Genomic DNA, 114,916 nt, shown 5'->3' with positions numbered 1-114,916 from the left:
CAGGGGCTGCGTCCGGCGGAGCACCGCCCGGATGCGGGCCACCACTTCGTCCAGGCTGAAGGGCTTGGTGACGTAGTCGTCCCCGCCCACGGTCAGCCCGGTCACCTTGTCCTCGGTGTCGTCCTTTGCCGTGAGGAAGAGGACGGGGAAGTGTTTTCCGGAGGCGCGGAGCCGGCGGGTCACGGTGAACCCGTCCATGTCGGGGAGCATGACGTCCAGCACGGCCAGGTCCGGGGCGTGGGTATCGGCCGCTGCCAGGGCATCCCGTCCGTTCGCTGCAGAGACCACTTCGAAGCCGGCGAACCGCAGTGACGTGGAGAGGAGCTCGCGGATGTTGGGTTCATCATCAACGACGAGCAGCCTGGCTTCTGGACCGTTCTTGTTCATGCTCCCATCATGCTCCCAGACTCTGGGAGTTGTCTGGATATTTGTTGTGAGCATGGTGGTGGTCCGCTCGGGCCTACCAGTCCATCGTCCCGGGTTCACCTTTGAAGGGCCCCACTACCCGGCTGGTGATCCAGCCGCCATAGAAGCGGCCGGGCTGGGCAGTGACCCGCTCACCATCCACCTCGCAGTAGTCCATTCGGCCTGGATAGACGGCCACCCGGCCGGCAAGTGCCTCAAAACCTGACGCCGGCTCCGGGTAGGACCATGCGGCGCTGTCCGCTTCCTTCCCGCCGCCGCGGACTGTCAGGTACTTCGCCGCGCCCTTGAACTCGCAGAAGCTGCTGCCCGAGGACTGCTCGAGTGCGCCGGCGGCAAATGCTGACTGGAGGATGTAGTACACCGGCGGATGGCTGGTCTCGAGGACCCGGAGCGAATCTGTGGTGTCAAGGATGACTTCGCCGCCCAGGACGATGCGGATGCGCTCGCTGCTGGCTTCGATCCGGGGCGGGCGGGGATAGTCCCACACCGATTCCTGCCCGGGTCCGGGCGCCACCGGGACCATTCGTGTTCTCATGCCTCCAGTGTGCACTCCGCAGGCGCAACCGGCACAGGGGATTCCTAGTCCGCTGCGGCCACGTCCTTGGCGTCCATGATCCGGTAGGCATACCCTTGCTCGGCCAGGAACCTCTGGCGCTTGGCCGCGAAGTCCTGGTCCAGGGTGTCGCGTGCCACGAGGGAGTAGAAGCGGGCCGCCCGCCCGTCCTTCTTGGGCCGCAGCAGCCGGCCCAGCCGTTGGGCCTCCTCCTGCCGGGAACCGAACGAGCCCGAGACCTGGATGGCCACCGAGGCCTCAGGCAGGTCGATGGAGAAGTTGGCCACCTTGGACACCACCAGGGTCTGCAGCTCCCCGGCACGGAATGCATCAAAGAGCTTCTGCCGTACTTTGACCGATGTGTCGCCCTTGATGACGGGTGCCTGCAGGCGCTCGCCGAGCTCATCCAGCTGGTCGATGTACTGGCCGATCACCAGCAGCTGTTCACCCGCGTGCCGGGCCACCAGCTCCTCCACTACCTGGGTTTTCGACTCCGAGGTGGCGCACAGCCGGTACTTGTCCGCGTCATCAGCCATGGCATAGGCAACACGTTCATCCTTTGGCAGATCCACCCGGACCTCCACGCAGTCCGCCGGCGCGATGTAGCCCTGGGACTCGATGTCCTTCCAGGGTGCGTCGTACCGTTTTGGCCCGATCAGGCTGAAGACTTCGCCCTCGCGGCCGTCCTCCCGGACCAGGGTGGCAGTCAGCCCGAGGCGCCGCCGGGCCTGCAGGTCTGCGGTCATCCTGAAGATCGGTGCCGGAAGGAGGTGGACCTCGTCATAGATGATCAGTCCCCAGTCGTGGCCGTCCACCAGCTCCAGGTGCGGATAGATGCCGCCCCGTTTGGTGGTGAGCACCTGGTAGGTGGCAATGGTCACCGGCCGCACCTCCTTGAGGGCACCGGAGTATTCGCCCACCTCGTCCTCGGTCAGGGAGGTGCGCTTGATCAGCTCGTCCTTCCACTGCCGGGCGGCCACCGTGTTCGTCACCAGGATCAGCGTGGTGGTGGAACCGGTGGCCATGGCCGCGGCCCCCACCAGGGTTTTGCCGGCGCCGCAGGGCAGGACCACCACTCCGCTGCCGCCTGCCCAGAAGTTTTCGCTGGCCAGGCGCTGGTACGGCCGGAGCTGCCAGCCGTCTTCATTGAGCGAAATCAGGTGCGGGGTGCCGTCCACGTAACCGGCCAGATCCTCCGCCGGCCAGCCAAGCTTCAGCAGCAGCTGCTTGAGCTGCCCGCGCTGCGAGGCGTGCACCACCACGGTCTCGCCGTCGATCCTGGGCCCCAGCAGCGGGGCGATCTTCTTGGCCCGGATAACTTCCTCCAGGACCGGGTAGTCGTCCGTCCGCATGACCAATCCGTGGCGCGGGTCCTTTTCGAGGCGCAGCCGGCCGTACCGGGACATGGTTTCCTCGATGTCGATCAGCAGCGAATGCGGAACCGGGAAGCGGGAGTACTTCAGGAGGGCGTCCAGCACCTTTTCGGCGTCCAGTCCGGCGGCGCGGGCGTTCCACAGCCCCAGCGGGGTCAGCCGGTAGCTGTGCATGTGCTCGGGTGCACGTTCCAGCTCGGCGAAGGGTGCAATGGCGTGCCGGGCCTCGGTGGCCAGTTCGTGGTCCACCTCAAGGAGGATGGTCTTGTCGCTTTGGACGATCAGGGGTCCGTCGGTCACGCGGGGGAATCCTTTACTGGCGCAGTTCCTCTGCGGCCTCGATGTCGATGATGCGGTGGACGGACAGGACGCGTTCAGTGTCCTTAGCGGGATCGAACACGCGGACCCTGCCCCCGCTCACAGATAGCGGAACAACAACTTCCAGGCTGGCATTCCCCAGGTTGTCCACCACGTTCATGTTGATCCGCTGCTTCAGCCGGATGGCCCTTTGCAGCGCCTCAAGCCCCAGTTGGGTGGCAACCTCGCTGCCGGTGGTGGCACCGGGGTGGTGCCCGACGGCGGCGCCGGCCTGCCGCAGGACAACCAGTTGGGCTTCCACCTCCTCCGCCGCGGGCGCCATCCGCGGGGCGGTGTACACCGGGCGCAGGCTCTCCTGCGGCGCGGCAGGCCGGCGGAGGTGCGCGGCGGGTTCGGCGCCGTCCACGGACGGGGAGAGGCCCAGACTGCGGAGCACGGCGGCAAGCTCACGGGGCGGCGCCGACGACGCCACAACCGTAGGGGCCAGCCTGACCAGGCCCAGTTGGGCGGCCTTCGGTCCCGCCAGCAGATCGGTGAGTGCGGTTTCATCCTCACTACGGATGAAGCTCGCAGCCTGGCCCACGTGCAGCCTGCCGTGCCGGGAAGCGGTGTCCTCCACCAGGTACTCCAGCGGCTGGGGAACCGCCGTGGCCGAATGCTCCCGGAGGAACGCCAGCAGCCCGGCGGCGTCATGGCCGCGGTCCAGTGCGCGTTTTACCGACTCCGCGGAGAACCTGTAGATGGTGGCAGGACCTTGCCCCTCGGCGTCGGCCATGACCAGGAGCTGCTCCGTCAGCGCAGGGGAAAGGTAGCCCGGAGCGACAGCGGTCAGGTCAGCCTGCAGCAGCACGTGATTTAGGGCCGCGGGCAGGTGCTTGCCCAGAATCGCAAGGGCGGCGTCGGGGCGGTCTTCGGCGAAGGCGCTCCCCAGCTGGCTCAGGGCACCAGAGCCCACCAGGCCGAGCATTTCAGCCTCGGCGAGGACGCCCCGGATCAGGGAACTGAACCGCCGGGCCATCCGCGGCTGGGACCATTCGGCGCGCTGCAGCACCGCAGCGGCATCGAGGACGGGCGCGCCGCCGTCGCCATCGTCGGCTTCCCGCGTCAGCTCAAGCAGGATTTCCAGGATGCGTTTGCGGACCACCGGGGCATCGGGGCGCTGCGCCCCGGCAGACAAGGCAGCAATGGTGGTCCCGGCGGCAGACCGGGCGGCCGCTGCTCCCGGCGCTGAATTGACGGGCTGGCCCACCATGGAGGGCACGCGCTCGCTGGCCAGCCAGGCGTTCACCAGCCACAGCCATTGTTCCTGCCGCGGAAGGACCAGCCACTCCAGCTCCGGCGGCTGCACCCATGATGACGAATCGACGTCGAGGCGGATCAGGCCGGCCAGGCCGCACAGTTCCAGCAGCCGGCCCACAGCGCCCTGGTCAACGCGCAGCTGTTCGGACAGCCGCCGCAGCTCGCGGACCCCCACGCCCCCGCTCCGCAACGTGGCCAGTGGCTGGGCCTCTACCGCATGCAACAGTTCGGACACCAGCCGGAGGGTTTCCGAAATAGCGCTCAGGGCTGCGTTCCTCCGCAGCGCCGCGGTGGTGTTGCCGAGCTCGGCAACCGGCGGGGCAAGGGTGAAGTCGTTGATGATCGCCCCGCCGCGCAGGGCCATCCCCACGCTGTGCGGCAGCTCGACGTGCGCCGCGTCCAGCGGCACCAGCAGCCCGCGTGCAAGGAGCCAGTCCACGGGCCCGACGTCGGCGCCTTCCGTAGTGACCGAGGCTCTCCGTTGCGCCTGGGGGACGGCACCCATGGCCCAGTTCCGGAACTTGGCGAGCAGCGCCGTCGTCCGTTCCGGGGCCCCGGCAAGGATGTCCCGCAGGGCTTCGGGGGACGATGTCCAGTGCTGGAGCGCCAGTGCCGCTTCCATGGGCGTGGTGGCGCCGTGGATCGCGAAGCCGCTGCGGTGCAGTTCGGAGACCAGCTGCACCGCCCGCTGGGCGAAAGCCGGCTGGAGGCGGACCAGCTCGGTATAGCTGCGCCCCAGGCCTGCGGGGTAGATTCCCACCACATCCTTGAGCGAACCTACGGGAAGGTAGTACGGCTGGCTGGCCGCCGGGGGCGGGGTGCCGTGCGGGGGAGCTGCGGGATGCACCAGGGCAAGCTCCTGCAGGGTGCCGATGATCTGCTCAACCACGGCCAGCGACGAACCCCGGATCAGCTGGTGCAGGCCTTCCGCTGAGGCGCTGTGCCCGGTATCGGTGTTGGTGCAGAGGTGCAGGGTTTCCAGGACCTGCATCTGGGGCCGGTTGAGCCGTTCGAGGGCGCGCTGGACGCTGACACGGGAACTGGCGCGCGCCGCCACCGCCGCGAAGTCCGGAACAGAGGGGGAAATGAGGTCCGGCCGCGCGGCGAACAACGCCCGCAGCGAATCATCGCTGCGTGCCTCCAGTTCCATGCCGAGCGCGCGAATGAGGGACATCAGTCCAACGTTACCGCCGCCCGGCCTTTCCCGCGCGCCGCCGGGCGGCAACGCCGTCCAGGACCAGCAGGAGCATCAGGATGAAGGCCGCAGGGAGGCCGTACAGCGCGGAGTACGTGACCCAGGTGGGGGCCACCGACCCAGCGAAGGCAAGCGCCATGACCGTCCCCACGGCTATGAGGGACAGCACGGCAATAACAGCGGCGAGGACCATCAGCGGCCGCCGGTAACGCGAGGGAGTCATGGACGTAACGCTACAGCGGCTCCGTTGGTGCGGTTAAACGCTCCCGGCGCCCTTGCGCCTGCGGCGGAACGGTGCTGCAGGAAGCGTAATCAGGCATCCGGCAGGATAACCTTGAAGGATACAGACCAACACGGTTTGCGCATGCCATACCTTGAACCCGCACAACAATGCGGATGCGGTGGTATGCGGCCGTGTCTCATGACAGCAGAACGAAGAAGGTTGATTACGTGCCTACCGGCAAGGTCAAGTGGTATGACAAGGACAAGGGCTTTGGGTTCCTCGCGGGCGAAGACGGCCAGGAGGTCTTCCTGCCCAAGTCGTCGCTGCCCGAAGGGGTAACGGAGCTGAAAGCCGGCACCCGGGTGGAGTTCGGTGTGGCGGACGGCCGCAAGGGTGCCCAGGCACTGGGCCTGCGGGTGCTGGACAAGACCCCGTCCATTGCCAAGGCCAAGCGCCCCAGTGCCAAGGACCTCGCCCCGCTGGTGCAGGACCTGGTGACCGTCCTGGACAATCTGTCCGGGACCCTGTCCAAGGGCAAGTACCCGGAGGGCAATAAGGGCAAGGCCATTGCCGCCGCCCTGCGCAAGGTTGCCGACGAGCTGGACGTTTAGGCGCCCATGAATCCCCAATCTGAACAGCCGGGCGCGCCAGTGCAGGAGCAGGCTGCCAAGACTCCGCCCACACGCAAGGCAGGCGTGCCCGTATGGCGTACGGGCAAGCCTGACGCTTTCCTGGCCGCGGCTGTTGATACGGCCCGGACGGCGGTGGAGAGCATCACGCCGGCCGCCACTATCGGGGCGCACCTTGCGGCCAAGAGCGAGGGCGACCGGCTGGTGACACACCTGTTCGAGTCCCGCTTGGCCGGATACACAGGCTGGCAGTGGTACGCGGTGCTGACCCGCAACTCACGTTCCAAGGTGGTCACCGTCAACGAACTGGGCCTGCTGCCGTCCGAGGATTCGATCCTCGCTCCGGAGTGGGTGCCGTGGGCCGAACGGGTCCGCCCCGAGGACGAACAGCCGCAGGAGCCCGAGGTTGGTGGGCACGAAGCGGAGGTCGGAGAGCCGGAAGCGCAGGAAACAGCGGCAAGTGACAAAGGCCGGCAGGATTCAGGGCAGCAAGGGGAACCAGCGGACGACGACGGAGCGCAGGCAGGAGCCTAGCCGCACCTTCGCCGGGAGACCGGCCCCGCCCTCTGCCGGGCGCAACGAAAACGGCGCCGTCCGGGACAAACCCGGGCGGCGCCGTCGTACGTTAAAAGTGCCTGCCTGTGGACAGGGCCCAAGTGTGGGCAGGGCCTACTTGCGCAGCTCGCCCACCACATAGTCGATGCTGGCGAGCAGGGCGGAGACGTCGCTGGGCTCGATGGCCACGAAGGTAGCGATGCGCAGCTGGTTGCGGCCCAGCTTCCGGTAGGGCTCGGTGTCCACGATTCCGTTGGCGCGCAGGATCTTGGCTACGGCGGCGGCGTCCACAGACTCGTCGAAGTCGATGGTGGCGATGACGTTGGAACGCTCCTCCGGCTTGGCCACGAACGGGCTGGCGAAATCGGAAGCCTCGGCCCAGCTGTAGATGCGTCCGGCGGAATCGGCAGTGCGTCCGGCCGCAAAATCCAGGCCGCCATTGGAGTTGAGCCATTGGACCTGCGCGTTCAGGGTCACCAGCGTGGACAGCGACGGCGTGTTGTAGGTCTGGTTCAGGCGGGAGTTGTCGATGGCGGTCTGGAGGTCCAGGAAGTCCGGGATCCACCGTCCACTGGCCTTGATGCGGGCGGCCCGCTCCAGCGCGGCGGGGGAGAACAGGCCCAGCCAGAGCCCGCCGTCGGAAGCAAAGTTCTTCTGCGGTGCGAAGTAGTAGACATCGCTCTGGGCAACGTCCACGTCCAGGCCGCCTGCGGCCGAGGTGGCGTCCACCAGGACCAGGGATCCCTCGTCGGCTCCGGCAACCCGCTGGACCGGGGCTGCCACGCCGGTGGAGGTCTCATTCTGCGGCCACGCGTAAACGTCCACGCCGGCCTCGGCCTGCGCCGTGGGTCGCGTGCCGGGCTCGGACTTGATGATGGAGGAGGATTCCAGGAAAGGGGCCTTGTTGGTGGCCGCAGCAAACTTGGATCCGAACTCGCCGAAGGAGAGGTGCTGGGCCTTCTTCTCCACCAGGCCGAAGCTGGCGATGTCCCAGAAAGCAGTGGAGCCGCCAACGCCAAGGACAACCTCGTAGCCCTCGGGGGCACGGAAGAACTGGCTCAGCCCTTCACGGACGGACCCCACCAGGTTCTTGACCGGTGCCTGCCGGTGCGACGTGCCCAGGATGGTTTTGGATGCGGCTGCGAGGGCATCGATCTGTTCCTGCCGGACCTTTGACGGGCCGGCGCCGAACCGTCCGTCCTTGGGCAGGAGGTCGGCGGGAATCGTGATGCTGGTGTCGCTCACAGGTGCTCCAATTCGGCGGGGACGAACGTTTTGGTCCGGACGGACGGGTTGTGGTGGCCGGCAGCCGGGCGGCGGCCGTGCCATAGGCCTTCCCCATTCTGCCTGAACAGCAGCGGCGGGCGGGAACCGGCAGCGGCAAAGTCCAGACACTGAGACAATGCGGCGCGTGTGCAAGTGTTCCATGCATGCACCTGGTGCGGTTCCCTGTGGGGTCGCGGCTATTCGGACAAAGTCAAAATAGGCTAAGCTTTCCCCCGGACTACCTCGCGGGAAGAGGCGATACGGTGGGACAACGCAAGGTACTGCGCCCGAGGAGCTGAGCTGGATGACGGATCTGATCGACACTACGGAGATGTACCTCAGGACCATCCTGGAGCTTGAGGAAGAAAACATCGTTGCCCTCCGGGCCCGTATTGCCGAGCGCCTGCGCCATTCCGGCCCCACCGTCTCCCAGACCATCGGCAGGATGGAGCGCGACGGACTCGTTGTGGTCTCCGGCGACAGGCATCTGGAACTCACGGACACCGGCCGCAAGCGGGCCACCGAAGTGATGCGCAAGCATCGGCTCGCCGAACGCCTGCTGGCGGACGTTATTGGGCTGGACTGGGCCTACGTCCACGATGAAGCCTGCCGCTGGGAACATGTGATGAGTGAGAGGGTGGAGCGGCGCATCTACGAGATGCTGGACCACCCCACCGAGTCCCCATACGGCAACCCCATCCCCGGCCTTGCCGCGCTGGGCGGCCAGCCGGCCCCCGGCTTTGGTGACGGGGCCATCAGCCTGGTGGAGGCGATGAAGAGCTACGGGCCTGCGTCGGGCGTGACCATCAGCCGCCTCGCGGAACCGATCCAGGTGGAGCCCGAACTGCTGGCGCAGTTGGACGAAGGCGGAATCCGGCCCGGCGCTGCCGTGACCCTGGAACGCGTGGGCGATTACATCTCGGTGCGGGTGACCGGGATTGAAGGAGCGCTGGAGCTTCCGCCCGAGGTGGCCGCGCATGTCTTCGTGGCCATCAAGCAGGGCTGAAGCGGGACTTCCATACCCCGGGCCTGCCCTTCCACGCAAAGATAACGGAATTGTTACCAAGGGTCTTAAGCCCCTATAGTAGAACCAGTCGTTGAAACTTAAGCGTTACCTGATCCGGAGCCGAGCTCTGCCAGCGGGTCAGGTGCACGAGTCGTTACTGGCAGAGGCGGGGGAACCACAATCGGCAGCGGGGGACTGCCTTGGGGTGAAGTCCGTCAGCAGCAAGCCTCTCCAGTGAAGGATTCTTCCGGGAATATCCCTGCGCAGAAGCTTGCCCTTGGCGGGCCGGGTCTTTGATCTCTCTGACCCGAATCCGACAGCTAACTCCGCAGGCTTCTCCAGAGAGGAAACCCTTCTTGACCATGCAGACCCCCCGGGGACGCCGCCGTGCTGCCGGCCCCCCTTCGGCACCGCGGGTTGTCGAAGATGCCGCAGCGGAGCGCCCCCGCGACCTCCATCGCGACGCCCGCCGCCGCCGGGGTCCATTCCGCCAGATGACGGAGTTTGCAGCCGCCAGCGGCATAGGCCAGAAAGCCGGCATGGCCCTTGCTGCCACCGGCCTGGTTCTGACTGTGACTGTGCCCGCCACAGGTCCCGTTATGGCCACTGACGCCGCCGGCAGCGCCCCGGTCGCAGCCTCCTCCGTCACGCCCCAGCCCCAGATTTCAGCAGATATCGGTGCCCAGATCGACTTCAGCCGCTCGGCAGTGGTGACCCAGGCCGATCCGGACGGAAAGCTGAAGCAACTCCTGAGTGCCCAGTCGGCCGGCTCCGTGACGCGTGCCGCGTCAGCCGGCACCCTGGCCGCACCGCTGGCCTCGCTTGTCACCGCTTCCCCCTTCGGTTACAGGGTCAGTCCCATTACCGGGGGGTCGGGCGACTTCCACAGGGGCCAGGACTTTGTGGCGCAATGCGGGACCTCCGTCCTGGCGGCCGCCACCGGTACCGTGACCTTCGCTGGCTGGCATCAGTTCGGCGGCGGAAACCGGGTGGTTATTGACCATGGAAATGGGCTGGAAACCACGTACAACCACCTGTCATCCTTCAACGTCAAGGTGGGCCAGACCGTGTCCCGCGGGGACGTTGTGGCCCTGAGCGGCACCACCGGCGCGTCCACCGGCTGCCACCTGCACTTCGAGGTCCAGGTCAACGGCGAAGTGGTCGATCCCATGGGCTGGTTGTAACCGAATGATTGTCCACTCTCAGATCGCCGTGACTCGCCGTGACCTGAATGTGACATTGAAACAAAACTGCTGTACCGTCTAACTCGCGTCAACTTTTCCGAAGTTGACGCTCTTGAGTGGATTGCCTAACTCTGCCACCGCTCAAGGTCCGTTCGCATTTCATCGTCTGGCAGGGGCGGGGGAACCAATTTCGGCCTTCTTCCAGAAGGCCTTGGGGTTAAGTCACAAGCTTCCCAGGAAGCAGCGTGGCCGGGTGACTCCCATCCGAATCCGACAGCTCACCTCGCAGGCATTGGGAGAGGCTACCTTCGTGTCTTCACGCCATCATTCTGCGCGCCACCGTGCGCAAACGGTTCGCACCAGCCCCTTGGATGCCGTTTCCAAGGCCGTAAGTGCAAATGCCGGGACCGTAGGCCGCCAGGCTGCCGTTGTGGCAGCCGCATCGGGCCTCATCCTGAGCATGGGACTGCCGGCCACCGCTGCCGACACCACTGCCGGTGTCTCAGCGTCCACCGAGTCCGGTTCGGCCCAGACGGCCCTCGCCGTCACCGCTGCCCCCACTGCCACGGTTTCCTTCGAGCGCCCCGTGGTGAAGACCACCGCTGCTCCGAAGGTGGAAGCGGTGCGCACCCAGTCCACCGACACGGCGAACGGCGCAGCCACTGCTGCCGCTGCCGCCGGCCAGGACGCCTCCCCGGTCACCAAGACCGCCGAGACCGTGTCCTCCGCGTCCACCTCAGGCATCGCAGCCATCGCCTACACCGGCATCGGCCACTCGTACGTCTGGGGCGGCACCAGCCCCGTCACCGGTTGGGACTGCTCCGGTTTCGTGCAGTGGGTGTACGCCCAGGCCGGTATCAGCATTCCCCGCACCAACGCGTGGAGCATCATGAGCCCCACCTCCACCCCGCAGCCCGGTGACCTGGTTGTCCAGAACGGTGGAGCGCACGTCGGCATCTACGTCGGCAACGGCATGATGATCAGCGCACTCAACCCCTCACAGGGCACGCTGCTCCACTCGCCTGCAGCCACCGGTAGCTCGTCGTACTACCACCTCAATAAATAGTTCTTGGGCTCCATGCTCCAAGGGCTATTTCTTTGCCCAAAGCTTCTTCGCTAGAAACCACATCCCCGTTCGGGACGCGCCGGCGTACCCCCAAGATGCCGGCGCGTCTACCACCCTTTGCCTGCCTACATGCGGTCGCAAGGAAAACGAAAGAGAGAACTGATGACGACTCGTGCTACCGCACGGCACCGCGCCGAGGTCACCAAGACCAACTCGATCGCAGTCATTGCCAAGGCTGTCAGCGACAACGCCGGCGGCATGGGCCGCCAGGCCGCTGTCATTGCCGCAGCTTCCGGCCTGGTCCTGACCAGCGGCATTGCCGCGAATGCCGCCGACGCGAACGTCAAGCGCGACTCTGCTCCTGCCTCCGCACTGGAAGTTGAATCCGCGGTCGACGCCCCGATTTCCGCAGCTTCCACCATTGCCATCAGCTTCGAGAAGCCCGCCGTGACCACCACGCCGGCGCCCGTCGTCGAGCCGGAGCCGCAGGTTGAAGTGCAGGAAGCTGCCCCTGCTCCCGCCGCTGAGCCCGCTGCCCAGCCCGTTGCTGCTCCCAAGGTCACGGCCAAGGTTGCCACCGCTGCTGCCCCGGCCGCTCCTGCGGCGCAGGCTTCCGCCAGCGGCAAGGGTGCCGCAATCCTCTCCGCCGCCTACGCCCAGCTCGGTGTCCACCAGGACTGCACCATGCTGGTGACCAACGCCTTGGCCGCAGTCGGAATCCACTTCCATGACTGGCCCGCCGGGTACCTGTCCCTCGGTGACACGGTGCCTGCCTCCCAGGCCCAGCCCGGAGACCTCATCTACTACGCCGATGGTGGTGGAGGAATGGCACACATCGCTGTCTACGCCGGAAATGGCATGGCCGTCCATGGAGGCTTCAACGGCAACGACACCGTGGTCTTCAGCGCAAACGTGGGCTCCGGACCGGTTTTCATCCACGTCAGGTAAGCACCTCGCGTGCGGCACAGGCAACAGCCGGTGCCTACCGTCAAAGGACCCCCGCCCTCCCGGCGGGGGTCCTTTGCGTTTAAAGCAGCTCCAGGCCGGCCGGGGATGACTGCCCGGCGTCGCCTTTTCCGGCACGGCATCCGGGCGGCGATTACCTGATTTTGCACTTCTCTGTTTACTCTTGTGATGTCGATCCATAGCCCGGACATGCCGAGGGCAGCCGGCCCTCGTGCCCCTGACGGGTGCGGCCGTGAAGAGGTAAGTGCATGCGCACTCTCGTTCTGAATGCTGGATATGAACCGCTGGCGGTTATTACTTTCCGCCGGGCGCTGGTGCTTGTGCTCACAGGCAAGGCGAGCGTCGTGGCCGAAGGGGATGACCCCGTGGTGGGGCCCACCGACGTCCTGGGCCGTCCGTCCGTGATCCTCCTCAACCGGTACATCCGGCCCCGATACAACCACTCCACGGCTGTCAGCCGCAGGGGTGTGCTCAGACGCGACGGCCATAAATGCGCGTACTGCGGCAAGGCGGCGCACACCATTGACCATGTACACCCCAAATCCCGGGGTGGGGCTGACTCATGGGAGAACCTGGTGGCCGCCTGCCTCCGCTGCAACAACGTCAAGGGCGACCACACCCCGACCGAGATGGGCTGGACCCTTCGGTTCGTGCCCGAGCCTCCGCGCGGCACTATCTGGCAGATCAAGGAACTGGAGAAGCCCACCCCCGCGTGGGATCCGTTCCTTCTTCCCGAACGCGCTGCCTGACCCCGTCCTGGGGAAGCGGCGTGATTCCTGCGCCAGCCGGTGGTTAGGCTGGGGGAGTGCAAGAGAACAGCTTGGCTTTTGATGCCCTGATCTTGGCCGGTGGCCGGTCATCGCGGCTGGGCGGCGTACCCAAGCAGTCCCTTGTCTTCCGCGGCCAGTCGCTGCTGGAACGGTCACTGGCTGCTGCAGCCGGTGCCCGCCGCACTGTCGTCGTCGGCGACGCCGGTTTCCTGTCATCCCAGGGCACAGCATCACACCCGGTAGCCCAGGCCAGCTGGCCGCCCGGTGTTCTCACGTGCCGGGAGGAGCCGCCGTTCGCGGGGCCCGCGGCTGCCATCGGCGCCGGGCTGCACGCCCTGGATGAAAATGGCGGAGATGCGCCCTTTACCCTGGTGCTGGCCTGCGACATGCCGCTTGCGTCTGAGGCCGTCGCTGTGTTGCGGGAGGCGCTTTTCGCGTCTCCCACCCGCCCCGGGGATGGTGGGGCAGGGGGCGTGATGGCCCGGTCCGGCGACGGAAGGGCGCAGCCGTTGGTGGCTTTTTACAGCACGCCCGGGTTAAAAAAAGCGTGCGCGGAGTTGGCTGCCCGCAACGCGCTGGTCAACGGCTCTGTCAGGGCTCTCCTTGCTAGTCTGGACGTGCAGCTTGTCACAGTCCCCGCCGGGTCCACCTCCGATGTGGATACCTGGGACGATGCTGCCGCGCTGGGGATTGCCGCCGGGAGCCAGCGTGAAAGCAAGGACCCGAGCACGGGCGGAACTAACGTGGGAGGCAAGTCGTGAAAAGCCAGGACGAAACGCTGGAAGAATGGTGCAGATCCCTTCTCCAGGCGTACAAGCTTGAGGACGTCCAGGTAGACATCAACGCAGTGCTGGCACTCGCCGGTGTTGCCGCCCATGCCGTTGTCCGGCCGGCCGCTCCGCTTACCACCTTCATTGCCGGCTATGCCGCAGGCCTGGCTGCCGCTCCCGGCAGGGAGATGGACGCAGCCTCCATAGACGCGGCTTTGGCCGTTGCCCGTTCCCTGGCAGCTGACTACGACGCTGAAGCCGCCGGGACTCCCGGCGAATGACTGCAGAAACCCGGAGCGATCCGGCGGCGCCGCCCGGTACCGGCCCGGAAGACGCCTGCCCGGGAGAAACCGCCCGGGAAGAAAGCGGTACGGCTGACGCCGAATTCGGCACCACGGAGCCGGGCGAAGCCGAACCCGGGCGCTCCCACCACCATCACCTGGCACACACGTGGGAAGAGGCCCGGCAGGCTGCCTACGATGCGGCCACCCCTATTCCGCCCGGCCCCGTGGCCCTGAGCATTGCCCTGGGCCGAAAACTTGACCAAGACATCGTGGCCCTGCAAGACATGCCGCACTATGCGTCCTCGGCCATGGATGGCTGGGCAGTCAATGGAAGCGGCCCATGGATCCCGGTGGAGCCGGGCGCCCGGCTGGCGCCGCACCAGGCCAGTCCCATTGCCACGGGTGGCCTGATCCCCGTGGGCGGCAAGGCAGTCCTCCGTACCGAAAGCGCAGTCCTGGGCCAGGACGATGAGGGCCCGGTGGTGATGGTGGGAGGCAAGGCCCGGCCGGGCGAACCGCGCGCGGGTGAACACATCAGGAAGGCCGGGGAGGAAGCCCTTGAAGGGGACATCCTGGTCAAGGCCGGGGTGGAACTCAACCCGGCACACCTGGCCCTTGCGGCACTGGCAGGCTATGACGAAGTGCAGGTCCAGGGTAAGCCAGTGGTGCGTCTGGTGCTGACCGGATCCGAGGTGGTGGAACGGGGTACGCCGGCTCCCGGCCAGGTGCGCGATACGTTCGGCCCGCAACTGCCGGCGGTCGTCGCCATGCTCGGAGGTATCCATGCGGGGCAGCAGCGGATCGGCGATTCGTATGCCGAATGGCTTGCGGCGCTCGAAGACGTGGTGCCGGAGGTGCCGGAGGCGCCCGACCTGCCGGCCGACGTCGTTATTACCACCGGAGGCACCGGGCGCTCAGGCACAGACCACCTCCGGCGGGCTGTTGCCGAACTTGGCGGCCGGCTCATCATCGACGGCGTGGCAATGCGGCCCGGCCACCCGGCCGTCCTGGCCGAACTGCCGGACGGCCGCTTTGTCCTTGGGCTCCCCGGCAATCCGCTTGCGGCCATGATGGCCCTGTCCACCGTCGGCGCCCCATTGTTCGCCGTCTTGGGGCACCGGGCCATGCCGGACGTGCAGACAGTACCGTGCGGGACCATGATCGAAGCCGATCCCGGACGCACCCGCCTGATGCCCTTCCGGCTGCTGTACGGAATGGCCTCCCCTGCGCAGCACACAGGCCCAGGCATGATGCGCGGCCTGGCCGCTGCCGACGGTGTGCTGGTGGTCCCGCCGCACGGCGTGCAGCTGGGCGAACCGGTGCCCGCTTTCGCGCTGCCTTGGGGCCCACCCATTCCGCCACCCAAGGAAGGGGCAGCCAAAGCCAAACCGAGAAGCAACGCACGGGCCGCCCAGCCCAAGGGCAAACCGGCATCCAACGGGCCCGTGGACTGGAGTGCGCTGCTGGGTTGAGGGCCCCTGTTTCAGGTGCACGGGCAACTCCCGCGCCTTGCTGCGTTGAGTCCCTGGGCTCTGGGCCCCTGGGGCTCTGGACTGGGGCAGGCCCCGTTGGTGCCATGATGGAGTAATGAACAGGCAGGGTGGAACATGGGACGCGTAACCCAGCGCCGCAAGGTGCACAAGTATGTCCTGGACGGTTCGCCCGCCGCCCTGGAGTACCCGGTCCGGCACCGCGAAGACGTCCTGGCCGTGGAGGAACCGCTCGAAATCCGGTTGGGCAGGCTTTCCTACTCGGTCACCATGCGCACGCCGGGGGACGACTTTGACCTGGTGGCTGGGTTCTTGGTGTCCGAGGGCGTCATCTGGGCGCCCGAACAGCTGGTATCGCTGCGGTTCTGCGCCGGTGAGGACGAGAACGGGGTCCAGACGTTCAACGTGGTGGAGGCCCAGCTGCGGCCGGACGTCGCACTTCCCGATACAGGCCGCAAGGTCTACACATCGAGCTCCTGCGGCATCTGCGGCACGGATTCCATCGAGGCAGTCCGGAAATCGTCCCACTTCAGCCCGCAGGCGGACCCGTTGACGGTGGACGCAAAAGTCCTGGCGTCCCTGCCCGCGCTGCTGCGGAAATCCCAGCGCGTCTTTGACGATACCGGGGGCGTTCACGCGGCGGGGCTGTTCAAGATTGAGGACGACGGTGGCCCGCGGCTCCTTTGCCTGCGCGAGGACGTTGGGCGGCACAACGCGGTTGACAAAGTGGTGGGCTGGGCGCTGCGCGAAGGTCTCCTGCCGCTGGCCGGGACGGTCCTCCAGGTTTCCGGCAGGGCATCCTTCGAACTGGTGCAGAAAGCCGCCCTGGCGGGCATTCCGGTCCTGTCGGCCGTCAGTGCCCCTTCGAGCCTGGCCGTGGAGCTCGCTGAGGCCAACGGGCTGACCGTGGCCGGATTCAGCCGGGGCACCAGTTTTAACGTCTACGCCGGGAACTCACGGATCCTGCGGCCCGAACCGGCCCTGCCCGCAGCGCAGGGGCCCGGTGCATAGGTCCGATTGCAGGGTCCGGACAACCGCCGGATAACTGCAAAAGGGGTTGGTTGCAGTGCCGCCAGCGGGTAGATTTGTCCATCGAATGGACACGATGATCCAGTCACACGCCTAAAGAGGACATATATTGCATGACGACCGCAGGATCACGGAAGTCCGCCTGGCAAGGTTTGTGCGCGAGCGCATCGCCCCCGCCGTCTACAGCAGGTCCGTCCCGCTTGTCCTGAGCAGCTGGGAAGTCCCGGACGAACCGGTCCCTGCGCTCGAAGCGATGCGGCAGGAGTTCCAGCCGCAGGAGCCCGGCGCCGCGTGGGGCCGGCCCTGGGGCACCACCTGGCTGCGGCTGCAAGGGGACGTTCCTGAATCCTGGGGCGGCGGCCCGGACACCACGGTGGAGGTAGTGGTGGACCTGGGGTTCACCACCGAAGCGCCCGGCTTCCAGTGCGAGGGCATTGCCTGGCGGCCCGACGGCACCATCATCAAGGCCATTTCTCCCCGCAACCAGTACATCCCCCTGAAACTGCTGGGCAGCGGCATGGCGGTGGACTTCTATGTGGAGGCGGCCGCGAACCCGGACATGGCACAGGGCTGGACCTTCGCCGCCACTCCGCTGGGTGACAAGGCAACCGCAGGGGGAGCGCCCCAGTACCGGCTGGGCAACATCGCCATCGCTGAACTCAACCAGTGCGTGTGGGAACTCCAGCAGGATGTCTGGACGCTGTCCGGGCTCATGGAACAACTCCCTCTGGAGCTTCCGCGGCGCCATGAAATCCTCCGGGCCCTCGAACGCATGATGGACGTAATGGATCCCGACGATGTTGCCGGGACCGCTGCGGCGGGACGGCAGGCGCTCGCCGGGGTCCTCGGCAGGCCGGCCTACGCATCGGCGCACCAGTTGGTTGCCACGGGTCATGCGCACATTGACTCTGCCTGGCTGTGGCCGGTCCGGGAAACCATCCGCAAATGCGCCAGGACCTTTTCCAATGTGGTGGCCCTGATGGACGAAGACCCAAACTTTGTCTTCTCCTGTTCGTCCGCCCAGCAGTTGGCCTGGATCAAGGAGTTGTACCCGGAGCTGTTCAGCCGCATCCGGGAAAAGGTGCAGGCAGGACAGTTCGTCCCCGTGGGCGGCATGTGGGTGGAGTCGGATACCAACATGCCCGGTGGCGAAGCCATGGCCCGGCAGTTCGCGGAGGGCAAAAGCTTCTTCCTGGCGGAGTTTGGCGTCGAGTGCCGGGAAGCCTGGTTGCCGGACTCGTTCGGATACAGTGCCGCCCTGCCCCAAATCGTCAAGGCTGCCGGCAGCAGTTGGTTCCTGACCCAGAAGATCTCCTGGAACCAGACCAACAGAATGCCCCACCATACCTTCAACTGGGAGGGGATCGACGGCACCCGCTTGTTCACCCACTTCCCGCCGGTGGACACCTATAACTCGGACCTGAGCGGCCGGGACCTGGCGCACGCCGAGCGCAACTACCGGGACCACGGCCGCGGTTCCGTGTCGTTGGTGCCGTTCGGCTATGGCGACGGCGGCGGCGGCCCCACCCGGGAGATGCTCGCCGCTGCCGCCCGCACCGCGGACTTGGAAGGATCACCAAAGGTCAGGATCGGCTCGGCCGAGAGCTTCTTCCGGCAGGCCGAGGCGGAGTACCAGGCCCTGCCCGTCTGGGTGGGGGAGATGTATCTGGAGCTGCACCGCGGCACGTACACCAGCCAGGCCCGCACCAAGAAGGGCAACCGGCGCAGTGAGCACCTGCTGCGGGAAGCGGAACTGTGGTGCGCCACGGCCGCCGTACGCGCCGGCAGTGCCTACGACTACCCGGGAGCCGAGCTTCAGCGACTCTGGCAGCTGGTCCTGCTGCAGCAGTTCCACGACATCCTTCCCGGCAGCTCCATCGCCTGGGTCCACCAGGACGCGGAGCGGAACTACCAGGCGATCGAAATTGCCCTCGAGGCGCTGATCGGCCGGGCTGCTGCCGCGATGCTTGGTTCCGGTGACCGGCAATTTTTGCTGAACGCAGCTCCGCACGCCCGGGATGGCGTCCCCGCGCTGGCCGCAGCTGAACCCGTGGCGTTCCAGGAACCGGCACATGCCACGCCGGAGGACGGGGGCTATATCCTGGACAACGGGGTCATCCGGGCGGTGGTGGATTCCGACGGTCTTCTGTCCTCCCTGTGGGACCGCGCCAGCGGCCGCGAAGCGATCGCTCCCGGCCAGCGCGGCAACCTGCTGGAGCTGCACCGGGACACCCCCAATGAGTGGGATGCCTGGGACATCGATGAGTTCTATCGGCGCAACGTCACGCCGCTGGTCCAGGCAGAGTCGGTCCGCCTTGCCAATGAAGGCGGCACTGCAGTGGTGGTTGTGGAGCGGTCGGCAGGCACGTCGAAGCTGACGCAGCGGATCACCCTGGCCCCTGGTAGCCCGTCATTGGAAATCACCACGACCGTGGACTGGCAGGAGCGCGAAAAGCTGCTGAAACTTGGCTTCGCCCTGGATGTGCGGGCAGACCGGTCGGCTGCCGAAACGCAGTTCGGCCACGTTTTCCGGCCCACCCATACCAACACGTCCTGGGAGGCGGCGAAGTTCGAAATTTGCGCCCACCGTTGGATCCATGTGGGCGAACCAGGCTACGGCGTGGCGGTTTCCAACTCATCCACGTATGGCCACGACGTGGGCAGGAGCGTCCGGGAATCCGACGGCGGAACCACCACCACGGTGCGGCTCTCCCTGCTGCGGGCGCCGAAGTTCCCCGACCCGGATGCCGACCGAGGCCACCATGAACTGACGGTGGCCATCCGGCCAGGCGCCGATATTGCGGACGCAGTCCAGGAGGGGTACCGGACCAACCTGGCACCGCGGCTGGTCCGGGGTGCCTCTCCGGTGGAGCCGCTCTTCAGCGTCAGTAATCCCGCCTTGGTGATCGAAGCCGTGAAACTGGCCCAGGACGGTTCAGGAGATGTTGTGGTCCGCCTCTACGAGTCGCTGGGACAGCGCTCCGCTGGAAGCATTACCGCCAATTTCCCAGTGCGGAACGTTCTTGCCACGGACCTCCTGGAACGCATTACTGAGGCGCCCGGGGTCGCTCCCTCCGACAGCGGGGCCGACCTTAGGCTGCGGCCGTTCCAGTTGGTGACGTTGAGGTTTGCCCGGAAGTAGCGGCCCGGAAGGTTCTTGGGCAGGTACAGGGATATTAGAAGCGTGGAAGTCCTTGTATCTGCCCGGGAACTCACAGGGCCGGGTGGAGGTATGCTTCCGCGAAGGAGCCGTTAAACAGGCTGAGTGGGGGCGGTCCCCAACGATCCGCCACCACTCATCCCCCCAATGTGTGCAAAGGCCCCCGGGGCGGCCGGCATTTCAGAATTTATCCCCGTTCGAAAACGCCAGGCGGCCCCGCCTTCACACATTCATGATTGTTTCACATTCTAATGATTTTGTGAAAGCTGCAGAAGGTTACGTTTCGGTAGATGTCTTTTGAGGGGCTGCGCCGCGCCTGTTGACCACCCGTGCAGCCCAGATCAGGGCCAGTCCGATGACAAAACACAGGATGGCCGTGTAGTTGATGACGAACTCAATCTGACCGAGTTCGGGCGGAATGACCGGGAAGAGCAGCGTCAAGGCAACCGCTACGCCGCCCAGGGCCAGCAACGCAGCGCCGATGCGTACCAGTACCGGTAGCCGTTCCTGCGCAGCCCGGACCAAGGCCGGAACCAATGCCAAGGCTACGTAGGCGGGGTAGGCCCGGCCGGCCGCCCCGTAGTACTCAACCAGCGCGAAGTGGCGGGCGTCCTTGGCGGAGATGGCCTGGAGTCCCGCCGAGGAGCCGGCGGTGTCCATGGAGAAGAACAGTGCCACCATGACCACAGAGACAAAGAGCAGGACCAGCATGCCGGTCTTTCCGGTGATGTGCCGGTGGGCGCTGTCGGCGCTGAACCCCCTGGAAATGCGGATGCCCATGAAGAAGATGACACCGAAGATCACGAACCGCAGCAGCAGGTTGGCCAGGTTGATGCCGCCCAGTGCCTGGTCGATCACCAGGTAGGGTCCCTTGATGCTCAGCAGGATGGCCAGCGTCATTGAGGCAAAGATGCCGAACAGGGACCGGTTCTCGCCACGGAGGGTGCTGGGGATACGGGCCGCCGAGACGAGGGCGCAAACCGCCAGCGTGGTCCACTGAAGCGTTTCGATCATCCCAGGTTCTCCCATATCTTTTCTGTCTGTGCTTGGTCCTGCTCCTGCCGGCGCAGGACTTTCCCCAATGCCTGAAGCCGTTCCCCGGCCAGTGCGGTGAGCTCCCCGTCCGAGAGGCTGTCCAGGGCCGCCTGCCGCGCCCCCGGCGGCCAGCCCGCCTCCTCTTCGGTGATAATCCCGGTGGCCACCAGGCCGCCGGCCGGTCCAACCCCGGCCGCCACTGCCGTGGCCACGGCGAGCTCGGGGGACAGCCGGTTTGCCGTCAACTGGGCCGAGTAATTTTGCGGGGCCACCCCGGTGGTAGTCGAAACGCGGTGCCGGACCTCGCCGTCGTCAATTGCATCAACCCAGTTCTTCACCGAGGTGGCGTGCGGGGTGGGGCCCAAAGCGGTGGTGGACGCTCCCCGTGCGGGCTCCATGGGCGGCCGCGCCAGGAGCGCGCGCAGAAGGTCTGCCGTGGAAATCTGGCTTACCAACTCGCTGCGCGTGGGCGGGCGCTGCGGGCCGGAAAGGACGCTGTACGCGTCGAATCCGGCCAGCGCGGCAACAGGATTGATGTTGTAGGCGCGGCTGACGCTGACCACGGTACTCACGGAGACCTTGCCCCGGACCAGTTGCTGGGCGAGGGTGGTCCGCTTGATCCCCGAGACCCGGCAGACGTCAGCGGTGCTGGCATCGGGTGCGATGCTGTGCAGCCAGCGCTGGAACGCCTTGGCGGAAAGGGTCATGGAGGACTCTCTGCAGAATGGGTGGTCCGGACGATTTTACCGTGCCGCCACGGGTAGACGCCCTGTCGACATCGCGCAGGCGCCGTATGGCCGATTTTGCCTGCGACCCGGATTCGTCTATAGTTGATGGTCGAGCCCGTTGGTCCGTACACCCCCCAAGTCCGGACCAGCGGGTTCTTCTATGTCCTGCAGCCCCAGCGGCGCCGCGGCCCGCAATTTCGCCGCCTCTGCCGGCCGTCGACGGCTGTCCGGGCAGCGGCGAAAGGACGAATCAATGACTGCAACCCTTGTTGCCAAGGACGTCTCCGGTGGCCATGGGCACCGCACGCTTTTTTCCGGGCTCTCGCTGACAGTGGCGCCCGGCGACGTGGTGGGCGTCGTGGGCGCGAATGGCGCAGGGAAGTCCACGCTGCTGCGCCTCCTTGCCGGAGTCGACCAGCCACAGGAAGGCTCGGTGAGCCTTGCCCCCTCCGATGCCTTCGTCGGCTGGCTTCCCCAGGAACATGAGCGGATCCCCGGCGAAACGGTGGCCGCCTACATCGCCCGACGGACAGGCTGTGCCGAGGCGACAGCGGAGATGGAATCCACGGCGGAAGCTTTAGGCTCGGGCGCTCCGGGATCGGATGACGCCTACTCCCGTGCCTTCGACCGCTGGATGGCCTCCGGCGCCGCCGACCTGGATGACCGCATCCCAGCGGTGCTGGCAGACCTGGGCCTGGACGCGGGCCCCGACGCGCTGATGACGGGCCTTTCCGGTGGTCAGGCAGCACGCGTGGCCTTGGCCGCCCTCCTGCTGAGCCGCTTCGATGTGGTGCTGCTCGACGAGCCCACCAACGACCTTGACCTTGCCGGCCTGGCCACCTTGGAAAACTTCGTGACCGGGCTGCGCGGGGGAGTGGTGCTGGTCAGCCATGACCGCGAGTTCCTGGCCCGGTGCGTCACCCGGGTGGTGGAGCTGGATCTGGCACAGAACAGCGTGGCCGTTTACGACGGCGGCTACGACGCCTTCCTTGAGGAACGGGCCGTGGCTCGCCGGCATGCCCGCGAGAAGTACGAGGAGTTTGCCTCCACCAAGGCGGACCTGGTGTCCCGTGCGCGGACGCAGCGCGAGTGGAGCTCGCAGGGCGTCCGGAACGCAATGAAGAAGAACCCTGACAACGACAAGATCCGGCGCGCCGCCAGTACCGAGTCGGCGGAGAAGCAGGCGCAGAAGGTGCGGCAGATGGAGTCACGCATCGCCCGCCTGGACGTGGTGGAGGAGCCCAGGAAGGAATGGCAGCTGCAGTTCAGCATCGGCCAGGCCCCGCGCTCCAGCGCCGTCGTCGCCACCCTCCGCAATGCAGTGGCACGGCAAGGCGAATTCACGTTGGGACCGGTCAATCTCCAGCTCAACGGCGGGGAGCGCGTGGGCATCACCGGCCCCAACGGGGCGGGCAAGTCCACCCTCCTGCGCCTGCTGTTGGGGACCCAGGCACCGGACGACGGCGACGCCTCCATGGGTGCCTCCGTCGCCGTCGGTGAAATTGACCAGGCCCGCGGACTCCTTGACGGCCGGCTGCCGCTGGGGGACGCCGTCGAAGCAGTCCTGGCCGACTGGACCGGCGCCGATGTCCGCACGCTCCTGGCCAAGTTCGGCCTCAAGGCGGACCACACCGCGCGGACCGTTGATTCCCTGTCGCCGGGGGAGCGGACGCGGGCAGCACTGGCGCTGCTGCAGGCGCGCGGCGTGAACCTGCTGGTGCTGGACGAACCCACCAACCACCTTGACCTGCCCGCCATCGAGCAGCTGGAAGAGGCCCTTGAAAGCTACGACGGAGCGCTGCTGCTGGTAACCCACGACCGCCGGCTGCTCGAAAATGTACGACTCGACTACCGGTGGCACCTGGACAACGGCACGGTCCAGGAGCTCCACCACACTGCAAGCCAGGAGAAATAACCATGAGCATGGACCGCGTGGCCTGGAGCTCGCTCTACAACATCAGCACCGCCAAAAGCGGCTCCAACCCGTTTTCCAAGGAAACCCTGAAACGGGTGCTGGCCTTCGCCGCTCCCCACAAGGGCAAGCTCATCGCCTTCGTGCTCTCCTCCATCGCGGCGGCCTTCCTGGCGGTGGCCACCCCGGTGCTCGCCGGCCAGGTGGTGGACGCCATCATCGATAAGGCCGCCGCCGGCACGGTGATCTGGCTGGCCGTGCTGATCGCCATCGTGGCCGTGGGCGAAGCGGGAGTGGGGCTGCTGACCCGCTGGCTGTCCTCGACCATCGGCGAAGGCGTCATCGTGGACCTGCGCACCCGGGTGTTCGACCACGTGCAGCGCATGCCCATCGCCTTTTTCACCCGGACCCGGACAGGAGCGCTGGTCAGCCGCCTCAACAACGACGTCATCGGGGCGCAGTCCGCGTTCGCCGGAACCCTCTCCGGCGTCGTGAGCAATTCCGTGGCGTTGATTCTGACCCTGGTCGTGATGCTCAACAAGTCCTGGCTGGTCACAGTGCTCGCCATGGTCCTGCTGCCGATCTTCCTGATCCCGGCCCGCCGCATGGGCTCCAAACTGGCGGACCTGCGCCGTGAAGCCGCTGCGCACAACGCCGCCATGGGCACCCAGATGACGGAGCGGTTCTCCGCGCCCGGCGCCACGCTGGTGAAGCTTTTCGGCCGCCCGGATGAGGAATCCCGCGAGTTCGCTGCCCGCGCGGGCCGCGTCCGTGACATCGGCGTCCGCATGGCCATGCTGCAGTTCACGTTCGTCACGGCGCTGACCCTGGTGTCCGCGCTCGCGCTCGCGCTGGTGTACGGACTGGGCGGCTGGCTCGCCCTGGGCGGCCAGCTCGCGCCCGGCGACGTGGTGGTCCTGGCGCTGCTCCTGACCCGGCTCTACGCCCCGCTCACGGCGCTGTCCAACGCCCGCGTGGAAGTCATGAGCGCACTGGTCAGCTTTGAACGGGTCTTCGAGATCCTGGACCTGAAACCGCTGATCCAGCAGAAGCCGGACGCCGTGCCCGTTCCGGCCGGACCCGTATCAGTGGAGTTCGACAACGTCCGGTTCGCCTACCCCTCGGCGGACAAGGTCTCCCTGGCCTCGCTGGAGGAGGTCTCCACCCTGGACACCCGCGGCGGCGAGGAAGTGCTGCACGGCGTCAGCTTCCGGGTGGAACCGGGACAGACGGTGGCGCTGGTGGGCTCCTCGGGTGCCGGCAAGTCCACCATTGCGCAGCTGCTGTCGCGGCTGTACGACGTCGACTCCGGCGCCGTGCGTCTAGGCGGCACCGCGCCGGGGACCGGGCTGGACGTCCGGGACACCACCTTCGATTCGCTCCGCGACACCCTGGGCATGGTCACCCAGGACGGCCACCTGTTCCATGAGACCATCGCCTCCAACCTCCGGCTGGCCCGTCCCGACGCAACCGATGAGGACATGTGGGACGTCCTGCGGCAGGCCCGGCTGGAAACCATGATCAGGTCCCTGCCGGACGGGCTGGAGACAGTGGTGGGGGAGCGCGGCTACCGGCTTTCCGGCGGTGAACGCCAGCGGCTGACCATCGCCCGGCTCCTGATCGCCCAGCCCCGTGTCGTCATCCTCGATGAGGCCACTGCGGCACTGGACTCCACGAACGAAGCCGCCGTGCAGGCAGCCCTGGGCGCCGCACTCGAGGGCCGGACCGCCGTCGTGATTGCGCACCGGCTCTCCACCGTCCGCGCGGCGGACGCCATCCTGGTGGTGGAGGGTGGCCGCATCGTGGAACGTGGTACACACACCGAACTGCTGGCAGCCGACGGCCGCTACGCCGAGCTGTACAGGACGCAGTTTGCCGAGGCCACGGCGGTTGCGCAGGAGTCTGTACCCGAGTTCTAGGGGCCCGGCCTCAGTCTGTTTCTCAGACCGCCCGCGCCGCCAACAGGGGCAGGATGTGGTCCGTCAGCAGGGGTGCCAGGTCCTGTGGGAAGTCTTGGTCCTCGGCGGGCCCGGTGATGTCCAGCCAGCGGATTTCCGCGATTTCGGCAGCGGGGCTGGCCTGCCAGGTGCCCGGGGCGATGAAGACGGTGGCTTCGATGTCGGTGGCGGCCTCGTTGGCGGCGTCGGCGATCCAGACCCCCATGAGCTCGAGTTCCTGCGGGTGCAGGACAATTCCCACTTCTTCGGCGAGCTCGCGGGCGGCGGCCTGGACGGCTGTTTCACCCGGCTCCGGTTTGCCGCCGGGGTGCATGAACATGGCCGTTCCCCGTTTCCGCACTGTCAGGAGCCGTCCGGCGTCGTCGAAGACACAGACGGCGGACACCACAATCCGGTGCTTCATTCGGGGGTCCTTTCCAGGCGTGAGACCAGCAGCAGGTCCTTGCGGGGGCCCTCCACATCCCAGCTGTAGCTGAACGCGTCGGCTCCTTGGCGGGTGTAGGACACGCGGTAGGTGTCCGGATCGCACCAGTGCGTGTCGAGGTTGGCGTCAGGGGTGAAGCTCATGCGGTGGAACGGCCGGCCGTCGGGGAAGAACACGTCCAGCGCGTCAGGCCGTTCGGCGGGCTTTAGGACGTACTCCCGGGAGGCGGGGCCGGTGAAAGCAGGCCAGCGCATGGTGCCTTCTTCGCGAAGGGCAAGGCCGCCGTCGTGCGTTGGAGTGAAAAGGACGACGCCGGAAAAGGTCCCCTGGGTGCCGTCCGACCTGTCCAGCAGGTCCCGCTCCACCCGCCAGCGGGCTGCATGTCCGGCGCCGCGTTCGGGGCTGGCTGCCAGGCTGCCGAGGAGGTAGGCGCGGAGGCTGGGCTCCGGGGAAGGAGAGTTCAAGTGCCCTCGATTGGAATCGAACCAACGACACCGGCTTTAGGAGAGCCGTGCTCTATCCACTGAGCTACGAGGGCGGGCATCCGGTGGTTCGGCTGGGCCGGTCCGTCCGGACACGGTTACAAGCATACAAGGTGCACGGCCGTACTACGCTCAAGGCATGAGTCCAGCCGCCACTGCCGCTCCCGCCGCCGCCTTCATCCCGAACGTTGCGTCCACCCGGCATTACATCGGGGCCTGGGCTGTGTTGAGCGTGCTGCAGTATTTCCTGGCGGAGGCGGTGGTGGCTTTGGCCTGGGCCGGCCCCCGTCCCTACGACCTGCGGACCGGGTACATCAGCGACCTGGGTGCGCTCCACTGCGGCGCCTATTCCGGCAGGGATGTCTGCTCTCCCTTGAACTGGCTGATGAATGCCTCGTTCGTAGTCCAGGGCGTGGGGCTGCTGGCGGGAGCGGTGCTGCTGACCTCGGGGCTGCTTCGCGTCGCGGCCAGGCCCGGCACCCGCGTGGATTGGCGCCGCCGGAAACCGTGGGTTGCAGCGACGGCGGTACGGCTGCTCACCGGAGCCGCCGGAGCGGGCACCGTGGTGGTGGGGCTGGTCCCGGAAGACCTCGGATCGCCCTGGCATTACGCCGGCGCCATCACGTACTTCATCACCGGCGGGGCCGCCCTGCTGCTGCTCGGCCTGCTCTGGCTGCGCAAGACCCCCATGGCGTGGTTCCTCCTAGTGTGCGGGGGTGTGTCGCTGGCAGCCACGGCGACCGGCGGCCTCACGCGCATGATGGTCCCCGAACCGGGGACCTTGGAACGGCTGATGGGCTATCCGGTCACTGTGGGCATGGCTGCCGCAGGCCTGGTCATAGCGCAGCGGGTGCACCGGCACCGGAAGGAACGGCGGGCAGTAGCCGCGCGGACAGCTGCCGTTTAGCGCTCTTTCCGCTTCCGGCTGTTGAGGAACACTGCCGCAGCGCCGGCCAGCAGGCTCAGCACCAAAAGCACCCAGCCTGCAACTGTAAGTCCGGACGCCAAGGCAACCTGGCCGGCGTCGGGACCTGGCGTGCCCATCATGGCGTCAATGGCCACGTTGCCCCACAACCGGACCACCACGAACAGCATGGGGAGCGCCCAGAGGGCCCACCGCAACGCTTTCTTCGCCACGTTGGTGCCGATTAGCAGCAGCCATGTGAAGCCGAAGATCAGCGGGAAAAGCGTCCCGGCGGTCTTGTGGACGTAGCTCAGCTGGCCCAGGGCGTCGCCGTTCATGGCTCCCTGCAGCCGGCCGATATAGCCGGCATCGAACCCGCCCACCAGTGAATCCGGCATGGCCATATCCTGGGAAAGCTGCGTCATCTGGTTCAGGGTCAGCAGGTGCAGGTACCAGAACAGGAACAGGCTGGCCACCACTCCGGCAATCACAATGAGGTTGCTGTTGCCTTGGGCCTTCTCGGGTGTGCGCGTCGTGGTGGGGTTGACCACCGGTGGCAGGTGATGCTGCGGCACGGCTGCGTTGGCGCCGTGCTTCTTGATCCGCTGGGCAGGGGTTTTGGCCATTGCACCATTATCCCGCCCCATAAACTGAACCCATGACCACTGGCCGACACAGCGCAGCTGTTCTTGACCCCTCATTGGATGACTACGAACTGGCAGCAGCGCTTGTCCGCGAAGCCGGACAGCTGGCGCTCCTCATGCGCATGGCCGGACTTGAGTCGGAACAAAAGACATCCGTCTCCGACGTGGTCACTGAGGCTGACCACGCCGCCGAGGCCTACGTGCTGGAGCAGCTGCGGCGCTGCCGGCCGGATGACGGCATCCTGGGCGAGGAGGGCGCCTCCGTCCAGGGGAGCAGCGGGCGTACTTGGGTGATCGACCCCGTGGATGGCACCTATAACTTCCTGCACGGCTCCACCTATTGGTGTTCCGCCATCGCATTGAAGGACCGGCAAGACGTGCTGCTGGGCGCGGTTTTCCAGCCTGAGGAGGACAAGTTGTGGATGGGTGGGCATGACCGGCGTGCCACCTTGAATGGCGAAGCGCTGACCTCCTTTTCTGACGGCGGCGGCAAGCGCAACAGCATCAGTGTTGCGGAACTCGGGGCGGCCACCTACATTCACCCGACCTGGCTGATGGACCCCATGTGCGCCATGCCTTGGCACGCTGCGGCCACCTCCGCGGCGTCCCTCCGGATGCTCGGCTCCGGTTCCTGCGACCTGGGCAGGGTGGCGGACGGGCAGCTGGGGTGCTGGTTCCAGCACAGTTGCCCGGAATGGGACTGGCTGCCGGGCAAGGCGATTGTCCGTGCCGCCGGAGGTGCCGTGGACACCGTCCGCGTCAACGGGCTCGAGTGGTTCATAGCGGGAGGAACGACGGCGGTGCGCGAGTTGCGAGCGGCCCTGGAGTCAGCCTCGGTGGGCTAGGCATGACAGCGGTAATCCACAGGCTGGAAGGCGTTGTCGGTCCCACCGCCTAGACTTGTAGGCACCATGGATATGTTGTTTGACCCGTACTCTGACGGACCGTTCAAGGCCGCTCCCGCCGCCACCGCCCGCACCAGGACGGGGCCGGAGGGGGTTGCCACCACGGCCGGGCCGGGCGGAATGCCGGGCTCCGGCATGGCTGGGCAGCACCAGTCCGGCGGTTGGCAGCAGGCCAACCAGAACGGCGGGAACCGGCACGATGCCGGCAGCCACCATGGCGGCCGCCGCCCCGACGCTGCCCAGTTGCTGGAGGGGCTGAACCCACAGCAGGAGGAGGCCGTCAAGCACGGCGGGTCGGCGCTGCTGATCGTTGCCGGCGCAGGGTCGGGCAAGACCAGGGTGCTCAGTAACAGGATTGCGTACCTGATCGCCACCGGCCGTGCCCACCACGGCGAGATCCTGGCCATTACCTTCACCAACAAAGCGGCAGCGGAAATGCGGGAACGTATCGAGGCCCTGGTGGGCGGGCGCGCCAAGATCATGTGGATCTCCACGTTCCACTCGTCCTGCGTCCGCATCCTCCGGCAGGAAGCGGCCAACGTCGGTTTGAAGTCCAACTTCTCCATCTACGACTCCGCCGACTCCCTGCGGCTGGTCACCCAGGTTTCCAAGGCGCTGGACCTTGACCCCAAGAAGTTTGCGCCCAAGGCCATCCAGCACAAGATCTCGGCCCTGAAGAACGAACTGATCGACGCCGATTCCTTTGCCTCGGCGGCCAACTACAACGATCCCTTCGAGCACGCTGTGGCGGACGTCTACAAGGGGTACACCCAGCGCCTTCGCCAGGCCAATGCCATGGACTTCGACGACCTCATCGCCGAGACCGTCTACATGTTCCGGGCCTTCCCGGCGCTGGCCGAGTCCTACCGGCGCCGGTTCCGCCACGTCCTGGTGGACGAGTACCAGGACACCAACCATGCCCAGTACGCGCTGGTGCGGGAGATTGTGGGTGAAGGGCCGGGAGCTTCGGAACTCACGGTGGTGGGCGACTCGGACCAGTCCATCTACGCGTTCCGCGGCGCGGACATCCGGAACATCGTGGAGTTCGAAAAGGACTACCCGGAAGCCCGCACCATCAAGCTGGAACAGAACTACCGTTCCACCCAGAACATCCTGAGCGCCGCCAACTCGGTGATCTCGCGCAACCCCAACCGGCCGGAGAAACGGCTGTGGACAGCCGAGGGTGAAGGCCACAAGATCATCGGGTACGTCGGCGAAAACGAACACGACGAAGCGCAGTTCATTGCCAAGGAGATCGACAGGCTCCAGGACGAGGAGAACCTGCGCCCGGGCGACGTCGCCATCTTCTACCGCACCAACGCACAGTCCCGCTCCATCGAGGACGTGCTGGTGCGCGTGGGCTTGCCGTACAAGGTGGTGGGCGGAACACGCTTCTACGAGCGCAAGGAAATCAAGGACGCCCTGGCGTACCTGCGCGTCCTGGTGAACCCGGACGACGACGTCAACCTCCGCCGGGTGCTGAACGAGCCAAAGCGGGGCATCGGCGACCGCGCCGAAGGAGCCATCGCAGCCCTGGCCGAGCGGGAGCGGACATCCTTCATGGCCGCGGCGCGCCGGGCGGACCAGGCACCGGCGATGGCCACCCGTTCCGTCAACGCCGTCCTGGGCTTCGTGAAAATGCTGGACGACCTTGCCGAGGTAGCCGCCGGGTCCGGGGCTGCCGCAGCACTCGAAGCCGTCCTGGAACAGACCGGCTACCTTGCCGCGCTCCGCTCCAGCACGGATCCGCAGGACGAATCCCGCGTGGAGAACCTGGCCGAACTGGTGGCGGTGGTGCGCGAGTACGAACAGGAGAACCCGGAAGGGTCGCTGGCCGCGTTCCTGGAACAGGTGTCTCTGGTGGCGGACGCCGACCAGATCCCGGATGCCCCCGGCGCGGACATCGACGAAGCCGTGGCCGAGGCAAAGCGGCTGGGCGTGGTGACGCTCATGACACTGCACACGGCCAAGGGCCTGGAATTCCCGGTGGTGTTCCTCACCGGCATGGAGCACGGGCTTTTTCCGCACCAGCGATCCGCCACCGACCCCAAGGAACTGGCGGAGGAACGCCGGCTGGCTTACGTGGGCCTCACGCGTGCCCGCAAGCGGCTGTACGTCACCCGGTCCGAGGTCCGCAGCATGTGGGGCCAGAGCCAGTACAACCCCGCCAGCCAGTTCCTTGAGGAAATCCCCGCGGAGCTCCTGGAATGGAAGCGGGAGGGAACCAGCAGGCAGGCCGGCGGCTGGGGCGGCGGCTCCATCGGGTCCGGCCGCTACAGCGGGTCCTTCTGGGGTGCCGGCACGGCCCGCGGCGCAGCGGCGGACTCCTCTGCCGGCTTCAACGCCGATGTTCCGGCCTTCATCGCCAAAAACCGGGTGCAGCCGCAAAAGGAAATCATCGCCGTCAGCGTGGGGGACAAGGTCAACCACACCAGTTTCGGCAACGGGACCGTCCTGGCGCTGGAAGGTGCGGGGGACAAGACCGTAGCCAAGGTCAAGTTCGACGTCGGCGAGAAGCGGCTGCTGCTGCGGTACGCGCCGTTGACCAAGCTGGACGCCTAGGAGACGCCCCTGCCGTTGCCGCGCCCCTGCCCGGCATGCACGGCAGCGCTAGGTACCCGGGCAGGCGTCGGCGATGAGCCTTCTGGCCATGTCTACGCCGCGTGTTCCGTACGTTCCACCGTCCAGGACGGCTGCCGTGGCGTAGACCCCGTTTAGGACGATGAGGAGTTCCTCGGCGATCCGGTCGGGGTCCTCCGCCCCGGCTTTAACCGCCAGGGAGCAGAACCAGTCGCGGACCTGTTGCTTGTGGGTCACTGCCACCAAGTGGGCAGGATGCTTTCCTTCGGGAAACTCAGTATTGGTATTCAGCATGGGGCATCCCCGGTAGCTGCTGCCGGCGCAGTCCGTGGCGAGTACCTCGAAGACGGCGATGAGCTTGGCCCGTGGATCCTCATGTTCTCCGGCAGCTTCGCGCATGCGTGCAAACCAGGCGTCCGCGCGGCCTTCGACGTAGGCGGTGGCGAGGGCGTCCTTGGTGGGGAATTGGCGGTACACAGTGGCGTTGCCTACCCCGCACTCCTTGACGACCGTATCCATCCCCACAGCCCTGATGCCCCGTGTGTAAAACAGGCGCGTAGCCACTGTGAGAATGTTGCGGCGGTTTTCCTCGCCCGTCCTGCGCGCCATCAAACCACTCCTCTTTTATATCCGTGATGCCTACTTGCTTCAGTTTGACAGACGGAACGATCCGTCACAAACTTGAGAACGATCCGTCACATTGAGTTTTGGGCACAGCCCGATAAGAAGCAGGAGAATCTGATGAAAGCAGCAGTACTCGGAACAGGCATGGTTGGCCGTACCATCGCCGCACGCCTTGCTGAGCTCGGTCACGCTGTAACCCTGGGCACCCGCGATCCGGAGGTAACGCTGGCCAGGAGCGAGGCCGACGCCATGGGCACACCGCCTTTCGCCGACTGGGGCAATCAGCACCCCGCCATCAAAGTTGCCGGCTTCGCAGACGCCGCAGTGGGGGCGGAACTTATCGTCAACGCCACCAACGGCGGCGCGTCACTTGAGGTGCTGGCTCAGGCCGGGCCGGAAAATCTCGACGGCAAGATCATCCTCGACATCGCCAACCCCCTCGACTTCAGCAACGGCATGCCCCCGACCCTGTTCGTCAAGGACACCGACTCGCTGGGTGAGCAGATCCAGCGTGCCTTCCCCGGAGCCCGCGTAGTGAAGTCGCTGAACACCATGAACGCCGACCTCATGGCCCGGCCGGGACAGCTGGCCGACCCGGGCACGGTCTTCGTATCCGGCAACGACGCCGAGGCCAAGGCCATCGTCAGTGGCCTGCTGCAGGACTTTGGCCACCAGGATGTCATCGACCTCGGCGACATCACTACAGCGCGTGGAACTGAAATGCTCCTGCCCGTATGGCTCCGTCTTTGGGGTGCCCTCGGAAAACCCACGTTCAACTTCAAGATCGTGCGCTGAGCCGGCACTGAGAGAAGGCCGAACCCCTTATTGTGCACGGGCCCGCCGGGCGGCCCAGCGGAACTGGCGGCACACGCGCAGCGCTTCCGGAACCTGCTTTCGCCCGTGCCTGCAGCCCTGGGAGGCCAGGCGCGTGGGCCCCTGCCCTGCAACGCGGTCGACGGAGGACTGCGGGGCGCCTGCGGCCGAAGGTGGCCGGGCATAATGGAGGCCATGCGACGGACTATCTGGGGGATGCTTGCGGCCCTTCTTCTCTGCATCACTGCCACGGGGTGCAGCGTCACCACAAAGGACCCCGGCTACGTCCCGCCCGCCCCGCTGAAGCCCATGGAGCAGCTGGAAAAGGCGCCCCTGGCCGATTCCAAGTCGTTCTCCAGCGGCACCGACGTCCTCTCCTTCATCACCGCGGACCGGACCGTCGCCTGCTCACTCACCTCTGCCCGGGGGGAGCACCTGAACCTTCCCTATGAGCAGAACCGTTATACCGACTCCGCCAACAACAAGCTGCCAATCATTCCGGTGGCGCACTGCGAGCTGGCCACCTACCCGGCGCCGCAACCAGGCGACATTAAGGATGACTGCGCCGGGACCCACCTGGGATACCTGGGCGGAGTTGCGCTGCTGGCCCCGGACACCGCCCGCTACGGGGCATGCCGCTCCGGCGTCACATCCATGGAAGCAGCCTATGGGCCCAAGGGAACCAAAGCGGGCCCACTGGCCCAGTTGCCCGTGCTCGCGGACGGACAGACGCTGGAACGCAACGGGCTGCGCTGCTCCGCCTACAACGGCGGCGTGGCGTGCGGAAACGTCTCCGCCGGCGTCGGATTCTTCGTTTCCCCCGAACGTTACGAACTGATCGCCGGCCCGCCCGCAAGCGGTCCAAGTCCCCAGCCGGAGGCCCCAAAAACCCCGTAAATCCGCGGTTTTTCTACACTCCATAGAATAGTGTGCTTACTCACATAAGAGGTAGTCTGGGACGGCCCGGTCCCTCCAAAGGACTAGAGTTCCCCATGGAGCATTACGCCGCGTGGCTCGTTTCCAGACAGGCCGCCGGTGCGTGCAATCCGCAGCCCGGTCATCGTCTTTTCGATGGTGCCCGACTGTACCGAAACTACTTCGACGTAGAAGGACACTAAACCGTGGACCTGTTTGAATACCAGGCGCGCGATATGTTCGAGGCGCACGGTGTACCCGTGCTTGCCGGCATCGTGGCGTACACCCCAGAAGAAGCAAAGGCAGCTGCCGAGAAGATCGGCGGCGTTACCGTTGTCAAGGCACAGGTCAAGGTAGGCGGCCGCGGCAAGGCCGGCGGCGTCAAGGTGGCAAAGTCCGCCGACGAGGCATTTGAGCACGCCTCCAATATCCTGGGCATGGACATCAAAGGCCACACCGTCAAAAAGGTGATGATCGCCCAGGGTGCAGACATCGCCGAGGAATACTACTTCTCCGTCCTGCTGGACCGGGCCAACCGCAACTACCTGGCCATGTGCTCGGTTGAAGGCGGCATGGAAATCGAACAGCTCGCCGTCGAACGCCCCGAAGCGCTGGCCAAGATCGCCATCGACCCCGCCGTGGGCATCGACCAGACCAAGGCCGACGAAATTGTCGCAGCAGCCGGCTTCGCCGAGGAACTGCGCGGCAAGGTTGCCGGCGTCATCCTCAAGCTCTGGGACGTCTTCAAGAAGGAAGACGCCACCCTGGTGGAGGTCAACCCGCTGGTCAAGACCGGCAACGGTGAGATCCTGGCCCTCGACGGCAAGGTCTCCCTGGACGAGAACGCCGACTTCCGCCACCCCAAGCACGCACAGCTTGAGGACAAGGACGCAGCAGACCCGCTTGAGGCCAAGGCAAAGGAGCAGGACCTCAACTACGTCAAGCTGGACGGCGAAGTAGGCATCATCGGCAACGGCGCCGGCCTGGTCATGTCCACCCTCGACGTCGTTGCCTACGCCGGCGAAAACCACGGCAACGTCAAGCCCGCCAACTTCCTGGACATCGGCGGCGGAGCCTCGGCAGAGGTCATGGCCGCAGGCCTGGACGTCATCCTGGGCGACGAGCAGGTCAAGTCCGTGTTCGTCAACGTCTTCGGCGGCATCACCGCCTGTGACGCCGTCGCCAAGGGCATCGTCGGTGCACTGGCCGAGCTGGGCACCTCCGCCAACAAGCCGCTGGTAGTCCGCCTCGACGGCAACAACGTCGAGGAAGGCCGCCGCATCCTCACCGAGGCCAACCACCCGCTGGTTACCCTGGCCGCCACCATGGACGAGGGCGCCGACAAGGCCGCCGAGCTCGCCAACGCAGCTAAGTAAGGGACGCACCATGTCTATCTACCTCAACAAGGACTCCAAGGTCATCGTCCAGGGCATCACCGGCGGCGAAGGCACCAAGCACACCGCCCTGATGCTCAAGGCCGGCACCAACATTGTTGGCGGCGTCAACGCCCGCAAGGCCGGCACCACGGTCATGCACGGCGAGAAGGAAATTAACGTCTACGGCACCGTCAAGGAAGCCATGGCGGAAACCGGTGCTGACGTCTCCATCGTCTTCGTGCCGCCGGCATTCACCAAGAACGCCGTGGTTGAAGCCATCGAGGCCGGCATCGGCCTGGTGGTAGTCATCACCGAAGGCGTTCCCGTCCAGGACTCCGCCGAATTCTGGGCCCTGGCCCAGTCCAAGGTGGACGCCGACGGCAACCAGGTCACCCGCATCATCGGCCCGAACTGCCCCGGCATCATCACCCCCGGCGAAGCATTGGTTGGCATCACCCCCGCCAACATCACCGGCAAGGGCCCCATCGGCCTGGTGTCCAAGTCCGGCACGCTGACCTACCAGATGATGTACGAACTGCGCGACCTGGGCTTCTCCACCGCCATCGGCATCGGCGGCGACCCCATCATCGGCACCACGCACATCGACGCCCTCGCCGCGTTCGAGGCTGACCCCGAGACCAAGGCCATCGTCATGATCGGCGAGATCGGCGGCGACGCCGAAGAGCGCGCAGCCGACTTCATCAAGGCCAACGTCACCAAGCCGGTCGTCGGCTACGTGGCCGGCTTCACCGCTCCCGAAGGCAAGACCATGGGCCACGCAGGCGCCATCGTCTCCGGCTCGGCCGGTACCGCCCAGGCCAAGAAGGAAGCACTCGAGGCTGCCGGCGTGAAGGTTGGCAAGACGCCTTCCGAGACCGCCAAGCTGCTCCGCGAGGTCTACTCAGCCCTCTAGCAGTACGCAGGGCGCGGGGTCACCCCAGCCCGGTCTTCAAGGAGGCCGGCACGGGGAGGCCCCGCGTTTGCTTATTTAACACGGCCACCTAGCTAAGGGACGACGGCGGGCGGCTGACCGGGGGCGTCGAGTAATGTTGAGTAAGGCAAATCAGGGGGCGCCGCGCGCCCAGGCAGGGGATGGACGATGGCAGAAAAGCGACGCAGCCTGGTCGACGCCGTCGTGGATAAAGTCCTGGAACACATCCTCAGCGGCGAGATTAAGGCCGACGACGCCCTTCCGCCTGAAGCTGATATTGCCAAGGAGTCCGGGGTCAGCAGGCTGACGGCACGTGAAGCGATGAACGTCCTGAAGGCCCAAAACGTGGTCTACGTAAAACGCGGGCTTGGCACGTTCGTCAATCCTCCGGAACGATGGACCGGCATGGATGCCATCATGCAGGCAGCCTCCAGGGGAGTGGCCTCGGACCAGGTGGCGCTGCGGCTCCTGGAAGTCCGCCGCATGGTGGAGACCGGGGCCGCTGAACTCGCCGCCTCACGCCACAGGCCGGCAGATCTCGCCGCCCTGCAGGAAAGCGTGGACCGGATGGAAGCGGCGCACCAGGCGGGCGATGTTGATGCCCTCACCGTGGCGGACATCGCCTTCCATGACACAGTCCTGCGCGCTTCCGGCAACCCCTTCGTGCCCGCCCTGCTGGGCCAGTTGTCCACGCTGCTATATGCCATGCGGCGGGAAACATCGGCATTCCCGGACGTCCAGCGCCACGCGATCCACCACCACAAAATGGTCCTGGCTGCCATAGCCGCCGGCGATCCTGCCACTGCCCGCTCCACCATGGACGCGCACATCACCCAGACCTTCGAGGACTACGAGCAGTTCCTCGCCATGTCCAGCCGCTCTGAAGCCACCGCCGGCTGAAAAGTCCCTTCGCTCTTCACCCCCTCTTCTGTGTTGACGGTCGCCTTCCCCTGTGACTACAATCTCAGTCAGACATCAGACATCTGATATCAGCATCCCCGCAAAAATGCCGCCAGCCAAAGGAGTCTTCATGCGCGCGCATTCCCTTTTCAAGGGTCCCCAGACAAAAGCGGGAGGCACACGATGACCTCCCGCGCCGCAGCCCCCGCACTCAGCGAACTGGGCGAGACCACCCTCCGCAAGGTTCGCCGGAGGCTCATGCCCCTGATCGTCCTGCTCTACTTCATTGCCTACCTCGACCGGAACAACGTGGGTTTCGCCAAGCTCGGCATGCAGGGCGACATCGGCCTGACCGAGGCTGCCTACGGACTGGGTGCAGGCATCTTCTTCCTGGGCTACGCGCTGCTGGAAATCCCGAGCAACGGCGGCATGTACCGCTTCGGCGCCCGCAAATGGATTGCCCGCATCCTGATCAGCTGGGGCATCTTCGCCACGGCCATGTTCCTGGTGAACGGCGAAGCCACCTTCTACGTCATCCGCTTCCTCCTTGGCGCGGCCGAAGCCGGCTTCTTCCCCGCCATCCTCTTCTACCTGACCCTCTGGTTCCCGGCAGCGCAGCGCGTGACCGTGCTGGGCATCTTCATCCTGGCCCAGCCCATCTCCAACGCCCTCGGCGCTCCCGTGTCCGGCATGCTCCTGAACCTGGAAGGCGTCGCCGGCCTGCACGGCTGGCAGTGGCTCTACATCCTTGAAGGCATCCCCGCGATCATCCTGGGCATCATCACGCCCTTCGTCATGACGGACCGCCCCGAGCATGCCAAGTGGCTCAAGCCGGAAGAACGCGAATGGCTCTCCACCACCATGAGCGCGGAGCTGGCTGACAAGCAGAAAGCCGGAAACCACAACTTCCTGGCAGGCCTGAAGGACCCCCGAACCATCGCCTACTCCGCGCTGTACTTCGGCCTGGTCTGCGGCATCTACGGCCTGGGACTCTGGCTGCCCACCATCGTCAAGGCGCTCGGAACGTTCGACTCAACCCAGGTCGGGTTCATCGTCTTCATCCCGTACGCCATCGCAGCCGTCTTCGTCTACTTCTGGAGCAAGCGCTCGGACCGCACCGGCAACCGCGTTTGGCACGCCAGCATCAGCATGGTGCTCGCCGCCGTCGGCCTCCTGGGCGCAGGCTTCCTGCTGCCGGTCAACGCGGTGCTCGCCATGGTGTTCCTGACCCTTGCGGCCATGGGCATCTACTCGGCGATCGCCCCGTTCCTGGCCATGCCCTCCGCCGCACTCACCGGTGCTGCTGCCGCCGCAGGGTTGGCCATGGTCAACTCACTCGGCAACCTGGGCGGCTTCGTCGCCCCCTATATCGTGGGCATCCTCAAGGATGCCACCGGTAACTCCCAGACCGGCCTGGTCTTCCTGGCCGCCTGCCTGGCCGTGACCGCCGCCGCCACTTACCTTTACGCACGCAAGCGGCCCGAAGGTGTCTCCGCCCCCGGTGCCACCGTTCCTGCCGCCGAAACCCACTAGGACATACCAATGACAACCCAGCACGCATTCCCCGCAGAACGCACCGCAGTACTCACCGGAGCCGCTTCAGCCCGCGGCATCGGCCGCGCAACGGCCGACCGCCTGGCCGGCGAGGGATGGTCCATCGCCATCCTGGACATCAATGCCGAAGACGCCCAGGCCGCCGCCGCGGAAATCGGAGCCAACCGGGCCGTCAAGGCCATTGGTGTGGGAGCCGATGTGTCGGACGAGGCATCCGTGGACCGTGCCATCACGGAGATCGAGCAGGCGCTTCCGCCGATCGTTGGACTGGTGAACCTCGCCGGCATCAGCTCGCCCACCCCCTTCATGGAAACCACGGTGGCGGAATGGGACAAGGTGTTCGCCATCAACATGCGCGGTACCTTCGTGGTGTCGCAGCGGGTCCTCAAGGGCATGATTGACCGGGAGTTGGGCAGGATCGTCAGCATCTCCTCGATTTCCGCCCAGCGCGGCGGCGGCACCTACTCCAAGGTTGCCTACAGCGCTTCCAAAGCCGGCATCCTCGGGTTCACCCGTGCCCTTGCCCGCGAAGTGGGCGAGCACAACATCACCGTGAACGCCATTGCTCCTGGCCCGATCGACACCGACATCATGGGCGGGACCCTGACCGAAGAGCGCAAGGCCCAGATGTCCGAGGGGATCATGATGGGCAGGGTGGGAACCCGCGAGGAAGTGGCCGCGCTGATTGCGTTCCTTCTCAGCGCGGACGCCGGCTACATTACGGCCGCCACCTATGACATCAACGGCGGACTGCAGGTCTCCTAAGGCCACCAGCCTGAAGGTGCCGTGCTGCCCACCGGCGGCCCGGCACCTTCAAGGCGCTGTGTCCTTCACACTCGCGTTTGCGAGCATCTTCCGGCTATAGGATTTCTACATGGCAACCAAGAAGCAAGCCTCCGGCGGCGTGAGCAGGCAGGTCCTCGCCGACCACGTTTATGAAGCGCTTCTAGTTGCCCTCATGGACGGCCGGTTGGAGGCCGGCACGCCCGTCAGTATCGACGGAATGGCACGGGAACTGGACGTTTCCCCAACACCCGTCCGCGAGGCGCTCGCCCGGCTGGAAGCCACCGGAATGGTCCGGAGGATGGCCCTGCGCGGCTACCGGGTGGCGCCCCTGTTTTCCCCGGAAGAGCTGGCAGACCTCATGGACGCCCGGCTGGTAATCGAGCCGGCCAACGCCTTCATGGCCTGCAAGCACGCGGATCCGGAACTGACCCAGCAGCTGAAACAGGCCATCGAAGACCTGAAGGCAGCCCCGCGCGGTCCGTCCTTCGCCGAATTCCGCGCTTACTGGGAAGCCGATGAGCGTTTCCACCGCCTCATTGCAGAATTCGCGGACAATCAGTTCCTGCTGTCCGCCTACAATGCGCTGGGCGGCCAGGTGCAGCGTTTCCGCTTTTTCGGCGGACTGGGCGTGACCGACGCCGATTATGCCATCGCGGAGCACACCGAGATCCTCAAGGCTTTTGAAGCCGGCGACGCCGAGCTCGCCCGGCAGAAAATGATCGACCACATCGAGGGCGTCAAGCAGCGCTCACAGCACGACAGCGAAATTCGCAGCTAGCAGTTCCGCCCTGCCGCGCGCGCTTCCGTCCAGCTGCCGCCGTACCCATGCCTGCTCTGAGCAGGCATAACAAACAGGCCCTTGACAGGGAACATGAGCAGCGTAGATCCTATAGGAAATGCGATTCAGATCTGGAGTGACAATGCCGTACACCGCTGAAAACTGGCCCATCGCCGCCGCCCTGCTGCAGTTCCCAGGAACCAGGCCGGATGGAACCACCGTGCAGGACGCCCCCGCAAGCGACTGGCAGAAGGTCTTCGAAGAAGTGGCCGACGCCGGTTTCACCAACGCCGATCTCACCGACAGCTGGGTTCGCCCCGGCGACCTCTCGGCCGCCCGGCTGGATGAACTGAAGTCCGCCGCCACCGCGGCCGGCCTGGGCCTGCCCTCCATCTCCGCGATCCGCCGCAGCGTGATCGAAGAAGCAAACTGGGAAGACAACCTGGCCTACACCCACCGCACCCTGGAGGCGGCAGCGCACCTCGGGTGCGAAGTGGTCTCGATCGGCCTGCACCAGGCCATCACCCCCGAGCAGCAGAAGCAGCTGTGGTTCTGGACTGTTGAAGGCCACAAGGATCCGGCAGGGGACAAGGAAGCGTGGAACAACGCCGTCACCCGCATCCGCGAAGTAGGGAAGCACGCCGCCGAACTCGGCCTCCTGGTGTCGCTGGAGATGTACGAGGACACCTACCTGGGAACGGGGGATTCCTCCGTGCAGCTCGTCCAGGACATCGACCTGCCCAACGTCGGCCTCAACCCGGACCTGGGCAACCTGATCCGCCTTCACCGTCCCATCGAGGACTGGCGCGAACTGGTGCACAAGACCCTGCCGTACTCCAACTACTGGCACGTCAAGAACTACATCCGCGATGAGGACCAGGCACGGGACCAGTACGTCGCCATGCCGGCCCCCATGGAATCCGGCCTCATCAGCTACCGCGAGGCCTTCCAGTTCGCCATCTCCGTTGGCTTCCAGGGCATCATCTGCACCGAACACTACGGTGGCGACGGCCTGAGCGTCACCGCCGCCAACCAGGACTACCTGCGCCGCCAGGTCCTGCCCAAGCGCGAAGGCTACGCCCTGGGCACCAGCCTGGTGGCCCAGGGCCGGCAGACCCCGGCGGCAGTCCCGGCCCGCTAACCCGGCATCCCAACCGACAACCGGTTCGACGAGGAATCATGACAAAGATATTTGACGATCCAGCGCAGTTCGCAGACGACGCCCTTGACGGCTTCGTCGCCGCCAACCGCCAGTACGTGGCCCGCGTTGACGGTGGTGTGGTCCGCTCCACCGAATCACCGGAGGGCCAGGTGGCAGTGGTCATCGGCGGCGGATCCGGCCACTACCCGGCCTTCGCCGGCCTGGTGGGCGCCGGCCTCGCTGCCGGAAGCGCCTGCGGCAATATGTTTGCTTCCCCCTCCGCGGGGCAGGTTTACCGGGTGGCCAAGGCGTCCCAGTCCGGCGGCGGCGTCCTGCTGAGCTACGGCAATTACGCCGGTGACGTGCTCCACTTCGGCCAGGCGCAGGAGAAGCTTAACGCCGAGGGCATCGAAACCCGGACCGTCCTGGTCACCGATGACATCGCCAGCGCGCCGCTCGAAGAGATCGGCAAGCGCCGGGGCATCGCTGGAGACCTCACCGTTTTCAAAGTGGCCGGGGCGGCAGCAGAAGCGGGCCTGGACCTGGACGAGGTGGAGCGGCTTGCCATCAAGGCCAACCACCACACCCGTTCGCTCGGTGTGGCCTTCGCAGGGTGCACCCTTCCCGGAGCCGACGAGCCCCTGTTCACGGTGCCCGAAGGCATGATGTCCGTGGGCCTGGGCATCCACGGCGAGCCGGGCATCTCCGAACAGCCCCTGCCCACCGCCAGCGAGCTTGCCCAGCTGCTGGTGGACGGTCTGCTGAAGGACAAGCCGGACATTGCCGGCCGCCGGGTGGCGCCCATCCTCAACGGCCTGGGAACCGTCAAGTACGACGAACTGTTCCTGCTGTTCGGCAAGATCGAGGCCCTGCTGACCGCTGCCGGACTTGAGGTCGTCGAGCCCGAATGCGGTGAACTGGTCACCAGCCTGGATATGTCCGGCCTGTCCCTGACGCTGTTCTGGCTGGACGGGGAACTGGAGAAGTTCTGGTCTGCGCCGGCTGACACCCCCGCCTTCCGCAAGGGCAACCTGGCTCCCCGCCGCGCACGCTCCGTGGAGTCCCTGGCCGAGGCCGGAACGGCGCCGGTGCTGGCCGCCACCCCTGCGTCGACTGCCTTGGCCGCCACGGCCCTGGACGCGCTGAAGGAAGCGCAGGCCGTCGTCGTCGAACACGAGGAAACACTAGGCAAGCTGGACGCCATCGCCGGGGACGGTGACCACGGCATTGGCATGCGCCGCGGCGTTGATGCCGCCGTTGCCGCCGCCGAAAAGTCCCACGCTGCCGGCGCGGGGCTCGAGGAACTCCTCGCCGCTGCGGGGGAACAGTGGGCCGAGCGCGCGGGCGGCACCTCCGGCGCCCTCTGGGGCGCGGCCGTCACCGCGGTGGGAAAGACCCTCGGCAGCAAGGACTCCTACACTGCCGCGGACGCAGCGGCAGCCGTCAACGCCCTCCGTGACGCCATCGTCACCCTGGGCAAGGCGGAAGCAGGGGACAAGACCATGGTGGACGCGCTGCTTCCGTTCGCCGACACCTTCAGCAAGGCAATTGACGACGGCGGCAGCCTGGCTGCCAGCCTCAGTGCAGCAGCGGAGGCGGCGGCAAAGGCCGCTGACGCAACTGCAGAGCTCAGCCCGAAAAAGGGCCGGGCCCGGCCGCTGGCGGAAAAGAGCCTGGGCCACCCGGACCCCGGGGCCGTGTCCTTCGGACTCATCGCCCGCAGGGTGGCCGACTACGCCGCCACCATCGAAAGCTCCTAAGGAGAACATCATGACCGAGAACACCCGGCCGGGCTGGCGCATCGTCGTTGGCAACGACGAAGCCGGCGTCGAATACAAGAACGCCCTGCGCGAACTGCTCGAAGCGGACCCCCGCGTCGCATCGGTGGAGGACGTGGGAGTGGCCTCCAACGACGCCACGGCATACCCGCACCTGGCCGTCGCCGCCGCCCGCAAGGTGGCCGCCGGCGAGGCGGACCGCGCCCTGCTGATCTGCGGAACGGGCCTGGGCGTGGCCATTTCTGCCAACAAGGTACCGGGCATCCGCGCGGTCACCGCCCACGACAGCTACTCCGTGGAACGCTCCGTGCTGTCCAACAACGCCCAGGTGCTGACCATGGGCCAGCGCGTCATCGGCCTGGAACTCGCCAAGAAGCTCGTGGGCGAATGGCTGGACTACCGCTTCGACGAAAACTCCGCATCCGCGGCAAAAGTAGACGCCATCTCCTCCTACGAGGACGCGTCGGAAGGACTTGAGGACAAATGAGCACCCGTAACATCGCCGTCGTCGGCTCAGGCTACATGGGCGGCGGTATCGCCCAGGTCCTGGCACTCGCAGGAGCCCGCGTCGCGCTCGCCGACGTCTCCGCCGAAATCGCCCAGGGCAACTACGAGCGGCTGCTGAAGGAATCCGACGAGTTCGTCGCCGCAGGCCTCTTCCCGGCCAACGCCACGGACCTGCTCAAGGAAAACCTCTGGGCAGCCAAGGACATTGAAGAAGCAGTGTCCGGCGCCGAGTACATTGAGGAGGCCGTGCCGGAAGTCCTTGAGATCAAGCACGCCACCTTGGGCAGGATCAGCGCCGCAGCCCGCCCCGACGCCATCATTGGCTCCAACACCTCCACCATCTCCATCGCCAAACTGGCCGAGGTAGTGGAAAACCCGGAGCGTTTCCTGGGCGTCCACTTCTCCAACCCGGCACCGTTCATCCCCGGCGTGGAAGTCATCCCGCATGAGGGAACCTCCGAGGCCACCGTGCAGGCTGCGCGCACCATCGTGGGGGAGACCGGCAAGGAAACCGCCACCGTCAAGGACGTCACCGGCTTCGTGCTGAACCGGCTCCAGTACGCCCTCTTCCACGAGGCCGCCCAGGTGGTGGAGGAAGGCATCGCCAGCGCCGAGGACGTGGACACCCTGGTCCGCACCACCTTCGGTTTCCGGCTGCCTTTCTTTGGGCCCTTCGCCATCGCCGACATGGCAGGCCTGGACGTTTACGCCTTCTGCTACAAGTCGCTGCAGACCGGCTTCCCGGAACGGTTCGCCACCCCCAAGATCCTGCAGGAAAAGGTCGACGCCGGCCAGCTCGGTACCAAGACCGGCTCCGGGTTCCTCGACGTCCCCGCCGACCGCACCGCAGCCCTGGTTGCCTACCGGAACAAGGCGTACGTCGCCATGCAGAAGCTTATCGAGGAACTGGGCCCGGCCCCGCTGTCCTGAGTTCTCCGGACTGCAGCGCTTTCCGGGACCACACCACCCCCTTTAGAAGGAACACTTCATGACAGCATTCCCCGCAGACCGCACCGTGATCGTCACCGGGGCGGTCTCCGAGCGCGGCATTGGCCGTGCCACCGCCGACTACCTGGCTGAACGCGGCTGGAACATCGGTGTGATCGACCTCGATGACGCCGCCTGTAAAGCAGTGGCCAAAGAGCTCGCGGAAAAGCATGGCGTCAAGGCCCACGGCGCCGGCGCCAACGTGGCCGACGAAGCGTCGGTCCGGGCCGCCATCGACGAGATCGAAGCCGAACTGCCGCAGCTGGTGGCCCTGGCGAACATCGCCGGGGTCAGCTCACCGGTGCCCTACCTGGAACTCGACAGCACCGAGTGGGACCGCGTCATCAACATCAACATGAACGGTGTCCACTACGCCACCCGCCGGGCCGCCGAATCGATGGCCAAGAACCGGCTGGGCCGGATCGTCAACATCTCCTCCGTCTCCGCACAGCGCGGCGGCGGAACCTTCAGCAAGACCCCGTACTCGGTGGCCAAGGCCGGCGTCATCGGGCTGACCCGGGCCACCGCCCGCGAACTGGGCGAGTACGACATCACGGTCAACGCCATCTCGCCGGGTCCGATCGACACGGACATCATGGGCGGCACCCTCACCGAGGAACGCAAGGATGAGCTGGTCAAGGACCTGGTGGTGAACCGGGTGGGCACCACCCGCGACATCGCCGCGGCCATCTCCTTCCTCATCGGCGAGGACGCCGGCTACATCTCCGGCCAGACGCTGAACGTCGACGGCGGGCTGTACATGCACTAACGGCACCAGCTACCGCCAACCGCACAGCTGAATGCCATCACAAAGCCCGCGGGCCGCCGGCCCGCGGTATCACCAACGTCACCACTCGAAGGAGAGTGTTGTGTCCGAAACCACCGCAACATCCAAGGAGCTTCTGGCCCGTCCGGTCCTGAAGTCCGCGATCTTCAAGGCGGCCCGCCGGCTCATGCCGATGCTGGTCATCCTGTACGTCGTTTCGTTCCTGGACCGCACCAACGTCGGCTTTGCCGAGGCGGCGCTGGGAACGGACAAGGGGGTATCCGCCGCAGCCTTCGCCCTGGGCGCGGGCATCTTCTTCATTGGCTACGCGATCTTCGAGATCCCCAGCAACCTGCTGCTCAAGAAGGTCGGCGCCAAGATCTGGCTGGCACGCATCGCCATCACCTGGGGCATCGTCTCGGCGTGCTTCGCCTTCGTGCAGGGCGAGACGTCGTTCGTGATCCTGCGTTTCCTCCTGGGCGTGACCGAAGCCGGCCTGTTCCCCGGCGTGATCATGTACCTGGCTGAATGGTTCCCCAACAAGGTGCGCGTGCAGATGTTCGCCATTTTCTACCTGGCCCAGCCGTTCTCCCAGATGATCGGCAACCCGCTGTCGGGCTGGCTGATCAACATCGGCGACCAGGTGCCCGGCCTGCGCGGCTGGCAGGTCATGTTCTTCGTCGAAGGCCTCCTGGCCGTCCTGGCAGGCATTGCGGCGTTTTTCTTCCTGATCAACGGCCCGGAGAAGGCCAAGTTCCTCAGCAACGACGAGAAATACGCGTTGAAGGAAGTCATGGCCCTGGAAGACACCGTCAAGGACGAGCACGGCCCGCGCGGCATCCTGGCGGCGCTGCGCAACGGCCGCGTCTGGTACTTCACCATCATCTACTTCTGCCTGCAGGTCGCCGTCTATGGCGTGACGTTCTTCCTGCCGCAGCAGGTGTCCTCGCTGACCGGGCAGAAGGTGGGGCTCGCCGTGGGCCTGCTGATTGCCGTCCCGTGGTTCTTCGGCATCTTCTCCTGCTATTTCATCGGAAAGGCCGCGGACACCGTAGCCAAGCGCCGCAAGTTCGGCACCATCCTGTTCATTTCCACCGGCCTGTGCATCTTCGGGTCGGCTTGGGCGGGAACCAACCACCAGCCGGTGCTGGGCATGATCTTCATTACCCTGGCAGTCTGCAGCTTCCTGGCCGTCGGCCCGGTGGTCTGGGCCTATCCCACCGCGTTCCTCGCAGGTTCAGCTGCTGCCGCCGGCATCGGCCTCATCAACTCCCTGGGTAACCTGGGCGGCTTCGTGGCGCCGATCCTCCGGACCGCCGTCAACGAAGCGACCGGCTCCCCGACGGGTTCCATGGGCGTCTACGCCCTGGGTGTCCTGCCGTTCGTGGCGGCGGCGATGATGTTCGCCACCCGGCGGTTCAAGAACAAGGCCGACGACCTGCTCGACTGAGCAGGTCTGCACCATCCACGCAAGGAAACCATGAGCACCTCCGGCAGCAACGCAGGCAACGGCACCATCTACGTCGGTGTCAGCACCAAAATGTACCTGGGTTACCAGGCAAGCCTGCGCTGGCTGTCGGAGGTGCGCTCCATTGTGGATGACAGGCCCGGACTGGCTGGTAATCCGCCGGTCCGGGTCTTCGTCATCCCATCTTTCCCGGTCCTGGAGCCCGCCACTCGGATCCTGGCCGGCTCACCCGTGCTGCTTGGAGCGCAGAACTGCGCCTGGGGGGACGGGCCCCTGACTGGAGAAGTCAGCCCCGGGATGCTCGCCGAACTCGGCGTCTCGCTCGTCGAGATCGGCCATGCCGAACGCCGCAAACTCTTCGCCGAAGACGACGCCACGGTGGCACGCAAGGTGCGTGCCGCCGTCGGCCATTCCCTCACCCCGCTGCTCTGTATTGGTGAGCCGGAAAGGCTCGACGCCGGAGCTGCCGCCGCCTTCTGCGTCGAGCAGGTCCGGGCCGCCACGGGCGGCGATACCGCACTGCTCAGTCGCCTGGTCCTGGCCTACGAGCCGGTTTGGGCTATCGGCGCACAGGAACCTGCACCGGCGCAGCACGTGAACGCCGTCCTGGCGCAGATCCGTGCCGAACTGGGCCCGGACTGTCCCCTCATCTACGGCGGCAGCGCCGGCCCCGGGCTGCTTCCCCAACTACCGGGCGCGGACGGACTCTTCCTGGGCCGCTTTGCCCACGACGCCGCCAACCTGGGCCGCGTCCTGGACGAAGCCCTCGTCCTTGCCCAGACCCGCGGCTCAGACCCGCGCGCCCGCCAGTAATTCTTCAAGCCGCTCGTAGCCTTCGCTCAAGCCGCCTTCCATTCCCGACTGGGCCATGCCATCGCGCGCCTCCTGGCTGGGGTATACCGAATGCCCCCGCAACCGGGTTCGCCCGTTGCCCAGGTCCTCGAACGTCATGAAGTCCAGGCTGACCACATCCGGGTACCCGCCGAACTCAAAGGTCTGCAGGGCGAACTCATTCTCACGCACCGTGTGGAAGATGCCACGGAACTCGTACGGCACCCCGTCGGGACCGGTATGGATGTACCGGTAGCTCCCGCCCGTGCGGAAATCGTAGTGGTCCATGTCCATCTTCATGCCCCACGGGCCCAGCCACTGGACAATCAGGTCCGGCTCTTTGTGTGCGCGGAACACATCCGCCACCGGGAAATCGAACTCTCGCTCGTAATCGATAAAGGGAACGCCCTCAGGAACGCTGAGTTTCAGGGAATTGCTCATCATGACTCCTTGGAGGATTGGCCGCCGCTCGCGGCCGCCTGTGATGCTGATGCCAGCGCGGCGTCGAGGTTGCGGAACTGACTTTCGCGGACCAAGCGGTACTGGTCAATCCACGCAGTAAGTGCCTCAAGCCGTGCCGGGTTCAGGTGCACGGGCCGGCGCTGGGCATCCCGGCTGCGGGTGACCAGTTGCGCCTGCTCGAGTACCTGGATGTGCTTCGAGACTGCCTGCTTGGAAATCTCGAACGGGTCCGCCAATTCATTGACGGTTGCAGGACCCCTGCTCAGCCGGGCGATGATGCTGCGGCGGACAGGGTCTGCCAGGGCCATGAAAGCCGCATCCAGAGCCATGTCGTCGGACATCGTGCCAGCCTCTCGAATCCTAATCAACTTACTTGTTTATCAACCTTTCGGTTGATTAATGCTAGGCCTGCCGCGTCCGCGGCGCAAGGGGCCTTGTTTCTTTGGAAACCGCTTTGTTAGTATGTCAATACAAACTAGCAAGGGGGAAACCTTATGCCACTGGTACGCATCGACGTCAACAAAGGGCGCACCGCGGAGGACCTGCGGCAGCTCAGCCGCGGAGTTCACGACGCCATCCTCGCCGAGTACGGCATTCCGGAGCGCGACTACTTCCACATCCTCACCGAACACCCGCAGGGCCAGATCTTCGCCCAGGATGCTGGGTTGGGATTCGAGCGCACCGGGGGAGTAGTGATGATCCAGATCTTCACCCAAGGCGGACGCTCGCAGGAGGCCAAGCAGCGGCTGTTCGCTGCAGTTGCCGAAAAGCTCGCCGCAGTGGGCGTTGCCGGTGAGGACGTTTTCATTGGCTACGTCGAAAACACTGCCGGTGACTGGTCGTTCGGCTTCGGCAAGGCCCAGTACGTAACGGGCGAATTGGCCGTTCCGAAGAAGTAGCCTCCGCGCCCATCAATTGGGGGATGGGCGCCGTTCAAGCGTGGTTGTAAGTATGTCAGTACAAACCTTTGACAGGACATTCGATCTAGGGCAAAGTAGTGCCTGTGGCCCACACCACGGCCTGCCAGTTCCGGAACTCCTGCCCCTCAAAGGACTCGAGTTCCACACCAGAAAGGTCCACGATTCCCGTGACCCACGAGCTTCTTACGATCGGGCGCATCAGCGTTGATATCTACCCGAACGACATTGGGGTCGGCCTGGAGGATGTCAATTCCTTCGGCAAGTACCTGGGCGGTTCGCCGTCGAACGTCGCTGTTGCCGCTGCCCGCCACGGGCGCCGGACGGGCGTCATTACCCGCACCGGGGACGACCCGTTCGGGGCCTACTTGCACCGCGAGCTTCGCAAGTTCAACGTGGACGACACCTTCGTGACGCCGGTCAAAGACTGGCCCACGGCCGTGACGTTCTGTGCAATCAAGCCGGCGACCGATGAGTTCCCGCTCTATTTCTACGGCCGTTTCCCCACCGCACCGGACCTGCAGATCAAGGCTGAAGAGCTGGACCTGGACGCCATCCGCGGGGCCGGCATCTTCTGGTCCACCGTGACCGGCCTCTGTCAGGAGCCCTCGCGCTCAGCACACCTCGCTGCCCATGAGGCCCGTCCCCGCACCGGCCTGGCCGAGGGGCAGTTCACCATCCTGGACCTGGACTACCGGCCGATGTTCTGGTCCTCCGAGGAAGAGGCCCGCGCCGACGTGGCCAAGATCCTCCCGCATGTCACCGTCGCCATCGGCAATGACAAGGAATGCGCCGTCGCCGTGGGTGAAGGGACGCCTGATGAGCAGGCGGACCGATTGCTGGCTGCCGGCGTGGAAATCGCCGTCGTCAAGCTCGGGCCGGAAGGCGTGATGGCCAAGACCCGCACCGAGCGCGTGGTCTCCGCCCCCGTCCCCGTCGAAACCCTCAACGGCCTGGGGGCCGGCGACTCCTTCGGCGGCGCCTTCTGCCACGGGCTGCTGTCCGGCTGGCCCCTGGCCCAGGTCCTGGACTACGCCAACGCCGCGGGTGCCATCGTCGCCTCCCGCCTCTCCTGCGCCGATGCCATGCCGACGCCGGACGAGGTCACCTCCCTGCTGGCCGAACGCGGACGCCCGGTTCCCGGCACCGCTCAGCTTGCCACCGAAGGAGCAGCACTGTGACCCTCACACCCCTTGCCTCAAACAACGCCGTGGATGATGATCCCCGCCGCTACGAGCACCTGAGCACGATCCGCCTCGAGGACCCGGACGCCGTCGCCCGCGCTGCGAAGGCACGCCGCCGCCACCCGGGCGTGAAAGCAGGGCGGCAGAACTTCATCGTCGCCGCCGACCACCCGGCCCGCGGCGCCCTGGCCGTCGGTAACGACCCCGTGGCCATGGCAGACCGGCGCCAGTTGCTGGACCGGCTGCAGATCGCGCTCGCCAACCCGGCGGTGGACGGTGTCCTGGCCTCCCCGGACATCATGGACGACCTGCTGCTGCTGGGTGCGCTGGACGGAAAGCTGGTGTTCGGTTCGATGAACCGGGGTGGGCTGTCCGGGCTGGTCAACGAGTTCGATGACCGGTTCACCGGCCACACCGCCGCAGCCCTGAAAGAACTGGGCGCCGACGGCGGGAAAATGCTCACCCGCATCTGCCTGGGCGACCCGGACACGGTTGCCACCCTTGAGGCAACCGCGAGGGCCATCGACTCCCTGGCCGAACGGAAGCTGATCGCCATGGTGGAGCCGTTCCTGTCGGTCCGCGAGAACGGCCGGGTCCGCAACGACCTGACCACCAACGCGGTCATCAAATCCATCGCCATCGCCGAGGGCCTGGGCTCCACCAGCGCCTACACCTGGATGAAGCTTCCCGTGGTGGCGGAGATGGACCGCGTCATGGCCGCCACCACCATGCCCACCGTGCTCCTGGGCGGTGACCCTGACGGGTCCCAGGACGAGGTCTTCGCCACCTGGGGTACTGCCTTGGCACTGCCCGGCGTGCAGGGCCTGACGGTCGGCCGGACCCTGCTCTATCCCGCTGACGGGGACGTCGCCGGCGCTGTTGCCGCGGCTGCCTCGCTCCTGCACCAGACCACAGAAATCCCGGAGAACTAGCAATGGGCACAACACCAGGAACGCGCAGAATGACGGTGGCGCAGGCCGTCGTCGAATACCTTTCCAGGCAGTACACCGTGGACTCGGTGGGCGGCGTTGACTACCGTGAGCGGCTGATCCCGGGCACGTTCGGTATTTTCGGGCACGGCAACGTGGCCGGTGTAGGCCAGGCGTTGAAGCAGTACCAGCAGCAGGATCCCACCCTGATGCCGTACTACCAGGGCCGGAACGAACAGGCCCAGGTCCACCAGGCCGTCGGGTATGCCCGGCATACCCGCCGTCGGCAGACCTACGCTGTCAGCACCTCGATCGGCCCGGGCTCGTCCAACCTGCTGACCGGTGCCGCGTTGGCCACCACCAACCGTCTGCCGGTGCTGCTGCTGCCGTCGGACACGTTCGCCACCCGCGCCGCGGACCCTGTCCTGCAGCAGCTTGAGCAGCCGTACGCATACGACATCACCGTCAATGACGCGTTCCGGCCGCTGTCCAAGTTCTTTGACCGGGTGACCCGGCCCGAGCAGTTGTTCTCCGCATTCCACCACGGCCTGCGTGTCCTGACCGACCCGGCCGAGACCGGCGCTGTCACGATTTCGCTGCCGCAGGACGTCCAGGCCGAGGCCTTTGACGTCCCGGTCGAGTTCCTGGCCGAGCGGGAGTGGCGGATCCGCCGCCCCGACGCGGACGACGAAGACATCGCCCGCGCCGCCGCAGCCATTAAGGCAGCGAAGCGTCCGCTGATCATTGCCGGCGGCGGCGTCCTCTACGCCTACGCCAACGACGAACTGGCGAAGTTCGCCGAGTTGACCGGTATTCCCGTGGGCAACACGCAGGCCGGCGTCGGCGTCCTGCCCTGGGACCACAAGTATTCGCTCGGCGCCATCGGCTCCACCGGCACGACGGCGGCCAACGCCATCGCTGCCGAGGCTGACCTGATCATCGGCATCGGCACCCGCTACGAGGACTTCACCACCGCGTCCCGGACCGCGTTCCAAAACCCGGACGTCAAGTTCGTGAACATCAATGTCGCCCCGATCGACGCGTACAAGCACGGCACCACGCTGCCCATCGTCGCCGACGCCCGCAAGGCCCTGGTCAAGCTCAACGCAGCCCTGGGCGGCTACCGCGTCGGCGCCGACCTGGAGCAGAAGATCGAGGCTGAAAAGAAGCGTTGGAACACCACGGTCGATGAAGCCTTTGATACGAGGTTCACGCCGCTGCCGGCCCAGAACGAGATCATCGGCGCCACCAACCGGGCGATGGAGGCCCGCGACGTTGTCATCTGCGCGGCGGGTTCGCTGCCCGGTGACCTGCACAAGATGTGGCGGGTCCGGGACCCGTTCGGCTACCACGTGGAGTACGCCTACTCCTGCATGGGCTACGAAATCCCGGGCGGCCTGGGCGTCAAGCGTGCAGCGATCGCCGAAGCGCAAAGCACGACGGCGGCAGGCGCGTCGGGCGATCAGGTGCGGGACGTCGTCGTGATGGTGGGGGACGGCTCCTACCTGATGATGCACACCGAACTTGTCACCGCCGTCGCCGAACGCATCAAGCTGATCGTGGTCCTGATCCAGAACCACGGCTACGCCTCCATCGGCTCGCTCTCCGAGTCCCTGGGCTCGCAGCGGTTCGGCACCCGGTACCGGGCGCTGAACGAGGAGCAGCACAGCTTCGACGAGGGCGAGACCCTGCCCGTGGACCTGGCCCTGAACGCCGAGTCCCTGGGCGTCAAGGTCATCCGGATCGAACCGGGGGAGAAGGTCATCGCTGAACTGGAGCAGGCCATCCGCGACGCCAAGGCCGCCCCGGAAAACAGCGGACCGATCCTGATCCACGTCGAATCCGACCCCCTGCTGGACGCCCCGTCCTCCGAGTCCTGGTGGGACGTTCCCGTCTCCCAGGTCTCCGAGCTGGAATCCACCAAGCAGGCGTTCCAGACCTACGTCGACCACAAGTCACGCCAGCGCAAACTGCTGGGCTAACCACACTTTTTCATTACTCAAGGAAGAGTCCCATGACTGCCACCACCACCGAAGCCACGGTCATCAACCACTTCATCAACGGCACCGAGACCGCCGGTGAAGGCGACCGCACCACAAACGTGTACAACCCGGCCACCGGTGCCGTGTCCGCCACCCTGCGCCTGGCCAACCGCGCCGACCTGGACACCGCCGTCGCCGCCGCGCGCAAGGCCGCCGACACCTGGGGCGACATCTCCCTGGCCAAGCGCACCGCGGTACTGTTCAAGTTCCGCGAACTCGTCGCGGCCCATGTGGACGAGCTCGCCCAACTCGTGACCGCCGAGCACGGCAAGGTCCTCTCCGATGCCAAGGGCGAAATCGGCCGCGGCCTGGAAGTCATCGAGTACGCCTGCGGAATCCCCACCCTGCTCAAGGGTGACTACTCCGACCAGGTCTCCACCGGCATCGACGTCTTCTCCTTCCGCGAGCCCCTCGGTGTGGTCGCCGGCATCACCCCGTTCAACTTCCCCGTCATGGTGCCGCTCTGGATGGCGCCGATGGCCATCGCCACCGGCAACGCGTTCATCCTCAAGCCCTCCGAACGCGACCCCTCCGCCTCGCTGCTGCTGGCCAAGCTGTGGAAGGAAGCCGGGCTGCCGGACGGCGTATTCCAGGTCCTGCACGGCGACAAGGAAACCGTCGACGGGCTGCTGACCCACCCGGACGTGGACGGCATTAGTTTTGTTGGTTCCACCCCGATCGCACAGTACGTGCATGAAACCGCCACCAAGCACGGCAAGCGCGTCCAGGCCCTGGGCGGGGCGAAGAACCACGCCATCATCCTGCACGACGCCGACCTGGACAACGCCGCCGACCACCTGGCCGCCGCCGCGTTCGGCTCCGCCGGCGAACGCTGCATGGCCATCTCCGTCGCCGTCGCCGTCGGAGAAGCCGCCGACGCCCTGGTCGCCAAGGTCCAGGAACGCGCCGAAGCGGTCAAGGTCAACAACGGCACCCAACCCGGCGCCGAAATGGGCCCGGTCATCACCCTGGCCTCCAAGGAACGCATCGTCAAGATCGTCACCGAGGCCGAAACCGCCGGCGCCGCAATGGTGGTGGACGGCCGCGACCTGGTGGTCCCCGGCCACGAAAACGGCTTCTGGGTAGGTCCTACCGTCCTGGACCACGTCAAGACCGAAATGACCGCCTACAAAGAGGAAATCTTCGGACCCGTCCTGGTGGTGGTGCGCGTCGACACCCTCGAAGAGGGCATCACGCTCATCAACGCCAACCCCTACGGCAACGGCACCGCGATCTTCACTTCCTCCGGCGCCGCCGCCCGCAAGTTCCAGCGCAGCGTCACCGTGGGCATGATCGGCATCAACGTTCCCCTCCCGGTGCCGGTGGCCTACCACTCCTTCGGCGGCTGGAAAGCCTCCCTCTTCGGCGACAAGCACATCTACGGACCCGAGGGCGTCAGCTTCTACACCCGCGGCAAGGTGGTCACCTCCCGCTGGCCCGAAACCCACCACGCCTCCGGCGCCTCCTACAACTTCCCCTCCAACTGAAAGGCACCGCAGTCATGACTGAGAACAAGCTGATCATCGGCACGGCGCCGGACTCCTGGGGCGTGTGGTTCGCGGACGATCCCAAGCAGACTCCGTGGGAACGCTTCCTGGATGAAGTCGCCGAGTCCGGCTACAAGTGGATCGAACTGGGCCCCTACGGCTACCTCCCTACAGACCCCAGCCGCCTGGCGGAGGAACTCGCGCAGCGCGACCTCAAAGTCAGCGCCGGAACAGTCTTCACTGCGTTCCACCGCGGCCTGGACCAGTGGGAAACTGCCTGGGAGCCAGCCCGCAAGGTCGCTGAACTGACGGCCGCCATGGGCGGGGAGCACATCGTGGTCATCCCGGCCATGTGGCGCGACGACGTCACGGGCGAGGCGGTGGAGAGCGGCACCCTCACCCCAAAGGCCTGGGATGACCTGTTCGCCGGCCACAACCGGCTGGGCAAGACGCTTCTTGAGGACTTCGGCCTGAAGCAGCAGTTCCACTCGCACGCGGACTCCCACGTCGGCGCGCAGGCGGATATCGAAACGCTGCTGGGCGCCACGGACCCGCAGTACCTGAACCTCTGTCTGGACACCGGACACGCCGAATACTGCGGCGCCTCCAGCCTGGACCTGATCAAGAACTACCCGGACCGGATCGGCTACCTGCACCTGAAGCAGATCAACCCGGAGATCCTTAAGAAGGTCAACGAGGAAAACATGACCTGGGCAGCAGCCAACCTGGCCGGCGTCATGACCGAACCGCCCAACGGCCTGCCGGACCTGCGCGCGGTCATCGAAGCCGTGGAAGCCCTGGACCGGCCGATCTTCGGCATCGTGGAGCAGGATATGTACCCCGTCGCCTTCGACGTCCCCATGCCCATCGCCAAGCGCACCCGCAACTACCTGCTGTCCTGCGGCTCCCGTACGACCGTCAGCTGACGGACCAGCACTGACAGCCAGCACGGCACCGTCCCAGACACCCAAAGGACCAGAACAATGACTGAAACCCTCCGCGTTGCCGTCATCGGCGCAGGCCGTATGGGCGCAGACCACATCCAGCGCCTCAACCAGCGCATCCACGGAGCCGAGGTTGCCGCCGTCGTCGACGTCGACCTCGCCCGCGCCCAGGCCGCCGTCGAAGGCATCCCGGGCGCAGTAGCCCTGGCGGACGCCGAAGAGGCCCTCGACAACGGCGACGTCACTGCCGTCCTGATTGCCACCCCCGGCTTCCTGCACCAGGACATCCTTTTGAAGGCTCTAGCCAGGGACATCCCGATCCTGTGCGAAAAGCCCCTCACGCCCGACGCCGAATCCTCCTGGAAGATTGTCGAAGCCGAGGTGGCACTTGGGCACAAGCGCATCCAGGTGGGCTTCATGCGCCGTTTCGACGCCGAGTACGCCACCCTGGGCTCGATCATCCGCAACCACGAACTGGGCGAGTTGCTGATGTTGCACCACCAGCACCGCAACCCCAACACGCCCCCGGGCTTTACCAACGAGATGCTCATTAACGACTCCGTGGTCCATGAGTTTGACGCCATCCGATACTTCACCGGCGAGGAAATCACCAGCGTCCAGGTCCGGCTGGGCAAGGCCACCCGCAATGCCCCGAACGGCCAGCACGATCCCCAGCACGTGCTGATCGAAACCGAGTCGGGTGTCCTGGCCGACGTCGAAATCTACGTCAATGCCAAGTTCGGCTACGAAGTGGCTACCCAGGCCACCTTCGAGGACGGGATTGTCAACATCGGCGGCGACAAAGGCCCCTACACCCGCAGCTCCGGCCGTTGGGGCGGCAACGTCACACCCGGCTTCGAGGAGCGATTCGGCGCGGCGTACGACGTCGAAATCCAGTCATGGGTGGACGCGGCACTCAAAGGCGAAATCGGCGGCCCCTCCGCCTGGGACGGGTACGCCACCGCTGCGTGCTGCGAGGCGGGCGTCGAGGCGCAGAAGAACGGCGAAAAGGTCACCGTGAGGCTGAACCCCAAGCCCGACCTCTACAAGTAGGCCGCTACCAGTTGGCTGCGGGAAAGGGGAGGAGCCGGCCGTCCTCTCACACCCGGTCACCGGCGACGTGGATGTGATTCCAGACGCGTTCCCCGGGAACTGGAACGAGATCGCCGTCCCGGACGGGCAGAATACTGAGATGGTGTCCAGCGTCTGTGCCGAAAACGAGAATAGAGCAAAGGTCCTCCGCTACCAGCCGGAGGCAGGAAAACGGTGCGCCCAATGGGGACGCCCGTGACCTCGCTTCACGGTGGGACGGCAGGAAGGGAGCCGGGGAACCACAAGTGGGCACTGCGGACTGCCACCATCACCGCCACCCTGGGCGGCCTGCTCTTCGGCTACGACACCGGCGTGATCAACGGGGCGCTGCCTTATATGCAGGAGGACCTGGGCCTGACACCACTGACCGAGGGCCTGGTCACCTCGTCCCTGTTGTTTGGTGCCGCCTTCGGTGCCCTGTTCGGCGGCCGCCTGGCGGACCGTCACGGCCGCCGTCGGATGCTCATGGTGCTGGCTCTCATCTTCCTCGCGGGCACTATGGGCTGCACCTTTGCACCCAGCACGGAAGTGATGATCGCCGCCCGGTTCATCCTGGGGCTCGCCGTGGGCGGGGCATCGGTGACTGTTCCGGTGTACCTGGCCGAGGTATCGCCCAGCAACCGGCGCGGCCGCATTGTCACCCAAAACGAACTAATGATCGTTACAGGGCAGTTGCTGGCATTTATCTTCAACGCCTACCTCGGCAACTCGTTCGGTGAGTCCCATAGCATCTGGCGCTGGATGCTGGTCATCGCCACCCTCCCGGCCGTCGCGCTGTGGATCGGGATGAATTACATGCCCGAAAGCCCCCGTTGGCTGGCTTCCATGGGCAGCTTCGGGGAGACGCTCAGCGTCCTGAATCGCATCCGGTCACAGGCAGAGGCGCGGAGGGAGTTCGAGGAAGTCAAGGCCATGGCCGTGGAGGACTACAAGTCCAAGATGGGGTCCTGGAAGGACCTTGGCATCCCGTGGCTTCGCCGGATTGTCTTCGTGGGCCTTGGCCTGGCGGTGATCCAGCAGATCACCGGCGTGAACTCGATCATGTACTACGGGACCCAGATTCTCTCCCAGTCCGGTTTTGGCCGTGAAGCGGCGCTGACGGCCAACATCGCCAACGGTGTGATCTCAGTCCTCGCCACGTTCGTGGGAATTTGGCTGCTTGGCAAGGTGGGTCGGCGCAGGATGCTGATTACGGGCCAGGTGGGAACCACCACGGCGCTGCTGCTGATTGGGCTCTTCTCCCTGATTCTGCCGGAAGGCACAGCCCGCGGCTTCGTCATCCTGGGGCTCACCGTCACGTTCCTGGCGTTCCAGCAGGGCGCCATCTCACCGGTGACCTGGCTGATGCTCTCGGAAATCTTCCCGCTGAAGATCCGCGGCCTGGGCATGGGGGCGTCGGCCTTCCTGTTGTGGATCGTGAACTTCCTGATCGGGTTCGGCTTCCCGCAGCTGCTGGCGGCGATCGGCATCTCCAACACGTTCTTCGTGTTCGCAGTCCTCGGCGTCGCCGCCATTGCCTTCGCCGCGAAGTACGTTCCCGAGACCAAGGACAAGAGCCTCGAGGACTTGGAGCACTACTTCAAGAACGTGGCGGGCAGCAAGGCCCCAACCACCGAAGCCCAGCTCTCCTGACCCAAACAGGCGCACCTGTTCTACGCCGCAACGGCCCCGAGGGAATCCCTAAGGGCGTTGCGGCGCGTGCGGCGGGCTCTAGGTGCCGGCGTGCAACCGGGGCAGGGCATCCACCAGCGGCGCCAGTTCCGGGATGGCCATGGCCTCATCGAGGGCACGTTCGAGGGTGGCGTCGTGCACCGGCCGCGCTTCCGCGAGCAAACTGCTCCCGCTGGAAGTCAACTCGGTGTAGATCCCGCGCCGGTCGTGGTCGCACAAAATCCTGGTGAGCAAGCCGCGGTCCTCCAGCCGGTTGACCAGTCTGGTGGTGGCGCTGGGGCTTAATGCCGTGGCACGGGCCAGTTGCTGCATGCGCATGTGCCATCCATCCTGCCGGCTGAGGGCATCCAGCACCGTGTACTCCACCACTGAGAGTTTTGACTCTGCCTGCAGCGAGCGCTCCAGTTCGGTTTCAATCAGCCCGTGCAGGGCTGCAAGGGTTCGCCAGCCCTGGGCGCGGACCTCGACGGCGTCGTCCTTGATGCCCATGCTTTTACTCCTTACAAGAAGGTCGGCAACCCGACCACTAGCTGCGGTCGAAGATAGTTGCTTGCGCGGTATATTTGCATGTGCAACAATAAATACCGCGTCTGCAACTATCTTAGGCGCTATCCCGTCAGGGGAACAACCACACCTATAGCTCAAAGGAGCATTCGCATGCCTGTTGGCTTGATAGCACTCGCCCTCGGCGGGTTTGGCATTGGACTTACCGAGTTCGTCATTGCCGGGCTCCTTCCGCAGGTCGCGGCGGACTTCGGCGTCAGTGAGGCCTCGGCCGGTTGGTTCATCTCCGGCTACGCGCTGGCCGTGGTGGTGGGCGCCTTGGGGCTGACTGCTGCCGTCACGCGCTTCCAGCGTAAGCCGGTCCTGGCCGCACTGCTGGTGCTGTTCATCGCAGGAAACCTGCTCTCGGCCACTGCGGAGGGATACTGGCCCATGATGTTGGGCCGCGTCATCGCCGCCCTCTCACATGGCGCCTTCTTTGGCATCGGCGCTGTGGTGGCGGCAGGGATGGTCCCGCCCAGCAAGAAGGCCGGTGCGATCGCGCTGATGTTCACCGGCCTCACCGCGGCCAACGTCCTGGGCGTGCCGTTTGGAACGCTGCTGGGCCAGGCCGCAGGGTGGCGTGCCACGTTCTGGGCGATCACAGCAATTGGCGTGGCCGCGCTCGCCGGGATCCTGGCGCTGGTCCCCAAATCGGCAGGTGCGGCAGAGCAAGCCGGCAGCCTTCGCTCCGAACTTCGAGCCTTCCGGTCCGGTCAGGTTTGGCTGTCCATCGTTGTCACCATCCTCGGGTACGGCGGCATGTTCGGCGCGTTCACCTACATCGCCTACACGCTCACGGAGGTCTCCGGCTTCGCGGTGTCAACCGTACCGTGGCTGCTCATCGTCTTCGGGGTGGGTCTTTTCGTGGGCAACACGTTGGGCGGCAAGGCCGCAGACCGGAACGTGGACCGGACACTCCTGGTAGTGCTGGCCGCCCTGACCGCGGTTCTCGTGGCCTTCGCCCTGGCAGCCGCCAACCCGGTCCTCACCGTCATTTCCCTGGTGCTGATGGGAGGCTTCGGCTTTGCCACCGTACCGGGCCTGCAGATGCGCGTGATGAGGTACGCCTCCGGGGCTCCCACGCTGGCCTCCGGCGCCAATATCGGTGCCTTCAATGTGGGCAACGCCCTGGGCGCCTGGCTGGGCGGCGTCACCATCACCGCCGGGCTCGGCTACACCTCGCCCATCTGGGCCGGCGCAGTGATTACCCTTGCGGGCCTTGCCGTCATGGCCTTCGCCGCGGCCGGCGCCAAGCGGAGCGAGAAGCAGCACAAGTTAGTGGCGGCATCCACTGACATGCCCGGGCTTGTCCGGTCCTAGCCAGGCTCAGGGGCGGAACGGCAGACGCGGATCGATGTCCTGGTTCTCCCAGGTTTGCCGGACCCAGCCGTGGTGCGGGTCGTCACTGATCAGCCACTCCCGCACCAGACCGGGTCCCGCCATGACGTTCAGGTAGTACAGGTCGTATCCGGGAGCCGCCATGGCCGGGCCATGCCAGCCGTAGGGGACCAGGATGACGTCGCCGGTGCGCACCTCGGCCGTCACGTCGATGGGCCGCTCGTCGGAGGCGTAGACACGCTGGTAGCCCATGGCGTCGGCGTCGGAGGGAGCGCCTGAACCGGCCGTCACCTGCGTCTCGAAGTAATAGATCTCCTCGAGGGAGGTCTCGCCGTCCTTCTCCTCATCGTGCTTGTGCGGAGGGTAGGAGGACCAGTTGCCGGCGGGGGTGAGGACCTCGCACACGATGAAGCGGTCGGCTTCCAGCGCTGCCGGCGTGCCGAAATTGTGGACCTGGCGCGAGCAGTTGCCGGCGCCGCGCAGTTCCACCGGGGTTTCGGCTGCGGACACCAGCCGGGTGGGGTAGGAGGCCTTGGCCGGCGCTGTGGCCACGGCAACCCGCCCGCCGTCGTTGGAGCTGATGCTTACGGCGCGCCCGGCGCCCGAGTAGAGCACATCGCTGGGGCCGGAGAATACGGACGCCCGGCCCGCCAGCGGGTAATCCGTGCCCTCAACGCTAACCGTGAAGGACCCGGTAAGGGGTACCACAATCCGTTCCTCATCCGCGGCGGGAAGCTCGACGGCGGCGCCCGCGGCCAGGGTGGCCACCTTTAGTCCCGTATGGGCCCAGCCTTCAACGCTGAGGGAGGAATCGGAGGTTCCGATCGAGATGTCCCATTTGCCGTCGGCTGCGGTGCCCAGGGGGTAGACCCAGTTGGTCATGGAGTTGGCTCCTTGGATTATCGCTGTACGAGTGTCATTTCAAAGCTGTAGGAATCCGCGCGGTAGACGTGCTGGCCCGTTTCAACCCTGCGGCCGGTATCGTCCACGGCGGTGCGTTCCATGGTGACCAGCGCAGATCCGGCCGCGGTGTCCAGCATGGAGGCCTGGTAGTCGTCGGCGGTCTTGGCGCCGATGCGCTGGTTGGCCAGCCGGAAGTTCACGCCGCCACGGCGAAGGATGGAGTAGAGGCCTTCGGCCTGCAGCATGGCCTCATCCATGTCGGCAATGTCGTCGCGCACCCAGTTCTCCATGAGGGCCAGTGGCTTGCCGCCCACCTTGCGGAGCCGGGTGAAGTGGTACACCTTGGAGCCAGCGGGCAACTGCAGGGTGGCGATGGTGGCGTCATCGGCCTCCACATGCGAGAAACTCAGGACCTCGGTGGTGGGCTTCTTCCCGTTATTCGTGAGGTCGTCATAGAGGCTGGACAGCTCCAGCGGGCGGCGCACCTGGCTGGAAACCACCTGTGTGCCTACACCGCGCTTGCGTACCAGCAGTCCGGACCGGACCAGTTCGTCCATGGCTTTGCGCATGGTGGGACGGGACAGGTTGAGCTGGGCTGCGAGGTCGATCTCATTGTCCAGCCGGCTGCCGGGCTCCAGTGCTCCGCTGTAGATCGCCGCTTCGATGCCCTGGACCACCTGGTGGTACAAGGGCACGGGGGAGGAACGGTCGATGCTGAGTCCCAGGTTGTTCGCCACGATGCGTTCCCTTGTCTATCGTCGATGTGCGCCGTCCGGTCGGGAGAGGGGCGCCTGCAGGCACTTTGCCGCTATATGTTCGTTTGATAGGACATAGTCCCTAATCGATCGTAGCAGTCGCACCGGGAGGGTCAAGGTGCATCACGGCTGCTGCGATACAGGGGCGGAGGGTCGTCCTGTTGTAGAGACGCACGGGAGAAGGACGCCTCTTCCGGCCCCGCGTTTGCGTTGGGTGGCTAGGCTGACACCATGATGTGGGCCGCAGGACAACAATCATGAATTTCGCCGGAAGCCTTGGTCCCCGCCCGCGCACACTGGAAGTCCAGGACCTGGCCAGCTTCGACCGCCTGGTGTCCGGCGGCGCCGTCAACCTGCACGGCTGGCATGCGCAGTCGCTGGACCTGCGGGGCCGCTCGGCCGCACTGAAAAGCGTGAGCGTCGAGGGCGCGATGTTCCTGGGCTGCATCTTCGACGACGGCATGGAGGGCTACCTCCGGAGCCGTGGGGCCCTCATCTTCCCAAGGCTGGAAGGTGTCCCGTTCGATCCCTACCGGGCCGCACTGTATTCCCCGGCCGAGCTGTATGCCGGACTGGCGACGTCCCCGTACGAGGAGGTGCCGGACGCCCGCATCTACCACTGGAGCATCCAGCCCGGCCAGCGGCACCGCGTTGACTCAACCCTGGCCTCCGCCCTGCACGACCATGCCATCGGGGACGCGCTGGATGAGCTGACCCGCTCCGGAACGTGGACCCGCCGACCCATCGTCGGCGTCATGGGCGGGCACGCCGCGCCACGCGGCAGCCGGGAGTTTGCGGAGGCAGCGCGGCTGGGCAGGCTGCTGGCCCTCGAAGGCCATTCGGTGGCCACGGGCGGCGGACCGGGTGCCATGGAGGCGGCCAACATGGGGGCGTACCTGAGCCAGGCGTCCGACGGCGACGTGCAGGCGGCCCTCGCCACGCTCGCCGTCGTTCCCGGGTTCCGTCCCTCGGTGTCGGGGTGGGCGCGTGCGGCCGCCGCCGTCGTCGAGCGCCATCCGGGCGGGACGCCGTCGCTCGGTATCCCCACCTGGTTCTACGGGCACGAACCGCCCAATTACTTCGCCACGCACATCGCCAAATACTTCGCCAACGCCATCCGCGAGGCCATCCTGCTGGAACTGTGCCACGGCGGAATCGTCTTCCTGCCCGGCGCCGCCGGCACCGTCCAGGAGATCTTCCAGGACGCCTGCGAGAACTACTACGGAGCCCGCGAAAAGGTGGCTCCCATGGTCCTGGTGGGGCGGCAGCACTGGGAGCAGGAGTACCCCGCCTGGCCCATGCTGCGCAGCCTTGCAGCCGGCCGGGCCATGGCGGATTACATCCACTTGGTGGACACGGTGGACGAAGCAGTGGAGGTCCTCCGGAAACGTTGAACGTTACCGAAGGACCTCCATTGGAAGCCGCTGCCTGCTGCTAGCCCACCGCCGTGCCGAAAAGCAGGCCCAGCAGGTACGTGATGGCGGCCGCGCCCAGGCCTATGGCCAGCTGGCGCAGGCCACGGGTCAGCGGGGAGGTGCCGGACAGCAGGCCGACGGCGGCGCCGGTCGCCAGGAGGGAAATGCCCACCAGGGCCCCTGCGACAACGAGGGCCGCGACGCCGGTCATGCCGAACAGGAACGGCAGGATGGGGATGATGGCGCCGGAAGCGAAGAAGCAGAAACTGGACAATGCGGCCCCCCACGCCGTGCCCACAGCCTCGTGCCGGTCTTCTTCCTCCGCGAGTTCAGGCTGCAGCGAAAGGCTGGGATCGCAGTCGCAGGACAGCTGGCCGGTGCGTTCGGCAACCCGGTGTTCCGCCGCTTCCCGGGACATCCCGCGGGCCAGGTACACCAGGAGGAGTTCGTTGTTCTCAAGGTCCAGCTTGGGCGCTGCCGCCAGGGTGATCTGGGTCGGACGGGTGGCAGCGAGCAGTTCGCGCTGGGAGCGGACGGAGATGAATTCCCCTGCGCCCATGGACATGGCGCCGGCCAGGAGTCCGGCGATGCCGCTGAGCAGCACCACGCTGCTGGCCACGCCGGACGCGGCCATGCCCATCACCAGGGACAGGTTGCTGACCAGTCCGTCGTTCGCACCGAAAACCGCGGCCCGGAACGTGCCGGCCAGTCTGTTGCGGCCGCGGGTGGCCAGGCCACGGACTACTTCCTCATGGATCTGCTCATCCGCGGCCATGGCGGGGGTGGCGTTGGGGTCCTTGGCGTAAGGGGAGCGGCCCTCCGCGCGCTGGGCAAGGGCCAGCACAAACACGGAGCCGAAGTGCCGGGCCAGGAATCCCAGGAACCGGCTTCGTGCCGAGGCCCGCCTGGGCTTGCCGGCGTGCTCACCGAGCAGGGCCAGCCAGTGTGCTTCGTGCCGGCCTTCGGCCTCCGCCAGGGCAAGGAGGATGGCGCGCTCTTCCCCCTCACGGTTCTGGGCGAGGTCACGGTAGACGGCGGCTTCGGCGCGCTCATCGGCCAGGTACTGGCGCCACCGCTTGATGTTCGATGGCGAGGGCTGGGCTTGCACGGTTGTGGAGGCCTCCTGGGGCAGGGCATGGGAACTGGATTGGGCGTGCTGCGGCACTGGTACTCCTGGGCTGGAAAGGGCATGTTTTCGCGCCTTTGCCCTGCCAGCCTACTGCGGTTTTCCGGCGTTTTTTGGCTGGCAAACCTCGCTGGAAAGTTTCGGTTTGCCGTAAAACACGGACTGCTGCGGCCGTCTTTTGGGGCTTTTTCCCCAAGCCGCGGTGGCTATTGACCCCTCCGCCCGGCCGGTGCTGTGATGAAGGTGTGGCGCAGGCTGCGCCCTCCTGAAAGAGCACGTCAGGCGAACCTACGGAGGTTGAATCATGAGCACCACCGGACAGCACCCGGACATGCCGCACTTGGACGCCGTGGAAGCGGACCCCGCCTACGATTACGCCGAGGATGCGCCGGTAGACGATGCGGACTGGGACGCGGAGGACGCGTTGATTGATGAGGAAGAACCGGTGGTCCAGCCGCCACCGGTGGTCATCGACGCCGAGGACCGCGAGGTCCCGCTGGATGACGACGAGCCACGCGACACAGGGGAGTAGGACTTACGACGGCGGCACCTCCTTTCGCGGTAAAGCGAAGGGAGGTGCCGCCGTCGTGCGTTATCTCTTTGGAGGCTTCAGCTTTTCAGGGTCAGCGGCCGGCGAGGACTTCCTCCGGGGCGTCTTCGGGTTCCTGCCCGGAAACGCGGCGCTGCCAGGCCTGCATGACGGCGGGGTCCGTGGGCCGGGTGAGCAGTGACGCCGCAATATAGACGACGGCCGAGGCGATCAGGCCGTAGTAGATGGGCTCGTTGGCATAAACGCCGTCAAGGGGTGCCTTGGCGTTGATTTCCAGGATGATCATGGTTCCCAGGGTCACCACGGAGCCCACTGCCATGGAGGCCGCGGCGGCCAGGCCGGTGCCGCGCTTCCACACGAGGCCGCCCAGGATGGCCACCAGGAGCCCGCCCACCAGGATGTCGTAGGCGATGGTCAGGGCCGCGACCACGTCCTTGGTGATGATGGCGATGACGATGGCCACGATGCCCAGGGCGAGAACCCAGATGCGGTTGGCCTTGACGTCGTGCTCAGGGTTCTCGGTGTCGCCGGTGTTGACCTTCTTGCCGAACCAGCCGGCCACGAACGGCAGGACGTCGGCGCGGGCAACGGTGGCCGCGGCGATGAGGGCGCCGGATGCGGTGGACATCATGGCGGCCACGGCGGCCGCCAGCACCAGTCCGCCAATGCCGACGGGGAGCAGGTTCTGGGCCACCTCGGCGTAGACATCATCCTTGGCGGCGATCTTGACGTAGGACAGGGCCACATTGGCGGCCATGCCGATCAGTGCTCCGGCCACGCCGTAGAGGATGCAGTAGATGCCGGCCGTCGCGCCGCCCCAGCGGGCAACCTTGGGGGTCTTGGCGGTGAATACGCGCTGCCAGATGTCCTGGCCGATCAGCAGGCCCAGGGTGTAGACCACGAAGTAGGTGATGATCGTCTGGACGCCGATGCCATCCATCTGGAAGAAGCTGGCGTCCACCCGGCTGCGGATCCCGTCCAGGCCGCCGGCCGCGTTCAGGGTGAAGGGGAGCATCAGGAAGAAGATGCCTACGGTCTTGATGACGAACTGGACCTGGTCCGCCAGGGTGATGGACCACATGCCGCCGATGGTGGAGTACACCAGCACGATGGCGCCGCCGATGGCGATGGCCAGCGCCCGGTCCAGGCCGAACAGCACCACGAAGATGGTGGCGTAGGCGCCCGTGGAGGTGGCGCAAAGCATCAGGGTATAAGCGAGCATGACGATGCCCGAGGCTTCGGTTGCCCTGCTCCCGTAGCGGAGGGTGAGCATCTGGGACACCGTGTAGATCTTCAGCTTCTGGATGGTTCCGGCGAAGAGCAGGCTCAGCAGGAGGACGCCCGCGCCGATAGCCACCACCAGCCACATGCCGGAGATGCCGAACTTGTACCCGAGCCCCACGCCGCCAACGGTGGAGGCTCCGCCGAGGACGACGGCGGCCATGGTCCCCGTGTAGAGGAAGGGCCCCAGGCGGCGGCCGGCCACCAGGAAATCACTGTTGTTCCGGGTGCGGGACTTGCCCCACCAGCCGAAGGCCAGCATTGCGAGAAGGTACACCACCACGATGGCGATGTTGATGGCACTTGCATCCATAGATGGCTCCTTGGAGCTGTTGGGCGCCGGGTGTGGGACCGGGGGCGACGGCGCCCGGAACCGCCGCGGACGAACTGAGACGGCTCCTGAAATTGCCCTATAGGCAACAGGAGTTTCCACAGACTAGAGTGTGACGGCTGCAACAGTCAAGGGCGGGAGCGGCTGGGGATTGCCCGTGTGGCTTCCGCGCGTCACATAAGCGGCGGCCACTAGTATGACTCCAGAGCGGAGCCGGGCTGCCGGCCATGAAAGGTTCGTAGATGAAGGCACTGCCAGTTGAGCCCAGCAACGTCCCGGTTGCCATCGGCTCCAGGATCCGGGCCGCCCGGCAGTCCCAGCGGCTCACCATTGAGCAGGTAGCCGACGCCACCGGGCTGACCAAGGGTTTCCTGAGCCGGGTGGAGCGGGACCTGACGTCGCCGTCCGTCGCCTCCCTGGTGACACTGTGCCAGGTGCTGTCCATCTCGATTGGCGATCTTTTTGCTGCGCCGGAAACCCATCTGACCAAGCGAAACGACGGCCCGCGGATCTCGTTGGGCGGCCAGGGCATCGTGGAACGGCTCCTGACCGCCCGCTCGGAACGCCGGGTCCAGATCATCCAGGCGGTCATCGACCCCCACGGCCGGGGCGAGTCCGAGCTTTACGCGGTGGACTGCGACGTCGATGTGCTGCACGTGGTCAAGGGCTCCATCAAGCTCATCCTCACTAACGAGGAGTACGACCTCAGCACCGGCGACACGGTCACTTTCCCGGGCCGCGAACCCCACACGTGGGTCAATCCCACGGACAAGCCGGTCGAGGTGCTCTGGGTCCTGGTCCCCGCGGCCAGCCGCTAACCCTCCTGTGTTCTCCTGCCCAGTTACCTCTGGTTGCCCGGATGTGCATGCGCCCACATTCCCGGGATTCCGCCGGGCGCAGTCTGTCGAAGTGGAAGTAACTGGGCAGCATTGCACGATCACTGGTTAGGCTGGCGTGGTCCTGCCGCCAGGATTGTCTTGATTTCCGATATCACCCGGCTGGGATCGAACCAGATATGCTCCGGCATGTAGCGGAGGACGGTGTAGCCGCCGACGGCGGATGCGTTGTTTCGCTCCCGGTCGCGGAGCATATCGGTGCGTTTGGAGTGGTAGGCAAAGCCGTCGATCTCCACAATCAGGAAGTCGCCCAGCAGAAAGTCCACTCGGCCGATCCCGGGCAGGAAGACTTGGGTTTCGAAGTCGATTCCGTTGCTGCGAAACAGGTATTGTGCATCCACTTCCACGATTGATTCCGCACGCACGTCAAGTTCCCGCAGGACGCGGAGCGCGGGCCCGGACCGGTCGGCCAGGAGCTGGGACGCGAGCAGTTCGCGCGGTACGCCGTGCAGTCTGATAGCCGAAGTGGCCATCGCGGTGGAGGCCGGAGCCGGCAGGCAGCTCAATGCATGAAGCGCCACGTCTTCGACAGCGGCCAGCGGCTGGAATGGATGACCCTGGAATCGGACGGTGCGATGCCGGACGAAGCCATTGCCGTGGCCATGATTGCAGGCGAGGTGAAGTCGGTCGGGAGGTCTGCGCAGCCAGAGTCCGTAGTGGGCGGCCGCGCTGGCACAACTCAGCCGCCCGTTGTTCAAGACTGCTGCAAGGAGGCCTTCGTCGCAGCCAGGCAGAACGAAGACGCCGCGCCTGGGCTGGGTGGCACTGCGCCCTGTGAGCCGCAAGAGTTCCCGGCGCGGGAACCCGGCATCCAGAAGTTGGCCGGAACGGGCAACTCCTCCAGCCTGTTTCAGGTATTCGAGGATGTCCACCACGTCATTTGAGACCGTGTGAGGCAAGGTCTGGAACCGGACGCCGGCCCTATGTGCATAATCCGGCGAGGCGCTCCCGCGCACACTGGTCTCGGTAAACAACTGGTGCTTACCGGAAAACCACAGTGTATGATGGCAGTCACAGAAGTCCCTCAACTCCTCGAAGGAGAGGCCTCCATTGGAAGAGCTGCGCATTGAAGCCAACGGCAACCTTGGCCCCATCGATTCATCCCGGATTCCCCGCTATGCCGGAGCTGCCACCTATGCCCGCCTTCCGCGCCTGGACCAGGTGGACAAGGCCGACGTCACCGTAGTGGGCGTCCCCTTCGATTCGGGTGTTTCCTACCGGCCGGGCGCCCGCTTTGGGGCCAACCACGTCCGGGAAGCCAGCCGCCTGCTGCGTCCGTACAACCCGGCGTGGGATGTGAGCCCGTTCGAAAACATCCAGGTGGCCGACGCCGGTGACATGGCGGTAAACCCGTTCAATATCAACGAAGCCATCGAGACCATCCAGCAGAACGCGCTGGACCTGACCGCGGCCGGCAGCAAGCTGCTGACCCTGGGCGGGGACCACACCATCGCCCTGCCGCTGCTGCGCGCTGCGGCCGAGCGGGCCGGCGGACCTATTGCCATGCTCCACTTCGACGCCCACCTGGACACCTGGGACACCTACTTCGGCGCCGAATACACCCACGGCACGCCGTTCCGCCGGGCGGTGGAGGAAGGCATCCTGGACACCGAGGCCATCAGCCACATCGGCACCCGCGGCCCGCTCTACGGCAAGAAGGATCTCGACGACGACCACCGCTTTGGGTTCGGCATCCTCACCTCCGCAGACGTCTACTACCAGGGCGTGCTGGAGACAGTGGCCAAGGTCCGGGACCGGATCGGCAACCGCCCGCTCTACATCTCCGTGGACATCGACGTCCTGGACCCGGCCCATGCTCCGGGCACCGGCACCCCCGAGGCCGGCGGCATCACCAGCCGTGAACTCCTGGAGATCATCCGGGGCTTCCGCGGCATGAACCTGGTGGGCGCCGACGTCGTCGAAGTCTCTCCTGCCTATGACCACGCCGAGATCACCGGCGTTGCCGCCAGCCATGTGGCGTACGAACTGGTGACCCTCATGGCGGACAATGCCGCACCCGGAAACCGTTTCGGCGCGGACACCGGATACGCGGCGCAGGCTCTTGGCCAGGAAGCCCGCCGCCCCGCAGGCTTCGCTGCCGGCGGCAAGGAGTAGGGCCGTGGCGGACGTCGGCGCCGCCCCCGTCCCGGGGCAGGGGGGCGGTGTGCGCAACGGCGGGGACCTCGTCGTCGAGACCCTCGAAGCGCTGGGGGCCAAGACCGTCTTCGGTATCCCGGGCCAGCACGCCCTGGGACTCTTCGACGCCATGGGCCGCGGCAACCTCCAGTTTGTCTCCTCCCGGGTGGAGAACAACAGCGCCTTCGCGGCGGACGGGTACTCCCGTGCCACCGGAGAGGTGGGCGTGCTGTTCCTGTCCACCGGTCCCGGGGCACTGACCTCGCTGGCCGGCCTGCAGGAGGCCTACGCCACAGGTGTGCCCATGGTGGTAGTGGCGAGCCAGATTCCCCTGGAAGGCCTGGGCGCGCGGCGCAAGGGCATGCTGCACCAGCTCGATGACCAGAAAGCCTCCGCGGCAAACGTCACCAAGAGCCAGCGCCTGATCCAGCACGCGTCGGGCATTCCGTCTGCCATCCAGGACGCCTGGACCGAGGCCATCTCGTCCCCGCAGGGGCCGGTGTGGCTGGAGATCCCGCAAAACGTGCTGCTGGACCCGATCATGGTTCCGCCGGTGGAGGACGCCCTGGCCGAGGCGGCGGACAACCCGCCCCGCATTGAGCTGGTGCGCGAGGCCGTGAAGTGGCTGGAGTCAGCAAAACGCCCGGCCATCATTGCCGGCGGCGGGACCCGTCGCGGCAAGGCGGAGAAATCGCTGCTCTCGATTGCCGAGAAGCTGCGCGCGCCGGTGATCTGCACCCCCGGCGGCAACGGCGCGTTCCCCTGGAACCACGAGCTGTCGCTGCAGTCCTGGATCGAGGACCGGTACATGACCGACGTCCTCGAGGACGCGGACGTGCTGGTGGTGGTCGGCTCGTCCCTGGGCGAAGTCACCTCCAACTACTTCACCTTCGAGCCGCGCGGCAGGATCATCCAGATCGACGCCGAGCCACGGGTATTGGAGTCCAACCGGCCGGGCTTGGGCATCCGGGCCGACGCCGGCCAGGCGCTCGCGGCCCTCGATGAGGCGCTCGACCCCGGCAGGACCGGGGCGCCGGACTGGCATGGCAGCAGTCCGGAAGAGCTGGTGGGGGAGTCCCTCGCCAAGGTCCGCGCCCGGCTGGAATCGCAGGATCTGGCCAAGGAACTGAAGTTCATGGCCGATATCCGCGACGCCGTGCCGGCGGACATGCAGACGTTCTGGGATATGACTATCGCCGCCTACTGGGGATGGTCCTGCTGGGATGCCAGGCAGGGGCAGTTCCATTCCGCCCAGGGCGCCGGCGGCCTGGGCTACGCCTTTCCCGGGGCCATCGGTGCCGCCGTGGGATTGGAAACATTGGGAAAGCCCGGCCGGGTACTGGCTGTCTCCGGCGACGGTTCGTCCATGTACTCCATCGCCGAACTGGCCACGGCCAAGCAGCATAACGTGCCGGTCACCTGGTTGATCGTGGACGACGGCGGCTACGGCATCCTGCGCGAGTACATGGTGGGTGCGTTCGGCAAAGCCACGGCCACCGAACTTGCCCGGCCGGACTTCGTGAAGCTCGCGGAATCCTTCGGTGTGCCGGCCACCCGGGTGGCCCCGGAGGATGTGGGGGACGCGCTCAGGGCGGGATTCGCCGCGGACGGTCCCAACGTCGTCGTGGTTGAAACGCTCCTGAAGATGTTCAGCCCCACCCACCTGGGCGACTGACCCTAACCCTTTTGTTCCGGAGCTCCCTCACTTCCTGCTGGACGTGGGGGCGCTTCTGTTTAACCTTCCTCCCGCACAAGTTCGTTTCCCTAAGCAACCTTTTTCTGATACAGTTGCTTGCAGCAACTAATTCTTTAGGGAGGATCATGTCTGTCGCACCGGCCACTGCAGCCGACCTCGTCAGCCACATCTATGACCTCCAGCGCGCACTGCGCTGCGTCACCATGATCAATATCAAAGGCCAGGACACCGGCATCGCCCTGCAGGGCGTGCTCAAGTTCATCGGCGAGGGGGAGACCCGGGCCGCGCACCTGGCTGAACGACTGGGGGTCAGTCCGCCGGTGCTCAGCCGGCACGTGGCCGAACTTGCGGACGCGGGCCTGGTGGTGCGCACCCAGGACCCGGATGATGGCCGGGCCCAACTGCTGGCGCTTTCCCCGCGCGGGAAGGAGAAGCTGGCAGAGCTGGTGCGGCACCGGGCCGAAACGCTGCAGGCCTACCTCTCCGACTGGAACGAGGATGACGCAGCCGCAACAGCCGCGATGCTGAACAAGCTCACCACATCCCTGAAGAATTCCATCCGGGCAAGGGCGGCCGGAACCACCAACGAACAGAAAACGCAGGAGTCCATTAATGGCTAACGTCACCGCCGCCGCGGACCAGGAGCAGGAGCGCCAGCGCCAGCGCACCGCTAAACAGGAGTCGCGGCAATCCAAACGCCACGAGCCCGGCGCGCCCATGAACCACCGGCAGATCATGGAGGCCCTGACCGGCCTTCTGGCTGCCTTCTTCACCGCGATCCTCAGCAGCACCATCGTGGCGAACGCGCTGCCCACCATCATGTCCGAGCTCAAGGGCACCCAGACGGACTTCGCGTGGGTCATCACGGCGGCGCTGCTGGCCAACGCAGCCACCACCCCTATCTGGGGCAAGCTCGCCGACCTCTTCGACAAGAAGTTCCTGGTCCAGCTGAGCATCGTGATCTTCGTTGCCGGCTCGGTCATGGCAGGCTTCTCCGAAAGCATCCCGTTCCTGCTTACGGCCCGCGTGATCCAGGGCATCGCCATGGGTGGCCTCACCGCCCTGGCCCAGGCCATCATCGGCTCCATCATTCCGCCGCGTGAACGCGGCAAGTACTCCGGCTACATGGGTGCCGTAATGGCTGTCGGCACCGCCGGCGGCCCGCTGCTCGGCGGCTTCATCGTGGACAGCGCACTTGGCTGGCGCTGGACGTTCTTCGTCTGCGTGCCGCTCGCCGTCGTCGCCCTGATCCTGCTCCAGATCACGCTGAAGGTTCCGCACATCAAACGCCCGGCCAAGATTGACTGGTTCGGTGCCATCCTGCTGACCAGCGGCGTGAGCCTGCTCCTGATCTGGGTTTCCTTCGCCGGCAACCCCGACTACTACGACTGGTGGTCCTGGCAGACCCTGGTGATGGTGGGCGGCGGCATCCTCCTGCTGGCACTGCTGGTGCTGGTGGAGTCCAAGGTCTCCGCACCGATCATCCCGCTCAAGATCATCTCCGAGCGCACCACCGCCCTGGCCATCGTCGCTTCCGTGGCCGTCGGCATCGCGATGTTCGGTTCCTCCACATTCCTGGGCCAGTACTACCAGGTGGCCCGTGGCGCCACGCCCACCGAGGCCGGCCTGCTCACCCTGCCCATGATCGCCGGCAACCTGGTCGGTTCGGTGGTCTCCGGCCAGCTCATCAGCCGCTACGGCAAGTGGAAGCGGTTCCTGATTGGCGGCAGCATCCTGCTGATCGGCGGCCTGGCGATGGCCGGAACCCTGACCCACACCACCGAACTCTGGCAGGCAGGCATCTACACCGCCGTCTTCGGCGTTGGCCTGGGCATGCTCATGCAGAACCTGGTCCTCGCCGTACAGAACACCGTCCGCGCCACGGACATCGGTTCGGCCAGTGCGTCGGTTGCCTTCTTCCGCTCCTTCGGCGGTGCCATCGGCGTGTCCGTCCTGGGTGCCGTTATGTCCAACCACGTCAAGGACCTTGCTACCGAGGGCCTTGCCAAGCTGGGCATCCAGGCTTCGGGCGACGGCGGCGGTGCCAGCCTGGACCTCAAGGACCTGCCAGCCCCGATCGCCGACGTCATGCGCGCCGCCTACGGTGATGCCACTGCCGCGATCTTCATGATCTCGGCCGTGGTGGCCGTTGTTGCCCTGATCGCCGTCATCTTCATCAAGGAGGTGCCGCTCCGCAAAACCGTGGACATCGCCCCCGAGAAGGCGCTTGAAGCCAACGCCGCCGGTGAAGCGGGCATGACCGCCACCATGACCGGGCAGCTGCCCATGGTCTCCAGTGGCGCTCCGGACCGGGACATCCCCGCAGGGCCGGGCATGGCCACGCGGAGTGCATCACGTGCAGGTTCCGCCCCCGCCAAAAGGTACGACGGCGGTGCTGCCGCTGCAGCGTCCGGTCGGGTAGCCACGGAGGATTTCGAGGAAGTCTTTGCGCGGAGCTTCAGCTCCGAAAACCTGGACCTGCGGTCCGCAGACAACGCGGAGAAGGTAGCCGACTCCATCGCCAGTGCCGCCGCCACCCTGCAGAAGCTGCAGGAAACCCAGCACCTGCTGGCCCGCCAGCAGGCAGCACTGGGCAACATGCTGCTGGACGTCCAGGAACAGCACCGTTCGCAGCAGGAGTTGGCTGCCAAGCAGGCCGCCACCGCGGCAGAGCTCAGCAGGCTGCAGCGCAAGCTCCTGAAGGAACGCAAAATCCAGGCAGCAGCCGCGCTCTACCTGGTCGGCCACGGCAGGCACAGCGCCGCCGCCCCGCTGGACGCACCGTCTGCCGGTGCCGGTTCTGAACCGGGCCAAGGACAGTAGCAGGGACGGCAGTTCGTCCCCGCCGCGGCTAAAGCCACGGCCACTTCGAAGCCGCAGCCCGCCTCCGGAAGACCTCCGGGAGCGGGCTGCGGCTTTTCTGTTGGCGGTACCCGCCTCGTGCTGCCCCGGCTCGATGCCCTTTTCAGCATGCTCGTCACCGGTGGAAAAGATGCCGACGAGGGGGCCCCAATGTCGGTGCCCATCACTAGAGTTGAGTCCATGCTCCTCACCCTCATTCGGCGCTACTCTAAACCGTATTTGCCGTACATCCTGGCTGTCGTCATTTTCCAGCTCGCTGCCACCATCGCTGCGCTGTACCTGCCCAGCCTGAACGCGCAGATCATCGACCAGGGCGTGGCACGCGGCGACACCGATTTCATCTGGCGCACCGGTGCGGTGATGCTCGTGGTGGCCTTCGCGCAGGTGGCCGCGGCTATCGCCGGCGTGTACTTCGGTTCCAGGACTGCCATGGCCGTGGGCCGGGACCTGCGCCATGCGGTGTTCCGCAAGGTCACCAGCTTCTCCGCCAAGGATGTCAACGCGTTCGGCGCGCCCACGCTGATCACCCGGGGCACCAACGATGTCCAGCAGGTGCAGATGCTCCTCCTCATGGGGCTGAACTTCATGGTGGCCACCCCCATCATGTGCATCGGCGGGATCATCATGGCGCTGCGCGAGGACATCAGCCTGTCCTGGCTGGTCTGGGTTTCCGTTCCCCTGCTGGCTGTGGTGGTGGGGTACCTGGTGGTCCGGCTCATGCCGCTGTTCCGGTCCATGCAGCGGAAAATCGACCGCATTAACGCGGTGCTACGCGAGCAGATCATCGGTATCCGTGTAGTCCGGGCCTTCGTGCGTGAGCCGTTTGAGACCGAACGGTTCGGCGTGGCCAACAAGGAACTGACGGACGTCTCGCTCCGCATCGGCGCACTGTTCGTCCTGATGTTCCCGGCCATCAGCATGATCCTGCACCTGTCCACGGCAGCGGTGCTCTGGTTTGGCGGTCAGCGGGTCGATGACGGCGCCATGCAGGTGGGCTCGCTGACCGCGTTCCTGCAGTACCTGCTGCAGATCCTGATGGCCGTCATGATGGGCACCTTCATGGCCATGATGATCCCGCGCGCCTCCGTCTGCGCAGACCGCATCGGCGAGGTGCTCGGCGTCGAACCCTCCATCCACGACCCCCGGCAGCCGCAGGCTCCGGCCGCGCTCACCGGGGTAGTGGAATACCGTAACGTCACCTTCGCCTACCCGGGCGCCGAGTCACCGGTGCTCAGCAACATCAGCTTCACCGCCCGTCCCGGGCAGACCATCGCCATCATCGGATCCACAGGTGCCGGCAAGACCTCCCTGCTGTCCCTCCTCCCGCGGCTGTATGACCCTGTGGAAGGGCAAGTGCTGCTGGATGGTGTCCCGGTGGACAAGCTGGACCGTGCCGAGATCACCAAGAGGGTTGCCCTGGTGCCACAGCGCCCCTATCTGTTCTCCGGCACCATCGAACACAACCTTCGGTTCGGCAAGACCGAGGCAACAGACCAGGAACTGTGGGATGCCCTCCGGGTGGCCCAGGGTGAGTCCTTTGTCCGCGAGAAGAAGAACGGGCTGGGCGCAAGGATTTCGCAGGGCGGCACCAACGTCTCAGGCGGTCAGCGCCAGCGACTCTGCATTGCGCGTGCGCTCGTGACAAAACCCCGCGTCTACCTCTTTGACGACTCGTTCTCCGCCCTGGACGTGGCCACTGATGCCAGGCTCCGTACGGCACTCAAGGGCATCACCAGGGATGCCACCGTCATCATTGTTGCCCAGCGGATCTCCACCATTACCGAGGCCGACCAGATTTTAGTGCTGGACAACGGACGCATCGTGGATCGTGGCACGCATGAGGAACTCCTGGAAACCTCGCCCACCTACCAGGAAATTGTCGAATCCCAGCTGAGTGTGGAGGAAGTGGCATGAGCCCCCGCAAGAAGGACTCCACCGCCGTTGAAGAGACAGCCCCGGAATCCGCAGTGACTGCCGGCGCCGGACTTGAGGACGACGACTTCCTTGAGGAGGAGTTCACCCCCTCCGAGGCGGACGGGGACATGTTTGGCGGCATGCCCGCCAAAAAAGCCGAGCACTTCTGGCCATCCGCCAAACGGCTCATGGGCCTGCTGAAGCCCGAAGCCTTGGGCATCTATGCCGTGGTGGGCCTGGTGGTGGTCTCCGTGGTCCTCAACGTCATTGCGCCCAAGATCCTTGGCCAGGCCATGGACGTCATCTTCGCCGGCGTGGTGGGAAAGCAGCTGCCCGCGGGAGCCAGCAAGGAGCAGTTCGTAGCCGGGCTTCGCCAGCAGGGCCAGGACAACTTCGCGGACATGGTGGCCCGCATGGAACTGGTGCCCGGTACCGGCATCAACTTCGACAAGCTCACCACCCTCATCGCCATCGTCCTTCTCATGTACTTCGTGGCAAACATCTTCATGTGGCTGCAGGGCTACGTCCTGAACCGCATCGTCATGAAGGTCATCCGCCGCCTGCGTGACGACACCGAGAACAAGCTCAACCGCCTGCCGCTGAACTACTTCGATACCCGGCAGCGCGGCGACGTGCTCTCCCGGGTGACCAACGATGTCGACAACATCCAGCAGGCTCTCCAGCAGGCGTTCGCGCAGCTGGTCAACTCCGTGCTCACCGTGCTGGGCATCGTCATCATGATGTTCATCGTCTCCTGGCAGCTTGCCCTGATCGCCCTGATCGCCCTTCCGCTCTCCGGGGTGGCCGCCGGCCTCATCGGAGCCCGGAGCCAGAAACTGTTCGCCGCCCAGTGGAAGAACACCGGTTCGCTGAACGGCCAGATCGAGGAGTCCTTCTCGGGGCACGACCTGGTCCGCGTCTTCGGCCGTGACGCGGACATGCTGGCACGGTTCGAGGAACGCAACGAGGCACTCTACAGGGCAAGCTTTGGCGCGCAGTTCGTCTCCGGGATCATCTTCCCCGTCATGCAGTTCGTGTCCTACCTCAGCTACGTGGGCATCGCGGTGGTGGGCGGCCTCCGCGTGGCATCGGGCGCCATGTCCCTGGGTGACGCCACAGCGTTCATCCAGTACTCCCGCGAGTTCACGCAGCCCCTGGGCCAGATGGCGGGCATGGCCAACATGCTCCAGTCCGGCGTAGCGTCCTCGGAGCGCGTTTTCGAGTTCCTGGACGCCGACGAACAGGACGCCGAAACCGCCACCGAACACCTTCCGGCCAAGACTGACGGCCACGTGGACTTCCGGAACGTGACCTTCAGCTACACCGCGGACAAGCCGCTGATCGAGAACCTGTCCTTCACGGCAGAGCCTGGCAACACCGTGGCGATCGTCGGGCCCACGGGGGCAGGCAAGACCACCCTGGTGAACCTGGTGATGCGCTTCTACGAGCTCAACTCGGGCTCCATCATGCTGGACGGCGTGGATGTCACCCACCTCAGCCGTTCCGAGCTGCGCTCCAAGGTGGGCATGGTGCTGCAGGACGCGTGGCTCTTCGGCGGGTCCATTTACGACAACATCCGCTACGGCAACCTCAACGCCACCGAAGAACAGGTCATCGCAGCTGCAAAGGCCACCTTCGTGGACCGTTTCGTCCGGGCCCTGCCGGAGGGCTACGACACGGTGATCGACGAGGAAGGCAACAACGTCAGCGCGGGTGAAAAGCAGCTGATCACTATCGCCCGCGCCTTCGTGGCCAACCCCTCGCTGCTGATCCTGGATGAGGCCACCAGCTCCGTGGACACCCGCACGGAACTGCTGGTGCAGAAAGCCATGGCGGCGCTGCGCTCGGACCGGACCAGCTTTGTGATCGCGCACCGGCTCTCCACCATCCGTGATGCCGATACGATCCTGGTCATGGAAAACGGACGAATCGTGGAACAAGGCAACCACCAGGTGCTGCTCGCCGCAGGCGGGGCCTACCACCGCCTCTACATGTCACAGTTCGCGGGTGCGGACGCCGGGGAAACGGCAGTTGATGATTCGACGGCGGTGCGCAGCTGAGCGTGCACGGTGGCCAGCGCATCGAGGTCCAGGTACCGATGCGCTGGGGCGACATGGACGCCTACGGCCACATCAACAACGTCCAGATCGTGCGGATGCTGGAGGAAGCGCGGATCGCAGCCTTCGGGCCACCACGGGGTGCGGGCCTGCCTGGCGTCGAGCCACCGGTGTCGCTGTTCAACGACGTCCCCGAGGGCACGCTTGCTTTGATCGTTGACCACAAGATCCGCTACGTCAGGACCCTGGAGTACCGCAACGTTCCGGCCGTAGTCCAGGTCTGGATCGGCGCCGTCAAGGGAGCCAGCTTTGACATCCACTACGTTGTCCAGGACCCCGTCACCGGGGAGGACTGCGTGCAGGCAAGCAGCCACCTGGCGTTCGTGGATGAAGCCACGGGCCGGGTGCAGCGGCTCACCCCGGAGCAAAAGGAGCGGATGGCTCCCTACAGGCACTAAGACTCTGGTCAGGGCTGCACGTAACGCTGGACTGTAGACACCTGACTGCAAACACCCGGCTGGAATCACGACCCACAGCGAAAGGAAGCCTGATGGCAAGGAACAAGAAGGCCCTGAACAAGAAGGCGCACGACATGAGCCGCAAGAACAAGATGCATGGTGGCAGGAAAAAGAAGACCTGGAAGGAGATGTCCCCGGCGGGGAAGGTGGGCACGATCGTCACTGCGATTATGCAGGTGTCCCTCCTGGTTGCCGCCCAGCGCGATATTTCGCGCAGGCCTGCTGAGCTGATCAACGGGCCGAAAGCTGCGTGGCGGGCAGCGTCCTTCGTCAATTTCGTGGGGCCCATGGGCTACTTCATCTTCGGAAGGAAGCACTCCGCCACCGGAAAATAGCCGATCTGGCGGTCCGGCGGTCCAGGCGGTGTGGAGCGGGCGCCCAGCTTGACCCTGTAAATTTGGGGGCATGACCCCCACTGCCACTGTTGCCATGACCCGCGCCCTCGGCATCTCCAAGGAGATCGAGGATGCGGCGTGGTTCGTCCTGGGGCCCGGCCTGCAGGGTAAGGCGTCACCCCTGGACGGCCGCACCAGGACGTGGTCCGTTCCGGCTGCCGCCGAGCTGCTTGACCGGCTGGAACGGGGCATCGCTGACTCCAAGGCGCCGATGATGACCAACCTCCGCGAGAACCTGGACGGTGCCACGCGCGGGGCCAAGCAGTTGGCCGTGGAGCTGCTCTTCCTGCAGTCCCTTCCGCTGGCACACGAGGTGAAGTCGCTGAAGGTCAAGCGCGCCCGGGTGGCGGAGGCCGCGGGATGGCTGGAGCCGCCGCTGGAACTGCCCGAAGAACTGTATGCCGGCATGACGGACCACGGCGTCATCCGCGACCGCACCGCCGAATTCAACTGGACCATCTGGGACCACCTCAAGTGGTTGTGCCGGTTCGTCCGCAACGTGGCCCAGCGGCCGGCCAGTGTGGTGCAGGCAGCCATCAAGGATCCGCTGCAGTTCCACCGCCTCGCCGCATCGACGCCCGATGACCAGCCCGCTATCCGCCGCAGCATCGAGTTCCTGGCCTGGCCCAGCTATTTCGAGCCGGTGGTGGCGGACGTGGAACGGCAGGAAATCCGGGACGCCTTCGCCTCCCTCGTGGGCGGTGCCAAGGGGGACAGCGAAGAGGACATCACGGCCGATATCCACCGCATCCGGCTGCACCTGGACGAACAGGCGGGCCAGCGGATCGACTGGTACTCCCGCCAGTTGGTTAGCCAGTGGCGCAAAGTGGGCGACCCCGGGCGGCGTGCCTGGCTGCTCCGGACGCACAGCGACCACGCCGAGCTCCTCACCACGTGGCACGGCGAGGAGAAGGTGACGCTCGACGTCGAACACCTCCGCCTGCTGGAACCCGGCGTTACCGCCGGCGTGGTGCAGCACGCGGTGGATGAGGACTACAAGCACCTCGGCTACGTGGAGCGCGAGGACACCAAGACCGCGGTGTTCGCCTTCCTCACCGTCATGAAGCCCGGGGACCTGGTGCTCTACCAGCATGCCGGAACGGTGCGGCTGGGCGGCGTGTTGGGGGAGCCCGAGTACAACGACGACAACCGCCGGCTGCGGCGCAAGGTGCGCTGGTTCGACGACGGGCACACCACCACCAGCCTTCCCCGTCACGTCCAGCGGCAGCTGGCCACGCCCGGCATCGTGGTGGATGCCACCCGGGTGGTGCAGGCGCTGCAGGCGCTGTTGCCCGCCGAAGCGGAAACCGAGCCCGACGCCGATGCTGACGGTGCCGCCGTCGTCCTCCCTGCCCAGGAGGGCTTCCGCCCGCTGACGCAGGAATTCGCCAACTCGCTGCATATGGAGCTGGAACCGCTGCAGGAGATCGCCGACCTGCTGGAGGAAAACCGGCAGCTGGTCCTCTACGGCCCGCCCGGCACCGGCAAGACCTACCTGGCCAAGCACCTCGCGGCCGAACTGGCTGACGACACGACTGACGAGCGCGTGAAGCTGGTCCAGTTCCACCCGTCCTACGCGTACGAGGACTTCTTCGAGGGCTACCGGCCGGACAAGACCGACGACGGGCAGGTGTCCTTCAAACTGGTGGCCGGCCCGCTGCGGCGCCTGGCAGAGGAAGCCGCCAAGCCCGGCAACGAAAAGAAGCCGTACTTCCTGATCATCGATGAGATGAACCGCGCCAACCTCGCCAAGGTGTTCGGCGAGCTGTACTTCCTGCTGGAATACCGGGACGACCGGATCTACCTGCAATACAGTCCCAACGAGCCGTTCACGCTGCCGGACAACCTGTACATCATCGGCACCATGAACACCGCGGACCGGTCGATTGCCATGATGGACGCTGCCATCCGCCGCCGGTTCTCCTTCATCGAACTGCACCCGCAGACCGAACCGGTCAAGGGTTCCCTGGCCCGGTTCCTGCAGGCCATGCAGCTTGATCCAACGCCGGCGCTGCTGCTGGATGAGCTGAACGGGGCCATCGATGAGTGGGACCGGGACCTGATGATCGGGCCTTCCTACTTCATGAAGCCGGCCGCCCAGACGCCCGCCGGCCTGCGCCGGATCTGGAAGTATGAGCTCATGCCCCTGCTGGAGGAGCACTACCACGGCCAGCTGACCCGGGCCCAGCTGGAGGAACGCTTCGGGCTGGATCAGCTGCTGGGACGCGTTGCAGCGCGCTGATCCCCGGCCGCCCGGCACTTCACGAGGCCCCGTGCGGCACCTGGTTCTCGACGAGCTCTCCGGCGGCCTCGTGGAGCGGCTGGATGCACCCAGTGCTTCTGCCCTGAACTCCAGCGGCCTGGCCAAAGCTTCCCCGATGGGCATGGGGCTGTACCGGATCGAGCCCGTGGGCAAGGTGGGCTCCGTTCGGACAGCCACGGTCCAGCTGGATGTCCGGCCCAAGGACCGGCTGGGACTGAGCAGGCTCCTGTTCCTGCTCAGCTACGCGGGGGAGCAGGGCTTCCGGCCGGAGCTGGTGGCGGCCAGCGAGGACCGGGACCTGTGGAGCGCGCTGGCCGAGTCGCTGGCCCAACTGGCCGAACGGGCCCTGGGCCGCGGGGTCCTGCAGGGCTACCTCACCGTGGATGAGTCCCTGCGGACCGTCAAGGGGCGGATCCGGATATCGGACCAGATCTCGCGCCGCCCGGGGATGCTGGTTCCCCTGGAGGTCTCCTACGACGAGTTCACCGAGGACATCGTTGAAAACCGGATCCTGCGCGCCGCGCTGGAACGCATGGGGCAGGTGCCCGGGGTGCGGCCCGAGGTGCTGGGCAGGCTGCGCCAGCTGAGGGGAAAGCTCGACGGCGTCACGCGCCTTCCAGCCGGCGCCCCGGTGCCGCCCTGGAAGCCCACCAGGATGAACCTGCGCTACCAGGCAGTGCTGCGCCTGGCCGACCTGATCCTGCGGAACGCGTCCGCGGAAGCCGGTGAGGGCAGGCAGCAGACGGCCTCGTTCGTGGTGGACATGGCGCAGGTGTTCGAGGACTTCGTGGGAACCGCACTGCGCAGTGCCATGGCGGCCTATCCCGGCGAGCTCAGGCTGCGGTACAACGCCCTCCTCAGCGAGGCCGTGCGGGATTCCGACCGACTGTCCGTCAGGCCGGATGCGGTCCACCTGTTGGGCGGGCGCCCCGTGGTGGCCTACAACGCCAAGTACCGGGCGGCCTCGGACGCGGGTGCGTCCCTGACAGCCGACCATTACCAGATGCTGGCGCACTGCACCGCGCTCGCCGTGCCCACCGCCTGGCTGGTCTACGCAGGCCAGGGCGAAGTGAAACTCCGCCGCATCCTGAACACCGACATCGACATCGTGGAGTTTCCGCTGGACCTCAGCCAGCCTCCGTCGGCCATCCTTGCCTCAGTCCAGGAGCTCGCCCGCCAGTCGTGGGGCGAAGTGGTCCGTCAAGCCCGGCACGGCTGACGCGCCCGGCCGCCCGCCGTCGTCGTCCTTTCAGACCGGCACGCGGAAGGTGAACGTCGTTCCCTTGCCCAGCGTGCTCTCGACATCGATGGTGCCGCCATGCGCTTCGACAATGGCCTTGCTGATGGGCAGCCCCAGGCCCACGCCGGGAATGGCAGTGCGCCGGACGCTGCTGGTGCGGAAGAACTTGGCGAAAACCTCTGACGCGTCCTCCGGAGTCATGCCCATCCCGGTATCCGTGACGCGGCAGGCCACGTGCCCGTTCTCCCGCGCCAGCGATACCACCACCTCGCCCCCGTCCGGTGAGTACTTGATGGCGTTGGACACCAGGTTGTCCAGGACCTGCGAGATGCGCGCGCTGTCCACGTGGGCCTCCAGCTGCTCCGGGGTTTCTGCCCGCAGCTCGACGCCCGCTGCGGCCGCCCGGGGCATCGCGGATGACACGCTGCTCCGGACAAGGTCGGCGACATCCACGGTGTGCGGCGTGACGATCAGTTGGCCGTTCCGGCTGGACAGCAGGTCCGATACCAAGGTCAGGAGCCGCTCGGAATTGCGGCGGATGATTTCCAGCATTTCGCGCTGCGGCTCGTCCGGTTCGTCGGCGAGCAGGATTTCCACGTAACCGAGGATGGAGGTCAGCGGGGTGCGGAATTCATGGGAGACGCTGGAAACGAAGTCGTCCTTGGCGGTGAGCGCGTTCACCAGGTCCGTGACGTCGCTGAAGACGATCACCGAGCCGGTGAACTTGCCGTCGGAGTCCTTCATGGCGCGCGCCGTGGTCACCAGTGCCCGCTGATCGTTTCCCTCACCGAGCCACACCAGGTAGTCGGTGAAGGTTTCGCCCAGGACGGCGCGCCGCACGGGACGCTCCTGAACGGGGATCAGGGTCTTTCGGTCCGCCCCGTAGACCAACAGCTGCGACTCGTTGGGATCCGCAATATTTTTGGGCCGGGCCAGCTCGTGGTTGGCGCGCTGCTTGCGGTTCATCAGGACGTCGTGGCCGTCGGCGTCCACTGCCAGGACGCCCAGATGCACGGTGTCCAGGATGGTGTTGAGCAGCGATTCCTGGCGCTTGCTGGTGCGCAGGTTGGCCCGCAGTTGCTCGTCCTTGTCCTCCAACTGCTGCTGCTGGCGCATCATGCTCAATGTCAGGACGCTGACCGACACTCCAATGCCCAGCATCATGACGGGCAGCAGCAGGGACCGGGCAAAGTCCTGCGGGGTGAAGTTGCCCTTCAGGAACAGCGGAACCCAGATGATCGCCAGCGGTGCCAGGAAGGACAGCCACAGGGCAGTGCGTGGGTAGTACCCGGAGGCGCAAAGCCAGATGACCGGAAACACCGCCAGCAGGCTGATCCCGGTGAGGCTTTCCTGGCCGCCTTCCCTGCCCGCCGAGATGGAGACGAAATCCAGTAAGGGGATGGCCAGGAAGCTGGTGTAGGGCAGCCGTTCCCAGGGAATGACGTAGCACAGCACCATGATGGCCAGCTGAGAAACGAGGAACGCGACGAACAGGGGGTTGCTCATGGTGACCGGGAAGAATGCCCACATCAGCAGGGCCGTCAGGATAGTGGTCACGAACAGCGGCATCTGGCTCATGGCCACGCGGTCGGTCAGCCGGTATTCATGGAAGGGCCGCTTGAAGAAACGCAGCCGTCCGGAGGACCAAGCCGGGGGGTTGCTCATGGCGCGGAGGACGCGGACGTCGGGCTGTGCGAGACCATACCAGCAGGATATCCGCAGCCAGCTATACTTCTGACGTTGGCACTGAGGGGGCTCTATGAGTGAGGCACGTGTGGGTCTGGTCATCGAGGATGACCACGATATTCGGGAACTGGTTCGCACTGTGCTGACCCAGGCTGGGTTTGACGTCACTGTCGCCAGCGGCGGCGCCGAGGGCGTCCTGATGGCCAAGAGCCTGAATCCGGATGTCATTACGCTGGACCTGGGCTTGCCGGATATTGATGGCTTTGAGGTTTCCCGGCAGATCCGCGAATTTTCGGACGCTTACATCGTGATGCTCACGGCGCGGACAGAAGAACTGGACACCCTCATCGGGCTGGAATCCGGCGCGGACGACTACCTCACCAAGCCCTTCCGCCCGCGGGAGCTGAGGGCGCGGGTTGCTGCCATGATGCGCCGGCCGCGGTCCGTTCCCGATCCCGGCGACGTCGCCGTTGATGCTTCCCCGGACAGCGCTGCGCACCCGGAGCGTGGAAACTTCAGCCACAACGGCCTGGAACTCAGCTACGCCTCACGCACCGTCACCGTTGACGGCAAAGAGATGAACCTGACGCGCACGGAGTTCGAGCTGCTGTACGCGCTCCTGGAAGCGGGGCGGACAGTCCGGACCAAGTCCGACCTGGTGCGGCGGCTCCGCGATGAGGATTACGACGTCGGCAGCTACATCAGCGAGGCCGACGAACGGTCCGTGGAGGTCCACATGGGAAACCTGCGCAAGAAACTGGGTGACTCGCCGCAGCAGCCGCGGTGGCTGCAGACAGTCCGCGGCGTGGGCTACCGTTTGGCGCCGGGGCAGCACTGAGCCTGCAGCCGGTGCATGGTTTGCCTGCTGCACTGGGTGATGGGCCGCAGGTAGGTTGCGGCCAGCCTGGGCAACGCCACCGCCATATCAGCTTGGCGCGCCTCGGCACGGATCTCGTTTTCCAGTTCCAGGGCCAGTCCCGCCAGGCGTTCGGCCCCAACCATTTGGCTTGACGTCTTCAGGCTCAGGACCGCGTCCATGGAGCCCTCCAGGTCACCGGTGGTCAGGGCAAGCCGCAGCCGGCCCAGCCGTTGCGGCAGGTAGTCGATGAAATTGCCGACGAAGACCCGGCTGTAGCCTTCTTCCTCCTCGAGTTCATCCCGAAGCCGGTCCAGGACGGACTGGTCCACCAGCGGCCTTGGCGCATCATCCGACGTGCTCATGACACTCCTTTCTGCTGGATTTGGGGACCTCGAAAACCGGGTGTTTGAGCGGGGGATCTTGTTCTGTTTCAGGTTAGGACCGTTCCTGCGACCTCGCAGAAGACTCGGGAAGAATTGTGGTTTTCTTGATGGGACTGCGGTTTCTGGGCCATAAAATCGATGCCAGTGCTTTTTGGCATTGACGTCATCAGCGGCCATAGCCGCCTTTCAATCTGGGGATAGATTGCCGTGTTCCGAACACTCAGGACCTTATTTGTCGCGCTCATAATCGGGGCCGGGCTGGCTTTGTCCATCGTCCAGCCGGCCAGCGCAGCCACCACACCGCAAATCACGCTCAATCCTGGTTCCGGCCCGGCCGGCTCCGCGGTCACGGTCACCGGAACCGGGTTCAAAGCCGCCACCACTGGCACTGTGATTGTGGGTTCCACCACTTTCGCGTTCCAAACCACATCGACCGGCGCTTTCAGTACCGGCATCACCATTCCGGCGGCATCCACCGGAAACCTCACCATCACTGCCAAGACATCGTCCATCAAGGCGTCAGCCACGTTCGTGGTCCAAGCGGCTCCTGCGCCTGCGCCGGCACCAACCATCAGTTCCGCCCCCTTACGCTTCGGGGTGGCAACGCCCGGGGGACCCATGGCCAGTACTGAGCTGGACGAGGTGGCCACCGTGGCAGGGGAGGTCCCGTCCGTGGTGATGAGCTACAAGGACTTCCTGCAGGCCCCGCCGATCAGCGAGTTGGACGCTGTCCGTTCGCGCGGCGCCACACCCCTTGTCACGTGGGAGCCGTGGGCATGGGGAGGCGGCGTGGACCAGCCCGCCTATTCGCTGTCCCGGATTACTGCAGGGGACTTCGACGGGTACATCAGCCAGTGGGGCCAGTCCCTGGCGGCCTGGGGCAAGCCGGTCATGCTGCGCTTCGCCCACGAAATGAACGGCAACTGGTATCCGTGGGCCGAAGGCGTTAACGGCAACCAGTCGGGAGAATACGTGGCAGCCTGGCGGCACGTGCACGACGTTGTTGCCGCCACGGGCGCCAGCAACGTCCAATGGGTCTGGTCGCCGAACGTGCCTTACTGGGGATCGACTGACCTGGCCGGCTTGTACCCCGGCGCAGGCTACGTGGATGTCGTGGCCCTGGACGGCTACAACTGGGGCACCTCGCAAACCTGGAGCAGCTGGGTTTCCCCGGTGGACCTCTTTGCCCCCGGCATCTCCCAGCTCCGCGCCCTGGCGCCCGGCAAGCCGGTCCTGATCGCCGAGACAGCGTCCAGCGAGATGGGTGGTTCCAAAGCATCCTGGAACACGGACCTGGTGTCCTACCTGGCTGCCCAGCCGGACGTGATGGGGTTCGTCTGGTTCCACATGCAGAAGGAAACAGACTGGCGCATCAACAGCAGCGACTCGTCGGCGTCAGCCTTCAAGTCCGCACTGCTGGCACGGAGAAGCTAGGGGATAGGGGATAGCTGCTCCGAAGCCGTCAGTGGTGGGCTGCCTGATCGCGGCAACCCGTCCATTTTGTCCGTTCAGGATCAAGGACGGTGGCGGAATCAGCTAAAGATTGCCTCAAGATTCATCTGTCAGGCGCCGGCTTCGAGGAAGTGGACCAACTGGGACTCGAGGGCTGAACGATCCTTCAGCTCACACTCCCAAACGGTCAACACTTCCCAGCCGGCGTCTTCCAGTTGGCGGCGCTGGCCGGCGTCGCGCTCGCGGGTCCGGGTGCGCTTCGCAACCCAGAACTCCGCGTTGGCTTTCGGTGCGTGCAAACCCACTCTGCAGTCGTGGAAATGCCAGAAGCAGCCGTTCACAAAGATCACCTTGTGCCGCCCGGCGAAGACGAGATCCGGGTTGCCCGGCAGTTTGGTGCCGCCGGACCTGCCATGCAGGCGGTAGCGGTAGCCCTTGGCGTGCAGGATCCGGCGCACCAGCAGTTCGGGCTTGGTGTTCTTGCCGCGGATCCGGGACATGTTCCAGCTGCGCTGCTCGGGAGTGAGCTTGTCTGCAGTGGGCTTGTCCGCCATTCCTCCAGTCTAGGAGGCCTTAGATCTCCCGTTCCGGTTGTTCGCCGAACACGAAGTGGCGGCCGCTGACTGACTTCGGCTCGATCTCCACGTAAAAGTCCTTCAGGGTGGGAACCCAGGTCTTCAGTCCAAGTTCCTCGATGGCCGCAAGCTCAGCCGAATTGCTGAGGACCCGTGCCGTCCCGCGGAGGATCACGGACCACGCCTCCTGCGACAGGATGCCATCGGTTTCGAACAGCACTTTGGAGTTGATGGTCAGCTGCGCAAGCTTGTTTCCCGGAGCAGTGCGCAGGTAGACCTTCCGGTTCGAGGTCACATAGTTCACAGGGAAGATATCCGGTTCTCCCGCCACCGAGACCACCAGCCGCCCGTGCTGCGTCGCCGCCAGAAGACGCCACGATTGCTCATCATCGAGTTCCAGGACGGGATTGCCGTCCGCGTGTTCAAACATCATGCCGCCATTCTTCTACCTCAAGTAGAAATGCGCCAGAGGCTTTGTACCCGCAATTCTCGCGCCTTTTGTGACAGCTCCGTCAATGCTTAACAGGCCGGAAACAGGCCTGTGACGCCGTTGTCTTTCCAGCTGGATAGCGTCGCACCTAGGGCCATGGCGGCTGAATGCGAAAAGAAAGCGACGCACCCAATGGGCAATGACACAGACAGAACGCAACTGCTGGAACCGGCGGCACCTGCTGATGCCGCCGTCGTCGGACGTTCTCCGGCGATTTCGACGGCGGGCAACAGCGCGGCACTGAACGCCACCAAGGAAAGCCTCGAGGATTACACTCTCCGGTTCGCGCCGCGCTCCTACCGCAAGTGGAGCGCCGGGGTGGTGGCCACCAGCGCGCTGGGCGGCATCGCCTACCTGGCGGACTTCTCGATCGGCGCCAACATCGGGATCTCGTACGGCACGGTCAACGCACTGCTGGGAATCCTGGTGGCCGCCGTCGTCATCTTCGCGACGGGCTTTCCCTTGGCCTACTACGCTGCCCGCTTCAACATCGACCTGGACCTGATCACCCGTGGTTCCGGCTTCGGCTACTACGGCTCGGTGGTCACCAACGTCATCTTTGCCACCTTCACTTTCATCTTCTTCGCGCTGGAAGGCTCCATCATGGCGCAGGGGCTGGAGCTGGGGCTGGGGATCCCGCAGTGGCTGGGGTATGCCGCGTCCACCGTGATCATCATCCCGCTGGTGATTTACGGGATGAACACGCTGGCCAAACTGCAGGTCTGGACCACTCCGCTGTGGCTGCTCCTGATGGTGGTACCGGTGGGTTACCTGCTGGTCTCGCACCCGGAGAGCATCGACAGCTTCTTTGCCTATACCGGGGCGACCGGCGATGGCGGGCCCAACCTCGCATCCGTGATGCTCGCCGCCGGCGTGTGCCTGTCCCTGATGGCGCAGATTGCCGAGCAGATCGACTACCTTCGCTTTATGCCGCCGCGCACTGATGCGAACCGTGGCGCTTGGTGGAGGGCCGTGATCCTGGCGGGCCCTGGCTGGGTGATCTTCGGTGCCATCAAGCAGATCGTGGGCTTGTTCATCGCCATCTACCTGATCGCTTTGTTGGACCCCGCCGCCTCTGCCACCGCCAACGAGCCGGTGCACCAGTTCCTGGGCGTGTACCAGGAGATGATGCCGGCCTGGCTGGCCATGACGCTGGCGGTGGTGTTGGTGGTCATTTCGCAGATCAAGATCAACGTCACCAACGCTTACTCCGGCTCGCTGGCCTGGACCAACTCCTTCACGCGCATCACCAAGACATACCCGGGACGCATGGTGTTCGTGGTGGTCAACCTGCTGATCGCGCTGGTCCTGATGGAAGCCAACATGTTCGACTTCCTCAACACTATCCTTGGCTTCTATGCCAACTGCGCCATGGCCTGGGTGGTCACCGTGGCCTCCGATATCGCCATCAACAAGTACGTTTTGAAGATCTCTCCCAAGGTGCCGGAGTTCCGGCGAGGCATGCTGTACGCAGTGAACCCGGTGGGGTTTGTTTCCATGCTGGCGTCCGCGGGGGTTTCCATCGCCGTTTTCTTCGGGGCGTTCGGTGCCGCCATCCAGCCCTACTCGCCGATTTTCGCAGTTGGCCTGGCGCTCGTGCTGCCGCCGGTCCTGGCCGTGCTGACCCGCGGGCGGTTTTACCTTCGGCGCTTTGACGACGGGATCGACCTGCCGATGTTCGACGCCGACGGGAACCCCAGCGACGTTAAGCTCCTCTGCCACGTGACCGGCTTGGAGTTCGAGCGTCCGGACATGGTGCGTTCGGCACAAGACGCGCCCGACGGCGGCCCGCAGTATGTTTCTTCGCTCGCCTTATCCACCGATAAGACAGGGGAGTTGGTGCTGCCCGCCCAGAAGTAGGGGTTTTTGACTGGGGAAGCCGGTGCACGTTGGTGCGCCGGCTTTCTTTGTGACTTCGTTTGTCGGATTGCTGGTGGTAGACAATGCATGGGATTTAGGCCTGTGGATAACTATCCCGTCGAATTGTGACGTGGGCTAACCTTAAGTCACTGTCCGGAGCAAGCCGTCTTGAAACTATTGGGGGAATAGCGGCCCATGACATCGCAGAACTTCCTTTCGACTCGCGCATTTGTTTCGTCACGCATCGTGAGGGCAGGTGCGGCCGGCCTTGTTGTTGGCCTTGCGCTTGCTTTGTCTGGCTGCAACTCGGGCGATTCTCCTGGTCCCGGTGGCACTTCTTCTCCAGTGGCCGCCGAGACGCCCACGGCCAGCGCCACGGTCACCCCCACCCTAACTCCGAGTGCTGTCTACAAGCCCGCCGACGCGTCCAGACCCGCCCAAAACGTCCCGGTCCCCGTGCTTCCCGAGGTGGCGAAGACGGAGACGAAGGAAGGGGCGGAAGCATTTGTTCGCTATTGGTACGAGAGTTTGAGCTACAGCTACGAAACAGGGGATACAAAAGTCCTCGAAAAGCTCAGCAGTCCCGGATGTGTCTTTTGTAGCGGTCTGCGGGACGGGATAGCGGAAGCCTGGAGCGAAGGCCGTTGGATATCGGGTGGCAAGATTGAGACTCCAGCGATCACAGCAACAGTCGAGACGGCAGCTGAACCATATGCCGTGGTTCAAGTTATTCAGTCAATAATCGAGATTAGAAAGCCGGACGGTACTCTGCTGCAAAAGCCGACGCCTGCCACCAATACTGGCAGTCGAGCCGGGCTGACTTTCGGACCATCAGGCTGGACCATGACAGACCTCGGCTTGATCCGGTAATCGAGATGAAGGCTCCAGAACTCAAGATTCTGACTGTGGCTTTGCTCGTCCTTATCCTCACTCCCACACTCGCCTATGCCGACGTAGCAGTTGGTTACGAGGATAGGGGAGTGGCTGTTGGTGCTGATCAGTGGGTGAAGGATTTGGATACAGGGAAACTTGTTCGCGCTGAACCTGGCACCGTGAGCACCGACCCCAACGAGTACAAGTACGAACTCCAATGCCACCTCGGCGGAGGCGACTTCGACACTCCTTGCCTTGCCCGCCAGCTCGACTGCAAGGACCGGGAGGACGGCGCCAAGGGCATCCCGGTCATGTGGCTGTCCCGGCCTCGAGGCGTGCCGGGCGCGGTTTGGGCACATCATTCGGGGCCAACCTGCCTTTACGACCCCAAGCCCGAGGACCTCCTGCCCCGCATCGCCGCAGATATCCAGCGGCAGTTCCACAACCTTCCGGTAAACGCCGGGAAAGTGGTGGCGCAGCCCAGTCCCAACACTCTCCGCGGCGCCGAGACGAACTTCTACGCGGAAGCGGTCGAGCAGCAATTCGACATCACCATGTTCGGCCAAAAAGTCCATGTGGTGGCAACGCCCGTGCAGTACACGTGGAACTACGGTGACGGCACGGTCTTCGGCCCCCAATCGTCGATGGGAGGGGCCCTGCCGCAGGACCGCTGGGGCGAAAAGACCCGGACCAGCCACGCCTACGCATCAACCGGGGACTTCCAGGTGGTCATGACCACGACCTTCCAAGGCACATATTCGGTGAACGCCGGCCCGCCGCTGCCGATCCCCGGGCAGGGCCAGTTCAATGCGCCCCCGCAAACCATCAGCGTCTGGCGCTCGCTCACCCGAAATTACGCGGACGACTGCAACACCAATCCGCAGGGCCAGGGCTGCCCGGGTGCCGGGATGCGCTAAGTTCAGACAGGACTGTGATCCCAGTCGCATCCGGGAAGGTGCTGGAATAGTTGCACGCGCCCCACAGTTGGCAAAGGCAGTACGTCTTCAGCCTTCGAAAGGAACTGCGCATGCTGTTTTCCCCGCTCACCCTCGGCGAACTTGAACTTCCCAACCGCTTGGTGATGGCCCCGCTGACCCGCCTTCGTGCCGGTGAGAAGGGCATCCCGGGCCCGCTCCTCGTCGAGCACTACCGCCAGCGCGCTTCACTGGGCCTCATCGTCAGCGAGGGCACCTACCCCACGCCCGCGGGGCAGGCTTACCCGGGACAGCCTGGGATTGTCACGCCGGAACAGGTGGCCGGGTGGAAGAAGGTCACTGACGCGGTCCACGCCGAAGGCGGCCACATGTTCGCCCAGATCATGCATGGCGGCCGGGTTTCCCACTCAGACATCACCGGTGGCTTGCCAATCGTCGGCCCCAGCGCCGTAGCCATTGACGGCGATGTCCGGACACCTGCGGGCAAGCAGCCGTACCCGGTGCCGCACGCCCTGACCACCGACGAGCTTCCCTTGGTCATCCAGGAAATCGTCAACGCTTCCTTGAATGCCATCGAGGCAGGGTTCGACGGCGTGGAGCTGCATTCGGCCAACGGCTACCTCCTGCACGAATTCCTGGCGCCGAATTCAAACATCCGGACGGACAGCTACGGCGGATCCCCGGAAAACCGCGCACGCTTCGTGATCGAAACCGTCAACGCGGTGGTAGCAGCCCTTGGCGCGAACCGGGTGGGCCTGCGGATTTCCCCCGAGCACAACGTCCAGGGCATCGCCGAGACCGACGCCGCTGATGTCCGCGCCACCTACGAAGTCCTCGTGGACAGCATCGCGCCGCTCAACCTGGCATACCTGAGCATCCTGCACCACGAACCCACCGGTGAACTTGTCCAGGATCTCCGTACTCGCTTCGGCGGCACCTTCCTGGTCAACACCGGCTTCGGCGTCATCACCACCCGGGAAGAAGCCGTGAACCTGGTGGCCGAGGGTCATGCCGACGCCGTAGTTGTGGGCCGGCCCGCGATCGCCAACCCGGACCTTGCCCGCCGCTGGAAGGAAAGCCTTCCGCTCAACGAGCCCAACCCGTCCACGTTCTACGCGGAAGGCGCTACCGGCTACACGGACTACCCGATGTACCAGGGCTAAAAGCGCCCCGCCGGCATTCCTGGACCAAACGACGACGACGGCGGCACCCATCTTGGGTGCCGCCGTCGTTGGCTGTCTGGGGTGCTGGTCCCGGGCAGCGGCGCCGGAGGCCATCCGACGACCTCCGGCTGAAGACTTATGTGGCCCGCCGGACTCCATCGGAAGCCGGCGGTGATCAGATGCTACTCCAACGAATGGACTCTTACCAGAGCCATTTTCGGGGCCGGCTAACCCGCCTAAAGTACAGCTTCCCGGCCAGTGCCTTCCTTCATCAGAAGCCGCCCGTCCTCGATGGATACCAGCACGCTCTTGGGTTTGCCGCTGACCTTGGTGATCGCCTTCAGCCCCCGGTTGGTGACCTCCACTCCGACTTGGGCGCCTTTGGCTGGCAACTCCACCGATACCTCGGATGCTATGCCGAGTAATGGATTCGTTGAGATGCCCAGATCCCTGCGCACCTCCTTGCCGTTGACAGTCACGGTGATGTTGGCCTCGTCGAACCCCTCCTGGAAAACAACAAGCAGTTCCCGCATGATGGCCTCTTCCTCGAGCATCGGCACCAGTAACGGCATGTCCACTACAGCACTTCGCAGGCCCCAACGGAATACCCTCTGCCAACCCCGCGATATTCACATGAACACACCCTCCGGTGGAGCCCGGAAGGCCGGTAAGGCAAGATGTTCTGGTGACTCAACTGCCTGCACCTTCCCCTGTTTCCGCACTTTCCCACGCGTCAGGGGAGGACGCCGTCTTTGCCCAGATCGCCGCCGAGCTAGGGGTCAAGGCATGGCAGATCAAGGCGGCTGTTGACCTGCTCGACGGCGGCTCCACGGTTCCATTCATCGCCAGGTACCGTAAGGAAGCCACCGGGACGCTGGACGACACCCAGCTCCGGAACCTCGACGAGCGGCTCCGCTACCTCCGCGAGCTGGCGGACCGCCGTCGTGCCGTCCTTGAGGCGGTTGAAGCGCAAGGGCAGCTGACACCGGAACTGCGCAAGGCAATCCTGGCTGCGGATACCAAGTCACGGCTCGAGGACATCTACCTGCCCTTCAAGTCCAAGCGCCGGACCAAGGCCCAGATCGCCCGTGAGGCCGGCCTGGAGCCCCTCGCGGACACCCTGCTGAAGCGGCCGGACCTGGACCCCGAACGCGAAGCCGCCAAGTACCTCAACAATGAGCACTCCATCGGTGACGCAGCCGCGGCCTTGGCAGGCGCCCGCGCCATCCTGGTGGAGCGGGTGGCCCAGGATCCGGATCTCGCGGCGAACCTGCGGGACCGGATGTGGACGCAGGGCCGGATGGTGTCGCGCGTCAAGAAGGGCAAGGAGGCGGAAGGGCAGAAGTTCGCCGACTACTTCGAGTTCGCGCAGGCGCCGGAGCGGATGCCTTCGCACCGGGTGCTGGCGCTGTTCCGCGGGGAGAAGGATGGCGTCCTTGAGTTGGACCTCGCCGAAGCAGATCCGGCGGACGACGCCGCCCTTACCGCCGCCCGTGCCCGCTATGAGTCCGCGGTGGCCAGGTTCCTCGGCGTCGCCGACCGCGGCCGTCCCGCCGACGCCTGGCTGATGCAAACAGCCCAGGTGGCCTGGCGCTCCCGTGTGCTGGCCCGCCTCACCTCCGACCTCCGCGCCAGGTTGTTCGCGGCGGCGGAGGACGAAGCGGTACGGGTGTTCGCCGCCAACCTTCGTGACGTGCTGCTGGCCGCCCCGGCCGGAAACCGCGCCACCCTTGGCCTGGACCCCGGGCTGCGCACCGGTGTGAAGGTCGCCATGGTTGACGGCACCGGAAAGGTGGTGGCCACTGACACGGTCTACCCGCATGCTCCTGCCCGCAAGTGGGACGAAGCCCTGGCCACCCTGGTGCACTTGGCGCGGCAGCACGCCGTCGAACTTGTGGCCATCGGGAACGGGACGGCATCGCGCGAGACGGACAAACTGGCTGCCGAACTGATCAAGCAGCTGCCGGAGGTGGACCGGAAACCGCAGAAACTGGTGGTGTCCGAGGCCGGTGCCTCCGTCTACTCCGCATCGGCGCTCGCCGCCGCCGAACTGCCGGGAATGGACGTTTCCCTGCGCGGCGCCGTTTCCATTGCACGCCGCCTGCAGGATCCTCTCGCCGAACTCGTCAAGATCGATCCAAAGTCCATCGGCGTGGGCCAATACCAGCACGACGTCACAGCGTCGAAACTGGACCGGAGCCTTGATGCGGTGGTGGAGGACTGCGTGAACGCCGTGGGGGTGGACGTCAACACCGCGTCGCCCGCGCTGTTGAGCCGGGTGGCCGGCGTCGGGCCCCTGCTGAGCGAAAACATCGTGGCCTATCGGAACGAACATGGCCCCTTCAACAAGCGGACCGACCTCAAGAAGGTGCCGCGGTTGGGCGCCAAGGCATTCGAGCAATGCGCTGGCTTCCTTCGAATCACCGGGGGAGCCGAGCCACTCGATGCGTCCAGCGTGCACCCGGAGGCGTACGCGGTGGCGCGGAAGATTCGCGCGGCTGCCGGGTCAGCGCCGGTGTCCTCATTGGACCCGCAGAAGTTCGTGGACGACACCTTCGGCCTTCCCACGGTCCAGGACATCCTCGTTGAGCTGGACAAACCGGGCCGGGACCCCCGGCCCGCCTTTGCTGCCGCCACCTTCTCTGAGGGGATTGAAAAGATCTCCGACCTGAGGCCGGGCATGATCCTTGAAGGGACGGTGACCAACGTTGCGGCGTTCGGCGCCTTCGTGGATGTCGGCGTCCACCAAGACGGATTGGTGCACGTCTCTGCCCTGGCCAACCGCTTCGTGTCCGATCCGCGCGAGGTGGTCAAGTCCGGCCAGGTGGTCCGCGTGAAGGTCCTGGAGGCTGACCCGGAGCGGAAACGGATTTCATTGACCTTGAGGCTCGACGACGAACCAGCCGGCGGTGGTGCAGGTTCCGGGCGGCGCGCAGGACATGGCGTTGCAGGACCTGGCGGTGCAGGAAAACCTGGGGCGGGACAGAACGGTGCCGGACAGGACCGGCAAGGCAACCGCGGGGGAGCAGGTAGCCAAAAGGTTGAGCGGGCCGGACGCCAGGACCGGCAACAGCAAGGCAATCAGTCTCCGCGTTCCGCCGGCGGTAATAACCGTGCAACCCCGAAACCCCAACCCACTAACACTGCAATGGCCGAGGCTTTGAGGAAGGCCGGGTTGGGCAAGTAGCTCCCCGGGGACTTTGGCAAGGCCGGCTTTTCTGCAAGGGTGGGGTATGACCTATTTCCTGGAGTACACCGTTCCTGCCGCCCCTGGTGACGACGAGTTCGAGTTCCCCCACGACGAGATCAATTCCGGCGAGACGGTCCCGCTTACCCAGACGAACGCAGAAGTAGTGCACACGCCGGATCTCCGGGCGCGCACCGGCATCATCGGTGCAACCGTGCCAGAAGCGAAGCTCGAGGCTGAGCAGCTAATCACCCACAGCCGGGCATCGGCAGCATCCCTGTACTTCGACCCGTCCAACTCCCTGCAAACGGGAGTGGGAACCTTGGTGAGCACGTTTACCGAAGGCGAAGGCTGGCAGGACGCCCCGGGGGCGCCGGAACCCCAGGACGCAACCTTCTAGCCGTCAGTTCCCAGCAGGCGAGGCCTGCCGAAGCGTGTCCGGACTCCCGGCGAGTAGAGAACCGACTCCGGTGGCCCGCTCACGCTGATGCCGGCAGCTTGGACCAATCGGTCGCTGAGCCGGTGGACGTCCGCGCTAAAAAGCGGCCAATCCTGGTGGGTATTCGGAACGTAGACGGTTCTGCCGTCGAAGCGGCCATGCATGCCGAACCTCGCGGTAAGGAAGATCGACAGTGGATCGGTGGCAACGGTATGCAGTTTGGGCACCACGCCGAAGTGGCTTCGGGCAGCGTTGGCACCGAACCGGTGCACGGAATAGCCGACAGGTAGTCCACGCGTGATGCCGGGAGCGGTCCTGGGACCATCATGCTGCCTTCTCCAATCGCTGCCTGGCAAGGCTGGCCATTGCCGGATCCGCGACCACACGTAGGGTATTCCTACCGTCCGCGTTGCGACAACGACTGGGAGTCGGTTAGCGTCCAGGCTCAGGAACACCACCCCGCGGGTCCCGTCCGGCTCGCGGGAGTAAAGCCGGACGTTGACCTCATTGAAGCTTCCCAGGTAGGGAATGCCAGGACCCTGTCCGAGTCCCGCCTGGACCATGCGAAAACCGATGAGTCCGACCCAGGAACTGCCGTCGAACACATCCGGTTGAACCCCCGTTGGCATGAACGTGGCCGCCAATTCCTCGGGAATTCGCCAGTGGAGGAACACGGCGTCAAGCCACCGCTGGTCGGAGAATATGGGCCTAGGTAATTCCGGCGGGCGCGGCCACAGTTCTGCGGCGCTCAAGTTCCCCGTCAAGGTTCATCCACTCCTTCCCTCAGTCGAACCGCTGACATTTGCAGTTCGCACGCTGCGGTTTCACCTAGTTCAAGGGCCGCGTGTTCTCAGGAAGCTGGCCGCCCGCGAGGAGTTCTGCGGCTGCGTCGGCGAGGGCTGTCAAGGCCACCCTCTGCGTCCATGGGCCGTATGAGATGCGGGCAACGCCCAGTTCCTGCAGCTTGGCCGGCGGCAGGGAACCGGGGACGTTGATGACCGAGATCTTGTTCCAGCCGATGCCCTCAACCAGCGCTGTGACCGTGCGCTCGTCCAGGAGTCCCGGCACAAAGACAGTGGTGGCGCCTACGTCCAGGAATGCCTTGCCGCGTTCGATGGCATCCGCAAGTACATCTTCAGACGCACGGTCCTTGCCCTTCAAAAACGCGTCGGTCCGTGCATTCAGGACGAAGTCGATTCCTTCTGCAGCGCCGGCATGAACAACGGCTGCCATCTGGTTCACGGCGTCTGTCAGCGGCCGCATCTGGTCCTCAATGTTGGCCCCGACGATTCCGACGCCAATCGCCTTGCGCGTGGTCTCGCCTGGATTGCCGTAACCGGATTCAAGATCGGCACTCACAGGCAGGTGGGTGGCCGCAGCTATCCGGCCCACGAAGCTGATCATTTCGTCGACGGGGATGTTCTCACCGTCCTCGTAGCCAAGGGTGGCGGCGATGGAGTGGCTTGCCGTTGCGAGGGCAGCGGTTCCCGGCACATCCGTAATGACTTTGGCGGTGATGGCGTCCCACACGTTGACCACCTGGAGAATCTCCGGGGCCTGGTGGAGACGGAGCAGTTCGGAGGCTTTGGCACTGTTCGTTTCAGTCATGGGTGAAGCCTAACCCGACCTCTGTTGGGCAGGTTTCATTCCCGTGGGTGGGGTGGTGGGGGTGGTTTGAAGTAGTGGTTTTGTTGGGGTGTTTGGTTGGGGTCGAGGTGGGGTGGGGGGATGAAGGTTGGGGTGCCGTGGGTGGTGGTGATTTTCCATTGTTCTTTGTGGATGAGGTGGTGGTGGTGGCTGCAGAGCAGGGCGCCGTTGTTGGTGGTGGTGGGTCCGCCTTGTGACCAGTAGGTGATGTGGTGGGCTTCGCACCAGGGGGCGGGGATGGTGCAGTTGGGGAAGGCGCAGCCTTGGTCGCGGGCGGTGAGGGCGAGGCGTTGGGCGGGGGTGAAGAGGCGGGTTTTGCGGCCGAGGTCGAGGATTTCGCCGTTGGTGCCCAGGAGGGCGGGGATGATGTCGGCGTCGCAGGCGGTTTTGCGCAGGGTGGCGGCGGCGACGGGCCCGGTGAAGGCAAAGGAACCGGTCCCTGTCCCGGTAACGGTCCCTACAGATTCCCCTGTGCAGGTTTCTGCAGATGCCGGTGTCCCGGTTCCTGCCGATGCCGCTGTGTTGGCTTGGGTGTGGGGGAAGAGGTCTTGGTAGTGGATGGTGGCGATGATTTGGGGCCGGTTGCCGCCGGTGGTGGGCAGGGTGTTGGTGGTGAGGGCGGCTTTGGCGGCGGTGACGAGGCCGTCGAGTTGTTTTTGGGCGCGGGTGCGCCGGTCCAGGTCCGGCAGGGCGGTGTGCCCCGTGGCGTTGCCTGCCGCTGCGCTGCCGGTGCCCTCTGCGGTGCTGTGTTCGGTGCCGGTGCCGGTGCCGGTGTGGGGGGTGGTGGTGTGGGGGTTGGTGGCGGTGTTCATGACGGTGAGGAGGTGTTCGTATTGGTCGCCGGTGGCGAAGATTTCGACACGGTGCAGGCCGTGGCGGGGTTTGCGGATGAATGCGCCTTGGGTGTGGCGGAGGGCTTCTTCGGTGGGTTCGGTGCCGTCGGCGTCGATGGTGTCCATCCAGCGTTGGGCCAGGCGGGTGAGGAAGTCGGGGTCGCAGGTGGTGGCGGCGGTGGTGAGGTGGTGCTCGATCGTGTCGAGGGTTTCTTGTGTGGTGTGGTGTTGGAGCCGGTCCAGGGTGGCGGTGATGATGGTCGCGGCGTGCGAGGACACCGCAGGTCCCTGAGCCGACCCGGGCCAGGCGCCGGCCTCGGTGCTGGCGTGGAGTTCAGTGGCGGGGGTGAGGGCGGCGGCGAGGTGTGGCCGGGTTGGCGGGAGTGGTTCGCCGGTGATGGTGGTGACGGGCAGGACGTGCTGGGCGAGGGCGAGGCGGCGCCGGGCTTCGCGGATGGGGATCTGCAGGCGCAGGCGGAGGAACTCTGCGGTGTTCCGGCACCCGTCATCGGCCGGAGACACCGCCACCGGGCGCATCAGGCCTGCGCGGGACCGGCCTGCACGGGTTTTGGCTGTGGCGGCGTCGTTGATGGCCTGGGTGCGGGTGCGGTCCACGGCCCCGGCTGAGACGAGTTGGAGGTACTCCACGGAGCGGGCGAGGCCCTCGACCTGGGCGGCATAATCGGCAGCCTCGACATAAGAGGCCGTTGCCAGCAGGTCCGGGGCGGCCAGGGCGGAGGCTGCCAACTGTGCGGCCAGCCGGTCCAATACGTCCTGCTCACCGGGCCCTAAGGCTGATGCCTGCAAAGGACCTGCCAAAGGATCCTCACTGGGTACCGGGTGAAGGCGGGCCGGGCGCGGCAGCCGACTGCCGGCGTCGTACGCCCTCCCCAGATCTTCCCCAATGGCCTCCATAACCCAACTCTGCCAGCCACCACCGACAATCAAGAGACCCCACAACCCCTATGTGCAAAACCCCGTCAAGAGCCTTAGCGTGCTGTTGCGGTGGAGTCGGAACGGGCCGGCGGTGCCTCCTTTTGCCACGGCCAGCGCCCCGTAATTTCCAGCTCCAGCGAGAAGCTGAGGAACGTCCGGATCAGCACGATGATGGCCAGTACCCCGACGCTTACGAACGTCGGCGTTACGGCAACGGTGCGGATGATGTCGGCAGCGACGAGCAGTTCAAGGCCCAGCAGGATGGACCGGCCCAGCAGCTGGCGGTAGGAGCGGTAGAAGCTCAACTTCTCCGCCCCCGCTGGAAGCTGCCGAGGCTGGTGGCCGCGGATTGCCATCGGGAGGGAGACCACCGCCCCGATCACCATGACCGCAACGCCTGCGAAGTCGACCAGCTGCCCAACCGTCTCAATGATTTGCCGGAATTCCATGCCCTGCCTCAACTCGGGCCAGGCGTCCCCATAGCCAGCCTGGCAGCAATCAAGGAACGGCGGACTCGCTCATGGATGGCGCACGCCGTTCCCCGCTATAACCTCCTTGTACCCTTCCCTGAAGGTGGGAAACGTGAAGGTGAACCCGGTGCTGCGCAGGAGATGGTTGCCGCAGCGCTTGTTGCCCCCGCGGGCAGGTCCGGCGTCGCCCACGCGGGGTGAGGGAAGGCCCAGTTCGGCCGCCAGGAAGCGCAACACGGTTCCCAGATCGGCCGGTTCGTTGTCCACGCCTACGTATACAGGAGCGGGTACGGCGTCCATTGTTGCCAGATGCACCAGGGCCGCCGCGGCGTCGTCCCGGTGGATCCGGTTGGTGTAGCGCACGTCCTCCGGAATGACGGCCGAGCCCGACTTCACCTGGTCGATCAGCCGCGTCCGGCCAGGCCCATAGATGCCGCCCAGCCTGAGTGAGATGCCGGCAGTGGTAGTTTCGGCAAGCCTGGCCTGCAGAAGATCTTCTGCCTCCACCAGTACGCGGCCGGAGAAACCACCGGGGTGGGGCGGAGTGGCTTCATCCACCCAGCCGCCGCCCGCATCGCCGTATACGGCGGTGGACGAGACGAAGATGATGCGGCGCGGCACCACCCCATCGCGTTCGAGTGCATCCAGCACATTTGCCACTCCGCGTACATACGCGGAGCGGTATGCCTCCTCCGCGGGGGAATCGGCAGCCACGGCAATCACGACGGCGGAGGTATCCACCGGGACCGGCGGCAGGTCCGGAGAGGCAAGGTCAGCCGCGGCACCTTCGATGGCTGCGGGCAGTTTTGCAGGGGAGCGGCGCCACCCGACAACACGGTGGCCTAGTGCGGCGAACCGCAAACCCGCCTCGGTACCCAGGTCGCCGCACCCGGCCAGGAGAATCGTCATGGCCTACGGGGCCTCCACCGGGAAGAACACGCGCGGGTCCTGCAGCAGCGCCGGGTACGTGAACGCGGACCGGTCAATGATTTCCGTGACCTCGAAATTCCTGCCAAAGCGGCCGTCATCGAGTGTGATGGGCCGGCCCACCACCTGTCCCACAGCGAACCTGGCCCCGTTCTCGAACGGAACCGCTACCGGCGTCTTTCCCGGAAGGGTGCGGAACGCTTCCTCCTGTGCCAGCCGCTTGCGCGTGGGCTTCTTCGCCTGGGGCTTGGGTGGGGCCTTCTTGGGCGCGCGGGACGGACGGCGGGAGCCGTCGTCCACATAAACGGGGGAGTAGCCGTCGTCGCTCGCGGACATGGCTGCCGCGGCAGCAGCGGCGCGGTTCACCGGAGGAAGCGCCACCGTGGTGAGGGACTGGGGGTCGACGTCGTCGTACGGTTCCCGGAGGATCCAGAGGATGTTCCCTTCCGGCTCCTCCGGCAGGAACTCATGCCGGGGCTCGGGCCAGACATAGTCCATGTCCGGAATCGCATCCGGGAACACCGAGGTGTAAAACTTCGGTTCCTTGTGGACCAGTTTGGAACGGTGGCTCAGGTGGAAGTCCGGATCACCGAGCCACGGCGGCATGACGATTTTGGCGGCATAGTCCGGGTGGGCCGCCTGCGGTGCGAACTCCGCAATGTTGGCGCGGGTGTTGTCCGGGTGGCCGCGCTCAGTCCATTCGTCCACCATTGCCAGCCCGTACATGGTGAGGGCGGGCACGTGCCCCATCCACATCCGGATCGCCGGGTGGGTCTGCCAGCCGTAGCCCGGAATCACCAGGGCCCGGAGGGTTTGCAGCGCTTCAACCCGCTGCTTGCCCAGCCGCGCGGTGTCCAGGGCTGCGGCGCTTTGGCGGAAGTCAGGGTACGGGAGAAAGGTTTGCATCCATTCAGTCTGACGGTCCCCGGCGGAACTGCCAATTGCTGTGCCTGCGGCCACAAGCGGGAAGTGCTCATGTCCAAATAATGGACGCCTGCATACGGCTTTCAGGCTAAACCACTAAGATCACCGCAACCACCCCCGCATTTTGGAAGCTCTCTCATGACATCTACACCTGACAAAGCCGTCACCCCCGCCCGTACTGCCCTGCCCCGCTACGGACAAATGCTCGGCCCCGAAGCCCGGGGCGTCCTGGTTCTCGACGAATTCATCATCGATCCCGCCGCGGCGCGCAAGGACCAGCACCGCTTCCGTGACGGCATGGCCGCCGTCGCCCGGACGGTCCGCCGCATTGCCGCCCTCCGCGTGGTCATCGCACTGGTAGCCATCGCCAACCTACCCCTGTTCCTTCTCTCCAGCGGCTGGTGGATCTACGGCGTTTCGCTCACCCTGGTCGTTGCCGTCCACACCGCAGTAACCCTGCTCAACCGGCACGAGCCGCGGCTCAAGCAACGGTCGGCGCTGGAGCTGCACATGCACCGCGAACGCAGCGTCAACTACCGCAAAGTGCGCGACGCCGTGAAGTACATGATCGATACCCCCAGCCGCATGAACGAGCACCTTTACCTCGAGCTGCTCGCCGTCAAGCGCGTTGCCCTGAACCTGGCGCACGGCACCGTGGCGCTGCTGGACACCAGCGACGACTCCGCCTGGAAGGTGCGCATCGTCCGCGAGCTGCCCGTAAGCTGACCGCCCACCACGGCAGCGGCTGAGGAATTAAAAGAACGACGCCGGCACATCCCTTGTGGGGTGTGCCGGCGTCGTTATTTGGTCAACGGAATTTGTCTATCGCCGACCTGTCTGTGTCGCCTTGGGAAAGGCGGAGCGCCCAAGGGGCGCTTTTAGTACTCCGACCGCTGTTACGCGGGAAGCTGGATGACCTGGCCCGCGAACACCAGGTTCGGGTTTGCAATGGTGTCCAGGTTGGCGTCTGCAAGGTGCTGCCAGCCGCCCTGGATGCCCAGCTTCTGGGCAACGATGCTCAAGGTATCTCCGGCCTGGAGGGTGTAGGTCTCGCCGCTGAGGGCAACGGAGGTTGCGTGCCGCGGGGCCGGCGCCTGCTGGACCGGAGCGCTCTGGACCTGCGTGGCCTGGACGGGTGCACTCTGGACCGGGGCGCTCTGCACGGGAGCGCTCTGGACAGGTGCACTCTGGACGGGGGCCCCGCCGCCACCGCTAAGCCCGAGCTGGGATGAGCAGGACGGCCATGCGCCCCAGCCCTGGGATGCCTGGACGCGCTCGGCTACCGCGATCTGCTGTTCGCGGCTGGCGTTCTGGGGAGACCCGGTTCCGCCGTAGGCCGACCAGGTGCTGGAGGTGAACTGCAGGCCGCCGGAGAAGCCGTTGCCCGTGTTGATGGACCAGTTGCCGCCGCTCTCGCACTGGGCCAGCGCGTCCCAGGTGGACGTGGGTGTCGCTGCGTTGGCCGCCGTGGCTGAAAGGGCCAAACCTGCCGCGGAGACGGCGGCCAGGGTGACTCCGCGGCGTGCGGCAGTACGGAATTTGGTGTTTTTCATGGTGGTGATGCTCCTGAAGGCCACCGGCGCTGGCTCCGTCCCCGGAGATCGTCGCGCCACTGCCCGCCTCTGACGAATAGAGGTCACTATCGGTGGCTGCCGCTGGGCAGTTCTGGTGGAGGCAGCACCGGGCAATCAAAAAGCCCGCCGAACGGGCATGCATTTCACGCTAGGACATCATCTTGCCGTTATCAAATCGAGATTGGAGTGGGCGTGTTGGGTGTGGCAGGAAGCACGCCAGTCCCTTGACTGGTGTCGCATGTGGATTTCCCGGACAGGCGCGAAACCGGGAGGGGCACTATCCTGACCGGATGGAGAACTTTGCCGGCGGCAGCACCATGCCCGAAACCGAAATGGAACCCGCGGAAACTGCGGTCCCTGCCAAGCCCCTTCCGGTGGCCGAACTGCACCTGCACATCGAGGGCACGCTGCAGCCCGAGCTCATCTTTGCCCTGGCTGAGCGCAACGGCATTACCCTGCCGTACTCCGGGCTGGACGAACTGCGCCAGAAGTACGAGTTCACCGACCTGCAGTCCTTCCTGGACCTCTACTACGCCAATATGGCAGTGCTCCAAACCGAACAGGACTTTGCGGACATGACCCGCGCCTACCTGGAGCGGGCAGCCGCCGCGGGGGTCCGGCACGCCGAAATCATGATGGACCCGCAGGCGCACCTCTCCCGTGGCATCCCCCTCGAGGCGTGCGTCAAGGGTGTGGCCTCGGTGCTGGCAACCTCCGAGGAGGAGTACGGGATCTCCACCATCCTCATCGCGGCTTTCCTCCGCGACCTGCCGGAGGACTCGGCGCTGGAAGTCCTGGGCCGGCTGCTGGCCATGAACGCACCCATCGGCGCCATCGGCCTGGACTCGGCCGAAGTGGGAAACCCGCCGTCCAAGTTCGAGCGGCTGTACGCGAAGGCGCGTGAAGCAGGCCTGCGGTTGACGGCGCACGCGGGGGAGGAGGGCCCGGCGTCGTACATCGTCGACGCCCTGGACCTCCTGGGTGTGGAACGGATCGACCACGGCATCCGCTGCATGGACGACCCCGACCTCGTGGAGCGCCTGGTGGACGCACGCATTCCCCTGACGGTTTGCCCCTTGTCCAACGTCCGGCTCCGTGCCGTGGACACCCTGGCGGACCATCCGTTGCCGGCCATGCTCGCCGCGGGGCTCAATGTTTCGGTCAACTCGGACGATCCTGCCTACTTCGGCGGCTACGTGGATGACAACTTTGCGCAGCTGACCGCAGTGTTCGATCTCTCCGATTTCGACAAGGCACGCCTGGCTGCGAACTCCATCCACTCCTCCTTCGCTTCGGAGGAGCGGAAGGCGGAACTGTTGGCGGAACTCAACGGCAGGGAAGTGTCCGACTGACGGCTCCTGTGTCGGGCGCAACAGCGGTGCTTTCAGCCCGGTAAACTAGGTGCCGCAGGCGTGTCTGGGGAGTGCAAGGCAGCACCCATGTCAGCGCTTGAGGGTTATGCAGACAGCCCTTACCCGAGACCTCCGCCTCACTTGCGGCACCATCCGCTTCACAGTCGGTCACGACACGCAGAGTTAACCAATTAAAGTCGCGCGATTTAATGGGCTGTTGGCAAGATGCCTAAGACCGATCGCTTTTATATAAGGGGAATCATGGCCAAGTCCACCGCAGAAAACACCTACCTTCGGCTCAAGACCGTGCTGGAGGTCCTGACCGAAGGCGTGTGGTCCGGCGATGCACTGAATGCTGGCCAGGTCCTGGCGGAAGCAACCGCCCGCGTGCCGTTCAACGAGCATGAGGCCGAACTCCTCAGCGGCGGCATCCCGCGGGGCCACAAGACCCTCACCTCGGCAACCGCCAAGCTGGTCAAGGCGGGCTGGCTGATCAAGGGCCGCTCGGGCTGGACCATCACCGAGGACGGCATGCGCGCCACCGTTGCCTTCCCGGACGTTGATTCCTTTGCGGCAGCGCTCGACGCCGGCACCCCGGTCCCTGCCGGCACTCCCGTTCCCACGGCTCCCGAGGGCTTTGTCCGCCCGGTTTCCGCCGCCGCGGCAACGCTGGAGGTTCCGGCCAAGGAAGCAGCACCGAAGAAAACGGCCAAGAAGGCCCCCGCGAAGAAGGCAGCCTCCGCTGTGGGCAAGGCAGCCAAGGCGCTCGAAGACGCCGTGGAGCCCGTGGTGAAGGCCGTCCGCAAGGGCAAGTCTCCCGCCAAGGACAAAGCCGAAGCTGTTGCTGCCCCTGTAGAAACGTCCACAGCGGCCGGCGCTGCTGAGCCGTTCGAGGGCCCTGACGTTGAGACCCTGCCGCAGCCCGAGGCTGTGGCCGTGGTGGGTGACTTCAACACCTTCCTGGGCGCGCCTGAGGACTGGGCACCGCAGTACGACGAAGCTCAGATGGAGTTCGACTTCCTGGACCAGCTGTGGAAGAAGAGCGCCGAGCTTCCCGCCGGTTACTACACCTTCAAGATTGCCCTGAACCGTTCGTGGGATGAGAACTACGGCGCCTTCGGCACGTTCGACGGCCCCAACCACGAACTGCACCACACCGGTGGCACCGTGACCATCCGCTACAACCACGCCACCCGCGACATCACCATCAACTAAGCGTTGAGTGCCCAACCGGGCAGCAGTTACTGTCGTTTTGACACTCACAACGGCACCTGCTGCTACCCAGTTGGGCACGCCGATGTTTCCTTAGGAGGCCCGGCATGGGCAGGCACGAACGGACGCAGGACGGCCCAGAGCAGGACAGCGTGCGGTTGGACGCCCGGGTGTTCGGCATGGTCCAAGGTGTGGGCTTCCGTTACGGGACGATGGGTACGGCGGAGGACCTTGGCTTGTCGGGTGAGGTGAAGAACCTCGCCGACGGTTCGGTATCCGTGGTTGCCGAGGGGCCCCAGCCACAGGTCCGCAAACTGCTGGACTGGCTGAACTCGGACCGCACTCCCGGCCGGGTGGAGCGGGTGGACAGTTCGATGTCTGAAGCCGGCGGAAAATACCGCGGCTTCGGGGTGGGCTGACCTACCCGGGATTTGCTCCAACGAGGCCCGCCCGCCCAACCTGGGCGCCGCCAACCCCGAGCCTCTTACCGCACGCAGATCTTCCGACCGGCCGGACTCCAGCGGCTACTCCCGAGGGCTGAGGCCGATGAACGCGCCCAGCTCCTCCAAGGCCGCAGGCTTGTGCGGCATGTAGTTGGTGAGTTCGGGGGACCGGATGATGACGGCGCGCCACTGGCCACGGGAAACCGCTACGTTGACGCGGTTCCGGTTCAGCAGGAACTCTGCGCCGCGGGGTGCCTCGGCCACCGCCGAGCACGCCATCGAAACGAACACCACGGGTGCCTCTTGGCCCTGGAACTTGTCCACGGTGCCCACCCGAACCTCCGGCAGTCCAGCCTCTGCCAGGTGCTTTCGGATCAGGTGGACCTGGGCGTTGTACGCGGCCACTACCAACATGTCCTGCTGCTCCAGCGGCCGCGCTTCGCTGCCAGCGCCGGCAGTCCACTTCAGGCCCAGGTGGCGTTGGGCCTGCCGCACCACTTCGTCGGCTTCTTCCTTGGAGGCCGTGGTGTTGCCGGTGTGGTTAACGAAGACGGTCTCCACCCCGGGGGCCAACTGCTCCAGTTCGCGGCGGGCCGCGGCCGGAGCCGACTTCAGCTTTCCCTCGTAGCTGAGGGTGGACACGGCGCGGCACAGCTCGGGATGCATGCGCCAGGTGTCGGCGAGGAAGTAGCCCAGGGCCGCGGGAAGTGTGGCGTGTCCGGTGGCGAGCCAGCCGAGGGCGGACTCATCCACCGGTTCGGGGTGGGCGCCCTGGGAGACCTGCGGAAGCTGCTGGGGGTCACCCAGCAGGAGCAGCCGCTTCGCGGCGCGGGACACAGCGAGCGTGTTGGCCAACGAGAACTGGCCGGCCTCGTCGATGACCAGCAGATCGAGCGACCCGGGCGGCACCTCCTTGCCGGTCATGACCCACGCCGTGCCGCCCACCAAGCACCCGCCGGAAGACGCCAGCAGGCGCGCCACATCCCCGTCAGCGGTCAAACTCCACGGGACGTCGTGGGGGTCTTTCAGCTTTTTGGCCACTCTGGACGCATCCACATCGCCGTCCTCGATGGCACGGCAAAGCAGGTTTTCCACCACGTTGTGCGACTGTGCCACCACCCCGATCTTCCAGCCTTCGGCGACGAGCCTGCCAATGACATGGGCGCCGACGTAAGTCTTCCCCGTTCCCGGAGGCCCCTGAACTGCCAGGTAGGAGTTGCCCAGGTCCTGCAGGGACTCAGTGATGGCAGCAGCGTAACCCGCCGCGCCATCGTTGCCTTGCCGTACCTCCGCAGGTCCCCGGAGCGAGCGGAACCGCGGCGGCAGCTTCCGCAGGATGTCCAGGCCGGGTTGCGCGGGGAGGGACGGCAGTGTGGAGCCGACGGCACGGGCTAGCTCCGCAATTGCTGCCTCGATACTTACGGTGGCCACCGGCTGGTCCTCTGTCAGCGCCACCGGGACGTGTGCATAGGCGCGGACTTTCCTGGACTCCCGCTCCGAAATAGTGATGATGGTGTGTTCCGGATTGTCGGGAGCTGCCCGGAGGTCGTCAATGAGGGTCTTGAAGGTGTAGGCCCGCGCATTAGGTGCCGCGTTGGGGGCGGCCATACCGTCCGGCACCGGTGGATCATACAAGCGGCACCATGTGGAGTCGGCACGGAAATCGGATCCCTCGGTCATGGTGCCGCGAAGCTTCAGGACCCGCGTGCGCATCTTTTCCGTCGGCTTCGCCAGCGCCCAGTCGACTGAAACTTCGGCCGATTCAACGACAAAGACGTTCCGTTGGTCGGACCAGTTGTCCATCGGTGCCTCGACCCGGTCGAAGTGCTGCCACCAGAACTGCTTGCGTTCGCGCCGGTGATACCCGGTGGCGGCCGCCACCATGGCGACGGCACGTTCGTCATCAGTCCACGGGCGGTTGTCCGGCAGGGCAGCCAGATACTCGCGCAGCCTGCCCTCCTCCGGTGTCTCCTCGGCAGGAACCGCCTCACCACCGGCATCTGCGGCAATCCCGGGTAGCTCGACAGGACCGGCTTCCGGACCAATTGCGGCTGCATCAAGCCCGCCTGCCGTCTGGCCGCGCTCCTGCGAAACACCGGCATCCTCTTCCAGCCGGAGGAGCCAGTCCCGCAGCCGCAGCGTGGACAGGCAGTCGTACCGGTTGTAATCGGAAATGGAGGCCAGGATGGCATCAGCGTCCTCGCGGCGCCCTTCATCACGGGCGGCGCAATAGGCGGCATAGGCCACCACCGAAGCGCCGGCGTCTTTGACATCCCCGGACCGCAGGTTGTCTCCCATGTAGAGCGGTTCAAGCTTCTTGATGGAGTACGACGCCTCCGAGATCCGGATGGAATGCCGCACCGTGGCGTAGAGGTCCACCAGCAGACCCTGCCGCAGCCAGTCATCCACTGTGTCCTCGCCGGCCTGGTGGGCGAGGGAAAGATTCCTTAGCGCCGTCTTTTCATACGGGGCGTAGTGGTAGACGTGCATGTCCGGGTAGGTGGCGCGGCGCTTCTCCACATAGTCCAGGAAGTCGAGGAAGGCGCGGCGTTCACCGGAGCGGGAGTGCGCCCAAAACGGACGGAACACAGGATCGTCTCCGGCGCCCGCCACCGGGGCCTCGATGACGCCAAAGAGGTATTCGATGCCCCAGGCGCCTGTGGCGGGATCCTGCCACAGCGGATCGCCCTCGAAGTCGAAGAAAATGTCCCCGGCGCTGGGCGCCGGAAGAGACCCGATCGAGTTCTCCGGAAGAACTGTGTAGGCGACTGTATGCGGCTCGCCGTCCTTGGTGAAGGTGCGGGACCCCGCCGGCTCATCGAGTCCCAGCTGCATCCGGGCCTGGGCGCGGAGCCGGACCACGGAGTTCTTTGCCTCCGCCGCCGGCATGGCTGCCAGTTCGTCGATGGTGGTGACGTTGGATTCATGAAGTTTCCGCCGCTGGACACCGGACATGCCGGCCACCATGAGCAGGTCCCTGTGGAGGTTGACCTGCTCGGCGCAGTAGTCGCAGCGTCCGCAGTGCACGACGCCGGGTTTCTGCCACTGCACCGGGGCATCGCCTGCACGGTGGCTGGCTGTGAGCTGGCGGAAGCGCCGGCGCCGTTCCCGGAACACGGGCAGCAGGTCCGGCAGTGAGTGGCTGCTCCGCAGCCAGTCGTCACCCACCCGGGTGCCCAGCACGAGGGTGACCACAGGCGATGGCTCCAGCCCCATGCCGAGGAGTTGGTCGCCGTAGGCGGCAAGCTGAAGGAGGGCTCCTACTTTGGCATGCCGGGCAAGCTTGGTGTCCCAGACCTCGTACCGCCCCGGGTTCCCCGTCCCGGCGGCCTCGTTGACCAGGAAGTCCGCGTAGCCCAGGAATTCGCCGTCGAAGAAGGTGGCCTGGAACACCACGTCCGCACCGGAGCGGAGGGCGAGTTCGGTCTCCGCGTGCTTTGCCTGCAGCTCACCGCGCAGGTTCTCGCCGCGCTCCAGCGAATAGACGCCCGAGCCCCGGCTCGCGTCCCACTCGCCGTACTTCGCCACCAGGCTGGCAAGCACCGTCTGCTCGTGCCGGTCGCCCAACTCACCGGCCCGCTTCTGCATCTCGTCAACCGCGAACTCGGCTTTGGGGGCGCGGCCCAGCTTTTCGTCCAGGACCCGGAGCGTGCGGTACTCACACTCGGAGGCAGCCACCAAATCGCTGGCCGAAAAGACCAGGTCCGGCGGCGCACTTGAGCCGGTTTCAACACCAGCGTCGAGCAGAAACACGGGCCTCCCCAATGACAGCCGGGCCCGAAGACGGTTTCCGTGGCCCTGTTTTATGGCTGCCTCAAACCTAGCAAGAGGGACTGACAAACAGCGGGCAGGCCAACAACAAGAAGAACGGGGCCGCATAAGAAAGGTAGGCCCAAGTTGGCAAAATGCCGGGAAGTCAGCCCTCCGCCGCAGCTGCCCGGACCTGCGCCTTGTCATGCTCCGAGTGGGCGTTGCGCAGCAGATCCATGAACTCGGTTTCGTTGCGGACCAGTCGCTTGTACTTCTCCGGAAGCTTGCGGATCTGGGTCTCCTCCCGGCACATCTTGGCGAAGATCTTGTCGCGTTCGGCCATGTCCGTTTCGTAATTGAGGTCCAGGTATTCGGTGGCGTGCCGCCGCGCTCCGGACACAGCGTTCTTGGCCTTGCCCTTGGGACTGAAGATGGACGCCAGGATGGTCACCGCCAGGACGCCCAGGATGACGCCCAGGGAGACTCCGGTGCTGACTTCCACCACGTTGACGTGTTCGCCGTCGTTGATGAACGGGAGGGTGTTCTCATGCAGGGCGTGCAGGATGAGCTTCACGCCGATGAAGCCCAGGATGACCGCCAGGCCGTAGGAGAGGAAGATCAGCCGGTCCAGCAGGCCGTCGATCAGGAAGAACAGCTGCCGCAGGCCCATCAGGGAGAACGCCGTGGCGGTAAAGACAACGAAGACGTTCTGGGTCAGGCCGAAAATAGCAGGAATGGAGTCCAGGGCAAACAGGATGTCCGTGCCGCCGATGGCCACCATCACCAGCAGCATCGGAGTGAGGACCCGCTTTCCGTTCTCCACGGTGAACAGCTTGTCGCCGCCGTAGTGCTGGGACGCAGGCAGGAACTTCCGGGCGAGTCGGACCACCAAGCCTTCGGAGTCGTCATCGTGGTCGTCCGGCTTGAGCAGGTTGCCAGCCGTGAGCAGCAGGATGAGACCGAAGATGTAAAACACCCAGGCAAAGCTGTTGATCAGTGCCGCGCCCAAAAAGATGAACGCCGTCCGCGCGATCAGGGAGAATACGATGCCGAACAGCAGCACCTTCTGCTGGTCCGCCCGGGGCACCTTGAAGCTGGCCATGATGATGAGGAAGACGAAGAGGTTGTCCACGGACAACGCCTTTTCCGTGACGTAGCCGGCGAAGTATTCCGTGCCCATGTCCGGGCCGCCGAACAGCAGCACCGCCAGCCCGAACAGCACCGCGATTCCCACGTAGATCGCGGACCAAGTGGCCGATTCCTTAATGGTGGGGGTGTGCGCCTTCCGGACATGGAAGAAGAAGTCGAAGGCCAACAGGCCCACGATTCCCGCAATGGTCAGGGTCCAGGCAAACGCAGGTACTTCCACGCGGGGGGCCTTTCGTTGGAGGGTCCCCCCAGCCTACCTAAGCGGGTTTCAGGAGTTGGTTCTCCACGACGGCGGACCGGGACAGGGTCTTGTACCCTTCCTGCTCGAAGAGCACGGTGATCACATCGTCCTCGTGCCGCATCACCAGGCCGGGCCCCCATTCCTTGTGGACCACTGCTGACTGGAGCGGGAACGGCTCGTCGCCGGCGGCGGAAGCCGGGCCGCCGCCGTCGGACGCTGCGCTTTGCTGTTTCCTGCCGGCCTTCTTGTTCGCCTGCTTCTTGTCCGGCTTGCCGTCCTTCGCTGTGTCCGCGGGAGCAGCGGCAGCGCAGCCGTCACAATTCCCGCAGGGCTCGGGCAGGTCCTCACCGAAGTAGCCCAGCAGGAACTGCCGGCGGCAACCGTCCGTTTCCGCGTAGGCGCGCATCATGGTGAGTCGGGACTGGTCCACCCGCTGGCGGGCTTCGGCGAGTTCGACGGCGTCACTCACCAGGGCGGCCAGCTTCGCTTTGGACGTCAAACGGACGCCGCGCTTGCCAACGGCCACCGCGCCGATTTCCTCCAGCTGGTTGACCAGGCCCGTGACGCGGCGGGGCTTGAATCCGGTCAGCTCTGCGAGGGAGGACTTGGGGGTGGCGGCGTGGGCAGCCTTGAGGACCTTCAACACCTCCAGCAGCGCATCGGGGTCAGGGAAGTGGGTACCGAAGAACTTGCGCAGTCCAAGATCCTCCGAGCGGTAATGCAGCACGGCCGAGGCCGGCTCGCCGTCCCTGCCTGCCCGCCCGATCTCCTGGTAGTAGGAATCGAGCGATTCGGGGATGTCGGCATGGACCACGAAGCGGACGTTCGGTTTGTCGATGCCCATGCCGAATGCGGTGGTGGCCACCACCACGTCCAGCTTGTCCTCCAGGAACAGCTCGTGGATATGTTCACGCTCCTTGGCGGGACGCCCCGCGTGGTAGGCCTCCGCGCGGAGCCCCTCCTGTGCCAGCTTGGCCGCGTACTTCTCCGTGTCCTTCCGCGTTGCGGCGTAGAGCAGCCCCTGCCCTTTCCCGGCCAGGTCGGCTACCTGTTCCAGCACTGCCTTGCGCTTGCCCTTGTCCTCGTGGTGCCGGACCACGTCGAGGCGGATGTTGGGCCGGTCGAAGCCGCGGACCAGGACCAGCGGGTCCTTCATGCCGAGCCGCTCCACGATCTCGTCGCGCACCGGAGGGGAGGCCGTGGCGGTCAGGGCGGCCACGGCCGGGCTGCCCAGCTGCTCGCGGACGTTGCCAAGGGCCAGGTAATCCGGGCGGAAGTCGTGTCCCCAGGACGAGACACAGTGTGCTTCGTCCACCACGAACAGCGAGATGTCCAGGCCCCTGATCCGGTCCACGGTGGACTGCTTTGCCAGCTGTTCCGGGGCAAGGAACACGAACACGGCCTTGCCGTCCTCAGCGGCCTTCCACGACGCTTCGACGTCCGCGTCGCTGTGCGAGGAGTTGATAGCCACGGCGGCATCCGTGCCGAGGTCCTGTGACAGCCCATCCAGCTGGTCTTCCTGCAGGGCAATCAAGGGTGAGACCACGACGGCGGGACGTCCAGTCTGCTGGTGCAGGTGCAGTGCTGCGACCTGGTAGATGGCGGATTTCCCGTAGCCGGTGGGCATCACGGCCAGGACGTCGCGGCCTTCGACGAGGGCGGCCATGCCGGCCAACTGGCCGTCCCGGAGGTGGGGCAGGGAGAAGGCTGATTCAGCAAGGGCCCGCAGGGCAGGTTTGTCGGACATGAAACGGGCTCCGCACACAAAGAAAAGAGCGGCCGCTTGCTTCAGCCGTAGGACCACCCTACGCCAGCCCCGCTCCGCCGACGTAAACGCCCGCCGGCGGAGCTTCGGAGCTTACGTGTCGATGGTGGACATGTTCGGGTAGCGGGCGCCCGCAGTTGCCCCGGCGGGTGCCAGCTGGTCCAGCAACTGGAGATCCTCCACACCAAGTTCGATGTCCACGGCGCCAAGGTTTTCGCGCAGCCGTTCCCGTTTCTTGGTGCCCGGAATCGGGACCACGTGCTCGCCCTGCGCCAGCAGCCAGGCAAGCGCAAGCTGGCCCGGGGTGCAGCCTTTCCGGTCGGCCAGCTCCTTGACCCGGTCCACCAGCTCCAGGTTCCGGGTGAAGTTCTCGCCCTGGAAGCGCGGGGAGTGTTTGCGGAAGTCGTCCTCGGCGAAGTCGTCCACGCTGCGGATCTGGCCCGTGAGGAAGCCGCGGCCCAAGGGGCTGTAGGGGACGAAGCCGATGCCAAGCTCCGCGAGCACCGGAAAGACCTTGGTCTCCGGCTCGCGCTCCCACAGCGAATACTCGGTCTGCAGTGCGGTGATGGGATGCACGGCGTGGGCCCGCCGGATGGTCTCTGCTGACGCTTCGGACAGGCCGAGGTGCCGGACCTTTCCGGCCTGGACCAGTTCCGCCATGGCACCGACGGTGTCCTCGATGGGGACGGTCTTGTCCACCCGGTGCTGGTAGTAGAGGTCGATGTGGTCAACCCCAAGCCGCTGGAGGCTGGCATCGCAGGCGCCCCGGACGTATTCGGGGCGGCCGTTGATGCCCACCCAGGACCCGTCCTCCCGGCGCTCGTTACCGAACTTGGTGGCAAGCACAACATCCCCACGGCGCCCCGCAATGGCGCGGCCCACCAGCTTTTCGTTGGTGAAGGGACCGTACATATCGGCCGTGTCCAGCAGCGACCCGCCGGCGTCCAGGAACTCGTGGATGGTGGCGATCGCCTCCTGCTCGTCGCCGTCGCCGTAGAACTCGCTCATGCCCATGCACCCAAGGCCCAGGGCGGAAACTGTCAGTTGTCCAATGGTGCGTGTTTTCATGCCGTTCTCCTCAAGGTGGAACTTGCCCGGGAAGCGGCCAGCCGGCGTTCTTGGAAGCCGGTTGGTGCAGCGTAGGCCACTATAGGAACTTCCCCTGTGAATACTCCGGTAAACAAGGGGCTTCCTACCCCTAGACCGCTCAGGGGGCCGTGCCTAGACTGGGCGAATCCCCACCCGGGAACCGGTATCTGACCACGCCAAGTTTCAGGAAGCACCGACGGGCCAGGGCTGTTCCCCCGAGGGATGTCCCACCTACCCAGATCATGGCCGTCCCACCGGACGCCTGGCTATAGGAGTGATAGATGACAGGGAACAAAGCCGTTGCCTACAAAGAAGCGGGCAAGGTTGAAGTAATCGACATTGACTACCCAACGTTCGAGCTCAAGGACGGGCCAGGGGTCAACCCCGCCAACGTGGGACGCCCGGTCAACCACGGGGTGATCCTGAAAACGGTGGCCACCAACATCTGCGGCTCGGACCAACA

General features: G+C 65.6%; 103 protein-coding genes, 1 tRNA gene and 2 riboswitches (2 of these 106 only partly in view). Of the genes, 67 read left to right on the top strand and 37 right to left on the bottom strand.

Annotated elements, in window-relative coordinates; genetic code table 11:
- From ACFO0G_RS17310 to ACFO0G_RS17290, 5 genes are all read right to left on the bottom strand, one after another.
- A protein-coding gene (locus ACFO0G_RS17310; RefSeq protein ID WP_142131055.1) for a response regulator transcription factor crosses the window boundary here: on the bottom strand, positions 1-387 show its 5' portion. 324 nt of this gene lie to the left of the window's left edge; only the first 387 of its 711 coding nucleotides appear in the window; its start codon is at positions 385-387; its stop codon lies off the left edge, out of view.
- Positions 388-460: 73 nt separating this feature from the next.
- Positions 461-961: a DUF427 domain-containing protein gene (locus ACFO0G_RS17305; protein WP_286401996.1), complete on the bottom strand. Its 501-nt coding sequence runs from the start codon at positions 959-961 to the stop codon at positions 461-463.
- A 44-nt stretch (positions 962-1,005) separates the two neighbouring features.
- Positions 1,006-2,652: a DNA repair helicase XPB gene (locus ACFO0G_RS17300; protein ID WP_286401999.1), complete on the bottom strand. Its 1,647-nt coding sequence runs from the start codon at positions 2,650-2,652 to the stop codon at positions 1,006-1,008.
- Positions 2,653-2,665: 13 nt separating this feature from the next.
- Positions 2,666-5,143, bottom strand: a complete 2,478-nt coding sequence (locus ACFO0G_RS17295; protein ID WP_376979174.1) for a helicase-associated domain-containing protein — start codon at positions 5,141-5,143, stop codon at positions 2,666-2,668.
- Between the two features lie 10 nt (positions 5,144-5,153).
- The gene (locus ACFO0G_RS17290; RefSeq protein ID WP_286402004.1) at positions 5,154-5,387 is read right to left on the bottom strand and encodes a hypothetical protein; all 234 of its coding nucleotides are present in this window, start codon (positions 5,385-5,387) and stop codon (positions 5,154-5,156) included.
- Positions 5,388-5,614: 227 nt separating this feature from the next.
- Here ACFO0G_RS17290 and ACFO0G_RS17285 point away from each other — a divergent pair, with 227 nt between their 5' ends.
- Complete coding sequence (locus tag ACFO0G_RS17285) at positions 5,615-5,998, top strand: cold-shock protein (protein ID WP_142131045.1); 384 nt, start codon at positions 5,615-5,617, stop codon at positions 5,996-5,998.
- 6 nt (positions 5,999-6,004) lie between these two features.
- A complete protein-coding gene (locus ACFO0G_RS17280) occupies positions 6,005-6,550 on the top strand; it encodes a DUF3027 domain-containing protein (protein WP_286402007.1) in 546 nt (181 codons plus the stop codon).
- Between the two features lie 135 nt (positions 6,551-6,685).
- Here the strand turns inward: ACFO0G_RS17280 and serC are convergent, their stop codons facing one another.
- On the bottom strand, positions 6,686-7,816 hold the full coding sequence (serC, locus tag ACFO0G_RS17275) for a phosphoserine transaminase (RefSeq protein ID WP_286402010.1): 1,131 nt from the start codon (positions 7,814-7,816) through the stop codon (positions 6,686-6,688).
- Positions 7,817-8,141: 325 nt separating this feature from the next.
- Here serC and ACFO0G_RS17270 point away from each other — a divergent pair, with 325 nt between their 5' ends.
- The 10 genes from ACFO0G_RS17270 to ACFO0G_RS17225 all read left to right on the top strand — a co-directional run bounded on the left by ACFO0G_RS17270 (position 8,142) and on the right by ACFO0G_RS17225 (position 19,544).
- Entirely contained in the window at positions 8,142-8,843 is a 702-nt protein-coding gene (locus ACFO0G_RS17270; RefSeq protein WP_286402013.1) for a metal-dependent transcriptional regulator, read from the top strand.
- 139 nt (positions 8,844-8,982) lie between these two features.
- A riboswitch (cyclic di-AMP (ydaO/yuaA leader) is annotated at positions 8,983-9,194 on the top strand.
- Between the two features lie 11 nt (positions 9,195-9,205).
- Entirely contained in the window at positions 9,206-10,027 is an 822-nt protein-coding gene (locus ACFO0G_RS17265; protein ID WP_286404296.1) for a M23 family metallopeptidase, read from the top strand.
- A gap of 128 nt (positions 10,028-10,155) precedes the next feature.
- A riboswitch (cyclic di-AMP (ydaO/yuaA leader) is annotated at positions 10,156-10,333 on the top strand.
- A gap of 154 nt (positions 10,334-10,487) precedes the next feature.
- Complete coding sequence (locus ACFO0G_RS17260; RefSeq protein WP_376979209.1) at positions 10,488-11,093, top strand: C40 family peptidase; 606 nt, start codon at positions 10,488-10,490, stop codon at positions 11,091-11,093.
- A 162-nt stretch (positions 11,094-11,255) separates the two neighbouring features.
- Complete coding sequence (locus ACFO0G_RS17255) at positions 11,256-12,041, top strand: NlpC/P60 family protein (RefSeq protein WP_286402015.1); 786 nt, start codon at positions 11,256-11,258, stop codon at positions 12,039-12,041.
- 266 nt (positions 12,042-12,307) lie between these two features.
- Entirely contained in the window at positions 12,308-12,808 is a 501-nt protein-coding gene (locus ACFO0G_RS17250; RefSeq protein ID WP_286402017.1) for an HNH endonuclease, read from the top strand.
- 56 nt (positions 12,809-12,864) lie between these two features.
- On the top strand, positions 12,865-13,590 hold the full coding sequence (mobA, locus tag ACFO0G_RS17245; protein ID WP_376979170.1) for a molybdenum cofactor guanylyltransferase: 726 nt from the start codon (positions 12,865-12,867) through the stop codon (positions 13,588-13,590).
- A complete protein-coding gene (locus ACFO0G_RS17240; RefSeq protein WP_376979168.1) occupies positions 13,587-13,880 on the top strand; it encodes a DUF6457 domain-containing protein in 294 nt (97 codons plus the stop codon). Before mobA ends, ACFO0G_RS17240 begins: the two co-directional genes overlap by 4 nt.
- Positions 13,877-15,355 carry a molybdopterin molybdotransferase MoeA gene (locus ACFO0G_RS17235; protein WP_376979166.1) on the top strand — a complete coding sequence of 493 codons (1,479 nt, stop codon included), beginning with the start codon at positions 13,877-13,879 and terminating at the stop codon, positions 15,353-15,355. Before ACFO0G_RS17240 ends, ACFO0G_RS17235 begins: the two co-directional genes overlap by 4 nt.
- 135 nt (positions 15,356-15,490) lie before the next feature.
- Positions 15,491-16,384 (top strand): formate dehydrogenase accessory sulfurtransferase FdhD, encoded by an 894-nt coding sequence (gene fdhD, locus ACFO0G_RS17230; RefSeq protein ID WP_376979164.1) that lies wholly within the window; start codon positions 15,491-15,493, stop codon positions 16,382-16,384.
- Positions 16,385-16,511: 127 nt separating this feature from the next.
- On the top strand, positions 16,512-19,544 hold the full coding sequence (locus tag ACFO0G_RS17225; RefSeq protein WP_376979162.1) for an alpha-mannosidase: 3,033 nt from the start codon (positions 16,512-16,514) through the stop codon (positions 19,542-19,544).
- A gap of 294 nt (positions 19,545-19,838) precedes the next feature.
- Here ACFO0G_RS17225 and ACFO0G_RS17220 read toward each other — a convergent pair whose 3' ends face one another.
- A complete protein-coding gene (locus ACFO0G_RS17220) occupies positions 19,839-20,576 on the bottom strand; it encodes a hypothetical protein (protein WP_286402028.1) in 738 nt (245 codons plus the stop codon).
- On the bottom strand, positions 20,573-21,304 hold the full coding sequence (locus ACFO0G_RS17215; RefSeq protein ID WP_286402030.1) for a hypothetical protein: 732 nt from the start codon (positions 21,302-21,304) through the stop codon (positions 20,573-20,575). The genes ACFO0G_RS17220 and ACFO0G_RS17215 overlap by 4 nt, the downstream gene beginning before the upstream one ends.
- Before the next feature lie 274 nt (positions 21,305-21,578).
- Here ACFO0G_RS17215 and ACFO0G_RS17210 point away from each other — a divergent pair, with 274 nt between their 5' ends.
- Both ACFO0G_RS17210 and ACFO0G_RS17205 read left to right on the top strand, forming a co-directional pair.
- The gene (locus ACFO0G_RS17210; protein WP_376979159.1) at positions 21,579-23,240 is read left to right on the top strand and encodes an ABC-F family ATP-binding cassette domain-containing protein; all 1,662 of its coding nucleotides are present in this window, start codon (positions 21,579-21,581) and stop codon (positions 23,238-23,240) included.
- A 2-nt stretch (positions 23,241-23,242) separates the two neighbouring features.
- Positions 23,243-25,156 carry an ABC transporter ATP-binding protein gene (locus ACFO0G_RS17205; protein WP_376979157.1) on the top strand — a complete coding sequence of 638 codons (1,914 nt, stop codon included), beginning with the start codon at positions 23,243-23,245 and terminating at the stop codon, positions 25,154-25,156.
- A gap of 22 nt (positions 25,157-25,178) precedes the next feature.
- Here the strand turns inward: ACFO0G_RS17205 and ACFO0G_RS17200 are convergent, their stop codons facing one another.
- The 3 genes from ACFO0G_RS17200 to ACFO0G_RS17190 form a co-directional block, all read right to left on the bottom strand.
- Positions 25,179-25,598, bottom strand: a complete 420-nt coding sequence (locus ACFO0G_RS17200) for an NUDIX hydrolase (protein WP_286402038.1) — start codon at positions 25,596-25,598, stop codon at positions 25,179-25,181.
- Positions 25,595-26,083: a DUF6314 family protein gene (locus tag ACFO0G_RS17195; protein WP_376979155.1), complete on the bottom strand. Its 489-nt coding sequence runs from the start codon at positions 26,081-26,083 to the stop codon at positions 25,595-25,597. Before ACFO0G_RS17195 ends, ACFO0G_RS17200 begins: the two co-directional genes overlap by 4 nt.
- A 1-nt stretch (position 26,084) precedes the next feature.
- Positions 26,085-26,157 (bottom strand) — tRNA-Arg (locus ACFO0G_RS17190).
- An 83-nt stretch (positions 26,158-26,240) separates the two neighbouring features.
- On the opposite strand from ACFO0G_RS17190, the gene ACFO0G_RS17185 reads away from it, so the two are divergent.
- On the top strand, positions 26,241-27,008 hold the full coding sequence (locus ACFO0G_RS17185; RefSeq protein ID WP_286402043.1) for a DUF998 domain-containing protein: 768 nt from the start codon (positions 26,241-26,243) through the stop codon (positions 27,006-27,008).
- Here ACFO0G_RS17185 and ACFO0G_RS17180 read toward each other — a convergent pair.
- The gene (locus ACFO0G_RS17180; RefSeq protein ID WP_286402046.1) at positions 27,005-27,631 is read right to left on the bottom strand and encodes a hypothetical protein; all 627 of its coding nucleotides are present in this window, start codon (positions 27,629-27,631) and stop codon (positions 27,005-27,007) included. The two genes, ACFO0G_RS17185 and ACFO0G_RS17180, sit on opposite strands and share 4 nt — an antisense overlap.
- Positions 27,632-27,663: 32 nt before the next feature.
- Between ACFO0G_RS17180 and ACFO0G_RS17175 the strand changes: the two genes are divergently transcribed.
- On the top strand, positions 27,664-28,494 hold the full coding sequence (locus tag ACFO0G_RS17175) for an inositol monophosphatase family protein (RefSeq protein WP_286402049.1): 831 nt from the start codon (positions 27,664-27,666) through the stop codon (positions 28,492-28,494).
- A gap of 72 nt (positions 28,495-28,566) precedes the next feature.
- The gene (gene pcrA, locus ACFO0G_RS17170) at positions 28,567-31,116 is read left to right on the top strand and encodes a DNA helicase PcrA (protein ID WP_376979207.1); all 2,550 of its coding nucleotides are present in this window, start codon (positions 28,567-28,569) and stop codon (positions 31,114-31,116) included.
- A 48-nt stretch (positions 31,117-31,164) separates the two neighbouring features.
- On the opposite strand, the gene ACFO0G_RS17165 is transcribed toward pcrA, so the two are convergent.
- A complete protein-coding gene (locus ACFO0G_RS17165) occupies positions 31,165-31,743 on the bottom strand; it encodes a TetR/AcrR family transcriptional regulator (protein ID WP_286402054.1) in 579 nt (192 codons plus the stop codon).
- Positions 31,744-31,875: 132 nt separating this feature from the next.
- Here ACFO0G_RS17165 and ACFO0G_RS17160 point away from each other — a divergent pair, with 132 nt between their 5' ends.
- The 15 genes from ACFO0G_RS17160 (at position 31,876) to ACFO0G_RS17090 (ending at position 47,271) form a co-directional block, all read left to right on the top strand.
- Positions 31,876-32,553 carry an NADPH-dependent F420 reductase gene (locus ACFO0G_RS17160; RefSeq protein ID WP_286402057.1) on the top strand — a complete coding sequence of 226 codons (678 nt, stop codon included), beginning with the start codon at positions 31,876-31,878 and terminating at the stop codon, positions 32,551-32,553.
- A gap of 204 nt (positions 32,554-32,757) precedes the next feature.
- A complete protein-coding gene (locus tag ACFO0G_RS17155; RefSeq protein WP_286402058.1) occupies positions 32,758-33,468 on the top strand; it encodes a hypothetical protein in 711 nt (236 codons plus the stop codon).
- 224 nt (positions 33,469-33,692) lie between these two features.
- Complete coding sequence (sucC, locus tag ACFO0G_RS17150; RefSeq protein WP_286402059.1) at positions 33,693-34,862, top strand: ADP-forming succinate--CoA ligase subunit beta; 1,170 nt, start codon at positions 33,693-33,695, stop codon at positions 34,860-34,862.
- 10 nt (positions 34,863-34,872) lie between these two features.
- Complete coding sequence (gene sucD / locus ACFO0G_RS17145) at positions 34,873-35,775, top strand: succinate--CoA ligase subunit alpha (RefSeq protein ID WP_286402061.1); 903 nt, start codon at positions 34,873-34,875, stop codon at positions 35,773-35,775.
- 186 nt (positions 35,776-35,961) lie between these two features.
- Entirely contained in the window at positions 35,962-36,693 is a 732-nt protein-coding gene (locus ACFO0G_RS17140; protein ID WP_286402063.1) for a FadR/GntR family transcriptional regulator, read from the top strand.
- A gap of 183 nt (positions 36,694-36,876) precedes the next feature.
- Positions 36,877-38,226 (top strand): MFS transporter, encoded by a 1,350-nt coding sequence (locus ACFO0G_RS17135; RefSeq protein WP_286402066.1) that lies wholly within the window; start codon positions 36,877-36,879, stop codon positions 38,224-38,226.
- 9 nt (positions 38,227-38,235) lie between these two features.
- Positions 38,236-39,012 (top strand): SDR family NAD(P)-dependent oxidoreductase, encoded by a 777-nt coding sequence (locus tag ACFO0G_RS17130; protein ID WP_286402068.1) that lies wholly within the window; start codon positions 38,236-38,238, stop codon positions 39,010-39,012.
- A 109-nt stretch (positions 39,013-39,121) separates the two neighbouring features.
- Positions 39,122-39,811: a GntR family transcriptional regulator gene (locus ACFO0G_RS17125; protein WP_286402071.1), complete on the top strand. Its 690-nt coding sequence runs from the start codon at positions 39,122-39,124 to the stop codon at positions 39,809-39,811.
- Positions 39,812-39,953: 142 nt separating this feature from the next.
- Entirely contained in the window at positions 39,954-40,952 is a 999-nt protein-coding gene (locus ACFO0G_RS17120; RefSeq protein WP_286402073.1) for a sugar phosphate isomerase/epimerase family protein, read from the top strand.
- A 38-nt stretch (positions 40,953-40,990) separates the two neighbouring features.
- On the top strand, positions 40,991-42,712 hold the full coding sequence (gene dhaL, locus ACFO0G_RS17115; protein ID WP_286402075.1) for a dihydroxyacetone kinase subunit DhaL: 1,722 nt from the start codon (positions 40,991-40,993) through the stop codon (positions 42,710-42,712).
- A 10-nt stretch (positions 42,713-42,722) separates the two neighbouring features.
- Positions 42,723-43,217: a ribose-5-phosphate isomerase gene (locus tag ACFO0G_RS17110; protein ID WP_376979148.1), complete on the top strand. Its 495-nt coding sequence runs from the start codon at positions 42,723-42,725 to the stop codon at positions 43,215-43,217.
- A complete protein-coding gene (locus ACFO0G_RS17105; RefSeq protein WP_286402079.1) occupies positions 43,214-44,167 on the top strand; it encodes a 3-hydroxyacyl-CoA dehydrogenase family protein in 954 nt (317 codons plus the stop codon). The genes ACFO0G_RS17110 and ACFO0G_RS17105 overlap by 4 nt, the downstream gene beginning before the upstream one ends.
- Before the next feature lie 58 nt (positions 44,168-44,225).
- Entirely contained in the window at positions 44,226-44,993 is a 768-nt protein-coding gene (locus tag ACFO0G_RS17100) for an SDR family NAD(P)-dependent oxidoreductase (protein ID WP_376979145.1), read from the top strand.
- A gap of 100 nt (positions 44,994-45,093) precedes the next feature.
- Entirely contained in the window at positions 45,094-46,440 is a 1,347-nt protein-coding gene (locus tag ACFO0G_RS17095; RefSeq protein WP_286402082.1) for an MFS transporter, read from the top strand.
- A gap of 30 nt (positions 46,441-46,470) precedes the next feature.
- On the top strand, positions 46,471-47,271 hold the full coding sequence (locus tag ACFO0G_RS17090; RefSeq protein WP_376979143.1) for a triose-phosphate isomerase family protein: 801 nt from the start codon (positions 46,471-46,473) through the stop codon (positions 47,269-47,271).
- Here ACFO0G_RS17090 and ACFO0G_RS17085 read toward each other — a convergent pair.
- Both ACFO0G_RS17085 and ACFO0G_RS17080 read right to left on the bottom strand, forming a co-directional pair.
- Positions 47,248-47,730: an SRPBCC family protein gene (locus tag ACFO0G_RS17085; protein ID WP_376979141.1), complete on the bottom strand. Its 483-nt coding sequence runs from the start codon at positions 47,728-47,730 to the stop codon at positions 47,248-47,250. The genes ACFO0G_RS17090 and ACFO0G_RS17085 overlap by 24 nt on opposite strands.
- Positions 47,730-48,092, bottom strand: coding sequence for an ArsR/SmtB family transcription factor (locus ACFO0G_RS17080; RefSeq protein WP_286402089.1), 363 nt, complete (start codon positions 48,090-48,092; stop codon positions 47,730-47,732). The genes ACFO0G_RS17085 and ACFO0G_RS17080 overlap by 1 nt, the downstream gene beginning before the upstream one ends.
- A 153-nt stretch (positions 48,093-48,245) precedes the next feature.
- Between ACFO0G_RS17080 and ACFO0G_RS17075 the strand changes: the two genes are divergently transcribed.
- From ACFO0G_RS17075 to ACFO0G_RS17040, 8 genes are all read left to right on the top strand, one after another.
- On the top strand, positions 48,246-48,650 hold the full coding sequence (locus tag ACFO0G_RS17075) for a tautomerase family protein (protein ID WP_376979138.1): 405 nt from the start codon (positions 48,246-48,248) through the stop codon (positions 48,648-48,650).
- Between the two features lie 188 nt (positions 48,651-48,838).
- A complete protein-coding gene (gene iolC / locus ACFO0G_RS17070; RefSeq protein ID WP_376979136.1) occupies positions 48,839-49,849 on the top strand; it encodes a 5-dehydro-2-deoxygluconokinase in 1,011 nt (336 codons plus the stop codon).
- Complete coding sequence (locus ACFO0G_RS17065; RefSeq protein WP_376979134.1) at positions 49,846-50,784, top strand: Cgl0159 family (beta/alpha)8-fold protein; 939 nt, start codon at positions 49,846-49,848, stop codon at positions 50,782-50,784. The genes iolC and ACFO0G_RS17065 overlap by 4 nt, the downstream gene beginning before the upstream one ends.
- A 2-nt stretch (positions 50,785-50,786) precedes the next feature.
- Entirely contained in the window at positions 50,787-52,763 is a 1,977-nt protein-coding gene (gene iolD, locus ACFO0G_RS17060) for a 3D-(3,5/4)-trihydroxycyclohexane-1,2-dione acylhydrolase (decyclizing) (protein ID WP_376979132.1), read from the top strand.
- 32 nt (positions 52,764-52,795) lie between these two features.
- Entirely contained in the window at positions 52,796-54,310 is a 1,515-nt protein-coding gene (locus ACFO0G_RS17055; protein ID WP_376979130.1) for a CoA-acylating methylmalonate-semialdehyde dehydrogenase, read from the top strand.
- A 14-nt stretch (positions 54,311-54,324) separates the two neighbouring features.
- Positions 54,325-55,236, top strand: a complete 912-nt coding sequence (locus ACFO0G_RS17050) for a sugar phosphate isomerase/epimerase family protein (protein WP_376979128.1) — start codon at positions 54,325-54,327, stop codon at positions 55,234-55,236.
- A gap of 57 nt (positions 55,237-55,293) precedes the next feature.
- Entirely contained in the window at positions 55,294-56,307 is a 1,014-nt protein-coding gene (locus ACFO0G_RS17045; protein WP_376979126.1) for a Gfo/Idh/MocA family protein, read from the top strand.
- A 222-nt stretch (positions 56,308-56,529) separates the two neighbouring features.
- A complete protein-coding gene (locus tag ACFO0G_RS17040; RefSeq protein ID WP_376979124.1) occupies positions 56,530-57,978 on the top strand; it encodes a sugar porter family MFS transporter in 1,449 nt (482 codons plus the stop codon).
- A 78-nt stretch (positions 57,979-58,056) separates the two neighbouring features.
- On the opposite strand, the gene ACFO0G_RS17035 is transcribed toward ACFO0G_RS17040, so the two are convergent.
- The gene (locus ACFO0G_RS17035; protein ID WP_376979122.1) at positions 58,057-58,506 is read right to left on the bottom strand and encodes a MarR family winged helix-turn-helix transcriptional regulator; all 450 of its coding nucleotides are present in this window, start codon (positions 58,504-58,506) and stop codon (positions 58,057-58,059) included.
- 168 nt (positions 58,507-58,674) lie between these two features.
- Between ACFO0G_RS17035 and ACFO0G_RS17030 the strand changes: the two genes are divergently transcribed.
- Positions 58,675-59,883, top strand: coding sequence for an MFS transporter (locus ACFO0G_RS17030; RefSeq protein ID WP_376979120.1), 1,209 nt, complete (start codon positions 58,675-58,677; stop codon positions 59,881-59,883).
- Positions 59,884-59,889: 6 nt separating this feature from the next.
- Here the strand turns inward: ACFO0G_RS17030 and iolB are convergent, their stop codons facing one another.
- Positions 59,890-60,783: a 5-deoxy-glucuronate isomerase gene (iolB, locus tag ACFO0G_RS17025; protein WP_376979118.1), complete on the bottom strand. Its 894-nt coding sequence runs from the start codon at positions 60,781-60,783 to the stop codon at positions 59,890-59,892.
- A 17-nt stretch (positions 60,784-60,800) separates the two neighbouring features.
- Entirely contained in the window at positions 60,801-61,541 is a 741-nt protein-coding gene (locus tag ACFO0G_RS17020; protein WP_286402117.1) for a GntR family transcriptional regulator, read from the bottom strand.
- A 275-nt stretch (positions 61,542-61,816) separates the two neighbouring features.
- Here ACFO0G_RS17020 and ACFO0G_RS17015 point away from each other — a divergent pair, with 275 nt between their 5' ends.
- Positions 61,817-62,953, top strand: a complete 1,137-nt coding sequence (locus ACFO0G_RS17015; protein ID WP_376979115.1) for an LOG family protein — start codon at positions 61,817-61,819, stop codon at positions 62,951-62,953.
- A 40-nt stretch (positions 62,954-62,993) separates the two neighbouring features.
- Here the strand turns inward: ACFO0G_RS17015 and ACFO0G_RS17010 are convergent, their stop codons facing one another.
- Positions 62,994-64,139: a VIT1/CCC1 transporter family protein gene (locus ACFO0G_RS17010; RefSeq protein WP_376979113.1), complete on the bottom strand. Its 1,146-nt coding sequence runs from the start codon at positions 64,137-64,139 to the stop codon at positions 62,994-62,996.
- 265 nt (positions 64,140-64,404) lie between these two features.
- Between ACFO0G_RS17010 and ACFO0G_RS17005 the strand changes: the two genes are divergently transcribed.
- Positions 64,405-64,632, top strand: a complete 228-nt coding sequence (locus ACFO0G_RS17005; protein WP_376979111.1) for a hypothetical protein — start codon at positions 64,405-64,407, stop codon at positions 64,630-64,632.
- A 91-nt stretch (positions 64,633-64,723) separates the two neighbouring features.
- On the opposite strand, the gene ACFO0G_RS17000 is transcribed toward ACFO0G_RS17005, so the two are convergent.
- Positions 64,724-66,244: a sodium:solute symporter family protein gene (locus tag ACFO0G_RS17000; protein ID WP_376979109.1), complete on the bottom strand. Its 1,521-nt coding sequence runs from the start codon at positions 66,242-66,244 to the stop codon at positions 64,724-64,726.
- A 260-nt stretch (positions 66,245-66,504) separates the two neighbouring features.
- On the opposite strand from ACFO0G_RS17000, the gene ACFO0G_RS16995 reads away from it, so the two are divergent.
- Positions 66,505-67,080 (top strand): helix-turn-helix domain-containing protein, encoded by a 576-nt coding sequence (locus ACFO0G_RS16995; protein WP_376979107.1) that lies wholly within the window; start codon positions 66,505-66,507, stop codon positions 67,078-67,080.
- A gap of 119 nt (positions 67,081-67,199) precedes the next feature.
- Here the strand turns inward: ACFO0G_RS16995 and ACFO0G_RS16990 are convergent, their stop codons facing one another.
- The gene (locus tag ACFO0G_RS16990; protein ID WP_376979105.1) at positions 67,200-68,030 is read right to left on the bottom strand and encodes a DUF559 domain-containing protein; all 831 of its coding nucleotides are present in this window, start codon (positions 68,028-68,030) and stop codon (positions 67,200-67,202) included.
- Positions 68,031-68,208: 178 nt separating this feature from the next.
- Here ACFO0G_RS16990 and speB point away from each other — a divergent pair, with 178 nt between their 5' ends.
- From speB to ACFO0G_RS16940, 10 genes are all read left to right on the top strand, one after another.
- Positions 68,209-69,273 (top strand): agmatinase, encoded by a 1,065-nt coding sequence (speB, locus tag ACFO0G_RS16985; RefSeq protein ID WP_376979103.1) that lies wholly within the window; start codon positions 68,209-68,211, stop codon positions 69,271-69,273.
- 4 nt (positions 69,274-69,277) lie between these two features.
- Positions 69,278-70,969: a thiamine pyrophosphate-binding protein gene (locus ACFO0G_RS16980; RefSeq protein WP_376979101.1), complete on the top strand. Its 1,692-nt coding sequence runs from the start codon at positions 69,278-69,280 to the stop codon at positions 70,967-70,969.
- 146 nt (positions 70,970-71,115) lie between these two features.
- Complete coding sequence (locus ACFO0G_RS16975; RefSeq protein WP_286402131.1) at positions 71,116-71,610, top strand: MarR family winged helix-turn-helix transcriptional regulator; 495 nt, start codon at positions 71,116-71,118, stop codon at positions 71,608-71,610.
- Positions 71,603-73,813 carry an MDR family MFS transporter gene (locus ACFO0G_RS16970; protein ID WP_376979098.1) on the top strand — a complete coding sequence of 737 codons (2,211 nt, stop codon included), beginning with the start codon at positions 71,603-71,605 and terminating at the stop codon, positions 73,811-73,813. Before ACFO0G_RS16975 ends, ACFO0G_RS16970 begins: the two co-directional genes overlap by 8 nt.
- A 219-nt stretch (positions 73,814-74,032) precedes the next feature.
- Complete coding sequence (locus tag ACFO0G_RS16965; protein ID WP_286402136.1) at positions 74,033-75,766, top strand: ABC transporter ATP-binding protein; 1,734 nt, start codon at positions 74,033-74,035, stop codon at positions 75,764-75,766.
- Positions 75,763-77,826, top strand: coding sequence for an ABC transporter ATP-binding protein (locus ACFO0G_RS16960; protein ID WP_376979096.1), 2,064 nt, complete (start codon positions 75,763-75,765; stop codon positions 77,824-77,826). Before ACFO0G_RS16965 ends, ACFO0G_RS16960 begins: the two co-directional genes overlap by 4 nt.
- A gap of 38 nt (positions 77,827-77,864) precedes the next feature.
- Positions 77,865-78,281 (top strand): acyl-CoA thioesterase, encoded by a 417-nt coding sequence (locus ACFO0G_RS16955; protein WP_376979205.1) that lies wholly within the window; start codon positions 77,865-77,867, stop codon positions 78,279-78,281.
- Between the two features lie 92 nt (positions 78,282-78,373).
- The gene (locus ACFO0G_RS16950; RefSeq protein ID WP_376979094.1) at positions 78,374-78,676 is read left to right on the top strand and encodes a PLD nuclease N-terminal domain-containing protein; all 303 of its coding nucleotides are present in this window, start codon (positions 78,374-78,376) and stop codon (positions 78,674-78,676) included.
- Between the two features lie 70 nt (positions 78,677-78,746).
- The gene (locus ACFO0G_RS16945) at positions 78,747-80,978 is read left to right on the top strand and encodes an McrB family protein (RefSeq protein ID WP_376979092.1); all 2,232 of its coding nucleotides are present in this window, start codon (positions 78,747-78,749) and stop codon (positions 80,976-80,978) included.
- The gene (locus ACFO0G_RS16940) at positions 80,965-82,218 is read left to right on the top strand and encodes a 5-methylcytosine restriction system specificity protein McrC (protein WP_376979090.1); all 1,254 of its coding nucleotides are present in this window, start codon (positions 80,965-80,967) and stop codon (positions 82,216-82,218) included. Before ACFO0G_RS16945 ends, ACFO0G_RS16940 begins: the two co-directional genes overlap by 14 nt.
- A gap of 30 nt (positions 82,219-82,248) precedes the next feature.
- On the opposite strand, the gene ACFO0G_RS16935 is transcribed toward ACFO0G_RS16940, so the two are convergent.
- Positions 82,249-83,904: a sensor histidine kinase gene (locus ACFO0G_RS16935; protein WP_376979088.1), complete on the bottom strand. Its 1,656-nt coding sequence runs from the start codon at positions 83,902-83,904 to the stop codon at positions 82,249-82,251.
- Between the two features lie 94 nt (positions 83,905-83,998).
- On the opposite strand from ACFO0G_RS16935, the gene ACFO0G_RS16930 reads away from it, so the two are divergent.
- Positions 83,999-84,763, top strand: coding sequence for a response regulator transcription factor (locus tag ACFO0G_RS16930; RefSeq protein WP_286402151.1), 765 nt, complete (start codon positions 83,999-84,001; stop codon positions 84,761-84,763).
- Here the strand turns inward: ACFO0G_RS16930 and ACFO0G_RS16925 are convergent.
- Positions 84,736-85,146, bottom strand: coding sequence for an Hpt domain-containing protein (locus ACFO0G_RS16925; protein WP_286402153.1), 411 nt, complete (start codon positions 85,144-85,146; stop codon positions 84,736-84,738). The genes ACFO0G_RS16930 and ACFO0G_RS16925 overlap by 28 nt on opposite strands.
- 285 nt (positions 85,147-85,431) lie before the next feature.
- On the opposite strand from ACFO0G_RS16925, the gene ACFO0G_RS16920 reads away from it, so the two are divergent.
- A complete protein-coding gene (locus tag ACFO0G_RS16920; protein WP_417281463.1) occupies positions 85,432-86,601 on the top strand; it encodes a glycosyl hydrolase in 1,170 nt (389 codons plus the stop codon).
- A 128-nt stretch (positions 86,602-86,729) separates the two neighbouring features.
- On the opposite strand, the gene ACFO0G_RS16915 is transcribed toward ACFO0G_RS16920, so the two are convergent.
- The gene (locus ACFO0G_RS16915) at positions 86,730-87,173 is read right to left on the bottom strand and encodes a very short patch repair endonuclease (protein ID WP_286402156.1); all 444 of its coding nucleotides are present in this window, start codon (positions 87,171-87,173) and stop codon (positions 86,730-86,732) included.
- A gap of 19 nt (positions 87,174-87,192) precedes the next feature.
- Entirely contained in the window at positions 87,193-87,627 is a 435-nt protein-coding gene (locus ACFO0G_RS16910) for a pyridoxamine 5'-phosphate oxidase family protein (RefSeq protein WP_142130942.1), read from the bottom strand.
- Positions 87,628-87,816: 189 nt separating this feature from the next.
- Here ACFO0G_RS16910 and ACFO0G_RS16905 point away from each other — a divergent pair, with 189 nt between their 5' ends.
- From ACFO0G_RS16905 to ACFO0G_RS16890, 4 genes are all read left to right on the top strand, one after another.
- Positions 87,817-89,544, top strand: a complete 1,728-nt coding sequence (locus ACFO0G_RS16905; protein ID WP_376979085.1) for a purine-cytosine permease family protein — start codon at positions 87,817-87,819, stop codon at positions 89,542-89,544.
- 195 nt (positions 89,545-89,739) lie between these two features.
- Complete coding sequence (locus ACFO0G_RS16900; protein WP_376979083.1) at positions 89,740-90,414, top strand: DUF6318 family protein; 675 nt, start codon at positions 89,740-89,742, stop codon at positions 90,412-90,414.
- A gap of 182 nt (positions 90,415-90,596) precedes the next feature.
- A complete protein-coding gene (locus ACFO0G_RS16895) occupies positions 90,597-91,334 on the top strand; it encodes a hypothetical protein (RefSeq protein WP_376979081.1) in 738 nt (245 codons plus the stop codon).
- A gap of 110 nt (positions 91,335-91,444) precedes the next feature.
- Positions 91,445-92,515 (top strand): alkene reductase, encoded by a 1,071-nt coding sequence (locus ACFO0G_RS16890; RefSeq protein WP_376979079.1) that lies wholly within the window; start codon positions 91,445-91,447, stop codon positions 92,513-92,515.
- Between the two features lie 236 nt (positions 92,516-92,751).
- On the opposite strand, the gene ACFO0G_RS16885 is transcribed toward ACFO0G_RS16890, so the two are convergent.
- Positions 92,752-93,069 carry a hypothetical protein gene (locus tag ACFO0G_RS16885; protein WP_286404304.1) on the bottom strand — a complete coding sequence of 106 codons (318 nt, stop codon included), beginning with the start codon at positions 93,067-93,069 and terminating at the stop codon, positions 92,752-92,754.
- A gap of 131 nt (positions 93,070-93,200) precedes the next feature.
- Here ACFO0G_RS16885 and ACFO0G_RS16880 point away from each other — a divergent pair, with 131 nt between their 5' ends.
- Together ACFO0G_RS16880 and ACFO0G_RS16875 are read left to right on the top strand one after the other, a co-directional pair.
- Positions 93,201-95,702, top strand: coding sequence for a Tex family protein (locus ACFO0G_RS16880; RefSeq protein ID WP_376979077.1), 2,502 nt, complete (start codon positions 93,201-93,203; stop codon positions 95,700-95,702).
- 46 nt (positions 95,703-95,748) lie between these two features.
- Positions 95,749-96,102 carry a hypothetical protein gene (locus ACFO0G_RS16875; protein WP_376979075.1) on the top strand — a complete coding sequence of 118 codons (354 nt, stop codon included), beginning with the start codon at positions 95,749-95,751 and terminating at the stop codon, positions 96,100-96,102.
- On the opposite strand, the gene ACFO0G_RS16870 is transcribed toward ACFO0G_RS16875, so the two are convergent.
- The 6 genes from ACFO0G_RS16870 to ACFO0G_RS16845 form a co-directional block, all read right to left on the bottom strand.
- The gene (locus ACFO0G_RS16870) at positions 96,099-96,815 is read right to left on the bottom strand and encodes a YqjF family protein (protein ID WP_417281462.1); all 717 of its coding nucleotides are present in this window, start codon (positions 96,813-96,815) and stop codon (positions 96,099-96,101) included. The genes ACFO0G_RS16875 and ACFO0G_RS16870 overlap by 4 nt on opposite strands.
- 154 nt (positions 96,816-96,969) lie before the next feature.
- On the bottom strand, positions 96,970-97,749 hold the full coding sequence (locus tag ACFO0G_RS16865) for an isocitrate lyase/PEP mutase family protein (RefSeq protein ID WP_376979071.1): 780 nt from the start codon (positions 97,747-97,749) through the stop codon (positions 96,970-96,972).
- 35 nt (positions 97,750-97,784) lie between these two features.
- On the bottom strand, positions 97,785-99,536 hold the full coding sequence (locus ACFO0G_RS16860) for an HNH endonuclease signature motif containing protein (RefSeq protein WP_465251112.1): 1,752 nt from the start codon (positions 99,534-99,536) through the stop codon (positions 97,785-97,787).
- Positions 99,537-99,610: 74 nt separating this feature from the next.
- Positions 99,611-100,006 carry a DUF1622 domain-containing protein gene (locus ACFO0G_RS16855; protein WP_286402180.1) on the bottom strand — a complete coding sequence of 132 codons (396 nt, stop codon included), beginning with the start codon at positions 100,004-100,006 and terminating at the stop codon, positions 99,611-99,613.
- Positions 100,007-100,075: 69 nt separating this feature from the next.
- Positions 100,076-100,936, bottom strand: a complete 861-nt coding sequence (locus ACFO0G_RS16850; protein WP_376979067.1) for an SDR family oxidoreductase — start codon at positions 100,934-100,936, stop codon at positions 100,076-100,078.
- 3 nt (positions 100,937-100,939) lie between these two features.
- Positions 100,940-101,860, bottom strand: coding sequence for an MSMEG_6728 family protein (locus ACFO0G_RS16845; RefSeq protein WP_376979065.1), 921 nt, complete (start codon positions 101,858-101,860; stop codon positions 100,940-100,942).
- Between the two features lie 156 nt (positions 101,861-102,016).
- On the opposite strand from ACFO0G_RS16845, the gene ACFO0G_RS16840 reads away from it, so the two are divergent.
- Complete coding sequence (locus tag ACFO0G_RS16840) at positions 102,017-102,604, top strand: hypothetical protein (protein ID WP_376979063.1); 588 nt, start codon at positions 102,017-102,019, stop codon at positions 102,602-102,604.
- A 170-nt stretch (positions 102,605-102,774) separates the two neighbouring features.
- Here the strand turns inward: ACFO0G_RS16840 and ACFO0G_RS16835 are convergent, their stop codons facing one another.
- Positions 102,775-103,431, bottom strand: coding sequence for a transglycosylase family protein (locus tag ACFO0G_RS16835; protein WP_376979061.1), 657 nt, complete (start codon positions 103,429-103,431; stop codon positions 102,775-102,777).
- Positions 103,432-103,742: 311 nt separating this feature from the next.
- Here ACFO0G_RS16835 and ACFO0G_RS16830 point away from each other — a divergent pair, with 311 nt between their 5' ends.
- The 3 genes from ACFO0G_RS16830 to ACFO0G_RS16820 all read left to right on the top strand — a co-directional run bounded on the left by ACFO0G_RS16830 (position 103,743) and on the right by ACFO0G_RS16820 (position 106,435).
- Positions 103,743-104,804: an adenosine deaminase gene (locus ACFO0G_RS16830; RefSeq protein WP_376979059.1), complete on the top strand. Its 1,062-nt coding sequence runs from the start codon at positions 103,743-103,745 to the stop codon at positions 104,802-104,804.
- 261 nt (positions 104,805-105,065) lie between these two features.
- Positions 105,066-106,019: a pullulanase X25 domain-containing protein gene (locus ACFO0G_RS16825; protein WP_376979057.1), complete on the top strand. Its 954-nt coding sequence runs from the start codon at positions 105,066-105,068 to the stop codon at positions 106,017-106,019.
- Positions 106,020-106,123: 104 nt separating this feature from the next.
- Positions 106,124-106,435 (top strand): acylphosphatase, encoded by a 312-nt coding sequence (locus ACFO0G_RS16820; protein WP_376979055.1) that lies wholly within the window; start codon positions 106,124-106,126, stop codon positions 106,433-106,435.
- A gap of 105 nt (positions 106,436-106,540) precedes the next feature.
- Here the strand turns inward: ACFO0G_RS16820 and ACFO0G_RS16815 are convergent, their stop codons facing one another.
- The 4 genes from ACFO0G_RS16815 to ACFO0G_RS16800 all read right to left on the bottom strand — a co-directional run bounded on the left by ACFO0G_RS16815 (position 106,541) and on the right by ACFO0G_RS16800 (position 114,432).
- On the bottom strand, positions 106,541-110,212 hold the full coding sequence (locus ACFO0G_RS16815) for a TM0106 family RecB-like putative nuclease (protein ID WP_376979053.1): 3,672 nt from the start codon (positions 110,210-110,212) through the stop codon (positions 106,541-106,543).
- Positions 110,213-110,375: 163 nt separating this feature from the next.
- The gene (locus ACFO0G_RS16810; RefSeq protein WP_376979051.1) at positions 110,376-111,578 is read right to left on the bottom strand and encodes a TerC family protein; all 1,203 of its coding nucleotides are present in this window, start codon (positions 111,576-111,578) and stop codon (positions 110,376-110,378) included.
- Between the two features lie 37 nt (positions 111,579-111,615).
- The gene (locus ACFO0G_RS16805) at positions 111,616-113,346 is read right to left on the bottom strand and encodes a RecQ family ATP-dependent DNA helicase (protein ID WP_376979049.1); all 1,731 of its coding nucleotides are present in this window, start codon (positions 113,344-113,346) and stop codon (positions 111,616-111,618) included.
- A 111-nt stretch (positions 113,347-113,457) separates the two neighbouring features.
- Positions 113,458-114,432, bottom strand: coding sequence for an aldo/keto reductase (locus ACFO0G_RS16800; RefSeq protein ID WP_286402206.1), 975 nt, complete (start codon positions 114,430-114,432; stop codon positions 113,458-113,460).
- 302 nt (positions 114,433-114,734) lie between these two features.
- Between ACFO0G_RS16800 and fdhA the strand changes: the two genes are divergently transcribed.
- Positions 114,735-114,916: the 5' portion of a formaldehyde dehydrogenase, glutathione-independent gene (gene fdhA, locus ACFO0G_RS16795; protein WP_286402208.1), read on the top strand. The gene runs 1,030 nt beyond the window's last position; only the first 182 of its 1,212 coding nucleotides appear in the window; its start codon is at positions 114,735-114,737; the stop codon falls past the right edge of the window.

The sequence above is a fragment of the Arthrobacter sedimenti genome (assembly GCF_042652025.1).
Classification (GTDB): domain Bacteria; phylum Actinomycetota; class Actinomycetes; order Actinomycetales; family Micrococcaceae; genus Arthrobacter; species Arthrobacter sedimenti.
The sequence above is the reverse complement of the archived record's forward strand: the minus strand, read 5'-3'. Positions and strand labels throughout refer to the sequence as shown.

Coding starts and splice junctions, on each gene's coding strand:
- ACFO0G_RS16805 (WP_376979049.1), bottom strand. CDS start 113,346: ATGTCCGACAAACCTGCCCTGCGGGCCCTTGCTGAATCAGCCTTCTCC.
- ACFO0G_RS16840 (WP_376979063.1), top strand. CDS start 102,017: ATGACATCTACACCTGACAAAGCCGTCACCCCCGCCCGTACTGCCCTG.
- ACFO0G_RS16890 (WP_376979079.1), top strand. CDS start 91,445: ATGCTGTTTTCCCCGCTCACCCTCGGCGAACTTGAACTTCCCAACCGC.
- ACFO0G_RS17050 (WP_376979128.1), top strand. CDS start 54,325: ATGACTGAGAACAAGCTGATCATCGGCACGGCGCCGGACTCCTGGGGC.
- sucD (WP_286402061.1), top strand. CDS start 34,873: ATGTCTATCTACCTCAACAAGGACTCCAAGGTCATCGTCCAGGGCATC.
- fdhD (WP_376979164.1), top strand. CDS start 15,491: ATGGGACGCGTAACCCAGCGCCGCAAGGTGCACAAGTATGTCCTGGAC.
- pcrA (WP_376979207.1), top strand. CDS start 28,567: ATGTTGTTTGACCCGTACTCTGACGGACCGTTCAAGGCCGCTCCCGCC.
- ACFO0G_RS16955 (WP_376979205.1), top strand. CDS start 77,865: ATGCGCTGGGGCGACATGGACGCCTACGGCCACATCAACAACGTCCAG.
- ACFO0G_RS17090 (WP_376979143.1), top strand. CDS start 46,471: ATGAGCACCTCCGGCAGCAACGCAGGCAACGGCACCATCTACGTCGGT.
- iolD (WP_376979132.1), top strand. CDS start 50,787: ATGGGCACAACACCAGGAACGCGCAGAATGACGGTGGCGCAGGCCGTC.
- ACFO0G_RS16865 (WP_376979071.1), bottom strand. CDS start 97,749: ATGACTGAAACGAACAGTGCCAAAGCCTCCGAACTGCTCCGTCTCCAC.
- ACFO0G_RS16850 (WP_376979067.1), bottom strand. CDS start 100,936: ATGACGATTCTCCTGGCCGGGTGCGGCGACCTGGGTACCGAGGCGGGT.
- ACFO0G_RS17260 (WP_376979209.1), top strand. CDS start 10,488: ATGGGACTGCCGGCCACCGCTGCCGACACCACTGCCGGTGTCTCAGCG.
- ACFO0G_RS17215 (WP_286402030.1), bottom strand. CDS start 21,304: ATGACCCTTTCCGCCAAGGCGTTCCAGCGCTGGCTGCACAGCATCGCA.
- ACFO0G_RS16905 (WP_376979085.1), top strand. CDS start 87,817: ATGGGCAATGACACAGACAGAACGCAACTGCTGGAACCGGCGGCACCT.
- ACFO0G_RS17290 (WP_286402004.1), bottom strand. CDS start 5,387: ATGACTCCCTCGCGTTACCGGCGGCCGCTGATGGTCCTCGCCGCTGTT.
- ACFO0G_RS16910 (WP_142130942.1), bottom strand. CDS start 87,627: ATGATGTTTGAACACGCGGACGGCAATCCCGTCCTGGAACTCGATGAT.
- ACFO0G_RS17005 (WP_376979111.1), top strand. CDS start 64,405: ATGAGCACCACCGGACAGCACCCGGACATGCCGCACTTGGACGCCGTG.
- ACFO0G_RS17175 (WP_286402049.1), top strand. CDS start 27,664: ATGACCACTGGCCGACACAGCGCAGCTGTTCTTGACCCCTCATTGGAT.
- ACFO0G_RS17205 (WP_376979157.1), top strand. CDS start 23,243: ATGAGCATGGACCGCGTGGCCTGGAGCTCGCTCTACAACATCAGCACC.
- ACFO0G_RS17155 (WP_286402058.1), top strand. CDS start 32,758: ATGGAGGCCATGCGACGGACTATCTGGGGGATGCTTGCGGCCCTTCTT.
- dhaL (WP_286402075.1), top strand. CDS start 40,991: ATGACAAAGATATTTGACGATCCAGCGCAGTTCGCAGACGACGCCCTT.
- ACFO0G_RS17055 (WP_376979130.1), top strand. CDS start 52,796: ATGACTGCCACCACCACCGAAGCCACGGTCATCAACCACTTCATCAAC.
- ACFO0G_RS16965 (WP_286402136.1), top strand. CDS start 74,033: ATGCTCCTCACCCTCATTCGGCGCTACTCTAAACCGTATTTGCCGTAC.
- ACFO0G_RS17130 (WP_286402068.1), top strand. CDS start 38,236: ATGACAACCCAGCACGCATTCCCCGCAGAACGCACCGCAGTACTCACC.
- ACFO0G_RS17185 (WP_286402043.1), top strand. CDS start 26,241: ATGAGTCCAGCCGCCACTGCCGCTCCCGCCGCCGCCTTCATCCCGAAC.
- ACFO0G_RS17305 (WP_286401996.1), bottom strand. CDS start 961: ATGAGAACACGAATGGTCCCGGTGGCGCCCGGACCCGGGCAGGAATCG.
- ACFO0G_RS16875 (WP_376979075.1), top strand. CDS start 95,749: ATGACCTATTTCCTGGAGTACACCGTTCCTGCCGCCCCTGGTGACGAC.
- ACFO0G_RS17120 (WP_286402073.1), top strand. CDS start 39,954: ATGCCGTACACCGCTGAAAACTGGCCCATCGCCGCCGCCCTGCTGCAG.
- ACFO0G_RS17075 (WP_376979138.1), top strand. CDS start 48,246: ATGCCACTGGTACGCATCGACGTCAACAAAGGGCGCACCGCGGAGGAC.
- ACFO0G_RS17030 (WP_376979120.1), top strand. CDS start 58,675: ATGCCTGTTGGCTTGATAGCACTCGCCCTCGGCGGGTTTGGCATTGGA.
- ACFO0G_RS17110 (WP_376979148.1), top strand. CDS start 42,723: ATGACCGAGAACACCCGGCCGGGCTGGCGCATCGTCGTTGGCAACGAC.
- ACFO0G_RS17180 (WP_286402046.1), bottom strand. CDS start 27,631: ATGGCCAAAACCCCTGCCCAGCGGATCAAGAAGCACGGCGCCAACGCA.
- ACFO0G_RS17160 (WP_286402057.1), top strand. CDS start 31,876: ATGAAAGCAGCAGTACTCGGAACAGGCATGGTTGGCCGTACCATCGCC.
- ACFO0G_RS17125 (WP_286402071.1), top strand. CDS start 39,122: ATGGCAACCAAGAAGCAAGCCTCCGGCGGCGTGAGCAGGCAGGTCCTC.
- ACFO0G_RS17165 (WP_286402054.1), bottom strand. CDS start 31,743: ATGGCGCGCAGGACGGGCGAGGAAAACCGCCGCAACATTCTCACAGTG.
- ACFO0G_RS17235 (WP_376979166.1), top strand. CDS start 13,877: ATGACTGCAGAAACCCGGAGCGATCCGGCGGCGCCGCCCGGTACCGGC.
- ACFO0G_RS17140 (WP_286402063.1), top strand. CDS start 35,962: ATGGCAGAAAAGCGACGCAGCCTGGTCGACGCCGTCGTGGATAAAGTC.
- ACFO0G_RS16970 (WP_376979098.1), top strand. CDS start 71,603: ATGGCTAACGTCACCGCCGCCGCGGACCAGGAGCAGGAGCGCCAGCGC.
- ACFO0G_RS16860 (WP_465251112.1), bottom strand. CDS start 99,536: ATGGAGGCCATTGGGGAAGATCTGGGGAGGGCGTACGACGCCGGCAGT.
- ACFO0G_RS17015 (WP_376979115.1), top strand. CDS start 61,817: ATGAATTTCGCCGGAAGCCTTGGTCCCCGCCCGCGCACACTGGAAGTC.
- ACFO0G_RS16995 (WP_376979107.1), top strand. CDS start 66,505: ATGAAGGCACTGCCAGTTGAGCCCAGCAACGTCCCGGTTGCCATCGGC.
- ACFO0G_RS17135 (WP_286402066.1), top strand. CDS start 36,877: ATGACCTCCCGCGCCGCAGCCCCCGCACTCAGCGAACTGGGCGAGACC.
- ACFO0G_RS17270 (WP_286402013.1), top strand. CDS start 8,142: ATGACGGATCTGATCGACACTACGGAGATGTACCTCAGGACCATCCTG.
- ACFO0G_RS17045 (WP_376979126.1), top strand. CDS start 55,294: ATGACTGAAACCCTCCGCGTTGCCGTCATCGGCGCAGGCCGTATGGGC.
- ACFO0G_RS17265 (WP_286404296.1), top strand. CDS start 9,206: ATGCAGACCCCCCGGGGACGCCGCCGTGCTGCCGGCCCCCCTTCGGCA.
- ACFO0G_RS16820 (WP_376979055.1), top strand. CDS start 106,124: ATGGGCAGGCACGAACGGACGCAGGACGGCCCAGAGCAGGACAGCGTG.
- ACFO0G_RS17100 (WP_376979145.1), top strand. CDS start 44,226: ATGACAGCATTCCCCGCAGACCGCACCGTGATCGTCACCGGGGCGGTC.
- ACFO0G_RS16825 (WP_376979057.1), top strand. CDS start 105,066: ATGGCCAAGTCCACCGCAGAAAACACCTACCTTCGGCTCAAGACCGTG.
- ACFO0G_RS17035 (WP_376979122.1), bottom strand. CDS start 58,506: ATGGGCATCAAGGACGACGCCGTCGAGGTCCGCGCCCAGGGCTGGCGA.
- ACFO0G_RS16900 (WP_376979083.1), top strand. CDS start 89,740: ATGACATCGCAGAACTTCCTTTCGACTCGCGCATTTGTTTCGTCACGC.
- ACFO0G_RS16915 (WP_286402156.1), bottom strand. CDS start 87,173: ATGGCGGACAAGCCCACTGCAGACAAGCTCACTCCCGAGCAGCGCAGC.
- ACFO0G_RS17210 (WP_376979159.1), top strand. CDS start 21,579: ATGACTGCAACCCTTGTTGCCAAGGACGTCTCCGGTGGCCATGGGCAC.
- ACFO0G_RS16975 (WP_286402131.1), top strand. CDS start 71,116: ATGTCTGTCGCACCGGCCACTGCAGCCGACCTCGTCAGCCACATCTAT.
- ACFO0G_RS17200 (WP_286402038.1), bottom strand. CDS start 25,598: ATGAAGCACCGGATTGTGGTGTCCGCCGTCTGTGTCTTCGACGACGCC.
- ACFO0G_RS17080 (WP_286402089.1), bottom strand. CDS start 48,092: ATGTCCGACGACATGGCTCTGGATGCGGCTTTCATGGCCCTGGCAGAC.
- ACFO0G_RS16950 (WP_376979094.1), top strand. CDS start 78,374: ATGGCAAGGAACAAGAAGGCCCTGAACAAGAAGGCGCACGACATGAGC.
- ACFO0G_RS17250 (WP_286402017.1), top strand. CDS start 12,308: ATGCGCACTCTCGTTCTGAATGCTGGATATGAACCGCTGGCGGTTATT.
- ACFO0G_RS16830 (WP_376979059.1), top strand. CDS start 103,743: ATGGAGAACTTTGCCGGCGGCAGCACCATGCCCGAAACCGAAATGGAA.
- ACFO0G_RS16855 (WP_286402180.1), bottom strand. CDS start 100,006: ATGGAATTCCGGCAAATCATTGAGACGGTTGGGCAGCTGGTCGACTTC.
- ACFO0G_RS17220 (WP_286402028.1), bottom strand. CDS start 20,576: ATGATCGAAACGCTTCAGTGGACCACGCTGGCGGTTTGCGCCCTCGTC.
- ACFO0G_RS16960 (WP_376979096.1), top strand. CDS start 75,763: ATGAGCCCCCGCAAGAAGGACTCCACCGCCGTTGAAGAGACAGCCCCG.
- ACFO0G_RS16835 (WP_376979061.1), bottom strand. CDS start 103,431: ATGAAAAACACCAAATTCCGTACTGCCGCACGCCGCGGAGTCACCCTG.
- ACFO0G_RS17040 (WP_376979124.1), top strand. CDS start 56,530: ATGGGGACGCCCGTGACCTCGCTTCACGGTGGGACGGCAGGAAGGGAG.
- ACFO0G_RS16845 (WP_376979065.1), bottom strand. CDS start 101,860: ATGCAAACCTTTCTCCCGTACCCTGACTTCCGCCAAAGCGCCGCAGCC.
- ACFO0G_RS16885 (WP_286404304.1), bottom strand. CDS start 93,069: ATGCTCGAGGAAGAGGCCATCATGCGGGAACTGCTTGTTGTTTTCCAG.
- ACFO0G_RS16800 (WP_286402206.1), bottom strand. CDS start 114,432: ATGAAAACACGCACCATTGGACAACTGACAGTTTCCGCCCTGGGCCTT.
- ACFO0G_RS16945 (WP_376979092.1), top strand. CDS start 78,747: ATGACCCCCACTGCCACTGTTGCCATGACCCGCGCCCTCGGCATCTCC.
- ACFO0G_RS17280 (WP_286402007.1), top strand. CDS start 6,005: ATGAATCCCCAATCTGAACAGCCGGGCGCGCCAGTGCAGGAGCAGGCT.
- ACFO0G_RS16925 (WP_286402153.1), bottom strand. CDS start 85,146: ATGAGCACGTCGGATGATGCGCCAAGGCCGCTGGTGGACCAGTCCGTC.
- iolB (WP_376979118.1), bottom strand. CDS start 60,783: ATGACCAACTGGGTCTACCCCCTGGGCACCGCAGCCGACGGCAAATGG.
- ACFO0G_RS17105 (WP_286402079.1), top strand. CDS start 43,214: ATGAGCACCCGTAACATCGCCGTCGTCGGCTCAGGCTACATGGGCGGC.
- ACFO0G_RS16930 (WP_286402151.1), top strand. CDS start 83,999: ATGAGTGAGGCACGTGTGGGTCTGGTCATCGAGGATGACCACGATATT.
- ACFO0G_RS17255 (WP_286402015.1), top strand. CDS start 11,256: ATGACGACTCGTGCTACCGCACGGCACCGCGCCGAGGTCACCAAGACC.
- ACFO0G_RS17085 (WP_376979141.1), bottom strand. CDS start 47,730: ATGAGCAATTCCCTGAAACTCAGCGTTCCTGAGGGCGTTCCCTTTATC.
- ACFO0G_RS17000 (WP_376979109.1), bottom strand. CDS start 66,244: ATGGATGCAAGTGCCATCAACATCGCCATCGTGGTGGTGTACCTTCTC.
- ACFO0G_RS16935 (WP_376979088.1), bottom strand. CDS start 83,904: ATGAGCAACCCCCCGGCTTGGTCCTCCGGACGGCTGCGTTTCTTCAAG.
- ACFO0G_RS17295 (WP_376979174.1), bottom strand. CDS start 5,143: ATGTCCCTCATTCGCGCGCTCGGCATGGAACTGGAGGCACGCAGCGAT.